The sequence below is a fragment of the Flavobacterium lacustre genome, from assembly GCF_027474525.2.
Taxonomy (GTDB): Bacteria; Bacteroidota; Bacteroidia; order Flavobacteriales; family Flavobacteriaceae; genus Flavobacterium; species Flavobacterium lacustre.
Window position 1 is genome coordinate 2,017,606 of sequence record NZ_CP114882.2, and the last position, 115,343, is coordinate 2,132,948.

General features: G+C 34.2%; 97 protein-coding genes and 3 tRNA genes (2 of these 100 only partly in view). 54 read left to right on the forward strand and 46 right to left on the reverse strand.

The window, feature by feature from the left end; translation table 11 throughout:
* The 4 genes from bglX to O6P34_RS08780 all read left to right on the forward strand — a co-directional run.
* Positions 1–1,732, forward strand: partial view of a beta-glucosidase BglX gene (bglX, locus tag O6P34_RS08765; RefSeq protein ID WP_432419573.1) — the 3' portion only. The gene continues 575 nt to the left of window position 1, outside the view; the window shows 1,732 of its 2,307 coding nt (coding positions 576–2,307); its start codon lies off the left edge, out of view; its stop codon occupies positions 1,730–1,732.
* 6 nt (positions 1,733–1,738) lie between these two features.
* Positions 1,739–2,497, forward strand: a complete 759-nt coding sequence (locus O6P34_RS08770) for a glycoside hydrolase family 16 protein (RefSeq protein WP_269684135.1) — start codon at positions 1,739–1,741, stop codon at positions 2,495–2,497.
* 309 nt (positions 2,498–2,806) lie between these two features.
* A complete protein-coding gene (locus tag O6P34_RS08775; RefSeq protein ID WP_269684136.1) occupies positions 2,807–3,391 on the forward strand; it encodes an RNA polymerase sigma factor in 585 nt (194 codons plus the stop codon).
* Positions 3,392–3,444: 53 nt separating this feature from the next.
* Positions 3,445–3,591: a hypothetical protein gene (locus O6P34_RS08780; RefSeq protein ID WP_269684137.1), complete on the forward strand. Its 147-nt coding sequence runs from the start codon at positions 3,445–3,447 to the stop codon at positions 3,589–3,591.
* 126 nt (positions 3,592–3,717) lie between these two features.
* Here O6P34_RS08780 and O6P34_RS08785 read toward each other — a convergent pair whose 3' ends face one another.
* Complete coding sequence (locus O6P34_RS08785; protein ID WP_269684138.1) at positions 3,718–4,368, reverse strand: endonuclease III domain-containing protein; 651 nt, start codon at positions 4,366–4,368, stop codon at positions 3,718–3,720.
* A gap of 294 nt (positions 4,369–4,662) precedes the next feature.
* Between O6P34_RS08785 and bcp the strand changes: the two genes are divergently transcribed.
* Positions 4,663–5,115 (forward strand): thioredoxin-dependent thiol peroxidase, encoded by a 453-nt coding sequence (gene bcp / locus O6P34_RS08790; protein WP_269684139.1) that lies wholly within the window; start codon positions 4,663–4,665, stop codon positions 5,113–5,115.
* Between the two features lie 109 nt (positions 5,116–5,224).
* Here bcp and O6P34_RS08795 read toward each other — a convergent pair whose 3' ends face one another.
* The gene (locus O6P34_RS08795; RefSeq protein ID WP_269684140.1) at positions 5,225–6,688 is read right to left on the reverse strand and encodes a TonB-dependent receptor; all 1,464 of its coding nucleotides are present in this window, start codon (positions 6,686–6,688) and stop codon (positions 5,225–5,227) included.
* A gap of 93 nt (positions 6,689–6,781) precedes the next feature.
* Between O6P34_RS08795 and O6P34_RS08800 the strand changes: the two genes are divergently transcribed.
* Together O6P34_RS08800 and O6P34_RS08805 are read left to right on the forward strand one after the other, a co-directional pair.
* The gene (locus O6P34_RS08800; RefSeq protein ID WP_269684141.1) at positions 6,782–7,546 is read left to right on the forward strand and encodes an MBL fold metallo-hydrolase; all 765 of its coding nucleotides are present in this window, start codon (positions 6,782–6,784) and stop codon (positions 7,544–7,546) included.
* A gap of 12 nt (positions 7,547–7,558) precedes the next feature.
* Positions 7,559–8,059, forward strand: a complete 501-nt coding sequence (locus O6P34_RS08805) for a hypothetical protein (RefSeq protein WP_269684142.1) — start codon at positions 7,559–7,561, stop codon at positions 8,057–8,059.
* Positions 8,060–8,105: 46 nt separating this feature from the next.
* Here the strand turns inward: O6P34_RS08805 and O6P34_RS08810 are convergent, their stop codons facing one another.
* The 4 genes from O6P34_RS08810 to O6P34_RS08825 form a co-directional block, all read right to left on the reverse strand.
* Positions 8,106–8,753 (reverse strand): alpha/beta hydrolase, encoded by a 648-nt coding sequence (locus O6P34_RS08810; protein WP_269684143.1) that lies wholly within the window; start codon positions 8,751–8,753, stop codon positions 8,106–8,108.
* Between the two features lie 6 nt (positions 8,754–8,759).
* Positions 8,760–9,086 (reverse strand): hypothetical protein, encoded by a 327-nt coding sequence (locus O6P34_RS08815; protein WP_269684144.1) that lies wholly within the window; start codon positions 9,084–9,086, stop codon positions 8,760–8,762.
* Positions 9,087–9,089: 3 nt separating this feature from the next.
* On the reverse strand, positions 9,090–10,346 hold the full coding sequence (locus O6P34_RS08820; protein WP_269684145.1) for a dihydroorotase: 1,257 nt from the start codon (positions 10,344–10,346) through the stop codon (positions 9,090–9,092).
* A gap of 99 nt (positions 10,347–10,445) precedes the next feature.
* Positions 10,446–12,374 (reverse strand): vWA domain-containing protein, encoded by a 1,929-nt coding sequence (locus O6P34_RS08825; protein ID WP_269684146.1) that lies wholly within the window; start codon positions 12,372–12,374, stop codon positions 10,446–10,448.
* A gap of 182 nt (positions 12,375–12,556) precedes the next feature.
* Here O6P34_RS08825 and O6P34_RS08830 point away from each other — a divergent pair, with 182 nt between their 5' ends.
* Positions 12,557–13,669 carry a lactonase family protein gene (locus O6P34_RS08830; protein WP_269684147.1) on the forward strand — a complete coding sequence of 371 codons (1,113 nt, stop codon included), beginning with the start codon at positions 12,557–12,559 and terminating at the stop codon, positions 13,667–13,669.
* Positions 13,670–13,775: 106 nt separating this feature from the next.
* On the opposite strand, the gene secA is transcribed toward O6P34_RS08830, so the two are convergent.
* The 4 genes from secA to O6P34_RS08850 all read right to left on the reverse strand — a co-directional run bounded on the left by secA (position 13,776) and on the right by O6P34_RS08850 (position 18,883).
* Positions 13,776–17,120 (reverse strand): preprotein translocase subunit SecA, encoded by a 3,345-nt coding sequence (gene secA / locus O6P34_RS08835; RefSeq protein ID WP_269684148.1) that lies wholly within the window; start codon positions 17,118–17,120, stop codon positions 13,776–13,778.
* Between the two features lie 85 nt (positions 17,121–17,205).
* On the reverse strand, positions 17,206–17,427 hold the full coding sequence (locus O6P34_RS08840) for a DUF2795 domain-containing protein (RefSeq protein WP_007138072.1): 222 nt from the start codon (positions 17,425–17,427) through the stop codon (positions 17,206–17,208).
* Between the two features lie 160 nt (positions 17,428–17,587).
* The gene (locus O6P34_RS08845; RefSeq protein WP_269684149.1) at positions 17,588–18,157 is read right to left on the reverse strand and encodes a cob(I)yrinic acid a,c-diamide adenosyltransferase; all 570 of its coding nucleotides are present in this window, start codon (positions 18,155–18,157) and stop codon (positions 17,588–17,590) included.
* 39 nt (positions 18,158–18,196) lie between these two features.
* Positions 18,197–18,883, reverse strand: coding sequence for an ABC transporter ATP-binding protein (locus O6P34_RS08850; protein ID WP_269684150.1), 687 nt, complete (start codon positions 18,881–18,883; stop codon positions 18,197–18,199).
* A gap of 295 nt (positions 18,884–19,178) precedes the next feature.
* Between O6P34_RS08850 and O6P34_RS08855 the strand changes: the two genes are divergently transcribed.
* Positions 19,179–19,850, forward strand: coding sequence for a hypothetical protein (locus tag O6P34_RS08855; protein ID WP_269684151.1), 672 nt, complete (start codon positions 19,179–19,181; stop codon positions 19,848–19,850).
* Between the two features lie 93 nt (positions 19,851–19,943).
* Here O6P34_RS08855 and O6P34_RS08860 read toward each other — a convergent pair whose 3' ends face one another.
* Together O6P34_RS08860 and O6P34_RS08865 are read right to left on the reverse strand one after the other, a co-directional pair.
* The gene (locus O6P34_RS08860; RefSeq protein ID WP_269684152.1) at positions 19,944–20,573 is read right to left on the reverse strand and encodes a carbonic anhydrase; all 630 of its coding nucleotides are present in this window, start codon (positions 20,571–20,573) and stop codon (positions 19,944–19,946) included.
* A 28-nt stretch (positions 20,574–20,601) separates the two neighbouring features.
* Complete coding sequence (locus O6P34_RS08865) at positions 20,602–21,381, reverse strand: O-methyltransferase (protein WP_269684153.1); 780 nt, start codon at positions 21,379–21,381, stop codon at positions 20,602–20,604.
* 179 nt (positions 21,382–21,560) lie between these two features.
* Here O6P34_RS08865 and O6P34_RS08870 point away from each other — a divergent pair, with 179 nt between their 5' ends.
* Complete coding sequence (locus tag O6P34_RS08870; RefSeq protein WP_432419591.1) at positions 21,561–23,111, forward strand: SDR family NAD(P)-dependent oxidoreductase; 1,551 nt, start codon at positions 21,561–21,563, stop codon at positions 23,109–23,111.
* Between the two features lie 85 nt (positions 23,112–23,196).
* Here the strand turns inward: O6P34_RS08870 and O6P34_RS08875 are convergent, their stop codons facing one another.
* Entirely contained in the window at positions 23,197–23,640 is a 444-nt protein-coding gene (locus tag O6P34_RS08875) for a hypothetical protein (protein WP_269684154.1), read from the reverse strand.
* Between the two features lie 536 nt (positions 23,641–24,176).
* The gene (locus O6P34_RS08880; protein ID WP_269684155.1) at positions 24,177–26,039 is read right to left on the reverse strand and encodes an ABC-F family ATP-binding cassette domain-containing protein; all 1,863 of its coding nucleotides are present in this window, start codon (positions 26,037–26,039) and stop codon (positions 24,177–24,179) included.
* Between the two features lie 94 nt (positions 26,040–26,133).
* Here O6P34_RS08880 and O6P34_RS08885 point away from each other — a divergent pair, with 94 nt between their 5' ends.
* The 10 genes from O6P34_RS08885 (at position 26,134) to ftsY (ending at position 33,878) form a co-directional block, all read left to right on the forward strand.
* On the forward strand, positions 26,134–27,300 hold the full coding sequence (locus O6P34_RS08885; protein WP_269684156.1) for a glycosyltransferase family 2 protein: 1,167 nt from the start codon (positions 26,134–26,136) through the stop codon (positions 27,298–27,300).
* An 81-nt stretch (positions 27,301–27,381) separates the two neighbouring features.
* The gene (locus O6P34_RS08890) at positions 27,382–28,698 is read left to right on the forward strand and encodes a dihydrolipoamide acetyltransferase family protein (protein WP_269684157.1); all 1,317 of its coding nucleotides are present in this window, start codon (positions 27,382–27,384) and stop codon (positions 28,696–28,698) included.
* A 155-nt stretch (positions 28,699–28,853) separates the two neighbouring features.
* Positions 28,854–29,624: a 3'-5' exonuclease gene (locus O6P34_RS08895; RefSeq protein WP_269684158.1), complete on the forward strand. Its 771-nt coding sequence runs from the start codon at positions 28,854–28,856 to the stop codon at positions 29,622–29,624.
* A gap of 111 nt (positions 29,625–29,735) precedes the next feature.
* Positions 29,736–30,347, forward strand: coding sequence for a fumarylacetoacetate hydrolase family protein (locus tag O6P34_RS08900; protein ID WP_269684159.1), 612 nt, complete (start codon positions 29,736–29,738; stop codon positions 30,345–30,347).
* Positions 30,347–30,691, forward strand: coding sequence for an Hpt domain-containing protein (locus tag O6P34_RS08905; protein WP_269684160.1), 345 nt, complete (start codon positions 30,347–30,349; stop codon positions 30,689–30,691). The genes O6P34_RS08900 and O6P34_RS08905 overlap by 1 nt, the downstream gene beginning before the upstream one ends.
* 139 nt (positions 30,692–30,830) lie before the next feature.
* Positions 30,831–32,084: a CinA family nicotinamide mononucleotide deamidase-related protein gene (locus O6P34_RS08910; RefSeq protein ID WP_269684161.1), complete on the forward strand. Its 1,254-nt coding sequence runs from the start codon at positions 30,831–30,833 to the stop codon at positions 32,082–32,084.
* 72 nt (positions 32,085–32,156) lie between these two features.
* Positions 32,157–32,393, forward strand: coding sequence for a 50S ribosomal protein L28 (rpmB, locus tag O6P34_RS08915; protein WP_024980263.1), 237 nt, complete (start codon positions 32,157–32,159; stop codon positions 32,391–32,393).
* Positions 32,394–32,420: 27 nt separating this feature from the next.
* Positions 32,421–32,603 (forward strand): 50S ribosomal protein L33, encoded by a 183-nt coding sequence (gene rpmG, locus O6P34_RS08920; RefSeq protein ID WP_017495179.1) that lies wholly within the window; start codon positions 32,421–32,423, stop codon positions 32,601–32,603.
* Positions 32,604–32,612: 9 nt separating this feature from the next.
* Positions 32,613–32,765, forward strand: a complete 153-nt coding sequence (locus tag O6P34_RS08925) for a DUF4295 domain-containing protein (RefSeq protein ID WP_066310049.1) — start codon at positions 32,613–32,615, stop codon at positions 32,763–32,765.
* 159 nt (positions 32,766–32,924) lie between these two features.
* Complete coding sequence (gene ftsY / locus O6P34_RS08930) at positions 32,925–33,878, forward strand: signal recognition particle-docking protein FtsY (RefSeq protein WP_269684162.1); 954 nt, start codon at positions 32,925–32,927, stop codon at positions 33,876–33,878.
* A gap of 234 nt (positions 33,879–34,112) precedes the next feature.
* On the opposite strand, the gene O6P34_RS08935 is transcribed toward ftsY, so the two are convergent.
* Positions 34,113–35,189 (reverse strand): serine hydrolase domain-containing protein, encoded by a 1,077-nt coding sequence (locus tag O6P34_RS08935; protein ID WP_269684163.1) that lies wholly within the window; start codon positions 35,187–35,189, stop codon positions 34,113–34,115.
* 277 nt (positions 35,190–35,466) lie between these two features.
* Between O6P34_RS08935 and O6P34_RS08940 the strand changes: the two genes are divergently transcribed.
* Both O6P34_RS08940 and O6P34_RS08945 read left to right on the forward strand, forming a co-directional pair.
* On the forward strand, positions 35,467–35,910 hold the full coding sequence (locus O6P34_RS08940; protein WP_269684164.1) for a lipocalin family protein: 444 nt from the start codon (positions 35,467–35,469) through the stop codon (positions 35,908–35,910).
* Complete coding sequence (locus tag O6P34_RS08945; protein WP_269684165.1) at positions 35,891–36,187, forward strand: DciA family protein; 297 nt, start codon at positions 35,891–35,893, stop codon at positions 36,185–36,187. Before O6P34_RS08940 ends, O6P34_RS08945 begins: the two co-directional genes overlap by 20 nt.
* 79 nt (positions 36,188–36,266) lie before the next feature.
* On the opposite strand, the gene O6P34_RS08950 is transcribed toward O6P34_RS08945, so the two are convergent.
* The 3 genes from O6P34_RS08950 to O6P34_RS08960 form a co-directional block, all read right to left on the reverse strand.
* Entirely contained in the window at positions 36,267–36,686 is a 420-nt protein-coding gene (locus O6P34_RS08950; protein ID WP_269684166.1) for a nucleoside-diphosphate kinase, read from the reverse strand.
* A gap of 167 nt (positions 36,687–36,853) precedes the next feature.
* A complete protein-coding gene (gene bshC, locus O6P34_RS08955) occupies positions 36,854–38,455 on the reverse strand; it encodes a bacillithiol biosynthesis cysteine-adding enzyme BshC (protein ID WP_269684167.1) in 1,602 nt (533 codons plus the stop codon).
* A gap of 86 nt (positions 38,456–38,541) precedes the next feature.
* On the reverse strand, positions 38,542–42,615 hold the full coding sequence (locus O6P34_RS08960; protein WP_269684168.1) for a DUF7948 domain-containing protein: 4,074 nt from the start codon (positions 42,613–42,615) through the stop codon (positions 38,542–38,544).
* A 144-nt stretch (positions 42,616–42,759) separates the two neighbouring features.
* Here O6P34_RS08960 and O6P34_RS08965 point away from each other — a divergent pair, with 144 nt between their 5' ends.
* The 6 genes from O6P34_RS08965 to O6P34_RS08990 all read left to right on the forward strand — a co-directional run bounded on the left by O6P34_RS08965 (position 42,760) and on the right by O6P34_RS08990 (position 52,090).
* Positions 42,760–44,976, forward strand: a complete 2,217-nt coding sequence (locus tag O6P34_RS08965; RefSeq protein ID WP_269684169.1) for a B12-binding domain-containing radical SAM protein — start codon at positions 42,760–42,762, stop codon at positions 44,974–44,976.
* Positions 44,977–45,082: 106 nt separating this feature from the next.
* Entirely contained in the window at positions 45,083–45,568 is a 486-nt protein-coding gene (locus O6P34_RS08970; RefSeq protein WP_269684170.1) for an acyl-CoA carboxylase biotin carboxyl carrier protein subunit, read from the forward strand.
* 85 nt (positions 45,569–45,653) lie between these two features.
* On the forward strand, positions 45,654–47,093 hold the full coding sequence (gene accC, locus O6P34_RS08975; RefSeq protein WP_269684171.1) for an acetyl-CoA carboxylase biotin carboxylase subunit: 1,440 nt from the start codon (positions 45,654–45,656) through the stop codon (positions 47,091–47,093).
* Positions 47,094–47,149: 56 nt separating this feature from the next.
* Positions 47,150–48,691 carry an acyl-CoA carboxylase subunit beta gene (locus O6P34_RS08980; RefSeq protein ID WP_269684172.1) on the forward strand — a complete coding sequence of 514 codons (1,542 nt, stop codon included), beginning with the start codon at positions 47,150–47,152 and terminating at the stop codon, positions 48,689–48,691.
* A 152-nt stretch (positions 48,692–48,843) separates the two neighbouring features.
* Positions 48,844–49,800 (forward strand): aldo/keto reductase, encoded by a 957-nt coding sequence (locus O6P34_RS08985; RefSeq protein WP_269684173.1) that lies wholly within the window; start codon positions 48,844–48,846, stop codon positions 49,798–49,800.
* 136 nt (positions 49,801–49,936) lie between these two features.
* Positions 49,937–52,090 (forward strand): response regulator, encoded by a 2,154-nt coding sequence (locus tag O6P34_RS08990; RefSeq protein WP_269684174.1) that lies wholly within the window; start codon positions 49,937–49,939, stop codon positions 52,088–52,090.
* 21 nt (positions 52,091–52,111) lie between these two features.
* Here O6P34_RS08990 and O6P34_RS08995 read toward each other — a convergent pair whose 3' ends face one another.
* The 3 genes from O6P34_RS08995 to mmsA all read right to left on the reverse strand — a co-directional run bounded on the left by O6P34_RS08995 (position 52,112) and on the right by mmsA (position 55,477).
* Entirely contained in the window at positions 52,112–53,446 is a 1,335-nt protein-coding gene (locus O6P34_RS08995; protein WP_269684175.1) for an aminotransferase class III-fold pyridoxal phosphate-dependent enzyme, read from the reverse strand.
* 27 nt (positions 53,447–53,473) lie between these two features.
* Positions 53,474–53,923 (reverse strand): GNAT family N-acetyltransferase, encoded by a 450-nt coding sequence (locus O6P34_RS09000; protein ID WP_269684176.1) that lies wholly within the window; start codon positions 53,921–53,923, stop codon positions 53,474–53,476.
* Positions 53,924–54,019: 96 nt separating this feature from the next.
* On the reverse strand, positions 54,020–55,477 hold the full coding sequence (mmsA, locus tag O6P34_RS09005) for a CoA-acylating methylmalonate-semialdehyde dehydrogenase (protein WP_269684177.1): 1,458 nt from the start codon (positions 55,475–55,477) through the stop codon (positions 54,020–54,022).
* 205 nt (positions 55,478–55,682) lie between these two features.
* Between mmsA and O6P34_RS09010 the strand changes: the two genes are divergently transcribed.
* The 11 genes from O6P34_RS09010 to O6P34_RS09060 all read left to right on the forward strand — a co-directional run bounded on the left by O6P34_RS09010 (position 55,683) and on the right by O6P34_RS09060 (position 68,831).
* Positions 55,683–57,209: a Na+/H+ antiporter NhaC family protein gene (locus O6P34_RS09010; protein ID WP_269684178.1), complete on the forward strand. Its 1,527-nt coding sequence runs from the start codon at positions 55,683–55,685 to the stop codon at positions 57,207–57,209.
* Positions 57,210–57,225: 16 nt separating this feature from the next.
* Entirely contained in the window at positions 57,226–57,891 is a 666-nt protein-coding gene (locus O6P34_RS09015) for a GNAT family N-acetyltransferase (protein ID WP_269684179.1), read from the forward strand.
* Between the two features lie 45 nt (positions 57,892–57,936).
* A complete protein-coding gene (gabT, locus tag O6P34_RS09020) occupies positions 57,937–59,283 on the forward strand; it encodes a 4-aminobutyrate--2-oxoglutarate transaminase (protein WP_269684180.1) in 1,347 nt (448 codons plus the stop codon).
* 36 nt (positions 59,284–59,319) lie between these two features.
* Positions 59,320–60,897 carry an amidohydrolase gene (locus O6P34_RS09025; protein ID WP_269684181.1) on the forward strand — a complete coding sequence of 526 codons (1,578 nt, stop codon included), beginning with the start codon at positions 59,320–59,322 and terminating at the stop codon, positions 60,895–60,897.
* Positions 60,898–60,991: 94 nt separating this feature from the next.
* Entirely contained in the window at positions 60,992–61,477 is a 486-nt protein-coding gene (locus O6P34_RS09030) for an Lrp/AsnC family transcriptional regulator (protein ID WP_269684182.1), read from the forward strand.
* Positions 61,470–62,771: an aspartate aminotransferase family protein gene (locus O6P34_RS09035; RefSeq protein ID WP_269684183.1), complete on the forward strand. Its 1,302-nt coding sequence runs from the start codon at positions 61,470–61,472 to the stop codon at positions 62,769–62,771. Before O6P34_RS09030 ends, O6P34_RS09035 begins: the two co-directional genes overlap by 8 nt.
* Positions 62,772–62,821: 50 nt before the next feature.
* Positions 62,822–64,243: an aldehyde dehydrogenase family protein gene (locus O6P34_RS09040; RefSeq protein WP_269684184.1), complete on the forward strand. Its 1,422-nt coding sequence runs from the start codon at positions 62,822–62,824 to the stop codon at positions 64,241–64,243.
* A 45-nt stretch (positions 64,244–64,288) separates the two neighbouring features.
* Positions 64,289–64,939: a GNAT family N-acetyltransferase gene (locus tag O6P34_RS09045; RefSeq protein ID WP_269684185.1), complete on the forward strand. Its 651-nt coding sequence runs from the start codon at positions 64,289–64,291 to the stop codon at positions 64,937–64,939.
* Between the two features lie 53 nt (positions 64,940–64,992).
* Positions 64,993–66,345: an NAD-dependent succinate-semialdehyde dehydrogenase gene (locus tag O6P34_RS09050; RefSeq protein ID WP_269684186.1), complete on the forward strand. Its 1,353-nt coding sequence runs from the start codon at positions 64,993–64,995 to the stop codon at positions 66,343–66,345.
* A 45-nt stretch (positions 66,346–66,390) separates the two neighbouring features.
* Complete coding sequence (locus O6P34_RS09055) at positions 66,391–67,227, forward strand: TorF family putative porin (RefSeq protein WP_269684187.1); 837 nt, start codon at positions 66,391–66,393, stop codon at positions 67,225–67,227.
* A gap of 560 nt (positions 67,228–67,787) precedes the next feature.
* Entirely contained in the window at positions 67,788–68,831 is a 1,044-nt protein-coding gene (locus O6P34_RS09060; RefSeq protein ID WP_269684188.1) for an outer membrane beta-barrel protein, read from the forward strand.
* A gap of 139 nt (positions 68,832–68,970) precedes the next feature.
* Here the strand turns inward: O6P34_RS09060 and O6P34_RS09065 are convergent, their stop codons facing one another.
* From O6P34_RS09065 to O6P34_RS09085, 5 genes are all read right to left on the reverse strand, one after another.
* Positions 68,971–69,774, reverse strand: a complete 804-nt coding sequence (locus O6P34_RS09065) for an N-acetylmuramoyl-L-alanine amidase (protein WP_269684189.1) — start codon at positions 69,772–69,774, stop codon at positions 68,971–68,973.
* An 11-nt stretch (positions 69,775–69,785) separates the two neighbouring features.
* Complete coding sequence (locus O6P34_RS09070; RefSeq protein WP_269684190.1) at positions 69,786–70,289, reverse strand: hypothetical protein; 504 nt, start codon at positions 70,287–70,289, stop codon at positions 69,786–69,788.
* Positions 70,290–70,339: 50 nt separating this feature from the next.
* Complete coding sequence (rimO, locus tag O6P34_RS09075; protein WP_269684191.1) at positions 70,340–71,653, reverse strand: 30S ribosomal protein S12 methylthiotransferase RimO; 1,314 nt, start codon at positions 71,651–71,653, stop codon at positions 70,340–70,342.
* Positions 71,654–71,962: 309 nt separating this feature from the next.
* Entirely contained in the window at positions 71,963–73,540 is a 1,578-nt protein-coding gene (locus O6P34_RS09080; protein ID WP_269684192.1) for an OmpP1/FadL family transporter, read from the reverse strand.
* 45 nt (positions 73,541–73,585) lie between these two features.
* Positions 73,586–74,518, reverse strand: coding sequence for a hypothetical protein (locus O6P34_RS09085; protein WP_269684193.1), 933 nt, complete (start codon positions 74,516–74,518; stop codon positions 73,586–73,588).
* 102 nt (positions 74,519–74,620) lie between these two features.
* Between O6P34_RS09085 and proS the strand changes: the two genes are divergently transcribed.
* The 5 genes from proS (at position 74,621) to rpsT (ending at position 76,766) form a co-directional block, all read left to right on the forward strand.
* Complete coding sequence (proS, locus tag O6P34_RS09090) at positions 74,621–76,099, forward strand: proline--tRNA ligase (RefSeq protein ID WP_269684194.1); 1,479 nt, start codon at positions 74,621–74,623, stop codon at positions 76,097–76,099.
* A gap of 78 nt (positions 76,100–76,177) precedes the next feature.
* Positions 76,178–76,249 (forward strand) — tRNA-Glu (locus tag O6P34_RS09095).
* Positions 76,250–76,296: 47 nt separating this feature from the next.
* Positions 76,297–76,368, forward strand: a tRNA-Glu gene (locus tag O6P34_RS09100).
* A 40-nt stretch (positions 76,369–76,408) separates the two neighbouring features.
* Positions 76,409–76,480: transfer RNA gene (locus O6P34_RS09105), tRNA-Glu, on the forward strand.
* 34 nt (positions 76,481–76,514) lie between these two features.
* A complete protein-coding gene (gene rpsT, locus O6P34_RS09110; RefSeq protein ID WP_269684195.1) occupies positions 76,515–76,766 on the forward strand; it encodes a 30S ribosomal protein S20 in 252 nt (83 codons plus the stop codon).
* A gap of 69 nt (positions 76,767–76,835) precedes the next feature.
* On the opposite strand, the gene O6P34_RS09115 is transcribed toward rpsT, so the two are convergent.
* Together O6P34_RS09115 and O6P34_RS09120 are read right to left on the reverse strand one after the other, a co-directional pair.
* Positions 76,836–77,246, reverse strand: coding sequence for a response regulator (locus O6P34_RS09115; protein WP_269684196.1), 411 nt, complete (start codon positions 77,244–77,246; stop codon positions 76,836–76,838).
* A 2-nt stretch (positions 77,247–77,248) separates the two neighbouring features.
* Positions 77,249–78,907: a PAS domain-containing sensor histidine kinase gene (locus O6P34_RS09120; RefSeq protein WP_269684197.1), complete on the reverse strand. Its 1,659-nt coding sequence runs from the start codon at positions 78,905–78,907 to the stop codon at positions 77,249–77,251.
* Positions 78,908–79,135: 228 nt separating this feature from the next.
* Between O6P34_RS09120 and typA the strand changes: the two genes are divergently transcribed.
* Positions 79,136–80,932, forward strand: coding sequence for a translational GTPase TypA (typA, locus tag O6P34_RS09125; protein ID WP_269684198.1), 1,797 nt, complete (start codon positions 79,136–79,138; stop codon positions 80,930–80,932).
* 54 nt (positions 80,933–80,986) lie between these two features.
* On the opposite strand, the gene O6P34_RS09130 is transcribed toward typA, so the two are convergent.
* From O6P34_RS09130 to O6P34_RS09150, 5 genes are all read right to left on the reverse strand, one after another.
* A complete protein-coding gene (locus tag O6P34_RS09130) occupies positions 80,987–81,907 on the reverse strand; it encodes an alpha/beta hydrolase (protein ID WP_269684199.1) in 921 nt (306 codons plus the stop codon).
* 71 nt (positions 81,908–81,978) lie between these two features.
* On the reverse strand, positions 81,979–86,493 hold the full coding sequence (locus tag O6P34_RS09135) for a T9SS type B sorting domain-containing protein (RefSeq protein ID WP_269684200.1): 4,515 nt from the start codon (positions 86,491–86,493) through the stop codon (positions 81,979–81,981).
* A gap of 24 nt (positions 86,494–86,517) precedes the next feature.
* Positions 86,518–88,836 (reverse strand): T9SS type B sorting domain-containing protein, encoded by a 2,319-nt coding sequence (locus O6P34_RS09140; RefSeq protein WP_269684201.1) that lies wholly within the window; start codon positions 88,834–88,836, stop codon positions 86,518–86,520.
* A 14-nt stretch (positions 88,837–88,850) separates the two neighbouring features.
* Complete coding sequence (locus O6P34_RS09145; RefSeq protein WP_269684202.1) at positions 88,851–89,687, reverse strand: ABC transporter permease; 837 nt, start codon at positions 89,685–89,687, stop codon at positions 88,851–88,853.
* Positions 89,688–89,733: 46 nt separating this feature from the next.
* The gene (locus O6P34_RS09150) at positions 89,734–90,630 is read right to left on the reverse strand and encodes an ABC transporter ATP-binding protein (protein WP_269684203.1); all 897 of its coding nucleotides are present in this window, start codon (positions 90,628–90,630) and stop codon (positions 89,734–89,736) included.
* Between the two features lie 95 nt (positions 90,631–90,725).
* Here O6P34_RS09150 and O6P34_RS09155 point away from each other — a divergent pair, with 95 nt between their 5' ends.
* Both O6P34_RS09155 and O6P34_RS09160 read left to right on the forward strand, forming a co-directional pair.
* Positions 90,726–91,781 (forward strand): hypothetical protein, encoded by a 1,056-nt coding sequence (locus tag O6P34_RS09155; RefSeq protein WP_269684204.1) that lies wholly within the window; start codon positions 90,726–90,728, stop codon positions 91,779–91,781.
* A 76-nt stretch (positions 91,782–91,857) separates the two neighbouring features.
* Positions 91,858–92,736 (forward strand): hypothetical protein, encoded by an 879-nt coding sequence (locus O6P34_RS09160; protein ID WP_269684205.1) that lies wholly within the window; start codon positions 91,858–91,860, stop codon positions 92,734–92,736.
* On the opposite strand, the gene O6P34_RS09165 is transcribed toward O6P34_RS09160, so the two are convergent.
* Entirely contained in the window at positions 92,719–96,453 is a 3,735-nt protein-coding gene (locus tag O6P34_RS09165; protein ID WP_269684206.1) for a metallophosphoesterase, read from the reverse strand. The genes O6P34_RS09160 and O6P34_RS09165 overlap by 18 nt on opposite strands.
* Positions 96,454–96,478: 25 nt before the next feature.
* On the opposite strand from O6P34_RS09165, the gene O6P34_RS09170 reads away from it, so the two are divergent.
* On the forward strand, positions 96,479–97,663 hold the full coding sequence (locus O6P34_RS09170; RefSeq protein ID WP_269684207.1) for a Pycsar system effector family protein: 1,185 nt from the start codon (positions 96,479–96,481) through the stop codon (positions 97,661–97,663).
* On the opposite strand, the gene O6P34_RS09175 is transcribed toward O6P34_RS09170, so the two are convergent.
* The 9 genes from O6P34_RS09175 to O6P34_RS09215 form a co-directional block, all read right to left on the reverse strand.
* Positions 97,660–100,029, reverse strand: a complete 2,370-nt coding sequence (locus tag O6P34_RS09175; RefSeq protein ID WP_269684208.1) for a GAF domain-containing protein — start codon at positions 100,027–100,029, stop codon at positions 97,660–97,662. The two genes, O6P34_RS09170 and O6P34_RS09175, sit on opposite strands and share 4 nt — an antisense overlap.
* 136 nt (positions 100,030–100,165) lie before the next feature.
* Positions 100,166–101,224 (reverse strand): nucleoid-associated protein, encoded by a 1,059-nt coding sequence (locus O6P34_RS09180; protein WP_269684209.1) that lies wholly within the window; start codon positions 101,222–101,224, stop codon positions 100,166–100,168.
* 94 nt (positions 101,225–101,318) lie between these two features.
* Entirely contained in the window at positions 101,319–101,858 is a 540-nt protein-coding gene (locus tag O6P34_RS09185; RefSeq protein ID WP_269684210.1) for an IS1096 element passenger TnpR family protein, read from the reverse strand.
* Between the two features lie 83 nt (positions 101,859–101,941).
* Positions 101,942–102,550, reverse strand: coding sequence for an HPP family protein (locus tag O6P34_RS09190; protein WP_269684211.1), 609 nt, complete (start codon positions 102,548–102,550; stop codon positions 101,942–101,944).
* Between the two features lie 9 nt (positions 102,551–102,559).
* Entirely contained in the window at positions 102,560–103,840 is a 1,281-nt protein-coding gene (locus tag O6P34_RS09195; RefSeq protein ID WP_269684212.1) for a chloride channel protein, read from the reverse strand.
* A gap of 163 nt (positions 103,841–104,003) precedes the next feature.
* On the reverse strand, positions 104,004–104,393 hold the full coding sequence (gloA2, locus tag O6P34_RS09200) for an SMU1112c/YaeR family gloxylase I-like metalloprotein (RefSeq protein ID WP_269684213.1): 390 nt from the start codon (positions 104,391–104,393) through the stop codon (positions 104,004–104,006).
* 24 nt (positions 104,394–104,417) lie between these two features.
* Positions 104,418–104,807, reverse strand: coding sequence for a hypothetical protein (locus tag O6P34_RS09205; protein ID WP_269684214.1), 390 nt, complete (start codon positions 104,805–104,807; stop codon positions 104,418–104,420).
* Between the two features lie 39 nt (positions 104,808–104,846).
* The gene (locus O6P34_RS09210; RefSeq protein ID WP_269684215.1) at positions 104,847–105,404 is read right to left on the reverse strand and encodes a sugar O-acetyltransferase; all 558 of its coding nucleotides are present in this window, start codon (positions 105,402–105,404) and stop codon (positions 104,847–104,849) included.
* Between the two features lie 159 nt (positions 105,405–105,563).
* Positions 105,564–106,226, reverse strand: coding sequence for a carbonic anhydrase (locus O6P34_RS09215; RefSeq protein WP_269684216.1), 663 nt, complete (start codon positions 106,224–106,226; stop codon positions 105,564–105,566).
* A gap of 265 nt (positions 106,227–106,491) precedes the next feature.
* Here O6P34_RS09215 and O6P34_RS09220 point away from each other — a divergent pair, with 265 nt between their 5' ends.
* The 6 genes from O6P34_RS09220 to O6P34_RS09245 all read left to right on the forward strand — a co-directional run bounded on the left by O6P34_RS09220 (position 106,492) and on the right by O6P34_RS09245 (position 112,358).
* On the forward strand, positions 106,492–108,651 hold the full coding sequence (locus O6P34_RS09220; protein ID WP_269684217.1) for a TonB-dependent receptor: 2,160 nt from the start codon (positions 106,492–106,494) through the stop codon (positions 108,649–108,651).
* A gap of 175 nt (positions 108,652–108,826) precedes the next feature.
* Complete coding sequence (locus tag O6P34_RS09225) at positions 108,827–109,447, forward strand: hypothetical protein (RefSeq protein WP_269684218.1); 621 nt, start codon at positions 108,827–108,829, stop codon at positions 109,445–109,447.
* A 30-nt stretch (positions 109,448–109,477) separates the two neighbouring features.
* A complete protein-coding gene (locus O6P34_RS09230; RefSeq protein WP_269684219.1) occupies positions 109,478–110,818 on the forward strand; it encodes a histidine kinase in 1,341 nt (446 codons plus the stop codon).
* A 28-nt stretch (positions 110,819–110,846) separates the two neighbouring features.
* Complete coding sequence (locus O6P34_RS09235) at positions 110,847–111,152, forward strand: 2TM domain-containing protein (protein WP_269686749.1); 306 nt, start codon at positions 110,847–110,849, stop codon at positions 111,150–111,152.
* A 17-nt stretch (positions 111,153–111,169) separates the two neighbouring features.
* Positions 111,170–111,520: a 2TM domain-containing protein gene (locus O6P34_RS09240; protein ID WP_269684220.1), complete on the forward strand. Its 351-nt coding sequence runs from the start codon at positions 111,170–111,172 to the stop codon at positions 111,518–111,520.
* Between the two features lie 70 nt (positions 111,521–111,590).
* Positions 111,591–112,358, forward strand: a complete 768-nt coding sequence (locus O6P34_RS09245; protein WP_269684221.1) for a LytR/AlgR family response regulator transcription factor — start codon at positions 111,591–111,593, stop codon at positions 112,356–112,358.
* A gap of 91 nt (positions 112,359–112,449) precedes the next feature.
* Here O6P34_RS09245 and O6P34_RS09250 read toward each other — a convergent pair whose 3' ends face one another.
* The 3 genes in view from O6P34_RS09250 to O6P34_RS09260 are tightly spaced (at most 52 nt apart) and all read right to left on the reverse strand, a layout consistent with a single transcriptional unit that may run on beyond the window.
* Positions 112,450–113,223, reverse strand: coding sequence for a CDP-alcohol phosphatidyltransferase family protein (locus tag O6P34_RS09250; RefSeq protein ID WP_269684222.1), 774 nt, complete (start codon positions 113,221–113,223; stop codon positions 112,450–112,452).
* Positions 113,224–113,273: 50 nt separating this feature from the next.
* On the reverse strand, positions 113,274–114,296 hold the full coding sequence (locus O6P34_RS09255; RefSeq protein WP_269684223.1) for a COX15/CtaA family protein: 1,023 nt from the start codon (positions 114,294–114,296) through the stop codon (positions 113,274–113,276).
* A 52-nt stretch (positions 114,297–114,348) separates the two neighbouring features.
* Positions 114,349–115,343, reverse strand: partial view of a CCA tRNA nucleotidyltransferase gene (locus O6P34_RS09260; protein ID WP_269684224.1) — the 3' portion only. The gene runs 439 nt beyond the window's last position; the window shows 995 of its 1,434 coding nt (coding positions 440–1,434); the start codon falls outside the window, past its right edge; it ends in the stop codon at positions 114,349–114,351.

Genomic DNA, 115,343 nt, shown 5'->3' on the forward strand with positions numbered 1-115,343 from the left:
TTATTTAGGAAGTAAAATTGCAGTAGCCCGTGTTCAAGGGTTTCAAGGAGATTTAAGTTCTAATAAAAATATTTTGGCTTGTGCCAAACATTTTGCAGGCTACGCTTTTGCAGAATCGGGTAGAGATTACAATACTGTAGATGTGAGTGAAACCACTTTGCAAAACATTATTTTTCCTCCTTTTAAAGCTACAGTTGATGCCGGAGTGCGAACCTTTATGAATTCTTTCAACGAATTAAACGGAATTCCTGCAACAGGAAATTCCTATTTGCAAAGAGAAGTTTTAAAAGGCGATTGGAAATTTGATGGTTTTGTAGTTTCAGATTGGGGTTCTATTAACGAAATGATTTCTCACGGGTATGCAAAAGACAGCAAACATGCAGCAGAAATTGCGCTTAACGCCGGTTCAGACATGGATATGGAATCGAGTGCATATGTTGAGCATTTAGTTGCATTGGTCAACGAAGGAAAAGTAAAAGAAAGTCTAATTGATGATGCTGCAAGAAGAATTCTTAAAGTAAAATTTGAATTGGGTTTATTTGATAATCCTTATAAATACTGTGATGAAAACCGTGAAAAAGAAACTGTAGGCAGTCCTGCTATTCAAGAAGGGGTTTTGGACATGGCTAAAAAATCAATTGTTTTATTAAAAAATCAAAATGATTTGCTTCCTCTGAAAAAATCTGGGCAAAAAATAGCTGTTATCGGCGCATTGGCAAACGATAAAACCAGTCCATTAGGAAGCTGGAGAATCGCAGCCGATGACAATACTGCCGTTTCGGTTCTGGAGGGATTAGAAAACTATAAAGGAAATCAACTTAATTATGCAAAAGGAGCTGATGTTTCGGTTGGAAGAACACAATTTATTTGGGAAACAAAAATCAATACAACCGATAAATCAGGATTTGAAGAAGCGATAGCTATAGCCAAACAAGCTGATATAGTTGTGATGGTTTTGGGAGAACATGGTTTGCAATCCGGAGAAGGCAGAAGTAGATCGGATATTGGTTTGCCTGGAGTACAACAAGAATTATTGGAAGCGATTTTCAAAGTCAATCCTAATGTAGTTTTAGTTTTAAACAACGGACGTCCACTTGCAATTCCTTGGGCTGACGAACACATTCCGGCTATTGTAGAAGCTTGGCAGTTAGGCACACAAAGTGGTAATGCCATTGCGCAAGTTTTGTATGGAGATTATAATCCAAGCGGAAAACTTCCGATGACTTTTCCAAGAAATGTTGGTCAAGTACCTATTTATTACAATTATAAAAATACAGGAAGACCGGTAATGAATGAACCTGACAGTGTTTTCTGGTCGCATTATATTGATGAAAAAAACACGCCTTTATATCCTTTCGGTTACGGATTGAGTTACTCTAAATTTGAGTATTCAGATATGCAATTGACCTCGAATTCATTTGCTAAAAACGGAAAAATAGAAGTTTCAGTAAACATAAAAAATACTGGAAAAGTAACAGGGAAAGAAGTCGTTCAAATGTACATAAGAGATCTAATAGGTAGTACAACAAGACCTGTAAAAGAGTTGAAAGGATTTGAAATGATTGAATTAAATCCCAATGAAACCAAAAAAGTAGTATTTTTAATTGATGAAAAAACAATTCAATATTTTACGGCTAATGCAAAATGGGAATCGGAACCTGGCGATTTTAAAGTCTTTATAGGCGGAAGTTCTGCAAAAACGTTAGAAAGAGATTTTCAATATTTTAACTAATTCAAAATGAAAAAAGTATTAATTCTGTTATTCATAGGAAACTTTTGCTTGGCGCAACAAACCAAAAGAAAATTGGTTTGGGAAGAAAATTTTAATGAACCGGTTCTAAATGAATCTGTTTGGAATTTTGAATTAGGTGACGGATGTCCTAATTTGTGTGGCTGGGGTAATAACGAACGACAAGTGTACACCACCAAAAATCATGAGATTAAAAATGGTAATCTGATTATTCATGCAAAAAAAGAAGGGAATAGCTATACTTCAACCAAAATAACTACAAAAGATAAAAAAATCTTCCAATATGGCAGAATGGAAGCCCGAGCAAAACTGCCGGTTGGACATGGAATTTGGCCTGCCTTTTGGATGCTGGGACAAAACATAAGTCAAGTGGGATGGCCAAAATCTGGTGAAATAGATATTTTAGAATATATAGGGAGAGAGCCGCATATGATTTTTACCACTTTGCATACTCAAGACAGCCACGGAAATTCCATCAATACCAAAAAAACAAGTTTTCCAAATATTGAAGAAGGTTTTCATGTTTTCGCTTTAGATTGGACCAAAGATAAAATGGATTTTTTTGTTGATGATGTATTAGTTTACACTTTTCAGCCGGAGATAAAAAATGAGAATACTTGGCCTTTTGACAAACCGTTTTATTTTATTCTAAATGTAGCCATTGGAGGTAATTTTGGTGGGCCAGCAGTTGATGACACAATATTGCCACAAGATTTTATAGTAGATTATATTAAAGTATATCAATAAAATAAGTTTGGACTAAAAAAGATGGAAAGGAATTTTAAAACACAAAATTCTTTTCCATTTTTTTTAAATAAATAGATTTCTTACAGTTATTTTTCACCCTAATTTTTATTTTTTTTAATGGAACAGTAAGCTTATTCTTTTGTTTTTAAGTAACTTTTGTTAAAATTTATTAATTTTATTTGCTTCTTAGGATAAATATTTGTTAAATTTGAGCACTTAACTAACCAAAACTATAAATAGCCTATACTACAAAACTACTTTTTAGAAAAAATCGTCACCAATTTTTAAACTAGACTAAAAAGTATACTTATGGCTACTATTCAACTTACAGACGCTTTGCTGGTACAAGATTATGTCGCAGGCAATGAAAACGCTTTGGCTGTATTAATAAAAAGACACGAATCCAAAATTTACGGATTTATATACTCTAAAATTTCTGATAGAGACATTTCAAATGATATTTTTCAAGACACTTTCATTAAAGTAATTAAAACTTTAAAGTCAAGTTCTTATAATGAAGAAGGTAAATTCTTACCTTGGGTTATGCGTATTTCGCACAATCTTATTGTAGATCATTACAGAAAAACAAAAAAAATGCCCATGTTTCGGGAAACCGAGGAATTTTCTATTTTTTCCATCATGTCAGATGATTCACTTTCAATAGAAAACAAAATTATTTCAGAACAAGTCGAAGTCGATTTGAAAAAGTTGATTGAAGAACTTCCTGCAGATCAAAAAGAGGTTTTAATGATGCGAATGTATCAGGATATGAGTTTTAAAGAAATTTCTGAAATAACAGGAGTAAGTATCAATACCGCTTTAGGCCGAATGCGTTACGCTTTAATGAATATGAGAAAAGTAATCGATAAACACCAAATTATTTTAACGAATTAATACTATTTTGATAACATACACGTTATATTATAAATTCTAACAGTATTTATGATATGGCAAAAATTTACTCAAAAAAAACAGTAGTTAGCAATAATAATCTGAAACCCAAAAAAGAAGTTGTTTCTTTTTTATTAAGTTATTCAAAAGCATTAAGCGTAATAAAAATAAACAATACCAGTTTCGAAATTATAGCAAATTAAAAATATTCTGCAATCTTGCAAATGTTTAAAAATTAGAAAAAACAAGTTTCCAATTTCAAGTTTGTTGTGCTAAATTCCACTATTTTATAGTATATAAATAGTGGAATTTACTATTTTACAACACAATTATTTCTTGATATAATCGTCCAAAACTGACTTTCTGCCAATCGTTTTGGTGATAATATCCTTATCTAAATCCCAGCCACGAGCAGGCGAATATTCCCTTCCGTACCAAATAATCTGTAAGTGCAAATCATTCCATATTTCCTCCGGAAAAAGGCGTTTAGCATCTCTCTCAGTTTGAACCACATTTTTTCCATTAGTCAAATTCCATCGGTACATCAAGCGGTGAATATGAGTATCCACAGGAAAAGCCGGAACACCAAAAGCTTGTGACATCACAACACTCGCCGTTTTATGACCCACAGCCGGTAATTCCTCTAAATCCTCAAAACTTTGCGGCACTTTACCGCCATGTTTATCAATCAAAATATGTGATAAACCATGAATTCCTTTCGATTTCATGGGCGATAAACCACAAGGGCGAATGATTTCTTTAATTTCTTCCACCGACATTTTTATCATATCATACGGATTATCCGCTTTGGCAAAAAGCAAGGGCGTAATCTGATTCACGCGCACATCCGTACATTGAGCCGATAGTAAAACCGCAATCAACAACGTATAAGGATCCTTATGATCCAGCGGAATAGGAATCGTAGGATATAATTCTTTTAACGTATTTATAACAAACGTTACACGTTCCTGTTTATTCATTATTCATTAAATTTGATTAGTAAAGAAAAACAATTTCAATCGCAATCGCAATCAAAACTCTAAATTCTAAAATTATTTGGGCCTAATCCAGCTTTCCGTTACAACTCCTCATTTTTACCGCTTTTTTTCTAAGCAATCGCAAGAGCTTCCTTTGGTCGCTTTGTCATTGCAAGAAAAAATAGCCTTAAAAATTCCGGGGTTTTCACTGCTATCTGGGGCAAAAACCAAAACCTAACACCCAACACCTGAAAATCAACACCTGAAACCCAACACCTAACAACTAAAATAAAAACTATGACACCATTAAAAAAAGGAGATAAAGCACCCCATTTTTCAAGTCTGGACCAAGACGGAAAACAACATCAACTAGAAGATTACAGAGGAAAAAAACTAGTTGTTTTCTTTTATCCAAAAGCCAACACACCAGGATGTACCGCCGAAGCATGTGATTTAAGAGACAATTTCGAACGATTTCAAGCCAATAATTACGCGCTTTTAGGCGTAAGTGCCGATAGTCAAAAAGCACAAGCCAAGTTCAAAGACAAATACGAATTCCCTTTTCCATTGCTCGCCGATGAGGATAAGTCTGTAATTCAGGCTTTTGGAGTTTGGGGACCAAAAAAATTCATGGGCAAAGAATATGACGGTATTCACAGAACTACATTTGTAATCGACGAAAACGGAATTATCGATGAGGTTATCTCCGATGTAAAAACCAAAGCGCATGCAGCCCAAATATTAAAGTAAATTCAGAAAACAAATTAGTCTGAATTTTTTGAATCAAAAAAGCCAAGAAAGTAAATTATCTTTCTTGGCTTTTATATGTTAAATGGAAACCTAAAATCTGTATCCTGAATTAATTACTTACTTTCAAAAATTTTTTCGGGTCATATTCAAAAAGATTGTGCTCTTTAATGATTTCTGCCACACCAGTAGGCAACATATTTTCCCAACCAGATTTTCCTTCACTAATCATTTTTAGTACTTCACGAGAAAATACTTCAAGGATCTCAGGATTGTAGTCATCAATATCGACCACTTTTCCATTAAATTTAAAGAATTTGTAAAGTTCTTTCATTCTAGGATGTACTTTCAAATTATCAGATGTGATAATCTCCCCGTTTTCTCCTAACATCGGATATAAAAATACTTTCATATCGCGATAAAACAGTTTTCCAAAAGCTTCCAGAATTCCACCACTTAAATGGCGATAGTATTTTTCGTCAAAAATATCTACTAAATTATTTACACCCATTGCCAATCCCATTCGGGCTTTGGTATAATTGGCAAAATATTCCACCACTTTATAATATTCCTGAAAATTAGAAATCATTACCGTTTGGCCTAATGAACATAGCAATTCGGCTCTGTCCATAAAGTCACGTTCGTCAATTTCACCATCCGAACGCAAATTCGAAAGTGTGATTTCAAAAACAACAAGCGTATTATCAACTTCTACTTTATTTTCGTTGAGAAACATTTTTAAAGACTTCTCATACATATCCATATTTACCTTCGTAACAGGACGAAAACTTCCTCTAAAAGCAAGAATATTCTTTTTGTATAAAATGGCAGCAGGAAGTATATTTTTACCTTGAGGATTAAACATTACCGCATCGGTCATGCCGTTTTTTACTAGTTGCAAACTCATCAAACGATTGTCAACATCAGCAAAACGAGGTCCCGAAAAATTGATAGTGTCAATTTCAAGTTGGTCCTTGTCTAAATGATCGTATAAGTAACGTAATAATTTTTTTGGATCATTATATTTGTAAAAAGCACCATAAATTAAATTCACACCAAGAATACCAAGGGTTTCTTGTTGCAAACGAGAATCAGTTTCTTTAAATCGGATGTGAATTATAATCTCGTTATAGTCTTCTTCTGGGTCAATTTGATAGCGAATACCAACCCAACCGTGACCTTTAAATTGTTTGGCAAAATCGATTGTAGCAACCGTATTGGCATAACTAAAGAACATTTTGTTCGGATGTTTTTCTCTGCTCAAACGTCTTTCCATGATGTCCACTTCGTGCCAAAGCATTTTTTTAAGTCTGCTTTCTGTCACGTAACGACCGTCTTCTTCTATACCATATATGGCGTCACTAAAATCTTTGTCGTAGGCTGACATCGCTTTCGCAATAGTTCCGGAAGAACCTCCAGATCTAAAAAAATGTCTTACCGTTTCTTGTCCGGCCCCAATTTCAGCAAATGTACCGTAGATATTATCATTTAAATTGATACGCAGAGCCTTGTCTTTTATAGAAGGGACTTGCTCAATGGCTTTATCACCTTTTAATTTTATTTTTTTTGTATCCATTTTATTTAAAATAGGGCGATTATGTTACAAAGTTAACAAAATAGGTATCTAATGAAAGGATAAATCTTATTTTTGTATAAAAATTAAAGGCAATTGAACGTATATTTTTTAGGTACTGGAACATCGCAAGGAATTCCCGTGATAGGAAGCGAGCATGAAGTGTGCAAAAGCACTGATTCTAAGGACAAAAGACTCCGAGTTGCAGTTTGGGTGCATTGGGAGAATTATTCTTTTGTGATTGATTGCGGTCCTGATTTCAGACAACAAATGCTTACTTCTAATTGTAAAAAAGTCGACGGAATTTTATTTACTCATGAACATGCAGACCACACTGCCGGTTTAGATGATATCAGACCGTTTAATTTCCGGCAAGGTGAAATGCCCATTTATGCTCACCAAAGGGTGATTGATAATTTGAAAAGAAGGTTTGATTATGTTTTTGAAACCATCAATAAATATCCGGGTGCTCCTTCTGTAAAAACAATTGAGGTCGTGAATAATGAGCCGTTTTTTATTGGCAACAAAACAGCGATTCCGGTTAATGTCATGCACGGTAATTTACAGGTTTTTGGGTATAGAATCGATGATTTTGCCTATTTGACAGATGTAAAAACAATTGCGGAAAGCGAAGTCGAAAAATTAAAAAACTTGAAAGTATTAGTGGTAAATGCTTTGCGCGAAGAACCGCATAATACCCATTTCAATTTGCAGGAAGCGTTAGATTTTATAACTTTGGTGCAACCCGAAAAAGCTTATCTCACGCATATCAGTCATATTTTGGGTTTTCATAATGAAGTTCAAAAAAAGCTTCCTGAAAATGTTTTTTTGGCTTATGATACTTTAGAAATCACTATTTAATTAAAATATAAAATGAAAAAATCATTATTTCTTTACCTGTTTATTCTGTCCGTTTTGATGACTATTTTTACCTATATGTTTTTGAGTAAAGAAGTTGCTTTTGAACAAAACAGATATAAAAAAGTAACGACAAAATTAAAAGACAGCTTGACTTCGGTTACTAATAAATTAGCGGAAGCTAATTATTTTTCTTTAGAAAAAAATGAAAATGCACAAAATTATTTTGATTCCGGAAGTGGTGATAAAACAATCCAGTATGAAAAATTAATTCCGGTGGTAACAGAAAAATTGCTGGATTTTAATTCCAATCCAAAAGGAAATCCTTACGTTGGTCAAGACCAAATAGGAGCTAATAAATTCATTATCAACAAAGTTAAAATTCTAAACCACAGATGGATTATTGCTGATTTTAGTGATGGAGAATATTGGGGGGAAGTGTTGTTGAAATATTTTGTAAATGCCGATAAGAGCATTACTTTCGAAGTAAATCAGTCTTTATTATATCAAAAATAAGTTTTATCGCCGTTTATCATATTCATTGAAAAACGGCGACTAACTATTAATTTTCAAGTAGCCAATTTTTAAAATCATAGAAATTCTGAGGCGAGACTCCATGCCCGATCGGGTATTCTTTATATAGGATTTGAATGCCTAAATTTTCTAAAATTACAGGTGTTTTTCTAGCCCATTCCACAGGAATTACTTGGTCAGCAGTTCCATGTGAAGCAAAGATTTTAAGATTATTAAAGTTGTTTTTAAGATAATCTTCCGCTAGAATTTCTAAATTCAAATATCCGCTCATAGCGACTACTTTCTCGATTTTTTCGGGATACGAAAGTGCTACTGCATAACTCAAAATCGATCCTTGACTAAAACCTACTAAGGAAACTTTTGTAGCATCAATAGGATAATTTGCCAGCAATTCATCTATGAAAGTAGCAATCAAATCTCTCGAAATTTTGGCTTGTTCATTATCCGAAAATTTATTTTGATCAGCATCAAAATTTATGGCGTACCAAGCGTAACTTCCGTACTGTAAGTCGTAAGGAGCCCGAGCCGAAATGATATAGTAATAGTCTGGCAATTCAGTTGCAAACGAAAATAAATCTTCTTCGTTGCTGCCGTAACCATGAAGCAAAAGTAAAAGAGGGTTTTTGTCTAATTTTATTTTTGGTTCTCTAATTTTATATTCTAAGGATAAGTTCATTGTAATTTAGGATATGTTTTTAAGCCATTTTTGAAAATAAATTCCCAATAAAGGAACCGGTTTTGTATCTCCTTTTATAGCGCTAAAAATACCATAAGACCATAAAACGGAAATGAAAATCCACATGGGAGCTGATATCATTAAACTGTCAAAATTACTGATGATTAAACCTAATGATATAAAAGTGAGTGTAATTCCCAGTCCTTGGCGAATATGAAAACTGGCAAATTGATTTTTATCTTCGGCGTTCATAGACATGGCTATAAATACGCCAATTCCTAAAATATAACTGGTAATTGCAGCGGTTTTTCCCGTTTCAATAGTATTGTTCATGATTTATTTTTTTAAAACCAATTGGTTTTGATTTACAATTCCGTATACTTTTCCTTTCATTGGATTTCCAAGAAAAGCAGAATTTTTTGATTTTGATAAGATATTTTCTTTTGCAAAAATACTTTCTCCTTCGGGGTTGAATAGTGTTAGGTTTGCTTTTTGTCCCTCTTGAACAGTATTTGTTTCTATACCAAAAGTAGTTTTTCCGAGCGTTAATTTTTCAATTACCGTTTCTAAAGGCAATACCGTCAGCAAAGAACCAAAAGCACTTTCTAAACCTATAGTGCCAAATTTTGCTCCGTCAAATTCCATTTTTTTATGTTCAATATCAATCGGATTATGGTCGGAAGTAATCATATCAATAGTTCCGTCAAGAATTCCTTTGAGTAATGCTTGTCGGTCTGTTTCGGTTCTTAAAGGAGGTGAAACTTTATATCTTGTGTCAAAACCTTCCAGTTTTTCATCAGTCAAAACCAAGTTGTGCACTGCAACACTGCAGGTAACTTTTAGCCCTTTGGCTTTCGCTTCTTGTATTAATGCGGTTGATTTTGCTGTCGAAATAGTTGGCAGATGTAATTTCCCGCCAGTATATTCTAATAGAAATAAGTTTCTGGCGATTTGTAATTCTTCGGCTAAATTTGGAATCCCTTTTAGTCCTAATCGTGTTGAAACAATACCTTCATTTGCTACTCCGTTTCCTTTTATTTTGTCGTCTTGTGCAAAAGCTATGACCAATCCGTCAAAATCTTGTACATATTGCAAAGCTATTTTTAGCAAATTGGCATTATCAATACTTTTGGAATAATCGCCAAAAGCAACTGCTCCTGCTTTTTTCATATCGAATAATTCTGCCATATCTTTTCCTTGACTTTCTTTGGTCAAAGCGCCAATTGGAAAAAGTTGTGTGGCAAAACCATTGGCTTTATTGAGTACAAAATTCACTTGCGACTGATTGTCAATAACCGGGAAGGAGTTGGGTTGTAAAGCAATGGCTGTAAAACCGCTTTGTGCGGCAACATTGAGTCCGTTTGCAATCGTTTCCATGTCTTCAAAACCTGGTTCTCCAAGCGAAACACTAGAGTCAAACCATCCTGTTGAAAGATGTAAATTATCAAGTTTTATCTCGTCACTATTTTCGGTATTAGGAAGTGAAGCACCAATTTTTTCTATGAAACCATCAGTTATTAAAATATCTAAAGTCTGGTTGTGAAAAGGACTTTTTGTGTCGATAATTTTGGCGCTTCGGATGATTATTTTCATGATGATAATTTAATTATTTTGCTAAAGTATACTTTGTTGAACGATAAAATAAAAAGTCAAAAATGGGCTGTTTTCATTTCTTTAAACAACACTAAAATTTTATTTTACAAATCGGATGATTGCCATTTCTGTTGCTAAAAATAACAATGCAAATATAAGAAACCATTTCCAAATTTGATTGTCCGTTCTGTTGGTTTGTATGGTGTCAAAAACACTGGCAATTGAATCAATGATTTTATACTCGGAAACAGCATCTTCATTGGCGGAAGCCAAATTACTTTCGGTTCTGTTATAATTAAAACTGATGTTTTCTACCCAGTCTTTTTTATTGTAAATTCCGTAATTTCCAGCTTGTTCAGGATAATCATTAAAAACAAGTTGCACTTTGTTGTTTAGAATTTGTTGAATAGGAATAAATTGTTCTTCATTACCTTTTACGGTCAAAATTGCATCTTTTGCCAATAAAGCATCCGCAAAATAAGGAGTTGTATTGCCAATCGTGAGTGAATTTATTCCTGTGTTTTGATTGCTCACGGCCATTTTGTAAAAAACAGGAACAATTAATGGAGACTGTTGAAAATTAGAATTAGCTGTATTTATTGATGCAGTAAAAACAAAAACTCCGCCGATTTTATTTTGTAATGCAATCAAAAAGGCACTTTGATCTTCATAAGACAAAGCCGATGGTTCTGAATTTGCTGTTAAAAATGAATTTTTTGTTTTTGGATATTGAAAATTATTAATTTTATTTTCGAAAACGCCACTAAATAATGGATGATTAAAATTGATTTTCGTAATCAGTTTTTCTCTGTTTTCTAATGCTTTGAATTGGATGTTTCCAAAAGATTTCAAAAAAGTATTCGTATTTTCAATCGTTGCCGAAGCCGAAGGAATGACAATCAAATTCCCGCCTTTAGAGACAAAAGAGTTTAAGGTAGTTTGTAAAGCCTGTGGAATTTCGTTTAATTCGTTGACAATAATCGCGTCTTGTTTATCAATGCTGTTGTAGTCTAATGCCGCTAAATCAAAGTTGCTGTAATTGAATTCATCAGGAGTGTAAATTCGGGGCATGAAACGGCTTTTTTCGGCAGTACCAATACTTAAAATGTTGGTTTTTTTAGTTTTAGAAATACTGAAATAGAGTGTGTTATCGTATTCTAAACCTGAATCAACAATAGAAACAAAACCATGAAAAGCTTGTTTGGGAATGGTGAAATTGATGTTTTTTTTCTTGGTTTCTAAAGTTGCGACCGTTTTAGCAATAAGCTTATTTTGATTGTATAATGACAATGAAACAGGTTTTAAATTTTCGCCAAAACCAGTTAATACAACACTTATTTCATAAAAATTATCTAATGTTTGGTGAATAAAAACACTATCAATCGAAATGTTATTTTTTTGTTCCGCTTTTGGAATTATGAAATAAAAAGAATCGTTTTTGTCAATGTTTTTAAGATTTTTTTGCTCTAATCCTACGGCATCGGTTATAATTACAACATCTTTTTTGAAGGGTGAATGGTGTGATTTTATTTGTGCTATCAGATTTTCTAATTGAAATGGCGATGCGCTGTATTCAAGGTTTTGTAACTCATTTTGAATGGTTTTGATATCGGTATTCCAATATTTTTCAGTGTTGGTGAGCAACGAAAAGGTACTGTTTGCAGGAGTTTCTTCGAGTAATTCTTGTACAGCACGTTTTAATAATTCCCCTTTTTTGCCTTTGGCTTGCATGCTGTAGGAATTGTCTAAAATAATGTACATTTCATTGTTGGCATTCTTACTGTCTTTGGCATCAAAAAAGGGTTGTGCAAAAGCAATGATAATACAAGAAAGTAATAGAATTCGACAAGTGAGAAGTAACCATTTTTTTATTTTGGAACTTTTTCTGGTTTGAATAGAAAGTGTTTTCAGTAAACGAACATTAGTGAAATACTCTTTTTTAAAACGTCTCAATTGGAATAAATGCACCAAAACAGGAACAATCAGGAGCAGTAGAAAGTATAAAATTTCGGGATGTTTAAAATGCATTCTAAAGTTTAGTTTACTTCACCAGATTGTATTTTCAATGGATTTCATTGAAATTTATTTTCAAAAATACGAATTTGTATACAGTTTCTGATGATGTTGTTATAATTTTTCAAAGGAACAAACAAATGATATTCGTTATGAATATATTATGTATTTTAGCTTTTCTATAAAATTATACCATTATGAAAAACAAGGTTTTTATTCTTCTTTTAATTTCAATATTTACAACGGTGCAAGCACAAAAAAACACACTCAATTTAATTGTTGGAACGTATACAAATAACTGCGACAGTAAGGGGATTTATGTATATGATTTTGATACTGAAACTGGAGATTTTAATTTAAAAAATACTTCAGAAAACACCGTAAATCCGAGTTATTTGACACTTTCAAAAGACAATAAATTCATTTATTCCGTAAACGAAACCGGTCCTGAAAGTACGGTAAGTGCTTTTGGATTTGATGCTAAAAGCGGAAAGTTAGACTTAATTAACAAACAAAGTTCAAAAGGAGCAGATCCTTGTTATATTATCAATGATGATAAAAACGTGATTGTTGCTAATTATTCAGGGGGGAATATTTCAGTTTTCGGAAAAAATAGTGATGGTAGTTTAACGGAAGCTAAGCAAGTAATACAGCATTTTGGAAAAGGAATTAACACACAAAGACAGGAGGGTCCACATGTGCATATGGTTCATTTTTCTCCGGATAATAAATATGTTTTAGCGAATGATTTAGGAAATGACAAAGTGTATTCTTATGCTTATAATCCAAATGCTGCAACTGATATTTTACAAATAAAAGATAGTTTAGCCGTAAAATCGGGTAGTGGACCAAGGCATTTGACTTTTAGTAAAGACAAAAAATTTGTTTATCTTTTGCAAGAACTTGATGGAACTTTATCTGTTTTTAGTTATGCTAAGGGCTTGTTGAAAAAGATTGATGAAACAACTATTTTGGCCAAAGATTTCAAAGGTACTTTTAGTTCCGCAGACATTCATATTTCGCCTGACGGGAAGTTTTTGTATGCTTCAAACAGAGGTGAAGCAAATGATATTTCTATTTTTAAAATACTAAAAAACGGAAAATTAGAAGCAAAAGGACACATAAGTACTTTGGGGAAAGGACCTAGAAATTTTACGATTGATCCTACTGGAAATTTCCTTTTGGTAGGACATCAATATACGAATGAGATTGTAATTTTTAAAAGAGATAAAGCGACAGGAAGTCTTGCTGATACAGGAAAAAGAATTGCGTTATGCGCTCCGGTTTGCTTGATTTTTGGTAAGAATTAAACACGATTTTCTTATTATAACAAACGATTTTTAATGCAGATTTATAAAAAAAAACTCCTCAACTATTAATTGAGGAGTTTTTAAGTTTTGCAGTATTGTACTTTAATTAGTCATTTACAATGACCCATTCTCCTGAAGACAATAGACTTTCTGCTTTTTTGTATTTCATGCTTTCGGTTTTTCCGGTAGCAACTTGTTTGATTGTAATGGTGTCATTACGGTTTATTTTTGGCATATCTCTAACGATAGTTTCCGTAATTTGACGTTGTTGTGTTTCGCCAGCTTCGTGATTTATAGCTTCACTGTTTGGAATTTCGTCTTTGCTTAATTTGTAATCTTCTTTTTGACGAACTTCTTTAGCTTCTTGAATATTAGGAACGCTTTGAGCTGGTAAATCACCTTTAAACAAGAAAGAAATAACGTCTTTATTGACATTGTCCAGCATTGAACGGAATAAATTAAATGCTTCTAATTTATAAATAAGCAATGGATCTTTTTGTTCGTGAACGGCTAATTGAACCGATTGTTTCAATTCGTCCATTTTACGTAAGTGTTTTTTCCAAGCTTCATCTACAATAGACAACGTGATATTTTTTTCGAAATCAGCAATCAATTGATTTCCTTCTGTTTCGTAGGCACGTTTCAAATCAGTTACCACATTCAAGGTTTTGATTCCATCTGTAAAAGGGACTACGATACGCTCAAATTGATTGTTTTTTTCTTCGTAAACTCCTTTAATAATTGGGAAAGCTTCACGAGCACTTCTTTCCGTTTTTTGAGTATAAAATTCTAAAGTTGCTTTATATACTTTACCGGTCAATTCAATTTCTGATAATTTACTGAACTCACTTTCAGAAACCGGTGAAGTGATTGAAAAGTAACGAATCAATTCAAATTCGAAATTTTTGAAATTATTAGATCCTTTATTTTCATCTACAATCAATTCGCAAGTATCATAAAGCATATTGGCGATGTCTAATTTTAAACGTTCCCCAAACAAAGCGTGACGACGGCGTTTATAAACCACTTCACGTTGCGCATTCATAACATCATCATATTCTAACAAACGTTTACGAACACCAAAGTTGTTTTCTTCTACTTTTTTCTGAGCACGTTCGATAGATTTGGTCATCATAGAGTGTTGAATCACTTCTCCTTCCTCCAATCCCATTCTATCCATTACTTTGGCTACTCTTTCGGAACCAAATAAACGCATCAAGTTATCCTCAAGTGAAACATAAAATTGAGAACTTCCTGGATCTCCTTGACGACCGGCACGACCACGTAACTGGCGGTCAACACGACGTGAATCATGACGTTCTGTACCTACAATTGCTAATCCTCCAGCAGCTTTTACTTCGGCTGATAATTTAATATCCGTTCCACGTCCTGCCATGTTTGTTGCAATAGTAACTACACCTGGTTTTCCTGCTTCTTCAACAATTTGGGCTTCTTGCTTGTGCATTTTTGCATTCAATACATTGTGAGTAACCCCACGCATTTTTAGCATTCGGCTCAATAATTCTGAAATCTCTACAGATGTTGTACCAATTAATACGGGTCTTCCGGCTTTAGATAATTCGGTTACATCTTCAATTACAGCATTGAATTTTTCACGAGTCGTTTTGTAAATAAAATCCTCTTTGTCTTTTCTTGCCATACCTCTGTTGGTAGGGATTTCAACTACATCCAATTTGTATATCTGCCATAACTCACCAGCTTCTGTAACAGCTGTTCCGGTCATACCGGCCAGTTTGCTGTACATTCTGAAATAGTTTTGTAACGTTACTGTTGCAAATGTTTGTGTAGCAGCTTCGATTTTTACATTTTCTTTGGCTTCAATCGCTTGGTGTAATCCGTCCGAATAACGACGCCCATCCATGATACGACCCGTTTGTTCATCAACAATCATGATTTTATTATCCATGATTACATATTCTACATCTTTTTCAAAAAGGGTATACGCTTTCAATAATTGAGTCAAAGTGTGAATTCGCTCACTTTTGATACCAAAATCTTGAAACAATCTTTCTTTTTCTTCCGCTTCTGCGTCTTTGTCTAATTTTTTCTTTTCGATTGCAGCGATTTCTGTTCCAATATCCGGAAGTACAAAAAAGTCAGAATCAGTATCTCCAGAAAGGTATTTAATACCATTGTCTGTCAATTCTACTTGGTTATTTTTTTCTTCAATTACAAAATACAATGCTTCATCAACTTTGTGCATTTCGCGATTGTTATCCTGCATGTATTGATTTTCAGTTTTTTGAAGCAATTGTTTGATTCCTTCTTCACTCAAAAACTTAATCAATGCTTTGTTTTTAGGTAAGCTTCTGTATGCTCTCAACAACAAGAATCCACCGTCTTTTGTGTTTCCTTCTTTGATTAATTTTTTAGCCTCAGATAAGAATCCATTAGCCAATTGTCTTTGCAGTGCCACCAAATTTTCAATTTTTGGTTTCAATTCGTTAAACTCATGACGATCTCCTTGCGGAACTGGACCGGAAATAATAAGTGGTGTTCTGGCGTCATCAATCAATACAGAATCGACCTCATCGACAATAGCATAATTGTGTTTTCTTTGCACTAAATCTTCTGGCGAATGTGCCATATTATCTCTTAAGTAGTCAAAACCAAATTCGTTATTAGTACCATAAGTAATATCAGCATCATACGCTTTTTTTCTTCCTTCAGAGCTTGGTTGGTAATTGTCGATACATTCAACAGTCAATCCGTGAAATTCAAACAATGGAGCTTTCCAAGTGCTGTCACGTTTGGCTAAATAATCATTCACGGTTACTAAATGTACACCGTTTCCTGTCAAGGCATTCAAATATAAAGGCAGAGTTGCAACCAATGTTTTTCCTTCACCCGTTTGCATTTCAGAAATTTTTCCTTCGTGCAAAACCATTCCGCCAATCAATTGTACATCATAGTGAATCATGTCCCAGGTAATTTCTTTCCCTGCGGCATTCCATGAATTCGCCCAAATGGCATTGTCACCTTCTAAAGTAATGTAGGGTTTTGTAGCCGAAAGTTCACGGTCTTTTGCAGTAGCGGTTACTACAATTTGAGTATTGTCTTTAAATCTTCTGGCCGTTTCTTTCACAACAGCAAACGCTTCCGGAAGAATTTCCATTAATGTTTTTTCCGAAATATCGTAAGCTTCTTTTTCTAAAGCATCAATGGCAACATAGATATCTTCTCTTTTGTCGATATCTTCTATTTTCTCCACTTCTAATTTTAATGCCGAAATTTTAGCATCTTTTTCAGAACGGGCTTGTTTTATTTTTTCTTTAAAAAAAACGGTTCTGCCTCTTAACTCATCATGAGATAAGGATTGTAGCGGAGTCTCGAAAGTCTTTATTTTGTTTAAATAAGGTTGTAAAGCTTTGACGTCTTTTTGTGATTTATTACCAACAAAGACTTTAATAATACTGTTTATGAAGCTCATGATTTATTTGTATTTCTGTTTTATATAACTCTGTAAATTTAACCAAAAAAAAAGCCTCTTTTGAGACTTTTTCTTGGGTTATTTTTTAATATTCATCCTCATTCCAAAGATAATCTTCGTCTGTGGGATAATCTGGCCAAATTTCTTCCATTGATTCATATATCTCGCCTTCATCCTCAATAGATTGAAGGTTTTCTACTACTTCTAATGGAGCTCCTGCTCTAATAGCGTAGTCAATAAGTTCGTCTTTGTTAGCAGGCCACGGTGCATCACTTAAATAAGATGCTAATTCTAATGTCCAATACATTTGTTGTCGATTTAGTTTTGTGCAAAAATAAATTTTTTACTGAAAAAGACAAGTAAAAATCGATTTATTTTAATAAAAAGTTAAGAACGTCTTTTTTTGTTTAATGTTTTAGCCTTAAAGTATCAAATTGTAATCTGAAACTATTTTCTAAAACCCTCAACTATTTCCTTGGAATCCATTTGACTTCTTCGGCGTTCAAATCATGAGACAACTTTCGTGCCAACACAAAAAGGTAGTCAGAAAGTCGGTTTAGGTACTTAATTGCGATTTCGGCAACAGGTTCATTATGACTTAAATGTACTGCTAAACGCTCTGCACGGCGGCAAACACATCGTGCAATATGACAATATGACACAGTTTGATGTCCGCCCGGTAAAACAAAATGAGTCATTGGCGGAAGCGCTTCTTCCATTGTATCTATTTCAGCTTCCAATAATTCAATATCAGACTCTACAATGCCTAGTTTTTGCAACCGAAGTTCTCCATTTTTTTTAACCTCTTTTTCCGGAGGTGTAGCAAGAATGGCTCCAATGGTAAATAATCGGTCTTGAATTTCAATTAGAATTTCTTTGTAATGCGCATTCATTTCCTGATCGCGTATGAGTCCTATATAGGAATTTAATTCATCGACCGTTCCGTAACTGTCAATTCGTGCATGGTCTTTAGGAACGCGAGTTCCTCCAAAAAGCGCTGTAGTTCCCTGATCACCAGTTTTAGTATATATTTTCATTTTTGTATGTTTAATAGATTAAACGTTTAACCCAATAAACTATTTTGTAGTATCGCTTTCGATTAATCCATCTCTCAAACGAATAATTCTATTGGCATAAGCCGCGATTTCTTCTTCGTGAGTAACTAAAATAACCGTGTTTCCATTGGCATGAATGTCGCCAAAAAGCTTCATGATTTCAACCGATGTTTTACTGTCTAAATTCCCGGTAGGTTCATCGGCAAGGATGATAGAAGGTTTGTTGACCAATGCTCTCGCAATAGCTACACGCTGGCGTTGTCCTCCCGAAAGTTGGTTCGGTTGGTGATCCATTCTGTCCGAAAGATTTACTTGTTCTAAAACTTCGGTAGCTCTTTTGTTGCGTTCTGATTTAGAAAAACCGGCATAAATCATAGGTAATGCTACGTTATCAAGAGCAGTCGTTCTTGGCAAAAGATTGAAAGTCTGGAAAACGAAACCAATTTCTTTATTTCGGATTTCGGCTAATTCGTCATCTTTCATTTGGCTGACATCTTTTCCGTTCAAAATGTATGTGCCCGAAGTAGGCGTATCTAAACAACCCAAAAGATTCATTAAAGTTGATTTTCCGGAGCCGGAAGGTCCCATCAATGCAACATATTCTCCTTTATTTATTTGTAAATCAATACCTTTTAGTACATATACAATTTCGTTTCCGAGCACAAAATCTCGTTTAATATTGGTTATTTTTATTAGTGGTTTTGCCATCGGAATTTGCTGTTGCAGATTTATGTTTTTTAGATTTTAAAAGTACAAAAGACTTTTGAATTAATCATAAGTAGCTTAAAATACATTTTTGTTACATTTCTCTTGGTGTAAAAAAGGTAGTTTGATATGACTGGATTTGATATGACCGGTTTTTTAAATGGAGACAGACACAATCCTACACTACTTATTTTTATTTCATAATTAACACGATTGTTTTCATAATTTTTGGTTATCTATTGAATATCAGGTGTGTCAAATTACATTTACCGTGGTAATCATTTAAAATTAGAAAATTATGAAAAATACAAAATTGTTTTTAGGAATTGCGTTAGTCGCTTTAGGGTTTGCTTCTTGTAAGGATGAAAAAGAAACAGAAGCTCAAAAAACGGTTGACACCTATGTAATGTATGTCGATTCGTTAGGTAATGTTGCTTCATTAGACGCAAAGGGAAACTGGCAGGCTATTGATGCCGATTATCAAATGAGAAGCGTTGAGGCAGATGCTGCTTTGGCAAACTTGAAAGATAAAATTGCAGCTCAGGAACGTATTGATGCCAGCAGAGCAAAATACCTGGAATTGAAAGCTAAAGTAGAAGCAGATTTAACTGCTGATCAACCGGCTGCAGTGGTTAATCCTAAACAACAATTGCGTAATGCTTTATTTGGCGAAGGTAAAATAGGGGATGATATGAACTTTAACTGGGTAAATGCATCGAATATTCACCGTGTATACCAACAGTTTATTCATACTGCTGAAGACCGTAAAGACAGCTATTCTCGTGAAGATTGGGATGAAGTAAAATTGATGTATGAAGCATTAGACAGTCGTAAAAATACAGTAGAAAAAGAAGGACTTACCGCTGAAGATAACAGAAAAATTGCAGGTTTGAAATTTAAATTTGCACCAATGTTGAAACTAAACAGAATGGGAGCAAAATCAGAAGAAATGAAAGAAGCTAAACAATAAACAATTAACTAATTCAATGAGAAAGCGACAGTCAGTAATGGCTGTCGCTTTTTTTTATGCTAAAGAATTTCGGATTTAGAGTAGAACTTTAGCTTAGTTTGTTATTTTGTAAATCTTTGTAATGTCTTTTAATATCTCATCAAAATCTATTTTTAGGTCGACTAATTTTCCGGTATGAATATCAAAAATCCAACCATAAACTTTTAAATTCCGTTCTGTATTTGCTTTTTGAACTTCGGCAGTTTTAATGACATTGATGCATTGTTCCTGCACATTCAATTCTACTAATCGTTTGTATTTTTCGCCTTCGTCTGATATCGAATCAAGTTCTTTTCTGTGAATTCGGTACACATCCCGAATGTTTCTTAACCAAGGATTTAAAATACCTAAGTCTGATTGTTGCATGGCAGCATGAACACCGCCACAACCATAATGTCCGCAAACGACGATATGATTCACCTTTAGATGCATCACGGCATAATTGATAACTGACATCGAATTGAGGTCGGTATTCGGAATCATATTGGCAATATTGCGGTGTACAAAAACCTCTCCCGGTTGTAAACCCATTAGTTCTTCGGCTGAAACACGACTGTCTGAACAGCCAATATATAGAAATTCAGGTGATTGTCCTTTGGCTAATGTGTCAAAATAATTTTCATCTGCCAGTAGTTGTTTGGCAATCCAATTTCGGTTGTTTTCGAAAATTTGTTTGATGTCCATGAGTTTTTTTTAGTTTAAATTTATAAAGCTATACCCTGATTATAAAATGTTCTTTTTCTTGTTCTCTTCTGAAAAATACCAGCCCCCATTGAAACGTATCAATAGTGACAGCCACTTTTGGATGTTTTTTTATAATTTCCCAAGCTTCTTCCATGTCAGGCGACCAATGAATATCATCAAAAATCCAGACACTTTCATTGGTAATCGTTGGCAATAAGGCCTCAAAATAAGCTAAAGTGGCAATTTTAGAATGGTTGCCATCAAAATAGATTAGGTTTTGTGCTTTGGGTTTTGTGCTTTGAGTTTTGAAATATTCGGAAAATTCGGTTACAATAGATTTTACAGTATTGATATTCAATACTTGCAATTGATTTTTTGCAATTGCCATTGTATTTGGACAGCCTTCTAAAGTCGTAAGGGTTGCTTTTGGATTTCCCAACGAAAGCGCAACAGTTGCCAATCCTAAGGAAGTTCCAATTTCTAAAATAGAGTCCGGCTGAAAATAATTTGTGATTCGAAATAATAATTCGGCACGTTTTGGACTAATTCCAGCGGTTTTGGCAATCTTATTAATTTCTCTGGTATTGGATTTAAAAACTTTGGAACCCGCACCAAAATCAGTGACTTCAATCGTGTTTTTGTTTTCTAAAAGGGATTGGCGGTAGCTTTTTAGAATTGAATATTCCGATTTCGATTTTTTGTCATAAAAACATTTCGTCAACAAACTAAATACAAAAGGCGAATGCACCGCATGCTCATTTTTGGAGTGCCAAAGAAATTGTAGGTATGATTTTATTTGAAACAGCATAGGAATCGTTGCAATGAGAGGACGAAGATACTAAGATAATAATCGAAAGGCAAAAAGCATCAAGTAGAAAATTATAAAGTAAAGACTTCGGGCTTGATGACTTTGAAATGGATAAAACTTTAAAAAGGCTATATTTGCTCCCTTGGAATATCTACCAAGAGAAATACCTGTTTTTTATGATGGTGAATGAAGGAATAGAGAATAGTACTGCCATAACTTCGGAAGAAATTGACCGATGCATTGCTATTTTGGCACAATTGAATACAGATACAGACCAAATATTTGAGATTCCAAAAGAACAACGAACTGCTTTAATCAAAGCGGCAGGGCAGTTTTCTCGTCCGGATCGGGAGGAGTTTGCCAAAAGAAAAAAGGACGGAAAAGCAGTAGCCAAACGAAAATTAGAAAAACGAGACAGAACCGCCCGCAAGGAAACCGGAATTCGTCACGCCCGTGAAGCGAGTGTATTTGTAGCGCCAAAATTATTAGCGATGCATGATCTTGCACTCAAAGAACAATTAGAACTCGAAACGCCCAGAAACTGCTATGTCTGTAAAACCGAGTTTACCAGATTGCATCATTTTTATGATACGATGTGTACGGATTGCGGTGATTTTAATTATGCCAAACGCTTTCAAACCGCCGATGTAAAAGGACAAATCGCAGTCATTACCGGCTCTCGCCTCAAAATTGGGTATCACATTACATTAATGCTTTTGCGTGCTGGGGCAACTGTTATTGCAACGACTCGCTTCCCAGTAGATTCTGCTTTGCGGTTTGCTCAAGAGGCTGATTTTATGGATTGGGGACATCGCTTAAAAATTCACGGACTCGATTTGCGGCACATTCCCAGCGTAGAGATTTTCTGTAATTTTATAGAACAAAAATACGAGCGATTGGATATTCTGATTAATAATGCAGCACAAACAGTGCGAAGACCAGCAGGTTTTTATACGCATTTAATGGAAAACGAAGAACGCTCTATAGCATCTTTGCCCAAGCAAGCGCAAGAATTGTTGTTGGACCACACCAATTGCCTCGAAGAATTAAAAGTACTCACAACAGGCGCTTCTTCTAATCAAAATATGCCGGTGACTTGGCACGGACCGGAACCGGGAATTGGTTTAAGGGCTTCCGCCAAATTGTCCCAGATTCCGTATTCGTTTGATAATGCTTTGGTGGCACAAGAAGTTTTTCCGGAAGGAGAACTCGATGCCGATTTACAGCAAGTCGATTTGCGAAAAATAAACAGCTGGCGTTTGAAGTTGGGTCAAATAGAAACTACCGAAATGATCGAAGTACAACTGGTCAATTCCGTGGCACCTTTTGTGTTATGTAACCGTCTTTCGGAAGTGATGAAAAAGGACAATACAGGTAAAAAACACATCATCAATGTTTCGGCAATGGAAGGGAAGTTTTACCGAGATTTCAAGGAAGACCGTCATCCGCATACTAATATGGCGAAAGCCGCTCTGAATATGTTAACGCACACCGCAGCAGGAACCTTGGCCAAAGACGGAATTTTTATGAATGCTGTTGACACCGGTTGGGTAACCGATGAAGATCCTGCCGAATTAGCCAAAAGAAAACAGGAAGAAGAAGATTTTCAGCCGCCATTAGATATTGTTGATGGTGCAGCACGGGTTATGGATCCCTTGTTTGACGGTATTAATACGGGCAAACATTGGTGTGGAAAGTTCCTCAAAGATTACAATCCGATAGCTTGGTAAAAACTTCAGATTTGTAAAATAAAAAACCACAACAGAATCATTTTGTTGTGGTTTTTTTGTTTTCTGTAAGTCGGACTTGAATAGCCTAAGGATTTAATCTTTGAACGCCTTTTTCGATAACATGTTCCGATACTGCAAAGGTGTCTTTTTTGATTTTCCAGAAATTTTTGATAAACGATGCAATCTCATTTTCTAATTCCTCGTGCTCGCTTCTGAATTTATGAGAATCATATTTAAAAGGATCATCAATTAGTTCGGCCAGATGAGTCAAATGTTTAGACGTTTTCTCCAGCAGTTTGTCACAGTTTTTGACGCTTTCAGACAAATCAGACGCTATGGTCCTCATTCCGTCCAGATTTTCTTTGTTGACCAGCCAAATGAAATATTTATCAATGAGATGGTACAAAAAACGCAAATCACTTTTATAAAATTGTAAATCGGACTGCCAATGTTCTGTGAGAACATATAACTCGCGATATTCGGCAGTCCAGATAAAATCGCCTTGTGGTCTTAAACTAAAATTTATCATGATAACTAAGTATAAGATGAATAATTAGAACTTTTGTAAAATTAATTAACTGTTTGAATATCAGTTGTAATAGAAAGCGTGCTCCTGTTCTAAGTTGGGATAGAAGCTATCAAAATCTACTATAAATTTAAGGCTTTTATTTTAAAGAAAATGTTTTTTGCCTTGATTTTATATCTAATATAACCTAAAAATTTAAGTACAATGACCGAAGATTTTGGGTCGTGGACCTAAAATTTTACGTATGGCTACGTAAATTTTTAGGTTGTCAGCGTAAAATTTTACGTCATGAGGGGTAAATTTTTAGGTCTCTAAGGTAAAATTTTACGTACCATGGGGTAAAAACTTGGGTTGTTAGCGTAAAATTTTGCGTAAAACTACTTATAAATAGAGGAATAGCACTATTTGTTGCATTGTGTTTACGTACAATTAATATAAAAAAGGAGATTAAATAATAAACCCTATGAGAGTTTGAATTCTGATAGGGTTATATAATTCAGTGTTACCGCAAAAAGTGTTGAGGTTAGTAATAGAGTGGTTTATCCTTCGATTTTGGCCGAAAGTTCAAACCAGCGCTCCTCTTTCTCTTCAATTTTATTGATGATGTTTTTCAATTCGTTGGCTTTTTTCTCGATGGCTGACTCTTCAATTTTTCCGTCAGAGAATAATTGCTCGATATTTGTTTTCTGGATTTCTAAATCTTTGATTTCACGTTCAATTTTCTGATATTCTTTTTGCTCGTTGAAAGTCAGATTTCCGGTTGGATTATTTTGTTTCCAATCTTTCTTATCCGCTTTATTTTCTTCTTTTTGCGCTACATCGGCGCTGTCTTCATAAGCTCTGAAATCAGAATAATTCCCAGGGAAATCTTCAATCACACCATCACCTCTAAAAACAAATAAGTGATCTACAATTTTATCCATAAAGTACCTGTCATGCGACACCACAAGCAAACAGCCGGGATAATCTAAAAGGAAACTTTCGAGTACATTTAAGGTTACGATATCCAAGTCATTCGTAGGCTCATCCAGAATCAGGAAGTTTGGATTCTGAATCAAAACCGTACATAAATATAAACGTTTCAATTCACCACCGCTTAATTTTTCGACAAAATCATATTGTTTTTTGGCATCAAAAAGAAAACGCTCCAACAATTGCGAAGCCGAAATAATTTTTCCTTTTGTTAACGGAATGTATTCGCCGTATTCTTTGATGATGTCAATCACACGCTGATTCGGTTTCGGATTGATACCAGTTTGTGTGTAATATCCAATTTTTATGGTTTCACCCACTACAACTTTTCCTCCGTCAAGCGGAATTGTTCCAGTCAATAAATTCAGGAAAGTCGATTTTCCGGTTCCGTTTTTACCAATAATCCCGATGCGTTCCCCACGTTGAAAATCAAAACTGAAATTGTCTAAAATGACATGGTCTTTAAACTTTTTGGAGATTTTGTGAAGCTCAATAATCTTGCTTCCCATGCGCTCCATGTTAATTTCCAGTTCTACTTTGTTCTCTCTGCGGCGACTTTGTGCTTTTTCTTTGATAACATAAAAATCATCCTGACGTGATTTTGATTTAGTTGTTCTCGCTTTTGGCTGGCGACGCATCCATTCTAATTCTTTTACGAATAAGTTTTGCGCTTTGTCGACACTGGAATTTTCGGAGGCAATTCGTTCCTCTTTTTTCTCTAAATAATAAGAGTAATTTCCTTTGTATTGGTATAATTTTCCGTTGTCTAATTCAATGATTTCGTTGCAAACACGTTCCAGGAAAAACCGGTCGTGTGTCACCATAAATAAAGTAATATTTTCTTTGGCAAAATAACTTTCTAACCATTCAATCATCTCTAAATCCAAGTGATTCGTAGGCTCATCTAAGATTAATAAGTCTGGGCGATTGATTAGGATTATAGCCAGTGACAAACGTTTTTTCTGTCCGCCTGAAAGATTTTTCACTTTTAATTTAAAATCTTCCAGCTTCAATTTGAACAAAATTTGTTTGAATTGCGTTTCAAAATCCCAAGCATTGTGTTGGTCCATTTGGTCAAAAGCTTTTTGATACGCTTCTTCATCTTCTGGGTTTTCCAATGCTTTTTCGTAGCGCTCAATCACTTTCAAAGTTTCATTATCCGAAGCGAAAATACTTTCTTCAATCGTCAATTCATCCTGCAATTGATGATCTTGTGACAGGAATGCCATTTTGATTTCTTTTCTCAAAACCACTTGTCCCGTGTCCGGCTCATCTTCGCCATTGATAATTTTCATGATGCAGGTTTTCCCCGAACCATTTTTGGCTATAAAGGCAATTTTTTGGTCTTTGTTAATTCCAAAAGAAATGTTTTCAAAAAGTGTTCTTTCCCCAAAAGATTTTGAGATATTTTCGACAGATAAGTAATTCACAAGGCTAATTTTTTTGCAAAAGTAATCTTTTTGAAGCGAAACTTTGTTACTTTCATTCTTTGCGACTTTCCATCTTAAAATATATCTTTGAAAAATGCAACTATCCGTCATCATTCTCAATTATAATGTTCGCTATTTTCTCGAGCAATGTGTTTTAAGCGTTCAAAGCGCCTTGGAAAACATTGACGGCGAAATTATTGTTGTCGATAACAATTCTCCCGATGACAGTTGCTCCATGATGAAAACGCGATTTCCAAACGTTAAACTCATTCAAAACAACGAAAATTCAGGCTTTCCAAAAGGGAATAATATAGGAGTTGCCCAAGCTCAGGGCGAATATATTTGCATTCTCAATCCGGATACCGTTGTTGCCGAAGATACGTTTAGTAAAGTACTGGCTTTCGCCAAAAAACAATCTGATTTAGGCATTGTAGGCGTTAAACTCATTGATGGAACCGGGAATTTCCTCCCCGAAAGTAAACGAGGAATTCCAACGCCTTTTGTTGCTTTTACCAAAATTACCGGTTTGTACAGGATGTTTCCAAAGTCAAAAATCTTCGGGAAATACTACGCAGAACATTTAGACGAAAACCAAACTGGAAAAATCGAAATTCTCGTGGGCGCTTTTATGCTGATGAAACGCGATTTATACCTTGAGATTGGCGGTTTTGATGAAAAATGCTTCATGTATTCGGACGATATTGATTTGTCTTACACTGTTTTGAAGGCTGGAAAATCGAATTATTATTACCATGAAACGACCGTGATTCACTATAAAGGAGAGAGTACGGTGAAAGATGGGACGTATATGAAACGGTTTCAGGAAGCCATGCAGTTTTTTTACCAAAAACATTTTAAGGTTTCTGTTTTATTTTCCGCTTTTATGAAAGTAGGAATTGTCTTTTTTTCTTTGGTTAAACTATTTCAGGGGCAACCCAAAATTAAAACGCCTCCAAAATCTTTTGTTCTTTATTCCTCCAGCGAACAATTAGCTAATAAATTGGTGTTAATTTTGCAAAAAAAAGTAGTATTTCACGACTTAAAAACAGAAAAAATGGTACTTTCGTCACTGCTTAAAGAAGGTGCCGGAACCGAAATTATTCTGGACAACGAATTCGTTTCTTTCAAAGAAAGTATTGCCGTTTTAGCGTCTTTAAAAAACAAAGGATTTACTTTTAAAATTGTACCCAAATATTCTGATTTTTTAATTGGGAGTAATACAAATAGCGAAAGAGGAGAGATTATAGAAATAGAGCGATAAATTGCGTTTAATGTAATTTATATTTAAAATATTTAGTAAATTCGCAAACTGAAAATCAAAATCACCTTTTAGGGTAATAATATGGCAAGATTTGAATTAAAACTTCCAAAAATGGGAGAAAGTGTTGCAGAAGCAACAATAACCAATTGGTTGAAACAAGTTGGAGAAAAAATTGAAGCCGACGAAGCAGTTCTCGAAATTGCTACTGATAAAGTAGACAGCGAAGTGCCAAGTGAAGTTTCGGGTGTTTTAGTAGAACAATTATTTGGTAAAGATGATTTAGTTCAAGTGGGACAAACCATAGCTATTATTGAAACCGAAGGCGATGCAGCTCCTGCAAAAGTAAAAGAAGAAGTTGCTGCTCCAGTTGAAGTAGACACGATTGAAAAAACAATTGCAGCTGTTAAAGAAACTGTTGCGGCTCCGGTAAATTTCTCTGAAAGTGATAAATTCTTTTCGCCTTTAGTAAAAAATATTGCCAAAGAAGAAGGTGTTTCAATGGCTGAATTAGAAAGTATCAGCGGTTCAGGAAAAGAAGGACGCGTTACTAAAGAAGATATTTTGAATTTTGTTGCCAATAAAAAAACAAATCCAACAAAGGTTCAAGAGTCTAAAGAAATAGCATCCCAACCTCAAAAAATAGCAGTCAAAACAGTATCGTCAACAGCCGCTCCGGTTTCTGTAAACGGTGGTGATGAAATGGTAGAAATGGACAGAATGCGCAAGCTGATTTCCGGTTATATGATGGCTTCTATCCAAACTTCAGCACACGTACAATCTTTTATAGAAGTTGATGTTACAAATATTGTAAAATGGAGGGATAAAGTAAAAACAGCTTTCGAAAAAAGAGAAGGTGAGAAGTTGACGTACACACCAATATTCATGGAAGCAGTGGCAAAAGCCTTGAAAGATTTTCCGGGAATGAATATTTCGGTAGAAGGAGATTATATTATCAAGAAGAAAAATATCAATCTTGGAATGGCGGCAGCATTGCCAAACGGAAACTTAATTGTTCCTGTAATTAAAAATGCAGATCAATTGAATTTGGTTGGTATGGCCAAAGCGGTAAATGATTTAGGAAATCGTGCTAAACTGGGAAAATTAAAGCCAGATGATACACAAGGAGGAACGTATACGGTTACAAATGTTGGTTCTTTTGGAAGTGTTTTTGGTACACCAATTATCAATCAGCCGCAAGTTGGGATTTTAGCATTGGGTGCAATTCGTAAAGTGCCTGCGGTTATCGAAACTCCGGAAGGTGATTTTATAGGCATTCGCCAAAAAATGTTTTTATCGCACAGTTACGATCATAGAGTGGTTGATGGTGCGTTAGGAGGAAGTTTTGTAAAACGAGTAGCCGATTATTTAGAAGCTTTTGATGTAGACAGCGATTTTTAATTGTAATCTATTTTAGTATACAAACCCTTTTGGAGTGCTAAACTCTGAAAGGGTTTTTTTTATGAAAAAGGGATTGTTTTTGACAACTTTAAACCGCAAAATTTAAATCAGATTAAACTCAAATTGATATATTTGTATCCGTATAAAAAATAAAAATGGAACTCAAACTCAATAGGCCAATTTGCTTTTTCGACCTGGAAACTACAGGAATTGATATCGGAAAAGATAGAATTGTAGAAATTTCAATATTTAAAGTATATCCTAACGGAAACAAAGAAAGCAAAACATGGTTAGTGAATCCAACTATTCCAATTCCGCCACAAACAACAGCGGTTCATGGAATTACAGATGAAAAAGTAGCCAATGAGCCTACTTTTAATGAGTTGGCATCACAGGTGTATAATATGGTTAAAGACAGTGATTTGGCTGGGTTTAATTCGGATCGATTTGATATTCCTCTATTAGCGGAAGAATTGCTGAGAGCCGGAGTTGATTTTGATATGAAAGGCAGAGTTTCTGTTGATGTTCAAACGATTTTCCATAAAATGGAGGAGCGAACCTTGAGCGCTGCGCTTAAGTTTTATTGTGATAAAGGCCTTGAAAACGCCCATTCTGCGGAAGCGGATACGATGGCTACTTATGAAATATTAAAAGCACAATTAGACCGGTATCCGGAATTGGAAAATGATATGAAATTGCTTTCTGAATTTTCAACTCGGAAAAAGATTGCTGATTTTGCAGGAATGATTGCTTTTGATAAAGATGATGAAGAAATTTTTGCTTTTGGAAAACACAAAGGAGTTAAAGTGCATAAAGTTTTAGAAACTGAACCAGGCTATTTTAGTTGGATTCAGAATGCTGATTTTCCGTTGTATACCAAAAAGGTTTTGACAGCCATTAAATTAAGAAAACTAAATACAAAATAGGTATTGGGTACTGGGTTTTAGGTATTGGGAGTAACATTCCTCTAAAACCCAAAACCCAAAACCCAAAACCCAGAACTCAAAACCCAAAACCCAGAACCCAAAACTCAAGTTATGAAAATAATCTGCATCGGTAGAAATTACACCAACCATATTGAGGAATTACACAATGATAGGCCTACGGAACCAGTGGTTTTTATGAAGCCGGATTCGGCAGTTTTGTTAAAACAGCATCCGTTTGTGATTCCTGAATTCTCGGAGGATATTCACCACGAAATTGAAATTATTGTAAAAATCAGTAAAGTTGGAAAGTATATCGAGCCTAAATTTGCTCATAAATACTATGATGAGATTAGTGTGGGGATTGATTTTACCGCAAGGGATTTGCAAGAAAAATTAAAAGCGAAAGGATTGCCTTGGGAAAAAGCCAAAGCATTTGACGGTTCGGCAGTTATTGGAGAATTTTTGCCTAAAAATCAATTTAGTTCATTAGAAAATATTACATTTGAATTAACTAATAACAATATTACGGTTCAAAAAAGTAATTCAAGTTTTATGTTGTGGAATATTGATGAGCTGATTTCATATGTTTCACAATATTTTACACTAAAAATAGGTGATATTATTTTTACAGGAACGCCGGAAGGAGTTGCTGTTGTAAAACCGGATGATGTTTTAGAAGGATTTTTAGAAGGACAAAAATTATTTAGAATACAAGTAAAATAATGGCTTTAAAATACAACCTTTCCAAAGTGTACGCACTTTCAGACAACGATCCAGAATTTGTAAAAGAGATTTTGACACTGTTCGTTACCGAAGTTCCAGACGATTTATTACAAGTTAAAGAAGGAATAAAAAAGAAAGATCATAAACATGCGTATGCTTATGCTCATAAAATAAAACCCAGTTTAGATTTGTTAGGTTTAAATGTAGCTTTTGAAGAAATTCTGCAAATAGAAGCCTGGACAAAAACTGAAGGGAAAAAGAAAGATATTAAAGAGACCTTCAAGAGTGTTAAAACTCAAGTAAGTGATGCAATCAAAGAAATAAAAAAAGACTTTGATTTGTAGTTTTTTACTTCATTCGTAGCAAAAAAACTCCCAATTTAATACAAACAATAAAGATTCGCCATTTTGGTTTTGAGTCTTTTTTTTGTTTGTGTTTACTTTAAAAACAACAGGTTATCAATCCTGATAAATACTTCCAAAAATGAAAGCAACCATAATTACTATTGGCGACGAAATTTTAATAGGACAAATTGTAGATACAAATTCTGGTTTTATAGCTAAATCATTAGATAGAATTGGAGTAGAGATTCATGAAATGATTTCGATTTCGGATAATAAACAGCATATTTTAGATACTTTTTTGAAGCTTCAAAATGCGGTTGATTTAGTGATTATAACCGGAGGTTTAGGACCGACAAAAGATGATATTACCAAAAAAACATTTTGTGATTATTTTGAAGATGAATTGGTTGTTAATCAAGATGTTTTGACTCATGTAACACAACTTATAGAAGGTTTTTATAAACGTACTATAACGCAAATCAATAAAGATCAAGCGCTTGTTCCTTCAAAATGCACGGTACTTCATAACCAAGTGGGAACCGCTCCGGGAATGTGGATGAAAAAAGAAAATACAGTCTTTATTTCGCTTCCGGGAGTTCCTTTTGAAATGAAATATTTGGTTGAGAATGAAATAATTCCCAAAGTAGTCAAGGAATATAAGCGACCTTACATTATTCACAAAACAATTCTTACTTATGGACAAGGCGAAAGTATGGTCGCTGAACGTATTGAAGAATGGGAAAATAACCTTCCTGAGTTTATTAAATTGGCCTATTTACCTGCGCCGGGAAGAGTTCGTTTGAGGCTTTCTGCACGAGGTACTGATAAGGAGAAGTTAGAGGCTGCTATTGAAGCAAATGTCAACTCATTGGATGCAATCATCCACGATATAATTGTTGGTTTTGATGATGACGAAACGATTGAAGTTGTGGTAGGAAGATTGTTGAAAAAACAACTTAAAACCATCGCTACAGCAGAAAGTTGTACGGGTGGAAAAATTGCGGAAGTTTTGACGTCGGTTCCGGGGGCTTCAACCTATTTTAAAGGTAGCGTGGTTTCGTATGCAACTGATGTGAAAATTAATGTTTTAGGTGTGTCAGAAAGTTTAATACAAGAGCATTCTGTAGTTAGTGCAGAAGTGGCTTCGGCTATGGCTTTGCGCGTAAAGCAAATGATGCAAACAGACTATGCAATTGCCACTTCAGGAAATGCCGGACCTACAAAAGACGATACAGATGCGGCGGTTGGTTCTGTTTTTATAGCATTGGCTACGCCAAATGAAGTAATTGTTGAAGAATTTAATTTTGGCCAACCCCGTGAAAAAGTGATAGATAGAGCGACGATTAAGAGTTTAGAAATGCTGCAGAAAGAAATTTTAAAAAATGTATCATAATTTTTTTGCTTCATCCGTTTATTTTTCTTTTCTTTGCACCCTGATTTTGAATAACGATAAAAGATAAGTATAATGTCAAGAGTTTGTGACCTTACAGGTAAAAGAGCGATGGTAGGAAATAACGTTTCTCACGCTATGAATAAGACTAAGAGAAAATTTTCTGTAAACTTAGTTAAAAAGCGTTTTTATCTTCCAGAAGAAGATAGATGGATTACTCTAAGAGTAGCTGCATCTACGATAAAAACAATTAACAAAAATGGAATCGCTGCAGTTTTGAAAAAAGCGCAGTCAGAAGGATTTATTAAATAATCTTTTCCAAAATAAATATATAGCAAGATGGCAAAGAAAGGAAATAGAATCCAGGTAATTTTAGAATGTACTGAACACAAAACATCAGGTGTTGCAGGAACTTCAAGATACATAACAACAAAGAACAAAAAAAATACTCCAGACAGATTAGAGATTAAAAAATTTAATCCAATCTTGAAACGTGTAACTGTTCATAAAGAAATTAAATAATAATTAGTCATGGCAAAGAAAACCGTAGCATCGTTACAAACCGCTTCTAAAAGATTATCAAAAGCCATCAAAATGGTGAAATCTCCAAAAACTGGTGCATATACATTCGTAGAATCTATTATGGCTCCTGAAGCAGTTGATGAATTCTTGAAAAAGAAATAATTCATAATTACATTATATAGAAAAGCTACTTTCATTCGGAAGTAGCTTTTTTATTTTCTATATTTACCGTTCTAAATTCGTAAGTGTTTTTTAGATAATTAAAAACAAACAATTGGATTTTTGAATTCCCAAATCTCCATTCGTAAATCTCAAATCAAAATGAGTTTTTTCAAAAGAATATTTTCATCAGATAAAAAAGAAACATTAGACAAAGGTCTTGAAAAATCTAAAACAACTTTTTTTTCCAAGTTAACCAAAGCGGTTGCGGGGAAATCTAAGGTTGATGACGAAGTTTTAGATAATTTGGAAGAAATACTTGTTTCTTCGGATGTTGGAGTGAATACTACTCTTAAAATAATTACCCGTATTGAAAATCGTGTTGCTTCAGATAAATATTTGGGCATAGACGAATTGAATCAGATATTAAGAGAAGAGATAGCTGGTTTATTGTCTGAAACCAATACAGGAGAAGCCACAGAATTTGTAATACCTATTCAAACGAAGCCTTATGTTTTAATGGTTGTTGGTGTCAACGGAGTTGGTAAAACGACCACCATCGGGAAGCTGGCTTATCAATTTAACAAAGCGGGTTATAAAGTAGTTTTGGGTGCTGCGGATACTTTTCGTGCTGCGGCTATTGATCAATTACAGATTTGGGCAGACCGAGTAGGTGTTGCTATTGTAAAGCAAAATATGGGGAGCGATCCAGCTTCTGTTGCTTTTGACACGTTGCAATCGGCAGTGGCGCAAGATGCGGATATTGTTATTATTGATACAGCGGGACGTTTACACAATAAAGTTAATTTGATGAACGAATTGACTAAAGTAAAACGAGTAATGCAAAAAGTAGTTGCGGATGCGCCACACGATGTATTATTAGTTCTGGATGGTTCTACAGGTCAAAACGCTTTTGAACAAGCCAAACAATTTACTGCTGCTACTGAAGTTACTGCTCTTGCCGTAACAAAGTTAGACGGAACGGCAAAAGGTGGTGTTGTCATTGGTATTTCGGATCAATTTCAGATTCCGGTAAAATATATTGGTGTTGGTGAAGGAATCGAAGATTTGCAAGTGTTCAACAAATATGAATTTGTGGATAGTTTCTTTAAATAAAAAATCCTTGTCAAAGTTTTGAACTTTGACAAAGATTACTTTAATAATAGTACAATGAATTTCTCTTCTTTTAAAAATAGTAATCCTATTTATTTTTATTTTGCCAGTATTATTGCTTTTGTTTTATCCAATATTGTAAGAGACAAAAATCTCAGTATTTACTATGTTTTATTGATACTTGGATTGGTTTTCTTTGTTTTAGGTTTTATGAAACGAATGAAAACGAAGTAGTTTTTATTGGTACAAAGCACTGATTTTTGTCCATAATTCTGCGTCAAAACCTGATAAAGCAAAAGTTGGGTTTTCAGGATTGGCTACATCTCCCATGCGAATTACTACCATTTTTTTACTCGGAATCACATAGATTTTTTGGTCGTTTTTGCCTAAAGCCATGAACATATCGTTTGGTGCAGTAGAGATTAAACTACCGTTAAATTGCAATTGAGTTTGTGGCAAATGATAACTTGATTTTCCGTTTAACCACCATAAATAGCCATATCCAAGATTGATGGATTGCGATGTATTGGTTGCTTCGTTGAAGTAATTTTCATTCAGAATAACGGTATTGTCCCATTTTCCTTTGTTGTACATAAGTAATCCAAAACGAGCCATGCTTCGGGTTGTGCTCCAATAAACATTGTTGTTGTCTAGCTGAATCCAAGTTCCTGACATCCCTATTTTATCTCTCAATTTTGTATTGAAATAACTCGACCAGGTTTGTCCTGACGCTTGCGCAATGACATCTTGTAATTTTACATATACATTATGGTAGGCCCATCGGGAACCGGCATCGGCTTTGTAGGTTAGTTTTGCAGGAGTGACATCATCACCATTAGCAATATCTTCAATGCCTGAGGTCATGCTGAGCAAATGCTTGTTAGTGATTAAATTTTCTTTGGCTAATGGCATACTGGTCCAGCCGGTACCAATGTAATCTGAGACTTTATTATTGATGTTTAGTAAACCTTCTTGTTGTGCAATTCCTGTAAGGGTTGCCGTTAATGTTTTTCCGGCACTTGCCCAATACCAACCTGTTTCTTGCGTGTGTCCGTTGAAATAATTTTCCATTACAATTCGTCCGTTGACGAGAATGATGAATCCTTTTGAGTTTTTGAGTTCCAAATAATCTAATAATGGCTGAACTGCAGCTTGATTCCATCCTAAACTTGAGATGGTTTTAGTTTCCCAAACCGTACCTGTTATTGGGGGGAAATAGATATTTTCTGTTGGAGTTGGAGTGGGATCTGGAGTTTCGGAAGCACAACTGATACAAAACAATGCAATTAGCAGGGGGTAAACTTTTCTTGCCATGGTTTTTTGGTTTTTAGTTAAGACCAAAAATATAGAAAATAGTTTAATGTGTTTTTTAATTTTTTTTGTTTTCTTTGAATTGAATAAGACTAACTTTGTGGGATTGAAAAAGGGCTCTTTAATTGGAATGTCCTAGCCCTGATGGAAGCGGCATCCTTTTTCTTGTGATTCTGACGAAGGAAGAATTACAAGAAAAAGATATAGTGTACAGCAGGAAACAGCTCCCGATGATTCTGATATTTGTAAGGAGAGGACGTAATTAAATAATAAATTTTATATGAAAAATGTATTTAGGATTCTGATTGTATCCTTGTTTTTTGTGGCTTGTCAGCCAAAAATAAAACCTGCCGAAATAGTAAAACTAAATGGGTATTGGGAAATTGAAAAAGTTGTACTGGCGGAGGGGAAAGATAAGGAGTATAGCATGAATGAAAATTTTGATTATTTTGAGATTGATAAAACTAACAAAGGGTTTCGGAAAAAAGTAATGCCTCAATTAGACGGTACTTTTTTAGTCAATGATACGTATGAAAATGTGACGGTACGATTTGCTGATGACAAAGTTTTTTTAGATTATGCTACGCCTTACATGAAGTGGAGTGAGGAATTGATTGCGCTGTCTGATGATGAATTAGTGCTTAAAAATAAAGAGAAAAAAGAATATCATTATAAAAAAACAGGTTCGATAAATCTTCTGGATGATGGCAAAACGACTAAATAATCAAAGTACGGTTGGGGATGTTCTGAAACAAATTATCCAAGTAAATAAGTTGCAACCCGGAATGGATCAAATTGATGTGAAAGAGGCTTGGAAAAACCTTATGGGCAATGGGGTAAACAGTTATACCAGAAATGTGGTTTTGAAAGGGACTACTTTATATGTTGAACTTACATCTTCGGTTTTGCGGGAAGAATTGAGTCATGGTAAGTCTAAAATTATAGCTATGATCAATGAGGAATTGCGCCGTGATGTGGTGAAAGATGTTATTCTGCGATAATTAATTACCGTTTAAATTATAGTTTAAAAAAATCCAGTTTCAATTTTGAAACTGGATTTTTTTATTTGTAATCTGAATACTAGAATTGCTCTCTTCCTGAAAAATGGAAAGCCCCTTCGATAGCTGCGTTTTCATCACTGTCAGAACCGTGAACGGCATTTTCTCCAATTGAAGTGGCGTATGCTTTACGAATGGTACCTTCGGCAGCTTCAGCAGGATTTGTAGCTCCTATTAACGTTCTGAAATCCTCTACTGCATTGTCTTTTTCTAAAATAGCAGCAACAATTGGTCCTCTTGACATAAATTCTACTAACTCTCCGTAAAATGGTCTTGCAGCGTGAACGGCATAAAAAGCTTGAGCATCAGCAACTGTTAATTGTGTTAATTTCAAAGAAACGATTTTGAAACCTGCAGTAGTAATCATTGCCAGAATGTTTCCGATGTGCCCGTTTGCAACCGCATCAGGTTTAATCATTGTAAATGTTCTATTTGTAGCCATTTGTATGTGTTTGTTAAATTTTGTGCAAAAATAGACTTTTTTTGTTGATTTATTTTATCAAAAAAACAATTTTAGGCACATTATGTGTTATTTTCGAGATTGCTCTTGGACTTTAAACTTTAAAAATCAGTTTGTTTTTATAGGTATATCCTATAAAATAGCCTTGCTTATGGCAAGGTGATAATTTTGAAATTACTTTCTAAAGGGTGTAATTGCTTGATGAGTTCAGGAATCAAAGCGGGACCGTTTTCGATATAAAACTCCGAAAAATTAGCTTGACGTTCCTGTAAACTTGTATTGGGAAACAACTCGTTTTGCAAGTCGGTTATGCGTTCTAAAACATCGTTTAATTTTCTTTTTTGGGCTTTCAGCAATCGTTTTTCAAGATTTTCTAATCCTTTTATTTGTTTGGTTTCTTGTGCTTTTACCGCTCCTGCAAAGGATTTGTCTGTTTGATTGGAAATGGCATGTAAGGATTCAAATTGTTTACGCAATTGCTCTTTCAAATGAATTAAATCTATTGGAAATTCGGATAATTCTTTGGTTTTACGGTTGACCAAATCCGTTTGTTTGGCAAATAAATCGTTCCAGCTTAAGTGGAGTTTGTCTGCTTTTTTGGCTTGTTTTTCGGTAGCCAAAAGCGCTGAATTTCGAAGTAAAAGTATCGGAAAAGTAACGTTTACTTTTTCAAAAAAAGATTTTAGTTCTAGCCAATATGCAATTTCTCCGCCTCCGCCAATGTAGCATAAATTAGGCAAAATCACTTCCTGATACAACGGACGCATGATGACATTGGGGCTAAATTTCTCCGGATGATTTTCCAGCAGGGCTAAAATTTCGGTGGTGGTAAACGTAATTTTTGTGTGGTTTACTTTATAGATTCCGTTTTCAAGAATGATGCGCTCCCGAATAGTATCTTCAATATAAAACAAATTGATTTCCCGCGGATTCACCTGAATGGTGTAGTCTTTTAGTTTTTCGGCGGTTTTCATTACTGCTTTATACGAGGATTGGTGTAGTAATTCCTCTTTTATATAAGGAATAAAAGTTCGTTTTAAATCGGCATTATCGGCATCGAGGATCACTAATCCGTAGGCTCCAAAAAGGCTATTGGCTAAATAGCGTGTGGCATCGGCCAAGGTATCGTGTTGCAGATACGAATCTTCAAATAGTTTTTTGATGGCGTTTGCATTCGTTCCAGCTCCTATTTCTAATGCAAAAATGGCTAAAAAATCATCTAATCCTTCGGTCGAAAGGCGGCCTACAGGTCCCGAACTTTCTTTGTTCCATCTGAATTTTTTGCCTTTAAAATTAAAATAATTTATTTCTTCAAAATCATGGTCTTCTGTTGCCATCCAGTAAACGGGAACAAAATTTGACGCAGGATATTTCTTTTTCAATTCGGTGGTCAAATTAATGGTCGAAATGATTTTGTACAGAAAATACAAAGGCCCGCTGAACAAATTGAGTTGATGTCCTGTTGTTACCGTAAAAGTATTTGCAGCAGCAAGAGCGGCAATGTTTTGATGGGTCAAAGCGGAAGTTTCCAGATTTGAATATTGTTTTTCTAATGCTGCAACAAGTGTTTGTCTTTTACCATCGCCATCGGCATTGAAATTGAGCTGCTTCTCGGCGATTTGCTTTTCAAAGTTCTCCAGGGTGGGAAAATGATTGTATAAAGTGTCTAAATCCGGTTTTTGATCTAAATAATCATTCATCAAAGCAGAAAAATATCCGGAATTTTGATAGCTGATACAGTCGGTAGGCATAGTTTTGAGTTTCTAAATTTGATGCTAAAATAAGAAAAAGTAAAGGTATGTTTTTTTGGTTTAAGATATGTTTAGGAAAATAGTACTTATCGCTTTAAGCTGAAATGGCCTCTATACTCTTTTCCGTCAGCTCTGGTTACAACAAACCAATAATCAGTGGCGAAAAGTTTCATTCCGTCATAAGTTCCATCCCAACTATCTGCATTGGAATTTAAAATTTTAATTATTTTACCAAATCGATCGAATATTTTTGCTGTTAAATATACTTCTTTATCCGAAAAATTGATTTTCCAAGTATCATTATATCCATCGCCGTTTGGGGTGAAGAATCTTGGAAACATTAATAAATAAACTTCATTGGTTGCCGTTCCACAGCCGTTTTTGTCTCTAACGAGAACATTATATTTTCCGCTGATTATTCCTGTAAATTGATTGCTGGTTTGATAGTTTACGCCATCAATTGAATATTCATAATCTCCGTCTCCGGTAGCTAAAACGGTTATCACATTCTCGTTATCCGTCCAATCTTTGGTTTCGATGGTACTAATTATAGCTTTATTTGATTTTTTCACCAAGAAGTTTTTGGTACTCGAACACGAAAGGGTATTGTAAGTATCAGTTACTGTTACTGAAAATTCTCCTGGATTTTCTACTGTTATGGATTGTGTTGTTGCTCCATTGGACCACAAATAGCTGTCAAATCCATCACCGGCATCAATCCTAATACTATTGTTTTCACATATTGGTACAATATCCTGAATATTAATAACTGGTTTAGATAAAAGAGTCAATTTTATTTCGGTAACAGCATAACAAGACGTATTTGAATTGATGCGAACAAAGATTTTATTTTCTCCTGTAACTAATTTGTGACTTAAGAAATTAGTTATTTTATTGGTTGCCGTTTCATTTTCTGCACCGGAAAAGGAATTGAAATAAGTGAAACTATAATCAGTTGTATTTGAAATGAGGTTAGAATTATAACTGCTCAAATCCACGGTTTCAGTTCCATCATTCAAATCATCACATAATAATTCAGCATAATTATTTGCAGGTAAAGTAGAAATAAGTGCAACAGTTATGGATAATCTGGTTGTACTTTCACAACCATTTAGTGTTTGTGTAGCATAATAAGTTTGTCCGTTTAACAAAGGAGTTGAAAGGGGTAAAATGTTTCCTGAAGTTGAATTATCATACCACTTTATATTTGTTCCAGTAGTTACAATAGTATTTAAAGTAGGATTTTGGCTGGTACAAAAAGTTTGATTTGAATTTCCTGTTGGAGTTGTCGTATTTTGGATGTTTACTAAGACAGGAATTCTTTCGCTTTCACAGCTGCTAATAGTTTGCGAAGCGTAATAAGTGATTCCGTTTTGTAATGGAGTTACAGTTGTTAATAAATTTCCATCAGTCAAAGCATCATACCATTTTATATTTTGACCAGTGATCGTGATTGAACTTAAATTTGCATTTTGTTGGATGCAGAAGTTTTGGGGAGAAGTTGTAGTTGGTAATGGTTGACTGTTGATGATAACTGTTTGGTTTTGAGTAGCTATGTTTCCATTTCCATCGTCATAGTTCCAATTGATAGTATAAGATCCTGGTAAACTATAAGAAAGTTGATTTGCAGTTGTTGCTATAATTACTCCAGCACAAACATCTGTTGCAGTTGGGATTGTAGTGACTATTGAGTTGCAATCGCCGGTTAATATGGGAAGTGTTGTTAAATCTGGAATTGGAGGTAGTTTATCTTCGATGACAACAATAAAATCTAAAATACCATCGCATCCGCCTATAGTTCCTGTTATTTTACAACTGTATTGACCACTATTTGATGCGATTGCATTGGGTATTATTGGATTTTGTTCAGTTGAAGTAAAGTTGTTCGGTCCAGTCCAAGCATAATTGGTACCACCTGATGCTTTTAGTTCTAGCGTATTTCCTATGCAGATTGGGGAATTGCTGGATGCTTTGGCTGTTGATGAGCAGTCTTTAAATTTCACAAGAAAATTATCCTGATTATCTCCAATTGTAGTTTGATATGCCCCGGGAGTAGCAATACCTGATGTACTTCCATTGGTAATACAATACAAATAAATATTTTGTTGATTGTCAAGATGAATTGTAGACAATTGTTCTGTTCTATTTCCTCCATAATAAGTTCCCCATACTCTTTGCCCTAAATTGTTTAACTTTATGAAATATACTTTATATAAATTGATTTTATTTGGCATATAGCCATCAGGAGTTGCAATACCATCATAAAGGCTTGTTTGCCCAGAAAAATAGGTTTCCCCAATGTTATTTACGTCAATACTTCCCATTTCTTCTATGAAATAAGTTCCCCAATTCTTTGTTTGTGTTTTAACATTAAATGAAACGATATAGCTATTTTCTTCAGATGATAGATGCGAACCATTCCAACTAGTATCTACGGTTTGAAAACTTTCATAAAAGGTGTTCGGAGTAGCAATTGTTGTTTTGTTTGTAGTTTTACCCATTAAAAACAAATTATCTCCTTGAAGTTTTGCTCTAAAAATGAAACTATTATCACAAATATATGTTCCCCAAACACGTTGCCCATCGAGAGTAAATTTTACAATCATACCTCCATAATGATTATCATTATTAATTTCTTGGTAGGCACCTGGAGTCGCAATATTAGCATTACTGCTTTGTATTCCAGTAGTATATAAAAAACCGTCGTTTGAAATTGAAATATTGTAAAATCTTTCTGCGCCTAACCCACCATAAAAAGTTCCCCAGAGTCTATTTCCAGAAGAATCAAATTTTGCAATAAAACCATCGGTACTGTTATTATTGTTTGCATTATTGACTTGATGTGCACCTGATGAAGACATCACATCTGTACTATTAGTTTCTCCGGCAATGTAAACATTGTCAGAATTATCAATAGATATTGAATGTGCCTCTTCATTACCATTCCCTCCATAATATGTAGCCCATTCTCGAATGCCTACATTGTTTAATTTTACAAGAATAACATCAATATAATCATTTTTAACTGCCTGAAAAGCTCCAGGAGTAGCCATATTTGTACTATATTGCTCTTCCGCTGCGAAATAAAGATTGCTGTTAGAATCTGTTTTTATTATAGCTGTATGTGAGTTCCAAAGGCCCATATCTGTATAAAAATAAGTTCCCCAAATGTGATTTCCATTGGTGTCGAGTTTAGCAAAGAACAAATTAGTAGTACCTATTAAATTTGATGAGTTTGTTCCAGTTGTGGCAATATTTGTTGTGCTCCAAGTTGCACCAGATATAAAAACATCATTATTGCTATTGGTCGTAATATCAGAGGTAAATTCCATACCTTCTCCTCCGTAATAAGTACCCCAAAGTCTTATAGGCACAGGATCAATTATCACCGTTTTATTAGAAACGTTTTCATTACTTCTAAAACCATAAACGTCTTTTTTGATTTTGGTGTAATCAACAGTAATCTCCTTTTTGTCCTTTCCGTTTTCTGTCCAACTCATTGGCAAGGTTTCTTCCATTGCGCCAAAGCGAACCTGCATTCGGATTTTATTGTTAACCAACTCGGTTTTCGCACCGTTAAATTTCAATTGGATATCCGATATTTTTCCATAAGGATGAACCACAAAATTGTATTCAACAGCTTTTAGACTGTCTTTTGGAATGGTGAAAACAACATCAATATTGGGATAAATATTTTTATAGGTAATTTGCTTGTATTGATGGACCATCAAAACGCCATCGGGTTTATTGGGTACATTGTAATAATTGTTATAATCCTTTGATTTCTCTTCTGTAATAAGTTCTACTCTGGGATTAGAATTCACAAAATCGATGTCTATTCTGTGATAAATGTACTCTAATTTATAATCAGGAACTTTTCCTTTGTCAGTTTCTGGAAAGGTAGCAAAAAGCGCTTTTTCTTTTTTGGTGTATTTTATTGGGCGCTTTTTGGTTTCATAAATGTCATAAGAAAACCCATTACTTTTAATCTGGACATTCAATCCATTAGTGTTCAATAGGTATTTTACTTCAGTATTGGGTTTTCCTTTCTGGTCAATAATCTGTCCTTTGTTTTCTTTAAAGCCTATTGATTGGCTTTTATTTTGGGCAAATATATTAGATGCAAAAAATAAAATTATTAGGAGTAATTTGTATTTCATTTATTTTAAGTTTCAAAGTTGTAAATGTAATTAAATATCTACAAATTAAAATAATAATAAAGTTCCAAATAGTAAAAAGGAGCATTCATTTTTTTTATCTAAAAAACAATAATTATCCCTTATTTTTGCACAAAACATTTCCTTTTGAAAACCAAACTATTCCTTATCACGCCACCGTTTACCCAACTGAATACGCCGTATCCGGCCACTGCTTATATCAAGGGGTTTCTGAATACCAAAAACATCGAGTCGGTTCAAGCCGATTTGGGTATTGAAGTGATTTTGAAATTGTTTTCGAAAGAAGGGTTAACCCATATGTTTGCTTTAGCAACAACCAACACCCAACACCCAACACCCAATACCCAAAACCTAACTCCCAATACCCAAAGAATTCTTGCTTTACAGGAGGAATACATCAAAACTATTGATGCTGTAATTGCTTTTCTTCAAGGCAAAAATCCAACCTTGGCGCTCCAAATTTGTCAGGAAGATTTCTTGCCGGAAGCGTCCCGTTTTGCGCAATTGGAAGAATTGGATTGGGCTTTTGGGACTATGGGAACGCAGGATAAGGCGAAACATTTGGCGACTTTATACCTCGAAGATATCTCTGATTTTATTGTGGAATGTGTTGATGCTAATTTTGGGTTTAGCCGCTATGCAGAACGTTTGGGACGAAGTGCGAATTCTTTTGACGAATTGTATGAAGCCTTACAACAGGAACCTACCTATATTGATACCGTTCTTCTTTCGATTTTAAAAGAAAGAATAGAAACGATTCAACCCAAATTATTTCTGATTTCTGTTCCGTTTCCAGGGAATTTATATTCGGCTTTTCGTTCGGCACAATGGGTGAAAAAGAATTATCCTAATATTAAAATTTCAATGGGTGGCGGTTTTCCCAATACGGAACTGCGCTCGCTTTCGGATGTTCGTGTTTTTGAGTTTTTCGATTATATTACCTTGGATGATGGCGAAATGCCAATAGAGGAGCTTATTAATGCTGTCACTTCGAGCGCAGTCGAGAAGCAATATAAACGAACCTTTCTTTTAGAAAACGGAAAAGTAGTTTACAAAAACAATTCCCTAAAACACGATTACAAACAATCGCAAGTCGGCACGCCAGATTATTCGGATTTGCTTTTGGATAAATACATTTCGGTTATCGAAATTGTGAATCCAATGCACAGGATGTGGAGCGACGGAAGATGGAATAAGCTTACTATGGCACACGGCTGTTATTGGGGGAAATGCACGTTTTGCGATATTTCTCTAGATTATATAAAGGTGTATGAACCCGTTGCGGCGAGTTTGTTGTGTGACCGAATGGAAGAAATGATTGCCCAAACGGGTCAGAATGGTTTTCATTTTGTAGATGAAGCCGCACCACCGGCTTTGATGCGTGCTTTGGCTCTTGAAATTCTTCGCAGAAAATTAGCGGTTACGTGGTGGACCAACATTCGATTCGAAAAAAGCTTTACCAAAGATTTGTGTCTGCTTCTAAAAGCTTCCGGTTGTATCGCCGTTTCCGGTGGTCTCGAAGTCGCTTCGGACCGATTATTAAAATTGATTGATAAAGGCGTAACGGTCGAACAAGTTGCGAAAGTTACTCGGAATTTTACTGAAGCGGGTGTTATGGTACATGCCTATTTGATGTACGGTTATCCCACACAAACGGTTCAAGAAACGATTGACAGCCTCGAAATGGTGCGACAATTGTTTGAAGTTGGAATTTTACAATCGGGATTCTGGCATCAGTTTGCTATGACGGCGCACAGTCCGGTGGGAATGTATCCGGAAAAATTTGGTGTGATAAAGGAAACCGAAACGATTGGAGCTTTCGCCAATAATGACATTAATTATACCGATATTACAGGAATTGATCATGATAAATTCAGTTTTGGACTCAAGAAATCCTTATTCAATTTCATGCACGGAATCTGTTTTGATTATGAATTGCAGGATTGGTTCGAATTTAAAATTCCGAAGACAAAAATCTCTCCCGATTTTATTTTTGATGCCTTACAGGAAACTGAAGATTTTAATACCAAAGCGACAGCCAAAATAGTTTGGTTGGGCGGAAAACCTTTGACGGAATATTTTACCAAATCTAAAAAAGGGAATTCATGGGAAATGATGGTATTGACTTTTCATGATAAAAAAGAAAGTTTCACTGTTCAAATGAATAAAAGTGAAGGCGAATGGTTGGTGGCAATTCTCCAGAAAATTACGGTTTCTAATAGCAAAATATATACCTTTCAAGAACTAAAAGCCGATTTTGAAACCCATTTAGAAGATTTTGAATTGTTCTGGTACTCAAAACCAGTTAATACATTGAGGGAATTCGGGTTACTGATATTGTAAAAAGAAATTATTTTTACATAACTATATCAATTTAGCATAAATCTTTCTTTTTTCATTTACGAAAACGTTTTCTTTACCTAATTTTACCACCATAAAATACAGGCAAATGGATATTGGTTATAAAGTAAATGTAAACGACACTTTTCATTTTGATTTAGAAAAGAAAAGTATTTCTCAATTAGATGCAGTAAAAAGTGGAACCAATACATTTCACATACTACACGAAAATAAACCCTACAAAGCAGAAATAGTTGTTGCTGATTTCAATCAAAAAACTTATACGGTCAAGGTAAATAATAACACTTATACGATCGCTATTTCAAATCCTTTAGATATTTTGATTAAAGAAATGGGATTTGAAGTTGGTTTGAGCAAACAAGTCAATGCCATAAAAGCGCCCATGCCGGGATTGATTCTGGAAATAAGTGTAGTTGTGGGACAAGCGGTAAAGGAAAATGACAATCTAATTATTCTGGGCGCTATGAAAATGGAAAACAGTTTTGTTTCGCCGCGCGACGGAGTGATTAAAACTATAGCAGTTAACATGGGAGACGCTGTAGATAAAGGACAGTTGTTAATTGAATTCGAGTAAAGAGAAAACAAAGAAACAAGAAGAAAGAAAGTAGTTAGAGATAATTATCAGCGAAGCAGTCTCACTTCTTTTATCTATTTAAAATATGAAAAAAATATTAGTTGCCAATAGAGGGGAAATTGCCATAAGGGTGATGAAAACCGCCCAGAAAATGGGGATTAAAACCGTAGCAGTTTATTCAACAGCCGACAGGAATGCACCTCACGTAAAATTTGCCGACGAAGCCGTTTGGATTGGAGAGGCGCCTTCAAGTCAGTCTTATTTATTAGGAAATAAAATCATTGAAGTGGCCAAAATTTTAAACGTGGATGCGATTCATCCTGGTTATGGTTTCCTGAGTGAAAATGCAGAATTTGCGGAAGAAGCAGAAAAAAACAATATAATTTTTATTGGTCCAAAGTCCAAAGCAATAAAAATCATGGGAAGTAAATTAGCAGCCAAAGAAGCCGTTAAAAAATACAATATTCCCATGGTTCCCGGTTTTGATGAAGCTATAACCGATGTTGAAAAAGCAAAAGTAGTAGCCCAGGAAATTGGTTTCCCAATTCTGATTAAAGCTTCTGCAGGCGGTGGCGGAAAAGGAATGCGTGTGGTAGAAAGCGAAGCTGATTTTGAATCTCAAATGGATCGTGCCATCAGTGAAGCGATTTCCGCTTTTGGAGACGGTTCGGTTTTTATCGAAAAATATGTAGGCTCACCACGACATATCGAAATTCAAGTTATGGCGGACAGTCACGGCAATGTGTTGTACTTATTCGAAAGAGAATGCAGCATTCAGCGTCGCCATCAAAAAGTGATTGAAGAAGCACCTTCTTCGGTTTTAACGCCGGAATTGCGTAAAAAAATGGGAGAAGCTGCTGTTTTGGTAGCCAAATCGTGTGATTATTTAGGTGCCGGAACGGTTGAATTTTTATTGGATGAAAATAATAATTTCTACTTTCTGGAGATGAATACCCGTTTGCAGGTGGAGCATCCCGTTACGGAATTGATTACAGGAACCGATTTGGTAGAACTGCAAATCAGAGTGGCGAGAGGAGAAGCATTAGCCATCAAACAAGAAGATTTGAAAATAAAAGGACATGCGATGGAATTGCGTGTGTATGCCGAAGATCCGATGAATGATTTTTTACCAAGTGTAGGACATTTGGACGTATATCAATTACCTGTTGGCGAAGGAGTTCGTGTTGATAACGGTTTTGAGCAAGGCATGGACATCCCTATTTATTACGATCCCATGTTGGCCAAATTAATTACCTATGGCGCAACTCGTGAAGAAGCGACTCAAATGATGATTAAAGCAATTGACGGTTATCTGGTAGAAGGAGTTCAGACGACTTTGCCTTTCGGGAAATTTGTTTTTGAACATGAGGCTTTCCGTTCCGGGAAATTTGACACGCATTTTGTAAAGAATTATTACAGTGCCGAAATGTTGAAAAACCAAATCGCAAAAGAAGCTGAAATTGCTGCTTTGGTGGCTTTGAATCAGTATTTTGAAGACCAAAAGATAGTACGATTACTAAATTAAAAAATGTTCCCATTTGTTTCATTGGTTACTAAAAATTAGTTGTTAAAGAAAAAAGTATGCAAGACAAAATAAAAATATTAAACGATAAAATTGCAGAAGCCCATTTGGGTGGCGGTAAAAAACGTATCGAAAAACAGCATTCCAATAAAAAATTAACCGCCAGAGAACGCGTTAATTATTTAATGGATGAAGGTTCTTTTGAAGAAATTGGAATGTTGGTAACACACCGAACTTACGATTTTGGAATGGAAAGCGAATTGTATTACGGAGACGGTGTAATTACAGGTTACGGAACCATTCACGGAAGATTAGTCTATGTTTTTGCACAGGATTTTACAGTTTTTGGAGGTTCATTATCCGAAACACATGCCGAAAAAATCTGTAAAGTGATGGATATGGCTCTAAAAGTAGGAGCGCCAATGATTGGTTTAAATGATTCGGGCGGTGCTCGTATTCAAGAAGGAGTTCGTTCACTTGGCGGATATGCGGATATTTTTTATAAAAATGTACAAGCATCGGGAGTGATTCCTCAAATTTCGGCAATTATGGGGCCCTGCGCCGGTGGTGCGGTATATTCTCCAGCCATGACCGATTTTACGATGATGGTCGAAAACACCAGTTATATGTTTGTTACAGGGCCCAATGTGGTAAAAACCGTAACCAATGAAAGTGTAACTTCGGAGGAATTGGGAGGCGCAAGTACCCATTCCAGTAAATCGGGTGTGGCACATTGTACTTCGGCAAATGATATTGAATGTTTGGAAGATGTGAAACGATTGTTGAGTTATTTGCCACAAAGCAATAAAGAAAAACCACTTGATTTGCCTTATGAACTCAATGATGAGGTACGCACAAAATTAGCCAATATAATTCCTGATAATCCCAATAAACCGTATGATATGCACAGTGTGATCGGTGGGATTATTGATGAAGATTCGTTTTATGAAATTCATAAAAATTATGCCGAAAACATTCTGGTTGGTTTTGCCCGATTGGGAGGAAAAAGCATTGGAATTATTGCTAATCAACCGATGGTTTTAGCAGGTTGTCTGGATGTAAACAGCTCGAAAAAAGCCGCTCGATTTACTCGTTTTTGTGATGCGTTTAATATCCCGTTATTGGTATTGGTGGATGTGCCTGGTTTTTTACCGGGAACCGACCAAGAATGGAATGGGATTATTGTTCACGGTGCAAAATTATTATACGCTCTGAGCGAAGCAACCGTACCGAGAGTGACCGTGATTACCCGAAAAGCTTATGGTGGAGCATATGATGTGATGAACTCAAAACATATAGGTGCCGACATGAATTTTGCTTGGCCAACTGCTGAAATTGCAGTTATGGGAGCTAAAGGCGCCAGTGAAATTATCTTTAAGAAGGAAATTGTCGAAGCCAAAGATCCGGCAGCAAAATTACTGGAAAAAGAAGCTGAATATGCCGATTTATTTGCGAACCCGTACAACGCAGCTCAGCGCGGTTTTGTTGATGAGGTAATTCTTCCGCAAGACACTCGTCGGAAATTGATAAAAGCATTTAGTATGCTCGAAAACAAAGAAAGTGTAAATCCAAATAGAAAACACGGGAATATTCCTTTGTAAGATTTTAAAAAAAACAAAAAAACACCTGATGAAAGGTGTTTTTTTGTTTTATATTTAAGTCAAAAAAAGAGTCGTTTTTTTTTAGTATTATTTGACATTTTAGTATCTTTCAAAAGTGACTAAAGACTTAAATTTGATTAAAAAATAGATAAATGAAATACAACAGATGTGGAAAAAGCGGTTTATTATTGCCGCAAATATCTTTAGGTTTGTGGCATAATTTCGGTTCAGTAGATAATTTTGAGAATGGAGAAAATATTGTCAAAGCTGCTTTTGATAAAGGAATTACGCATTTCGATTTGGCTAATAATTATGGTCCGGTTCCGGGTTCTGCCGAAACTAATTTTGGAAAAATATTAAAGAATAATTTTCAAGGAAACTTGCGTGATGAAATCGTAATTACAACTAAAGCCGGTTACACGATGTGGGATGGTCCTTATGGTGACTGGGGTTCTCGGAAATATTTATTATCGAGTTTAGACCAGAGTTTGAAACGTATGAATCTGGAATATGTAGATATTTTCTATTCGCATCGTTTTGATCCGGAAACACCTTTGGAGGAAACCATGATGGCGCTTGATTATGCCGTACGAAGCGGAAAGTCTTTGTATGCCGGAATTTCTAATTATAATGCAGAACAAACGAGGGAAGCTACTGAAATACTGAAACGATTGGGAACACCTTGCCTGATTCATCAAGTGAAATATTCGATGTTCGTTCGCCAACCAGAATCAGGTTTGTTAGATGTTCTGGAAGAAAAAGGAGTAGGTTGTATTGCTTTTTCGCCTTTGGCACAAGGACTTTTAACGGATAAATATTTGAAAGGAATTCCAGAAAATTCCAGAGCTTCGAATCCAAACGGGCATTTAAGAACAGATGAAGTTTCAGCGGAAAGAATCCAAAAAATCATTCAGTTGAATGCCGTTGCTCAACAACGAAATCAATCTTTGGCACAAATGGCATTAGCTTGGTTATTAAAAGACAATAGAATTACTTCGGTACTTATTGGTGCGAGTTCTGTAGGACAATTAAATAATAATATTGACAGCTTACAAAACTTGGGTTTCTCTCAAGAGGAATTAGCTGAAATTGAAAGTATTTTGGGATAAAAAAAAGAATTCATCTCAAAATATAACTTGATATGACTCCTTTTTATTGAAATTAATTTAAAATCCCTAACTTGCGCAAAGTTCTGATTTACAAACTACACTATAAAATTTGCCTTTTTTAATTTTCATTAATTCCATGAAAAGAATAGTTAATCTAAAAACATATTACAAATTATTGATGTTGATTATTTCAACAAGTGTGTTTTTTTTCCTGCTTTATGTTTCACTTTACCTTTATACCATTCATGAAGAAAAACAATTTTATAAAACCACTTATAATCAATATAATAGTGAAGTAAAATCATTGTTTGATCTTAATTCAAAAACCCATGCAGCAACGATAATCGATGTGACGTTTTGGGATGAATTAGTAAAATTCACAAAAACAAAAGATGATATTTGGTACAAAAAATTTATTGAAAGTCAATTTGAATCTTATGATGTTGATTATATAGGGATTTATAATTTAGACAAACAGTTAATAAATAAAACGACTTCTCCTGAGATTAAAACGACTGATTTTATTCCCAAAAAAGTAATTGCTAATCTGTATAATTCTAAATATACCCGATTTTACATCAAGACATCCGATGGTGTTCTTGAAGTTTTTGGAGCAACAATTCACCCTTCAAATGATCCTAAAAAAAACAGATCAAAACCTTCCGGCTACTTTTTTATGGCCAGACTTTTAGATAAAGACTTTCTTAATAAACTGGGAAATATAAGCAGTTCTGAAATTAGTTTAGTGGCAGATAATTATTTATATAAAACGGAAGATGATTTTGTAAAAGTAAGTTTAGATTTGAAGGATAGCGAAAATAAAAGTGTTGCAAAACTAGTTTTCAAAAGAGCCTTTAATTTGAATTACAGAAACACTAAAGAAATTCTCTTTATTGTTTTTATGGCATCGGTTATAAATATTCTCTTTTATCTTTATTTCACAAAAAGATGGGTTTATAATCCTTTAAAATTAATCACAAGTGTTTTAGAAACCGGAAGTGAATTTGCCATAAAAAGCTTGAAAAAAACTAGAGGAGAGTTTGGATATATTGGAAATCTTTTTGAAGAAAATAATAATCAAAAGAAACAATTAGAGATTGCTAAGAAAAAAGCAGAGGAAAGCGATAAGCTTAAATCGTCATTTTTAGCAAATTTATCTCATGAGATACGAACGCCAATGAACGCGATTGTTGGTTTTAGTGATTTGCTTGATGATCCTAATCTTAGTGAAAATGACAAACAGGAATATTTAAAGATTATAAAAAATAGTGGCGCAAATTTAGTTTCAATTATTGAAGATTTGATTGAAATGTCAAAAATTGATGCCAAACAAATTCTTCCTAAATATGAAGGTGTTGATGTAGAAAAATGTATAAAAGAATTATATAATTCAATACAAGTTACAATTCCAAAAGAAAAACAAATTGAATTTTACATTCTGGAAAGTGCTAAAAAAATAGAAGGAAAAATTCTAACTGACGAAATTAAATTGAAACAGATTCTGATTAATTTAATTACAAATGCTATAAAATTTACAGCTAAAGGATATGTGAATTTTGGATATACGGTGAATAAAAAGCAAAACGTTTTAGAATTTAGGGTTGCAGATTCTGGATTGGGAATTGATGGAAATAATTTAAAAGTAATATTCGACAGATTTCGCAGAATTGAAGATGAGTTTTATGTGGAGTCAAGTGGTTTAGGATTGGGATTATCAATCACTAAGGCTTATGTAGAAATGTTAGGTGGTACAATATCTGTAGAGTCTAAATCAGGAGAAGGTTCTGTTTTTTTATTTAACATACCACTTAAATATGATTTGGTAGAGAAAAAGACTAATCCGGTTTATCAGTTTAATGTTTCTAAAAATTCAGGTAATCAAACCATTTTGGTTGCTGAAGATGACAGCATTAATTTCTTATTGCTTAAAAAGATTTTAGAACTAAAAAATTATAAAGTTTTAAGAGCTTCAAACGGACAGGAAGCAGTAGATATGTGCAGTAGTAATCCCAATATAGATTTGGTTTTCATGGATATTAAAATGCCAATTTTGGATGGTTATAAAGCGTTCAAAAAAGTAAAAAAGAATAGGCCAAATCTTCCTGTAATTGCTCAAACTGCCTTTTCTTCGGCGGAGGATAAAGAAAAAATCAATAATGCCGGGTTTGCGGATTATATTACAAAGCCTTTGAATAAAGAAAAAATATTTGAATTGTTAGAAGACATATTTGCTCAAAAAGAGACAGCCACATCAAATACTGAAAAAAACAATGAAGGCTTTCTTTTTTAGAAAGCCTTCCTATTTATAATCTTAAACTACATATTCATCAGCTATTAATAATGCTTCAGAAATAATAGCTAAACCCTCATCAATTTCTTTATCGGTAATACACATTGGCGGTGCTATAAAAATATAACCCCAACGCACAAAAGTGTATAACCCTAATTCTCGCAGTTTAGCGCCAACTTTGTTCATGCATTCCATTTGGGCGGCATTAGCATTAAAAGGAGCCATTAATTCGTAGGGTTCTTTACTTTTTACAATATCAAGGCATCCCAATAATCCTTTGTTTCTAAAATCACCAATAGAAGGATGTTTAGCGCGCATTTCTTCTATTCTTTTTTCTAAATAAGCGCCCATTTTATTCGCGTTTTCAATCAGGTTGTCATTTTCGTAAATGTTAACAACAGCAAGTGAAGCGGCAAGTGACACAGGATGAGAATTATAAGTTAATCCCAGCCATAACGGAGAATCATCATATTTTGCTGCAATTTTATCAGAAACCATAAGGCAACCCAACGGGAGATAGGAGGAAGTAAGCCCTTTGGCCATACATATCATATCCGGAATAATATCGCTGTGTTCAAATCCAAACCATTTTCCGGTCCTTCCAAATCCACTCATAACTTCATCGGCAATGAATAAGATTTCATATTTTTCGCATAATGCTTTTATTCCTTTTAAGTATCCTTTTGGATAATGTAAGCAACCGGAGGAACCACTTTCGCCTTCAAAAATAAAAGCGGCAATGGTATGACCACCTTCGTAACGGATAATTCGCTCCACCGAATCTAAGCTCCATTTTAATCGGGTTTCTTCGTCTTGATCGCTAAGTCCATAAAAATCATACGGATCATCAAGATGAAAAATATTAGTCGATTGTTGTGCATCAGTATATTGTTTTCGGGGATCACCGCCCACAGTCATACTTGCCGATGAATTTCCGTGAAAACCTCTGTATCTGCCAAATATTTTATGTTTTCCTGTATATAAACGGGCTAATTTTATACCGTTTTCAATAGATGAAGCGCCGCAAAGAGTAAAAAAAGCTTTGTTTAAATCTCCGGGGCATATTTCGGCCAGTTTTTTGGATAATTTTGCTCGGATTTCGGTGGTACAAGAAGGCGTTACATAACTCACTTTTTGCATTTGCTCGACAACAGCATCAGTAACTCTTTGGTCGCCATGACCAATGTTCACAGACATAAGTCCGCTCGAGAAGTCTATGATTTTTTTTCCACCTACTTCATATAAATAAACTCCTTCTGCTCTTTCTATGGCAATAGGATTGACGTTTTTTTGGGCGACCCAAGTAAACAAACTGTATTGTTTGCTATCACTTATGATTTGTTCTTTACTTAACATGCTGTTTTTAAATTATAGTTTTTTAAATTATTTGAGTGTTAAATCATAACTGTACAAAACTTCGTTCCTCACAAAACCCATTTTGTGATACAATTTTTGTGCTATGATATTATTTTTTGCCGTTCTTAATCGGATTGTTTTTGTTCCTAATTCTTTTGCAAATGCAATGGTTTCGAGAATTAGTTTTTCTCCGGTTCCGTTTTTACGAATTTCGGGATCAACAAATAAATCATTCAGAATCACTATTTTATTTAAAGCTAATGAAGAAAACGTAACATAAATTAAAGCAAAACCAATCGCTTTATCCTGATTATTTTCGTCAAAAGCCAAGAAAACAGTCGCTTCATTATTCTCTAATCTTTCTTTTAGATAGGCTTTATGCTTTTCATAATTAGAAGGGTTTTTATAAAAAACAACATATTCGTCAAATAAACGCGTTACTTGATCTAAGTCTTGTAAAGTAGCTTTTCGTATCATAATTGGTTAGATTTAAATGATTTGAATGTTAAAATACAAATTATTTTTCAATACTTTATCTGTTTTGGTCAAAATCCTCTAATTTTTAAATCTGTTTTAACTCATCCAATTCGTTCCTGCTTCAGGATTCCACTTGGTTGTTGTTTTCTTTTCTTTGGTAAAAAAGCCAATTGAACTTTTCCCGGTTATATCACCTGACCCAAATCTGGATTCATTCCATCCACCAAAACCAAAAGGCTCTCTGGGAACCGGAACGCCAATATTTACACCACACATTCCTGCCGAAGCATTTTCGGTTACATAATTTGCTAAACCGCCACTTTGTGTAAAAACAGAACAAGCATTTCCGTATGGATTGGCATTTTCAATGGCCAAAGCTTCGTCAATAGTATTTACCCGAATGATAGCTAGAACAGGTCCAAAAACTTCCTCTCTTGCAATTTTCATATCGGCTGTGGCATAATCTATAATGGTTGGGCCTACATAAAAACCATTTTCTTTTCCGGGAACAATTGTGTTGCGGCCGTCTAAAATGATTTTAGCACCTTGTTGTTCTGCCTCGGTGATATAATTTTCGATTCGCTCTTTAGCCGTTTTCGAAATCACAGCTCCCAATGTAGTTCCGCATTGAATCTTTAAAGCATCATCGACTAACTTATTCAGAATCGCATCACAATTTCCAACAGCAATTAAAGTAGCTGCAGCCATACATCGCTGTCCGGCACAACCGCTCATGGATGCCACAATATTAGAAGAAGCCATTTCAGGATGCGCATCAGGTAGTAAAAGGATATGATTTTTTGCTCCGCCAAGTGCTAATACTTGTTTTAAGTTTTGACTGGCTCTTTGGTACACAATTTTGGCAACTTTGGTAGACCCAACAAAAGTAATGGCATTAATAGCAGTATGATCACAAATATTTTCTACTGTAGTTTGTGTCCCATTTATAATATTGAACAAGCCGTCAGGAAGTCCCGCTTCTTTCAAAAGTTTTGCGGTGTATTGACTGCTTACCGGAACTGCTTCCGAAGGTTTTAAGATAAAAGCATTACCAAGCGCAATGGCATTTACAATAGTCCAATGCGGAACCATAGTAGGGAAATTAAACGGAACAATTGAAGCAACAATTCCTAAACCAACTCTGGTTGAAGAACAAAAAACACCTTTACTGACTTCCATGTTTTCGCCGGTAACTAATTGGGGTAAGGAACAGGCAAATTCAGTGAGTTCGATTGCTTTGTCAATTTCGGCTTTTGCTTCACCGTGAATTTTTCCGTTTTCGCGGTAAATAATTTCGGTTAGCTCTTCGCTATTTTTTTCTAATAATTGTTTGTATTTATAGAATACTTGTGCTCTTTCTTTTAAGGTTACTTTTTGCCACGCCTTTTGAGCTTTTTGGGCAAAAGTTATGATTTCATTCAAATCTTCCATGGTAGATTCATTAAAAGTGGTTAATTCACTTCCGTCTAAAGGAGATATTACAGTATGAATTTTGTTGGAGCTTCCTGATTTAAACTCCCCATTTATAAAGTTTTTTACTTCGTTATATAACATAATCTGTGTTTTTAATTTTTTCAAATATACAATATTTGATAAAAATACAATAATATTTTTTGCTTGTATCAAATATATTGTTAGATTTACAAAATAATCACGTTCAATTTAACTTATTTACAAAATTAAGATTTGTTTAAAAGTGAGGATTGTGAATTTAAATACTAACCAATTTAGATGTAATTTTTAACCAAAACCAAAAACAATGAAATCAATCTCAACCATTATTGGAGTCGCCTTATTATTTCTGGCAGGACTTTGTTATTTTATCGACTGGTATGCTTTAGTGCCGGCCTTTACTGTATTAGGTATAGCAATTATTACCAGAAAAGCATTAGAGCCATTAATTATTGGTTGTACTATTGGTTTTGTATTATTGGCCATGCAAGGTGGATCCGAAGAATATTTTCCGGAAGGAAAAGGAATGATTTTCCCATTGAATATGTTTGATGGAATGTTCACGTCGATTGCCAGAGATGCGCATGATCAAGGATTAATTTGGGTAATATTAGTGTGTATATTATACGGTGCTTTTGTACAATTATTAGGAGCTTCCGGCGGAATTAAAGCCGTAGGGAGATATTCTGAGAATCATGTAAAAAGTAAAAAACAGTCCTTAATAATGACTTATTTCTTGAGTTTTTTCTTCTTTTTGGATGATTATTTAAGTGCTCTATCCGTTGGCAATACCATGAGACCTATCACGGATAAGTTTGGTGTTTCAAGAGAAAAATTAGCATTGGTATTGAGTTTTGTATGTGTTCCATTGACAGTTATATTTCCTATTTCAACTTGGACTATCTTTTATGGTTCACAATTAGCAGCTATCGAAGGAGGTGTTTTAGATAGTGCAGGAAAAGTGATTACAAGTCCTATTGAAGCCTTTTTAGGAACGATTCCGTATAATTTTTCGGCATGGATTTCTATTATATTAGGCGCTTTGGTTGTATTTCATTTGGTTCCGGATTCTAAAGGGATTAAAGAGGCTGAATCCAATGTAAAACCTATTGAGCCTATAGTAGCAAAAGTGAAGAAAAACCCGGGCAAAGAAGGTAAATTAGTTTATTTCATTTTGCCTTTATCGGTTTTGATATGGTGTACTGTATTTCCTTACCCTTGGGATATGGATTATTGGGGAAGTATAACTCCATCAACCGAAGTGATTTTTGGTAATATCGATGCATTGCGTGGAATTGTTACAGCTGTAGTTTTTACCTATTTGTATTTCTTGATTTTTAAAGTGATAAAATTTAATAAAATTTCAAAACATTTTGTGTTAGGTTTAGAAACGATAACATTCGTATTAACAGTTTTAGGATTTACTTATTTGTTGAAAGACGTTCAAAATGCATTAGGATTTAATGAGTTTGTAGCATCACATTTACAAGGAATCAGTTGGTTGAATGGTTCAACTTTGCCATTCATTATATTTGCTTTGGTATCATGGATTTGCTGGGCAACTGGATCAAACTGGGGAATTTATGCAATTTTAGTACCAACAACAGCAATAATGTCGCATACTTTAGGGGCTGACTTCTGGTTGTCTCAAGGAGCATTGGCATCAGGAACAGTTTGGGGAGCAGCAGCATGTTTCTTCTCGGATAACAGAGTGCTTACGGCGCAGTCTTGTAAAGTAGATATGATGAAACATGGTATTTCTCAATTTCCATATCAATTGGTAATCTTTGGAGTATCATCGGTAATGTATTTAGTAGCCGGGTTTATTTTATAATTTTTTTATCGTGCCTATGATAAGTAAAAGTGTTTTAGAAAATCAATTTCTGATACGGAATGCCACTCCTGACGATGTGATTCAAATGGAGTATGTGCAGTCGCAATGTTATCCCACTTTGCATCCATCGGAGATATTAGACAGAAATCATTTTGCGAATCATATCAAAGTTTTTCCACAAGGGCAACTTGTTATAGAAGAGGATGGTAAGATTATTGCTTCGGCCAGTACGTTTAGATGTAATTTTCCGGAACATGACAGTACTTTTCTGGAAGAGACGGATAATTTATGGATTACCAATGTTCAGATACCAAACGGTGATTGGATGTATGGAATCGATATGGGGGTTTTGCCTGAATACAGAGGTTTAGGACTTTCAAAAGAATTGTATAAAGCCCGTCATGAAGTGTGCAGGATCCTTGGATTAAAAGGCCAAATTATAGCAGGAATGACCATTGGTTACGGAAAATTAAAAGACAAAATAACCATCGAAGAATATTGTTACGCTTTAGAAATAAATAAATATACCGATCCTACGATTACGCCACAGCGAAAGGCAGGATTCAGATGGATTCGGCCGTTGTATAATTATATTAATGATCCCGAAGCTGGATATGCAAGCATTTTGATGTATTATCCGGTAGATGAAAATTACAGTATTAAAAAAGAGTTTTTGAAATAAAACCTTCGAATAAAATAGAATAGATTAAAAATTAAATAAAAAAAAATGGGAACTCAAATTAAAAAAGTATCAGAAATTCCTGGACCAAAAAGCAAAGAATTATTAGCAAGAAGAGCTGCCGCTTTACCGGCCGGTTTAGGTAAATCTACCGAAGTTGTTGTTGAAAAAGCAGAAGGAGCTTTGGTTTGGGATGTAGACGGAAATCAACTAATTGATTTTGCAGGAGGTATTGGAATGGTCAATTTAGGACACAGACCAAAAGCTGTCGTTGATGCTATTAAAGCGCAATTAGACAAATACATTCACACCGGAGCGTTAGTAACGACTTTTGAACCGTATTTGGACTTTGCCGAAATGTTGAATAAAATTACTCCTGGAGATTTTGCCAAAAAGACTTTATTGTCTTGTTCGGGGTCTGAAGCAGTTGAAAATGCTGTTTCGGTGGCTAAATATTATACCAAAAGACCGGCAGTTATCTGTTTTGAAGGCGCGTATCACGGAAGAACAATGCTAACATTGAGTTTAACCAGTAAATATGGTTTGTTTAAAAAAGGATTTGGAACTTTTGCACCGGATATTTACCGTTTCCTTTCTCCAAATCTATACAGAAAACCCGATAGTATGACTGATGATGAATACATTGATTATTGTATCGAACGTTTTGATCAAAACTTAATTTCACATGTTGATCCTTCGGCTGTGGCAGCTATTATTATTGAGCCAGTTCAGGGTGAAGGCGGATTTATTCCGGTTCCAAAACGCTTTTTAGAAAAAATCAGAAAAGTATGTGACGAACATGGTATTGTTTTCATTGCCGATGAAGTTCAATCTGGAGCAGGTCGTACAGGAAAATTCCTTGCTATTGAGCACAGTGGAGTGATTCCGGATATTGTAACAATGGCAAAATCTATCGGTTCCGGTATGCCAATAAGTGCTACTACCGGAAAAGCTGAAATTATGGATGCACCGCATTTAGGTGGAGTGGGAGGAACGTATTCTGGAAGTCCGCTTGCTGTAGTTGCTGCGCATGAAACTGTAAAACAAATCAATACACCAGAGTTTTTAGATAAAGCAACTCACGTTGGTAATATTATTGTAAGTCGTTTGAAAGCGATGAGCGAAAAATTTCCGGTAATTGGAGACATTCGCGGATTAGGAGCAATGCTTGTAGTTGAGTTTGTAAAAGACAGAAAAACCAAAGAACCGGATATGGATTTTGCTATGGCAGTAATCAAAAAATCGGTGGCTAATGGAGTGATTTTAATCAGAGCCGGTTTGTATACAAACTGTATTCGTTTCTTGCCTCCAATTGTAATTACTGACGAACAATTGAATGAAGGATTGGATGTAATTGAAAATGCAATTCAAGAAGTGATCAACGAAAGAGCGTAGTTAAAGGTTGATTTTGAAACTTTAGACAAAATAAAAATGGCTTTAAAACTGATTTATAATGCTTCTATAATTACCATGGACGCTGCTTACCCCAAAGCAGAGTCTATGGTGATTAATGATTTGGGTAAAATTGAATCCATTGGAACAGAAAGTGAAATGTTAAATCAATTTGATTCTTTTTCGGAAGAAATCAATTTTCATGGCAAAACAATTGTTCCCGGTCTGAACGATGCTCACATACACGTATGGAAAATAGGACATCTTAGAACTTATATGTTAGATGTTCGCGGTGTGAAATCTATTGTTGAATTTAAAAGTGTTCTCAAAGAATTTGCCGATAAAAATCCAAATTCCAGTTGGATTATGGCTCGTGGTATCAACGAAATGGTGGTAGAAGAAAAACGATTACCTACCAAAGAAGATTTGGATGAAGTTATTCCGGACCGCCCCGTTTTTGTAATCAGAACCTGTGCTCATATTGGTATCGCGAATTCAAAAGCAATGGAAATTTCGGGAGTCACAGAAGATACAGAAGTTCCTTTTGGAGGAGAAATTCGCAAAAATGAGAACGGAAGTTTACAAGGTATTTTTACCGAAAGAGCTTTGGGATTAATCATGAATACCATTCCGCCTTTTACTTTCGAGGAATATAAAAACATGATTCTTGAAGCACATAATTATTTATTAAGCCTCGGAATTACCAGCGCAACAGATCCTGCTGCCAATGAAGAATTACTGGCCGCTTATATTCGATTAGACAAAGAAGGATTGTTGAAAGTGCGTATGAATGTTTTTCCGTTGCGAATTCCTGACGGGAGTGACGAAATTCAGGTGCTTCCAGAGTTATATGAATCGGAATTTTTGCAGATAAAAACCGTGAAGTTTTTTTCTGACGGAGGTCTAAGTTCAGCTACAGCTGCGTTGAATGTTCCTTACAAAAATACGAAAGGTTATAAAGGAGTACTGCGATTGGATTTTGAAAAATTTTACCAAACGGCAAAAGAGGCTGTCGACAAAGGATTTTCGGTTGCTACACATGCAATTGGACATCAGGCAATCGATTTGACGCTGGATGTATACCGTAATTTGTTTAAAATTAATCCAACTTTAAAACACAGAATTGAACATGTTGGGTTTTTATCCAATGAAAATATAAAAGATTTCGTAGCTATGAATATAACTGCGGCTATGCAGCCCATTTTTATTTATGAACTGGCTAATAATTTCAAAAGTACTTTGCCGGATGAATTACTAGAAGTCGTTTATCCTTGCAGAACAGTGGTAAGTAACCGAATTAATTTAGCCTTATCGACTGATGGACCGGTGGTTAAAGAAATTAATCCTTGGGTAAACATGGAAACAGCTGTTTCTCGAAAATCGGCTGATGGTTCTGTCATTGGAGAAAATCAAAAACTAACTCTAAAACAAGCGTTACGCGCTTACACTGTAGGAAGTTCCGTTGCGGATAATTTAGAACATATAAAGGGAAGTTTGTCTGTAGGTAAATATGCCGATTTTATTGTTTTAAATAAAAATCCATTTGAATTAGAAGATATTTCTACCGTTGAAACAATTGAAACCTGGAATAGCGGAAATTTATATTACAAAAAATAGGTTTTAAATCAGTAAATAAAACAATAATATCGATATTTATTGTAAAATAATTAATTATATTTGACTCGTTATAAAATTATAAAAATAAATTAAAATGAGTGCATTAGATGATGAATTAGATTACCAAATATTGAAACTGCTTCAAAAAGACGGCAGAATGTCATTTACTGAAATTTCAAAAGAAATAAATGTTGCGGTAAGTACGATACGGCACCGTTTCATCAATTTGGTTGAAGATGGAACTTTGAAAATAATTGGGAGGGTTGACCCCAATAAAATTGGTTTCAATGCTTATGCTAGTGTGTTGATTTCGGTAAAACCAAAATCGCACCTGAGTACCATTTTTGAAGAATTGACCAAATTACCAGAAATTAGTTTTCTGGCATCCGTTTCTGGAGATTACGATATTGAAGCCAATGTTATGTGTCGTGATATGGAGCATTTAAACGAATTATTAGGCGAAAAAATTCATGTTATGGAAGGTGTTTTTGATACCAAAACTAATATGTATATGAAAATATACAAATTCGCACAACCTGATTTAGAATTAGCAAAATTATCAAGCAAACAAAATGAATAATACAGACAGTTTATACGAAAGAAGGAAAAAAAGTATCCCTAATGCTTTAGGAATTTTTAATCCATCTAGTATTCAATCAGCAAAAGGTGCTATAATTATTGATGCCGATGGAAGAGAATTAATTGATTTTGCAGGTGGAATCGGTGTGAATAATGCAGGACACGGTGTTCCGGAAATTATTGAAGCCATTCAAAAACAAGCAGAGAAATTTATTCATGCATCGTTTAATGTTTCAGTCTATGAGCAATACATGGATTTGACTGAAAAACTATGTGAACTGCTTCCTCACGGAGATGCAACCAAAGCAATGCTAACATTATCTGGAGCTGAATCAGTAGAAAATGCTATCAAAATTGCTCGTGCAGTAACCGGAAAAGCAGGGATTATTTGTTATGATGGTTCCTTTCACGGACGAACCATGATGGCAATGACTTTGACATCAAATGTAAAATATAAAGAAGGTGCCGGGCCATATGCTCCCGAAGTCTATCGTTTAGAATACCCGTATTACAAACCGAGTATGTCTTCAAGAATGACTCAGGATGAGTTCGATGATTTAATGATTATGAAATTGCACAAAACATTTTCATCAACAGTTTCAATAACTCAGACTGCGGCAATCATAATGGAATTGGTTCAGGGCGAAGGCGGTTTTACTGTTGCGTCTAAAAAATACGTACAGTATTTACGTAAATTCTGTACTGAAAATAATATCCTGTTGATTTTTGATGAGGTACAATCCGGTTTTGGGCGTACCGGAGCTTGGGCAGCGTATGAGCATTTTGATGTGACTCCGGATTTGTCTACATGGGCAAAATCTATGGGTGGAGGAATGCCTATTGGAGCCGTTATTGGTAAACAAGAAATTATGGACTCCATTAAACCAGGACTTATAGGCGGAACGTATTTAGGTGGCCCGTTGAGTTGTGTGGCTTCATTAGCAAGTATTAATTACATGCAAAAAAATAACATTAATGCCGCTGGTGCAAAAGTGGGTAAAATTGTCCATGATAAATTTACTGAATTACAGCGTTTGTATCCGGATAAAATTACAGATGTTCGTGGGTTAGGAGCTATGTTAGCTATTGAATTTACTAATCCAATCACTAGATTTCCTGATGGTGTTTCGGCAAAAGCAATTGTAGATAAATGTCTTGCAAAAGGCTTAATTGTCATCACTTCTGGAACCTACGGAAATTGCATCCGAATTTTAAGTCCTTTGTTTATAGAAGATGAAGTATTAGCAAAAGGATTGTCCATTTTAGAAGAAACGATCAAGGAAGTTTTGATATAATAGCACTTTGTCAAAGTTCAAAACTTTGATCAAATAATTAACAAATAAAAATGAGAAAGCAATATATAAACGGAGAATGGTGTGATGCAATTGATGGTGGAGTTTGGAATGTTCAAAGTCCGTCTTCAGAAGAAATAATTGATACAGTTCCTTTTGGAAACACCGCAGATTGTAAGTCGGCTATTGCTGCAGCAGATGCTTCTTTCAAAGAATGGAAAAATACAACGCCTTATTTTAGAGCTGAAATTTTAAAAAAAGTAGCCAATTATATGCGTGCCAATGCAGAATCTTTTGCAAAAGAAACTTCCTTAGAAACAGGGAAACCAATGCTCGAATCAAGAGGCGAATGGCAGGTTTCGGCTAATCTTTTTGAATGGTATGCCGAGGAAGGAAAACGCAATTATGGACGAGTAGTACCGACCAACAGAGCCGATAAACGTTCTATGGTAATTTACCAATCTCTTGGTGTTGTTGGCGTGATTACGGCTTGGAATTTTCCGGCTTATAATCCGGCACGTGCTGTAGCCGCTGCTTTGGCTGCTGGTTGTAGTGTGGTTATGCGTGGTTCTGAATTTACACCTTTGTCCAGCTTTAATATGGCCAAAGCCCTTGATGAAGCCGGAATTCCTAAAGGTGTTTTTAACTTAATCAATACAGAACCGGTTTCTACAGGATTAGAAATGATTGAAAACCCGTTGTTGAAAAAAATAAGTTTCACGGGAAGCACTCGTGTTGGAAAAATATTAATGGACGGAGCTTCAAAAACATCCACTAAATTATCACTTGAGTTGGGCGGAAATGCACCTGTAATTATTGAAAAAGATATAGATGTTGAAGTGATTGCAAAACAAGCTTTGGTTGCCAAATTAAGAAATTGTGGTCAGGTTTGTGTAGCACCGCAACGTTTTTATGTGCATTCTTCTATTTTCAATCAATTTGTTTCAATTGTAAAAGAGGATATTTCAAAATTGAAAACGGGAATAAATGGTGGTGATATTGATTTTATTGGACCATTGATTAATAAAAAACAGCAGGAACATTCATTAGCAATGCTGGAGAAAGCAAAAAGTGAAGGCGCTATAATTCATATTGGAGGCGAAGTTTCTGAGAAAGGATTTTTTGTGCATCCGGCTTTAATTGAAGCAAGACAGCATCAATCCTTTATCAAAACAGAAATTTTTGGTCCGTTGATGATTGTTATTCCTTTCGAAACTAAAGAAGAAGTTTTAGAATGGGCTAATGATACTGAATATGGTTTGGCTTCGTATGTGTTTACAAATCACATTAAAACTGCCAATTTTTATGCTGAAAATCTGGAATTTGGTATGGTTGGAATCAATGAATGGGCTGCACACGGAACAGAATTGCCTTTTTCCGGATGGAAAAGCAGTGGTATCGGTCATGAATCTGGTTCAGAAGGATTGAAAGAATATTTAGAATTGAAATTAGTCAGTTACGGAAATATGTCTTGAGACTAAAAAACCAATTGCTATTAATAAAACCAACAATTTACAATTATGAAAAAGACAATTTTAGGAAAATATACCTTGCAAACTCCTTTGCCGGAACATGCAAAACAGCAAGCCGAATTGCAAGCAATTGTATTTCCAACCTTGTCTGAAGAAGAATTAATTACGGAAGAAAAATACAAAAGACATTTGGAGATTTTTCCCGAAGGACAATTTATAGTTTTAGATGGCGATCGGGTTATTGCTTCTTGCACGACTTTGCGTCAAAATTACCACAAGGGACATCATACTTTTCTGCAAATTTCAGATGATTTATGGTTAGGAACTCATGACCCAAAAGCAGATTGGATTTACGGATTGGACGTTTCTGTTCATCCCGATTATCAGGGAAAAGGAATTGGTAGAGAAATTTACAATGCCCGTCAGGAAGTCGCTAAAACATTAGGTTGCAAAGGACAAATGACTGCAGGAATGCCTATTGGATTTGACAAAGTAAAAGAGCAAATGACGATTGCAGAATATTGTGATAAGCTGATAAAAGGCGAAATAATTGACCCTACAGTGACGGCGCAAACTAAATGCGGGTTTATTCTTGTTGAACCTTTATTCGATTATTTAGATGATCCACGCAGCGGAAATTGTTCGGTTTTGATGTATTGGCCTTTAGATCCAAATACAAAATTAAGCGAGAATCATTAACTCTTTTAGAATTAATAAGCCTTAAAGGTTCGTAATTATTACAAATAAATAAAATGATATTCAAATCTATAAATCCATTTTCGCAAGCTGTTATTGCGGAACATGAAGTTTTGACAAATGCACAATTAACTCAAAAACTACAATTAGCCGAAAGTGCTTTCAAAAACTGGCGTACCACTACTTTTCAAGAAAGAGCAGATAAAATGCAAAAGTTGGCGGATATTTTGCGTGCCAATAAAAACGAATTAGGATTGTTGATTACCAACGAAATGGGTAAAATTTTATCCGAAGGAATTGGAGAAGTAGAAAAATCAGCAGGAAACTGTGATTTCTATGCAGAAAATGCCGAGAAAATGTTGAAAGACGAGCACTATGACACGCCTTTCAAAAGCATGTCTGTTTACGATCCGATGGGAGCTGTTTTTGCAATTATGCCTTGGAATTATCCTTTTTGGCAAGTTTTACGTTATGCAGCTCCGGCAATTATGGGAGGAAATGTTACGCTTTTAAAACATGCTCCAAACGTAATAGGTTGTGCTAAAGCTATTGAAAATGCCTTTTTGGAAGCCGGTTTTCCAGAAGGTGTTTTTCAACAAATAAATATTGATATTCCACAAGTCGAAAGTGTTATCGCTTCGGATATTGTACACGGAATTACCTTGACAGGTAGTGAAATGGCGGGTTCGTCAGTGGCGGCATTGGCAGGAAAACATATCAAAAAATCAGTTTTGGAATTAGGGGGCTCTGATGCTTTCATCGTTTTGGATGATGCTGATGTTGAAAAAGCGGCAACCGTTGCAACGCAATCCAGAATGCTTAATGCCGGTCAAGCCTGTATTTGTGCAAAGCGTTTTATTGTTACCGAAAAAGTAGCGGAAGAATTCTCTAGTTTATTTGCTAAAAAAATAAATGCCTTACAACAAGGAAATCCTTTGCAGGAAGGCATTCATATGGGACCTTTAGCTCGATTAGATTTAGCGGAAAAATTGAGTCATCAATTGGAGAAATCCTTACAACAAGGCGCAAAAATAGTGGTAGGAGGAGAACGTGAAGATTGTAATTTTCAACCCACATTAATTGATTTTGTCGACGCTGATAATATTGCTTTTCAAGAGGAAACTTTTGGACCGTTAGCTACAATTGTGAGAGCAAAAGATGAAAAAGATGCTATTGCTATAGCAAATAACCATCGTTATGGTTTGGCTTCGGCGATATGGACAGAAGATCGCGAAAAGGCATATAAATTGGCTAGAAAGATTGATGCCGGAAATGTTTTTGTGAACTCTTTGGTGCGTTCTGATTCTAGAATTCCTTTTGGCGGAATCAAAAAATCGGGCTATGGACGAGAATTATCTGAAATTGGTATAAAAGAATTTTTGAATATGAAATCCCTGATTATTGAATAATATAGAATAACTAAAACCAAATTAATAACTAAAACCAAAGTAGACATGAAAAAAGTAATTTTAATTTTAGTAGTAATGTTGACAAGTAGCTTGACATTTGCTCAAGATGCTCCGGCTGCAGAACCAGCAGTAGAAGAAGCAGAACCTAAACTTACAGCAGCAGTAGATGTAGTATATCCGTATTTATGGCGAGGGGTAAAATACTATGGAGATAAAGTAGCTTTCCAGCCGTATTTGAATTATGCTGTAACTGATAAATTATCTATTGGACTATGGGCAACAACTAACTTTTCTAATGCTGCGGATGCTTATAATGAATACGATTTGAGTATTTCGTATCAAATTTCTCCGGTTGTAAGTGTTGTTTTGGCAGATTATTATTGGCCGGCAACCAAAAATAATTTAGATTGGGAGAGAAGCAGTTATTTCGATTATTCTGACGGTTCTGCTAAAACATTAGACCTTTCGATATTATTAGACTTTTCAGAAAAAGGTGTGCCATTAGATTTTACATGGAGTACTTTTATTGGAGGTGGTGATTATAAAGATGATGCGGATGGAGGAAGATCAAGAGCTTATTCCAGTTACGCAGAAGTTGGTTATACACATTCTTTCGAAAGTGCTGGAATTGATGTTAGACCATTTGTAGGAGCAGCTGTTATAAACAAAGGCGGGTATTATGGAACAGATGCTAATGATGAAGCAGGATTTACTTTTTCTAATGTAGGAGTAAATGTTTCTAAAGAAATTAAAATTTCAGAGAACTATAGTGTTCCTGTATTTATTAGATATACCAATAATGATTATGGTGTGCCAAATGATAATTTAACAAAAACAGTTAGGAATTTCTTTTCGGCAGGAATGACTTTTACCATAAAATAATTCTTTATTATAATTTCTTAAAAGTGTCAAAGCATGAATTTGTTTTGGCACTTTTTTGTGTTTAAAAATGGAGTGTTTAGATTTTGTGTTGTGTGAAATTTAAATATATTATTTTTTATTTAATTTTTATTGAAGGCTATTTTTACAGGGGGTAATGTTTTTTATTTTGTTTTTAAAGTTGAATTTTAAATGTTTTAGCATGCTTATTTTGCTTTTTGTTGTCTTTTTTATGGGGGTTTGATTAAAAAATGCATTATTGAATTTTTAAAATACTTGCTTTAAAATATGAAAAATCCATTTTTAATCGATGTTTTTTCGGTATCGATAATTCTTCTCTGAAATGGGCAAAAAAGTAATTATTCTTTCTTTATCTTAAATAAAAGTTAATAAATTCGCCTCAATGAAACGCTGATTTATCAGCAAAAAGTAATGGTTTTATGAGTTGTGAGAAAAGAATATAACAGCTCTAAATTTGAAAAATAAACCCATTAATATCAAAATGAGATTACCATAACTAAAATAATTACCAAACGAGATTACTAATTAAAACTAAATTAAACATGAAAAAAGCAGGACTAATTTTAGCATTAATGCTAACAACAACTTTGACATTTGCACAAGAAACACCAGCGCCAGCTACCACTTTTGCAGGGTCAGCAGACATGTATTATAAATATGATTTTTCTAACCAACAAGGTAATGGATTAACAAGTTTTACAGGAGCGCATAACTCATTTCAGTTAGGTATGGCTTCTATTGAGGCTTCTCACAAAATGGGAAAAGCATCGGTTTTTGTAGACTTAGGTTTTGGAAGCAGAGCAAGTGAATTTACTTATAATGATGAAGCTAATACTTTCATGATTAAACAATTAAACTTCACTTATGAGTTTTCTGATAAATTTAAGGTAACTGCAGGTAGCTTCGGAACTCACATTGGATACGAATTATTAGATGCAGTAGACAACAAAAACTACAGTATGTCTTATGCATTTACAAACGGACCGTTCTTTAACACGGGAGTAAAAGCACAATATACTGCTGGAAAAGTTAGCTTTATGGCAGGAGTTTCTAATCCAACGGATTTCAAATCTGCGCTTGATGCAGGTTCTACTCAAAAAACATTTATCGGTCAAATAGGATATGTTGGAGGTACAGGTAGTGCTTATTTCAATGTAACTTCAGGAAGTGTTAATCCAGTTTCTGATAAAAATGTTACTCAATATGACATCGTAGCATCTAAGAAAATTACCGATGCGTTCTCTTTAGGATTTAATGGAACTTATGCTTCTGTAGCTGATGATTTTGATAGCAGCTTAGATGGAGAATGGTTCTCCCTTGTAGGATATGCTAGCTATGCCGTTAAAGAAAATGTTACTTTAGCGTATAGATTAGAGTATTTTGATGATAAAGATGCTCTTTCAGCTAATGCTATTGGTGGTAATATTCTTGGAAATACATTGTCTTTGAACTATAAATCAGGAAACTTAACGTTTATTCCTGAGATTAGAATAGACAGTTCATCTGTAGATACATTCTCTGATAGTGATGCACTTCCTACAGGTTCAAATGCATATATTTTACTTGCTACGACGTATACATTCTAATACATAAAAATATTTTTTTTACTGCCAAGACACTCTTTTTAGTGTTTTGGCAGTTTTTTTATGTCTAAATCTTTTTGTAAAAAACAAAAAAGCGGTTTTCTGAATTATCAAAAAACCGCTTCCTATTAGATTGTTTTAACTATTGCTTCTTGTAAATACTATAGATGGTGTTGATTGTTTTTTCATCCAAAATATCATTAACTTCGGTTTGTATGTAATGCAATTTGAATGCGGTAATGGCAGCCGAAAGATTCTTGGTGTTATAACCAATAATTCGTAATGCTAATTCAGCATTGAAATCTGCAGGAGCAGTTTCTAAAACTAAATCTGGCCAAATGCCAAATTCCTTTTCCGCTAAAACCTGCCACGGAAACAAAGCACTCGGGTCTTTTTTTCGGGTAGGCGCAATATCCGAATGCGCTATAATATTTTGAGCCGGAATATTGTAGTCTTTTTTTAATTTAGTTAAAAGCGAAAGCAGACTGTTTATTTGTAATTGCGAAAAAGGTTCTGTTCCGTTGTTGTCCAGTTCAATTCCTATCGAAGCGGAGTTTATATCCGTGTTTTTTCCCCAAGTTGCATTTCCTCCATGCCAAGCACGTAAATAATCATTCAACATTTGAACTACCCGACCATCATCGCCAATCACATAATGCGCACTTACTTGAGGTTTAACCAAAGTAAATGTCTTTATGGTTTGTTGTATAGAATCTTGTGCGGTGTGGTGAATAATAATAAAGTTTGGTTTCCGTAAATTGAAATTTACGGTACTTATCCACTCTGTATTTTTTCCGTTTTGTAAAGGAATAGACTCTTTTTTTAAGAGGTTTGCTTTAAAAATCTTCAATTGTTTCTGATAAGACTTCTCGCTGGTTCGATATGGATTTGAGGCGCATGAAGTAACTACTAATGCCGAAATCAAATAATAAAGAGGTCTTTTCATACTTTAGATTTTTATTCTTCAGATTCTTTTTTAGACTCTTTTTTAGATTTTTTATCGGCCTTAGACTTTTTTGGGTTTTTCATTTCTTCAGTAAAAGCCAAATATTTTTCTTTTTGATCTTTGTTTAATAAAACCATCACTTTTGAATCTGTAATTTCAGAAAGTGCTTTCATGTCTTTTATTTTATCTACTTGGCTATTTTCTTGTTTGATAATGATTCCTTGTGATCTCAAACTTTCTGTTAAAATATTTGATATGGCAATTACTTGCAATTCGTCAAGATTAACAGCCGTTTTTAATCGCTCAATTATTTTACCTACTGTAACTTCAACAGGAATTTCTTTTGGTTTTTCTCTTTCCTGACTCATTCCGCTATTCATTTGGCTCATTCTGCCGCCATTACCATAGCCATTTCCTCCATAACCATTACCGTACCCGTTTCCGTATTGTGCAGAAATAGTGTTTGCGGATAATAATAAAAAAGCACTTACTAATAAAATTTGAATAGGTTTCATATTATATGTTTTTAGAGTCAAAAATTTTAAAAAAAAGATATTATAAAAAATTAAGCAGGTTCTCCGTATAAATCAAATTCAGTAGCTTCAATGATTTTAATCATAACAAATTCTCCTGTTTTTACATAATGTTTTGAAGCATCAATTAAAACCTCATTATCTACATCCGGACTGTCAAATTCTGTTCTTCCTACAAAATGACCACCTTCTTTTCGGTCAATAATACATTTGAAAGTTTGACCTACTTTTTCCTGATTCAAATCCCATGAAATTTGAGATTGTAATTCCATGATTTCGTTAGCACGATCTTGTTTTACATTGTCGGGAACATCGTCTTCAAGCAAATAAGCATGAGTATTTTCTTCGTGAGAATAAGCAAAACAGCCCATTCTGTCAAATTTCATTTCCTGAACAAAATCTTTCAAGATATTAAAATCTTCTTGGGTTTCTCCTGGATAACCAACGATAAGTGTTGTGCGAATTGCCATTCCCGGAACTGCAGCTCTAAAATCTTTCAACAATTGAGTCGTTTTTTCTTGAGTTGTTCCACGTCGCATCGATTTCAAAATAGAATCAGATATATGTTGCAACGGAATATCAATATAATTACAAATCTTAGGTTCGCGTTTCATGATTTCCAGAACATCCATCGGGAAACCGGTAGGGAAAGCATAATGCAAACGAATCCATTCAATTCCTTCTACTTTTACTAATGCTTCAAGCAATTCACCAAGCGCTCTTTTTTTGTAAAGATCAAGGCCGTAATAAGTTAAATCCTGTGCAATCAAAATCAATTCTTTTACACCATTTTTAGCCAATCCTTCCGATTCTTTAACTAATTTTTCTATAGTTTGAGAAACGTTTTTTCCACGCATCAAAGGAATAGCGCAAAAACTGCAAGGTCTGTCGCAACCTTCAGAAATCTTTAAATAGGCATAATTTTTAGGAGTAGTTGTTAAGCGTTCTCCCAGCAATTCATGTTTATAATCTGCACCTAATGCTTTCAATAATTGAGGCAATTCTGTAGTCCCAAAAAACTGATCTACATTTGGAATTTCTTTCTCTAAATCAGGTCTGTAACGTTCAGATAAACATCCGGTTACAAAAACTTTATCCACTAAACCTCTTTCTTTTTTATCTGCATATTCCAAAATCATGTTTACCGATTCTGCCTTCGCATTATCAATAAAACCACAAGTATTGATGACAATAATGTTTCCTTCCTCTGCTTCAGGCGCTTCGTGAGTCACCTCTTTTCCGCTCGCACGAAGTTGACCCATTAAAACTTCGCTATCATACACATTTTTTGAACACCCAAGAGTGATTACATTAATTTTGTTCTTTTTTAAAGACTTCGTTCTCATAGTATTATAATCCCGATAATTTGGGAAGTTTGCAAAATTACGATTTTTATTTCAACTGAACTTGTTTCAGTTTCTAAAATATGTCTGTTTTTACCTTCTTCAAAACAGATTAGGAGCACTACTTTTTGTTTGTTTAAGACCGTTTGTCCCGCTATACGCTATATCCACGCAAAAAAGCGTGGGATGCCGCTGCTATCGGGGCTAGATTACACTTTTTTATTTTTTCATGACTTATTCAAAGAAAAAAGCCATTTCAATTCCAGAAATGGCTTTCAATTTTAAACAGGGACAATTGTTCAAAATATAATTTTATAATTCAAACAATACAGTAAGTGATACCGTATTATTTTTTGTATTTAAGTTGGCGCTATCAGTTAAACCTTGACTAAAAAATCTTTGTTGAGAATCTCTTTCGGCATAGGAATAAGCCAAATCTACTTTGGTAGCACCAAAATTGTAGCCCAATCCACCGGAATATCCGGTTAAATCACCAACAGTCATAGTGTTTTTATACGGACTTTGTTCGTAACGATATCCAGCTCTTAAACTCCAAGCCTCAATTTTATATTCTGCTCCAATTCGTAGTTCGCCTGTTTTGTCCAAAAGGGCGTTTATGTCACTGTTTAATCCATTAAAATAGGAATCGTTTTCGGGTTTAAATTTAGTATTACTGTAATCTTTCAGCGCATAATCAACACTAATTAGTCCTGTTTTACCAAAAACATACGCCAAACTTCCCGTTAATTTACTTGGTGTTTGCAATTTGTAAGGTGCATAATAGTTAGTAACTCTAGGATCAACATCATCCGGAAGTAATTCTTCAATGGTATTGGCGCTTACTGCAACTAATCTTTGTGATAATTCATCACTCAGTTTATACCAAGTCGAAGATTCGTAAGCTAATCCCGCTCGTAATTCAGGAGTGACTTTTGCAATAGCACCTAGTTGAAAAGAAAATCCGGTTCCATAAGTGTATAAATCATTATCAAAGCGCAATCTGCTAACTGTATAATCTGCTGTTAACGGTGCTTCATTGTCTTCATAAAAGCTGGAGGATTGCTTGTAATCTGTAAAATGAGAGTTTAAATTAATCCCAATATACAATTTATCTTTGTAAGAAGTAGCAGCATTAAACGACAGTTTGCCGTTGTATCCATTAGAAATTACGGAGTTTTCTTGGTAATAATTTCCTCCCGCAGGAACATTAGATGAAAATTGTGAATTTGCGGTATTATCATCCGGGCTTATGATAAAGCCTTGGTAACCAAGCATGGCTTGTTGAGCAGTAAAACCGTTTAGTCTTGGATATTGATTATTGGGTAGGTTGTTTCCTAAATAAGAATATAAATCAGAGATAGTTTCTCCGGAAACGGTATTCACAAATTCTTGAGGAACGGGTGCTCCGTTATTTCCATTGTTTCCATAATAAAGAAAATAACCGTCAATGGAATTATTCTGATTGGTTCCGGCAGCAAATGTTGAGTTGTTTAAATTGTTTATATTGTCATAATTTACAGCAACGGAAAACTTTTTCCAATTGCTATTTGAATTTTGATTTTTAAAAACAAAAACACCACCAGCTTGATTTAAATCAAACGAATTGTCTTTTTTGGTTGTTGGAGTGCCAAAATAAGTGGCATTGTTTTTTGTGTCATAATTGCTAACGGTTACTGCAATTTGATTATTAGAAAAAACAGCAGAACCCGCCGGATTTACATTGATAGATGATAAATCTCCTCCAAGAGCGCCAAAAGCTCCGCTCATAGCTTTAAAACGAGCAGTTCCATTCAAATTATCTTGCGCATAACGCATAGCATCTTGGATCTCTTGTGATTGAGAGACACTAAAGGTAAGTCCTGTAAATAGTAGGAATAGGTATTTTTTCATTTTGCTAAGTTTTGTGTTTTTGTAAATCTAAATAATATCAGGTTGTTATCCTCTGCTTCTTCCGCCACCTCCGCCAGAAGATCTTCCGCCGCCACTGTTTCCGCTAGAACGGCTTGGGCTATAGCTGTTGTTTGAATTATTAGATCTTGATGGTGTATAGCTTTCGCTTCGTGTAGTATTTGTGCTCGTATTTACTCTTGTTCGTACAGGATTAGTAGAGTTATTCCTGGTTTGTGATTGCGTACCTCTGGTAAATGTAGGTGCCGTTCTGTTTAGCGTAGTACTTGAGTTTCTTCTGAAATTAGTACTGTTGTTATTTCGGCTGACGGTATTGATTTGATTTTGTGAATAATTTCTGCTGGAATAGTTTCTGTTACTATTTGCTCTGTTAGAATAGGAAGAACCTCTTCTGCCAGGATTATAGGTATAATAATTGTTTGTGTAGCCATAACTTGGATATCCCCATCCGTAATAAGGATAACTCCATCCGTAACTTGGATATCCCCAGCCATAATATGGGTAACCCCAAGCTCCGTACCAGTTATTAAATCCAAAACCAAATCCCCAGTTCGAACCATACCAGTTTGAGCCATACCAGTTATTCCAACCGGTATCGTAAACGGTAACATTTATATCTTGAGGGTTGCTTCCCCAGCCTGAATATCCTGAATTTGTTACTTGAATAGAATCGTTAACGGTGTCGTAATTACCATAAGAATCAACATCGGTAAATATTTCTGTAGGTTGATTGTTGTTTTGAAGTGAGTTGAAATATTCTTTGTAAGGGGTGTTCGGATTGGTTTCAACTACTCTTTCGGTAGTTCTTACAATAGTTCTGGTATCGGTATTACCGTATATTCCGTCACTATCATAATAAGAACTGTTTTGATATGATCCGCAAGAATAAAGTAGAATGCTTAAAAATCCAATAAAGGAATAAAGGAATGTCTTTTTTTGGGAAATAGTATTAGTTTTCATATCTATCGGATTTTTTATTGTTGCACATTACAAAAATAGTTAGTTTTGCGGAACTATTTTAGTTAAAAAAAATAAAACAAAATTTGTGCCAAACTATTCAATATGAGTAAGAACCTTACTACAAGATCAGAAGATTATTCAAAATGGTATAATGAGCTAGTTGTAAAAGCTGATTTAGCCGAAAATTCAGGAGTTAGAGGCTGTATGGTTATTAAGCCGTACGGATATGCAATATGGGAAAAAATGCAAGCAGAGTTGGATCGCATGTTCAAAGAAACAGGCCATCAAAACGCTTATTTTCCTTTGTTTGTTCCTAAAAGCATGTTTGAGGCTGAAGAGAAAAATGCCGAAGGATTTGCAAAAGAATGCGCCATTGTAACTCATTATAGATTAAAAAACGATCCGGACAAGCCAGGTAAGTTAATGGTTGATCCAAATGCAAAATTAGAGGAAGAATTAATTGTTCGTCCTACCAGTGAAGCGATTATTTGGTCAACTTATAAAGGTTGGGTTCAGTCGTACAGAGATTTGCCATTGCTTATTAATCAATGGGCAAATGTAGTGCGTTGGGAAATGAGAACCAGGTTGTTTTTACGTACTGCAGAATTTTTGTGGCAAGAAGGGCATACTGCACATGCTACACGAAAAGAAGCTATTGAGGAGTCAGAGAAAATGATGAATGTATATGCTGATTTTGCTCAAAATTTCATGGCAATACCAGTTATTAAAGGATTGAAAACAGAAACAGAGCGTTTTGCAGGAGCAGAAGAAACATATTGTATCGAAGCCTTGATGCAAGACGGTAAAGCTTTGCAGGCAGGAACATCTCACTTTTTAGGTCAGAATTTTGCAAAAGCTTTCGATGTTAAATTTGCTAATGCCGAAGGAAAACAAGAGCATGTCTGGGGGACTTCATGGGGAGTTTCTACGCGATTAATGGGAGCGTTGGTTATGACACATTCGGATGATAAAGGATTGGTTTTACCTCCTAATTTAGCGCCAATTCAAGTGGTTATTGTTCCAATTCATAAAACGGATGAGCAATTACAGGAAATTTCAAATGAAGTGAATGTCTTAACGGCAGCTTTACGAAAATTGAATATCTCTGTTAAATATGATGATAGAACGACACAAAAACCAGGATTTAAATTTGCAGAATGGGAATTAAAAGGAGTTCCAGTTCGAATTGCAGTTGGACCAAAAGATTTAGAGAACGGCACTTTTGAAGTGGCAAGAAGAGATACTTTGACAAAGGAAATTATTTCAAAAGATGCAATTGTAACCTATGTAAATGATTTATTAGCTCAAATTCAGTCTGAGTTGTTTGAAAAGGCATTAAATTATAGAGAAACACATATTACTGAAGTGAATAGTTTTGAGGAATTTAAAACAGTTCTTGAGACTAAAGGAGGTTTTGTATCAGCACATTGGGACGGAACTGCCGCAACAGAAGAGAAGATTAAAGACTTGACTAAAGCGACCATTAGATGTATTCCTTTAGACAGGGCGGAAGAAGCGGGAAGCTGTGTTTTTACAGGGGAAAGTTCAGTAGGTAGAGTGTTATTTGCGAAGGCGTATTAAATTTTTTTATTTTTTTTAATACCAGCTATTGTACGTTTCAAAAATAGTTGTATTTTTGCATCCGCATTAGAGAAGCAGGGCCCGTTCGTCTATCGGTTAGGACGCATGGTTTTCATCCATGTAAGAGCGGTTCGATTCCGCTACGGGCTACTATTTTTTTTGCATGTTAAAGTTTTCCTGAACTTAGAGGGAAAAATGGCCCGTTCGTCTATCGGTTAGGACGCATGGTTTTCATCCATGTAAGAGCGGTTCGATTCCGCTACGGGCTACAATTTCAATTTCAGATTGATAAAAAACTTAGGAGGATATGGTCCGTTCGTCTAGGGGTTAGGACGCCAAGATTTCGTCTTGGTAACAGGGGTTCGATTCCCTTACGGACTACAAATAAAATAGTAAAAGATAAAAAAATAATAAAATGGCAAATCATAAGTCAGCTCTAAAAAGAATCAGAAGTAACGAAAAGAGAAGAGTATTAAACAGATACCAACATAAAACTACTCGTAATGCTATTAAAGCGTTAAGAATAGCTACTGATAAAGTGGATGCTACATCTAAATTATCTAGCGTTATCTCTATGATTGATAAATTAGCTAAAAAGAATATCATTCATGATAATAAAGCTTCTAACTTAAAATCTAAGTTGACTAAGCACGTATCTAAATTGTAATAATTTAATTTACACAAATAAATAAAAAAACCTCCTAATTCAGGAGGTTTTTTTATTTATAAATAATTGTTATAAGAGTTTGCTTTTTAAATACTCAAGCATAGATGTTGTTATTGGTTTAGACAAAAAATCTATTATTACAGGATGTTTTTTTGCTCTTTCTAAATCTTCTGGATCTATCGTGGAAGAGAGTATTATGACCTTCGTTTCGCTGAATTCAGCATAAGCGTCGCTTGTGAAATGATCTAAAAATTCCCAGCCTCCCATTATTGGCATATTAAGGTCTAAAAAAATTAATTGAGGAATTTTATCTGTTATTTTTTTTGTATTGTCGTACTTGAGTGTGTTGAAGTATTTGAGTGCTTCTTCACCGTCTTGAGCAGTTGCAATCTCGTTAGCGAAGCTGGATTTTGCGATTACTTTTTTGCATAACATAAGTGTTATGGGGTCGTCATCAACGAATAAAATTTTATCAAACATTTCTATTTGTTTTTAAATGTTAGTGTAAAAGAGGTACCTTTATTAACTTCACTTTCTATGCTAATGGTTCCTTCCATAGTTTCGACTTGTGATTTTACTAAATACAAACCAAGTCCTTTGCTGTCAGGATAATTATGGAATCTTTGGTAAAGCCCGAAGATTTTATCTCGATTTCTTTCTAAATCAATTCCAATACCATTGTCTTTAAAAGTCAAAACAATTGAATCGTCAACTTGGCTTGCTTTTATAGTTACTTTTAATTTTCGGTTTTCTGATTTGTATTTTATGGAGTTAGCTAAAAGATTTAGCATTATACTTTCCATGTAGGCTTTATTAATGTTTATTACGGAGATTTCTTCGAAATCAATTTTTATGATAGGCTTGTGGGATTCAATTTGAAAACTAAGTTGACTAAAAACATTTTCAAAAACGTCTGTCAAAGAAACATCTTCTTTTTGGATAGAAGGATTGTCTTTTATGATAATCACTTTTACCAAATCATTGATGGTTTCATTTAGTAAATGAGTAGATTTATTAAAGCCGTTTAAAATTTCTTCTAACTCATCGTTTTCTATGGGAATTTCTTCAATTAAATGTAATAAACCGGTAAGATTTGATAATGGTGCTCTAAGGTTGTGGGATATAATATAAGAAAACTGTTTTAAGTCTTTGTTATTTTGGGTTAATTCCCGAATAAGTTGTTCTTTTTCTTTTTCTCTTTTTTTCTCTTCAGAGATATCTCTTTGTATAGAAATCCAGTGTGATAGTTGGTTTTCTTCATTATATACTGGTATCATGGAGAAGCTTATCCAATACTCTTCATTGTTTTTGGTGTAACTGATAGTTTCAATTTGGCACTCTTCTTTGTTTTTTATTGCTTCTAATAGTTTTTTAAGTTCGTTATCATCAGAATTTGGGCCATTAAATAGATTTGGTGATTTTCCAATTACTTCTTGGGATTCATATCCTGACATATTAGAAAAAGCCGGATTTACATATATTATTTTAGGGATTTGATCTTCATCAGAATCTGCCTCAGTTATGATGACTGAATCTCTGGATTGTATAATTACCGTTTCTAATAATTTAAGGCGTCTTTCTTCCTCTTTTTGTTTAGTGATATCTTGTATAGCTCCAATCATTCGGATTGCTTTTCCGTTTTCGTCCTTCAAAAGAAAACCTCTGTCGAGTACATATTTGTAGGTGTTGTCAGCGCATCTGAAACGGTATTGATCTTGCCAGTTTTCAGTTTTTTGTTCTATAAACGAATATAGTTTAATGGACATTTTGATACTGTCTTCAGGATGAATTTTGTCAAACCACCAGGTTGAACTGTTGCCTACTTGTTCTTCTTTGTATCCAAAAACGCTTTCAATTCCTTTATTCCATGAAATTTGATCTTCTTGTATTTTCCAATCCCAAATGGTATCACTTGTCGCTTTTGCTACAATATCATACTTTTCGTTAGATTCTTTAATTTTATCGTTCGTTTTTTTGAGTTTCTCAAAAATAGAAATATTTCTATTGTCGTTCTTTGATAAAATAAATTTAAACAGTAATCCTGAAAAAACTATAAATCCGATATCTTTTGTAAAATTGAAAAAGCAGTAATTAGAAACAGAAGTGTATTGTTGTAGTAATTTATGACTAATAATAGCCATAAAAAGCGATATTAGAATGTAAATTGTGGTTGTTTGATTGGTTTTGCTTTTCATTACTTCAAATGTAATTAATTATTGCGAAAATATTAAATTTCATTTAAAACTTATTTATAAGGTTTCTTTATAATACTTGTTTGTGACTCTAATTCGTTAACAATATGTAAACTATTGCAGAAAGATTTTTTATATCAAAATAAAGTGTACCTTTGCACCCATTAAAAATCACAGATGGAATCTATTAGAAACATTGCAATTATTGCCCACGTCGATCACGGTAAAACAACTTTGGTTGATAAAATTATGTATCACTGTCAGTTATTTCGTGATAACGAAAACACAGGTGACTTAATCCTTGATAACAACGACTTAGAGCGTGAAAGAGGTATTACCATTACTTCAAAGAATGTTTCTGTTCAATATAAAGGAACAAAAATAAACATTATTGATACTCCTGGTCACGCCGATTTTGGTGGTGAAGTAGAGCGTGTATTGAATATGGCAGATGGTGTTTGCCTTTTGGTGGATGCTTTTGAAGGACCAATGCCACAAACGCGTTTTGTATTACAAAAAGCGATTGACTTAGGTCTAAAACCATGTGTTGTAATCAATAAAGTTGATAAAGAAAACTGTACTCCTGAAGAAGTTCATGAAAAAGTTTTTGACTTAATGTTTGAATTAGGTGCTCAAGAGTGGCAATTGGATTTTCCAACTGTTTACGGTTCAGCTAAAAATAACTGGATGTCTGACCATTGGGAAAACGTAACTGATAATGTTGAGGCATTGTTGGATATGGTTATAGAAAATGTACCAGCTCCTAAAGTTTCTGAGGGAACTCCACAAATGTTGATTACATCATTAGATTTCTCAGCATTTACAGGTCGTATCGCTATCGGTCGTCTTGAAAGAGGTGTTTTGAATGAAGGTATGCCAATCTCATTAGTAAAAAGAGATGGTACTGTAATAAAATCTAGAATTAAAGAGCTTCATACTTTTGAAGGTCTTGGTCGTAAAAAAGTACAACAAGTTATTGCTGGAGATATTTGTGCAATTATTGGTGTTGAAGGTTTTGAAATTGGTGATACTATTGCTGATTTTGAAAACCCAGAAGCATTGAAAACAATTGATATTGACGAGCCTACAATGAGTATGTTGTTTACAATTAATGATTCACCATTCTTTGGAAAAGAAGGTAAATTTGTAACTTCTCGTCATATTAGAGAGCGTTTGACAAAAGAATTAGAGAAAAATTTAGCAATGAAATTGGGTGAAACTGATTCAGCTGATAAATTTATGGTTTTTGGTCGTGGTGTACTTCACTTATCTGTTCTTATTGAAACAATGAGAAGAGAAGGATATGAATTACAAATTGGTCAACCACAAGTTATCATCAAAGAAATTGATGGTAAAAAATGTGAGCCAATTGAGGAATTAACTATCGACTTACCTGAGAATCTTTCTGGAAGAGCAGTGGAATTTGTTACTTTACGTAAAGGTGAAATGCTTTCTATGGAAACTAAAGGGGATCGTATGATTATTAAATTTAATATTCCATCTCGTGGAATTATCGGATTGCGTAATCAATTGCTTACTGCTACTGCTGGTGAAGCTATTATGGCACACCGTTTTATTGGATATGAGCCTTACAAAGGAGAAATTGCTGGACGTAACAAAGGTTCATTGATCTCTATGGAAAAAGGAAAAGCTATCCCTTACTCTATTGATAAATTACAAGATCGTGGTAAATTTTTCGTTGAGCCAAATGCTGAAATCTATGAAGGTCAAGTTATTGGAGAGAACTCTCGTGGAGATGACATGTGTGTAAACGTAACTAAAGAGAAAAAACAATCTAACGTTCGTTCTTCTGGAAATGATGAAAAAGCAAGAATTATTCCTCCGATTATTTTCTCATTAGAAGAAGCATTAGAATACATTCAAAAAGATGAATATGTAGAGGTTACTCCAAAATCTATTCGTTTGAGAAAAATCTATTTGACAGAAACAGATAGAAAAAGATTTAAAATCTAATTCTATTTTTTATATCAGAAAAGCCATTCGAAAGAATGGCTTTTTTTATACCTTTTACTTTTTCAATAAAAATTCTAATGGAATATTTAGTCGCTCTTTCCAAGATTTTTCAGAATGGTCTTTACCGGGAAAGAATTTCGTTATCCAGTTTTTTTCTGTAAACCCTCTTTGACGCATTGTTTCATCTACCTTTTTTTGTAAAGGCGGATACAAAGCATCTAAAGTTTGGTCTCCGTAATCAAAATAAATGCTATGGTTTTTTGGATTTGGAAGATTTTCTTTTAAATAAAGAACAAATGAATCTGGAATAGGATTGTTTTCTACTAAAAATATACCCGGCCAATGTGTTGATAAACAAGCTGCACCTCCAAATATTTTTGGATATTCACAAATAGCATACATAGAAATTAAGCCGCCCATACTTGAACCCGCAATAAAGGTGTGTTTTTTATCTCTTTTTGTATTAAATGTTTTGTCAATAAATGGTTTTAATTCAGTCACTAAAAATTTTAAATATAAATCCGAATAAGGTTTGAAAACTTCTGTAGTTTTTCCTGATTTCATTAGTCTTGCGGTAACAGTATCTTTTTGAATTTGGGATAGACTTTCATAAGGTTTTTGCGGGAAATATTCAGGATGGCGTTTTGCTCCATTATTCCAAATACCAATAACTATAAATTTTTGAGTTTTTCCTTCTGAAATTAATTTTCCTGCCACTTCATCAACTTCCCATGCTTGTTTGTTCCAAGTACTTTCAGCGTCGTACAACATGTTTCCGTCATGCATATACAAAACGGCATACTTTTCATTATTAGAATAATCATCGGGTAACCAGACATCAATATTTCGGGCATCAATAAATTGAGATTTAAAATTAGAAAATCGCATGACTTTTCCGGCGCTAACTTTTACTTCTTGTGCATATACAGCACTAAGCAGTAATGAAAATAGTAAAGTGAAGATTTTTTTATTCATAATAGTTTATTTAAAAAGTCTTTTTGTTGTAAAGGATTAAAAGTTTAAATGAATTTTGTGATACTGTTTTCTTAGCGTTTCAGACTAAAATGACCTTTCGTTTCTCTTCCATCTTCTAATTTCACAGTATACCAATAATCATCTGCAGGAAGGAGTACTCCGTTTAGCGTTCCGTCCCATCCTCTACCTGAAGGATCAATTTGTAATAGTAATTTTCCGAATCGGTCAAATATGTAGATAATGGCATTTTTATTTAGATTGGTATTAGCTCCTTTCATATTCCAATAATCATTATAGCCGTCATTATTTGGAGTAAAGTATTTAGGCATTCCAACAACTGCGATAGTTTTGCTTGTGGTACCACATTGATTTTTATCATTGATAAATATTTCATGAATTCCTGTTGATACATCATCAAAGAAATTTGAATTTTGGAATGGTCCATAAGGAGAATTTAAACTGTATTCGTAATCTCCTTGTCCAGTTACATTAACGGTTACGGTGTTAACAGCTGTCAAATCATCAACAATGACAGATTCAATATGGGCAGCATCGGAAGCAGTTACATTAATGGTTCTTGTTCTGCTGCATCCACTGGTTGTTTTTACTTCTACTGTATAAATTCCCACATTGTTTACTGCTAAAATTGATGCGTTTGCATTAGTTATAAGTATTCCGTCTTTTTTCCAGCTGTAGGTGTAATTACTTGTTGAGGAACCATCTGTGATTCCGGCATTAAGTGTTACAAAAAAATCAGGAAGGTTAGAGCAGACTAGTCCATCTTCAATGTGATCTTCATTAGTATCAATGTTTGGCAGTTTTTCAACGTTTAAAGTGATATAAGGACCAATTCCAAAACAACTGTTTTCTAATTCGCTGTCTATGCGACCCCAAATTTGTTGTGTATTAGGATATCCAGTATTTCTGTAATTTGATGTATTCGTGATAGCATTAGTTTCTTCAAGAGCATCAGCTTGATTTCGATAGTATTTTATGGAGTAAATTGCATTTGAAACAGGAAGCAAACTTTGAATTTCGTTTGTTACGCTGCTAAAGTTGAAAGTCGAAATTCCATCTTCATCATTTTCAGTTGCATTTATAAAGTCATCACAAACATAAAATGAACGGTTAAAATTAGAAGCAGAAATGTTAGTGGCTTCAACTTTTAAATTTAATTGGGCAACAGAAAAACAATTAGTGTTATTGTTTTCAACTCTCGACCAGACAGTCTTAGCACTAGGTGTTTGGTTTATGAAAGATAATGGATTCGAAATCAAATCAGCAGAATTCTTCGTTTCGGCTCCTGCTAAAGAATTATAATAGGTAAAGGTTTCATTTGTGTGATTAGGCGAAATAGCATCATTTTTAACCGTTAAATTAAAAGCAGTCATAGCATCTAAATCATCATCACATTGAATAATGGTTACATCAGAAACTATCGGTACAGGGTAAACAGTCAAATCAGCAGGTTCCGAAAATAAACCGCAAGAATTACCAGTTTTACTTAAAACTACCCGGTATTTAAAGCCATTCATTGTGTTTTTGACCTTGTTTATTATCAATGTATTAGTTGTTGCTCCAGAATAAGTGGCATTGTCAATAATTGTATTCCAATTGATTCCATCATCAGAAACTTCCCATTGATAAGAATCCAGAGGATTTGTTACAATCGTAAATTCTGTATTTTGGAACTCACATTCTATTCGATTTTCGGGTTGCGAAGTAATCAAAATAGGTGCCGAAAGAATATAATTACTGCCTGGATTTGTATAACCATCAGCAGCATTGGTAATTACACCATTTGTGTTTACTATTGCGATAGTATTTCCTAAAAAAGAATCCATGTTTCCGTCAGAAAATCCAGCTTCGATTACATCTGAACACGAGTCATTATCATTGTCTGTCTCTATAGTATTATTGATGGTATCCCCATCCGTATCTTCAATTGTGTAATTGATTATTCCTGAATTGAGTGTAGTTTCTAAGGTGTTATAAAGTCCATTTTGTCCAAAGCTGATTGGCGTTCCATCAATAATCCCATTCGAATTATTATCAGGCGCTTGGCTTCCTGATTCTAATAAATCATAAATTCCGTTATTGTCGCTGTCCAAATCTAAATAATTAGCTATGCCATCATTATCACTGTCTATCGGAGTTAATCCAAATTCATAAATATCGTCTAAACCATCGGCATCAGAATCTATATTTGTTTTGGATTTATATGGATTTTGAGCTTCAATGGTATCAGGTACACCGTCATTATCACTGTCTAAATCCAGCTGATTAGCTATTCCGTCTCCATCAGAATCAAGAGGAACGCAAGTGGCAAAAAGAGCAAAAGTAGCCTTGTTTGCTTGAATATCGGATGTGTTTTTTTGGATGAAAGTAAGGGAATTCGTTAAGTAAGACCGAAAGCTGAACGTTCCTGTTCCAGCAGCCAAAGGAACTGTACTGTTTACTCTGAAACGAATTTCAAAAGACGAATATTCGGTAATTCCACTTTCAAAAATTCCATCATAGTTGGTGTCAATTAATAATTGATTATTTGGATTCAGGACGGTAATCGTGGTGTTGAATGGCGATTTTACAATGAAATCAGCATTAGAATTAATTAAATCACCTACAGCTGCAGTTGTAACATATTCTAAAGCTATTGACAAAGGTTGATCAAAATGCATTTCATATGTTATCGAATTTCCTTTTCCCGATGGAACTTCAGTAATAAAATCACCATTACTTTTTCCGATAAATGGATTTACAACTGCCGGAGAAGTTCCCGCAGTTATGACAGTTCCTGTAAATGAGTTCGAATAATTCCCTATTTGTATTGAACCTGCAGTAAAATTGGAAGTGTTGATGCTTAAATTTCCATAGGATTCTGCACAATTAGTAATTCCATCTTTATCATTATCAACATCCATATTGTCGATTGTTACATCATTTCCCATGTTTGAAGGACAGTCACTTACCGGAATTTCATCTGAAATAAACGTTGTGCCACATGTAGAAATGGCCGCAGATACATAGTAATATCCTGGTTTAGTTGGATAATAACTGTTTGAATTTGCATTTGAAATAGCTTCTTTATTAAAAAACCATTGATAAGTATCAAATCCTAAAATTTCACTAACCGAAAGTTTTGTATTTGGAATACAACTGGATTGTGTTATATTAATTTTTTCAAAAGTGATTTGAGGTTTAAATATAAATCCAGAATAGAAACCACCATAAGTTGATGCGCCACTTGAACCGTAATAGGATAAGTAAACTGAATTTGTGGACAGTACTGAAATGTTTCCTGATAAACCTTCAAAAGTATACGTTTCATAACCGCTATTTCCAGTTACCGCCAATGGACCTTTGAATGTTATACTCGAAGGTAATGTATAAAGGGTATGTGATGTACCGTTTATTATAAAATTCAATGTAGCATTTTTTTCAGTAACAATGCATACAGTGCCAACAAAATCAGTAGTATTTCCCACTTTATTTATAAACGGAATATTATTGATGATTTTTGGTGTTTCACAACTCAAAGGCGGAACAAAATGCATATTTTGATTGGCTTGCGAATCAGTTCCTCCAATGCTTTGATAAGCAAATACATTTTTTGAGGTTTGTACATAAAGATTTCTTTCGTTAGAAAAATGCGACCCATCAAGTGCAAGATATTCTCCGGAATCTAATGTTGTAAATGGAATGCTGCTGCCGTTTAAATAAACAATGGTATTATCTTCATTGGCAACAATCAATGGACGTTCAATAATATCTGATCCGCCACCTTTGATAAAAATATATTCTTTTCCGGTTCTTTCAGCAGAAACAATTTGGTCAAAACCTAAATCTAAATTACTTAAATCTCCATTGGTTCCCGCAAAAGATCCGCAGTTTACCGCAACGGGTTTGTCAGAAGTAATTAATGCTCCAATCATACCGTCTCTATTGGCATTATTGGGGCCTTGAACCGCAATAACATAACTTTCGCCAGTATTTAAAATAAAGTCTGAAGGACTGTTTCCTGCTGAAGCATTATTTAGTATTGAGATACCGGGTTTCAAATCGCTGAATACTATTTTAGTGTTGTTTTCGGTGGCCAAAATCGAAGCAAATGTGTAGTGATTATCAGTAGTGCTTTCTACGCTGGTATTGGTAAAAGCACCAATTCTGAATTGTGTTCCTAAAGCTGCTAATCCTTTAGAAACTAATCCGCCAGCTTGGTAGTTTTGAGGAGTTGAAGTAAGACGAACAGTTACATAAACTAAATCTTCGGCTTCAATAATATAGCCTTTATTTTTTTTTATTTTACTTACATCCGATGCGTTTACTAATAGTTGGGTATTAAATCCTTTACCAATATTCAAAACATAGGGCAGGTCTCTTGAAACGGTCCCTTTAATAGTAGTACTTCCAATTTGAATTATTTTAAAATTTACTGCTTTTAAACTTGGACAGGAAATATACATATATTGTCCCTGAGGTTCCTGACTGTCAGAATTAGATAAAGGTGGTATGTAATGTGTTTTGCTGAATTGTGCGAAGCAACCAATGGATAAAAAAAGAAATAAAAAGAGTACCGTTTTTTTCATCTTATAAAAATAGCAAAATAAAATTTATCGCTTTAACGAAAAGTGACCTTTTATAGTTCTATCGTCTAAGATTAACTGAAACCAATAATCATCAGATGGTAAGGTTAAACCATTGAAAGTTCCATTCCATCCATTACTCGTAGCAGAAAGTTGTTTTAATAATTTTCCATAACGGTCAAAAATAGTCACAATGGCATTTGGAAATAAATTAAGGTTTTTAATTTTCCATAAATCATTATATCCGTCACCGTTTGGAGTAAAATAACGGGGATAATCCATGACATAAACGGGATAGGGAATTGACAGTCCGCAACCATTTTTATCACGGGCATAAGCCAAATAACTTCCTGCAAGAACGCCGTCGAAAACTGGACTCTCCTGAAAATAAAGTCCGTCAAGCGAAAACTCATAATCGCCAATACCAGTATATTGTATCGAAACTGAATTGACATTTCCGTTAAAATCAGTAATTATAGAATCGGTTATAATTGCTGTTTCGGAGGGAATTACATTAAAATTCTTTGTTTTTTCACAACCATTTAAATCGGTTACTTTTACAGAATAATTTCCAGAAGTTGTGATTGTAATCAAATTTGAAGTAGAGCCGGTGTTCCATAAATAACTCGAAAAACCATCCCCAACACTTAAATCTACAGCGCTGTTTTTACATAATATCAGATTTTCATCTTCAAAATTTGGAAAATCAAATGTATATGTTACCAAAGTAATCGCACTGATTCCGTAACAATCAGAACCATTTATAATTCGTGCAAAAAGGGTCTGTTGATTGGGAATTGAAGTCGTAAATAAATTTGGCAAAGGATTTTTTTCTAAAATAGCATCGTTTTCATTCAAATAATAATTCACCAATAATCCGGAAGGCAATCCATTCAAAATTTGTGGTGTTATTTGTGAATTAAGATCAAATTCATGTAAACCATCTTGTAAGCCATCGGAATCACATGTTGCAACAGTTTGAGAGGTAATTGTATGATTTGAAGTAGTTAAAGTTACCTCCGCAAAAGCAGGACAACCTAAAGCATTAGTAACTCTGACAAAAACAATTTGGTCAGGAACGGTGTTTTTATAAGCAGTCGGATTTGGTATAGGATTAGTTTGTCCTTGCGCGGCAATCAAAGATTCAAAATATTCTAAATTACTTAATCCCGAAATTCCATTTTTTATTACGGAATCTATTTTGGTTAAATCAAAAACAGAAATTCCGTCATTATCATCGTCACATTGTATTAAAAGGGCATTTTTTAAATCGATTTTTGGGATATATTCAATTTTAATATCTTCGGTTGCTGTACACCCTGCAGATAAAATCACATCAACTGTATAAATTCCCGGAGCAGTTACAGTGTAGGAAGGGTCTGTCGCCAAAGGTATTTCTACACCATCTTTAAACCATTTATAGGAATAATTTACAGGCAATTTCGTGTCAATGATGAAGCTTTCGCCAAAACAAACCGCATTATTATTGGCTAAAAGTCGGTCTTGTCCCAAATCGATTTTCGAAGAAAAACTTCCAGCCTCTAGAAATACCACAGAGTCATAATATTCTTCTTCATCATCAGCAATTACCAGTTTTATGTGATAGGTTTTATTAGGTATTACATAAGTTTGTGCAGTCAAAACCTTAGTTTGACCACTGTAATTAACGGGGCTATTAAAGGAATTATATCCGTTGAAATAGGTTTGGTTTATAGCAGGACAACCACTTATAATACCGGATGAACTGTTGAAATTATTAATTAAAGGATGAACGTTTGTAGACGAAACCGGAGTTGTAGTGCCTGGTAAAACAGCAATATTCTCATAATTTGTTGAACTTCCTGCTTCTTTTATCAAAAATGCAAATCCATCGGAGTATTCACAAGGAAAATAATCCTGATATTCATTCGAAGCAAAAATATAATTAAAACTGATGAAGTTAGTTAAAGGCGTAAAATCAAATTCTAATGAAGTGGCATTAACGCTTTTAATTTCTATTGTTTGGTTTAAATCCGCATCACCTTTCCAAGACGTATCTCCGCCTCCCAGATTTCTTATGAAAGGACCAACAGAATTTGAACTGCTCCAAGTGCTCAAAAGAACTCCTTCTGTAAAAGGAAAATTAGAGGTTCCTGAGCTGAAAGCGGCATAACTTTTTTTACTCCCAGACGACAAATCTCCAGAGACACTAAAGTTAGAAACATTGGCACAAGAACTGTTTACCAAAATATCTTCGGTGAGTTGTTGGGCATTTTTTGTTTCATCTACAGTGATATATTGTGCTTTAGCAGCATAAAAATTACCAAAAATAAAAGCAGAAAATAAAATTATTTTAAGACCTTTCATAGCCTACAAATATACTATAAATCTCTATTTTTCAGTAATCTATGCGACAGGTAAATGAAAATAAAAGTCCAAAACAAAACAATTAAAAGTCCAGAAAAAGGTACGCCATAATCTTTACTGTTTTCAACACCAATTTGATTTCCAATGGTTTTCACTATTGAAAGTCTTGTAAAGGGTTCCACTATTAAATTAGACATTGATTCCAAAGGAAAAAATTGGGTAATTTGGCTTGCAATTTTGCTTTCAGGAAAGATTTTAAAAGTTAAAATTCCTTTGATAATGCCTTCAATAATATTCCAGACAAACAAAAATCCTAGTGCAAAAGCAGAACGTTTTACCAGTATTCCTAAAAACAAACAGAAAGAGAAGAATCCAACCAACTTAACAAAAAAGGCTAAAAGATATTCTAAGTTCGAAAAAACAATTCCTATTTCGGTGTAGGATGAAAATCCATAACCTAAAATCAAACTTAATATAAAAATAAAAACAGTCGATAAAAAGGCAAAAGCGACCACGGTCAAAAACTTAGAAAGTATGAATTCTTTCTTACTCATTCCATCAATAAGATTTTGTTTCAGTGTGCCGTAACTGTATTCATTTGCCATCATTGAAACAATAACTATGGCTAGAAATAGTTTTAAAATTGCAGCAATAAAGGTATTGAAATGCCAAATAAAAGGAAAATTAAAAATCCCCATTTCAGCAAGATGGAATTTAAAAATACCAAGGTCAAATTTTATTGAGGCAATCAATGCAATAAAAGAGAGTAAAATAAAATACGTTAATGTCAGCACTCGGCTGGCTTTGTTTAACCAAATTTTTTGTAATTCTATAGAGAGTAATCGTTTCATGTTTGTGATTTTATATTTTGTGATTTTAGAATTGAAAGGTTCCGGATTATTTATTTTCCGTTAATTCCAGAAACTGTTCCTCAAGACTGTTTTTTCGTTTAACCAAATGGCTTACACTAATGTTTTTCTCAAAAAGAAACCGATTCAAATCTTTTGCTTCTAATTCTTCTTTTAAATAAACTAAAACTTTTTCCTCTTCTTTTTTAATGTTTTCTACTGCCGGATGTGTTTTTAGAACAGCAATTAAATGTTCAATATCATCGGCCTGCAATTCGAAAAATCCTTCGTTAGCTGACATTCCGTCGACTAAACCGGTATATAAAATTTCGCCTTTTCTCAAAACCAAAACATGGGTACATACTTTTTCTACTTCATCTAATAAATGAGAAGCGAGTAAAATGGTAGTGCCTTGAGAAGCAATTTGTTTAATAATATCTCTAATTTGATGAATTCCCTGAGGATCTAAACCATTAGTAGGTTCATCAAGAATTAAGATTTCAGGATCGTTTAACAGGGCAGAAGCAATTGCTAAACGTTGTTTCATTCCTAAAGAAAAAGTACTGAATTTACTGTCTTTACGTTCATTTAAACCTACGAGTTCCAGTTTTTCCTGTATCTTAGAATAGTTGATGTTTTTTATTTTGCAAACCAATTTCAGATTTTCCTCTGCCGTCATGTACGGATAGAAATTGGGTCTTTCAATGATAGCACCTACTTTTTTTAAGGCTTCATGAGTTTCTATTTTTCCGTCAAACCAGTTGTAATTTCCAGAAGTTTTATTGACTACATTCAAAACGATGCCCAGAGTCGTTGATTTTCCGCTTCCGTTTGGGCCTAAAATTCCATAAACATGTCCTTTTTTTATTTCGAAAGAAACATTTTTTAAGGCTTGTATGCGGCCATATCTTTTGTTGAGGTTCTGAATTGTAAGTATTGTTTCCAAAATGATTTTTTTTGATTTCAGATAGGACGAACAACAGTCAATTTTGTTACTGTAAAACTATAATTTAATGTAAATTTGTATCAAATATTTTCAAAATGAGCGAGCCTTTAATGCTTTTCAAAAAACCATCTTATCCTATAAATCCATCACTTTTAGATTATTTGGAGCGATTTGACCGTATCTCAAAAGTGCCAATTTCTTATGATGATTTGTTGCGTTTTTCGGGTTCTATAAATGTATATGATAAAAACGAACATGATACACTTTGGATTCGGGTGTATTATAATGAGTTTGAAAGGAATGAAATTGATTTGACTTTAAAAAAAATCTATTCTCTTTTGCATTCAGATGGTAATCTTGGGATTATTAAATTTTTGAATGTCGATTCTATCGATTATTGCACTTTTGGAAACTCAAAGCCTTTTCGAATAAAAGTAAGGAATATTCTCAATGATAATTACACGCATTTCTACATCAAGAAAGCCGATGCTTCAAGGGTTTACGGGCTAGAATTGGAACATATTTTATCTCCTGACAAAATCAATTTTTTGGTTTTTCAAGATACTTTAATCGAAGAACACATCATGGGAATTGCCGGAGATGTATTCATTAAAGATTATTTGAAAGAGTGCAGCGAAACCGAAAAATCCCAAATTGCAAAGGAATTTGTTAAGTTTAATGAGCGAAGTATGATTCGATTATTAGGAGACATGCGTGCCTATAATTATGTAATTGTACCAATTCATGATTTTGACCAAGTGGTTTACCGAATTCGGGCTATTGATTTTGACCAACAATGTTACGAAGGAAACTTTAAAGTCTATAGACCTCAGTTTTTCAAGGAAAATTATCCAATGGTAAAATTGGTAAAAGATAAACTTCAAACCAGTTCTATTGAGCAGTATAAAGATGAAGAACGGGCAGTTCTGGCAAAAAGAATAATTTCGGCCGAAAACAGGATAAAACGTCTCATGAAAATTATGGGGAATGATGTTATTTCGACCACAGAACATTTGGAACAATTAAAATTAGAATTGTATCGCTATACTAATGATTTAAACTTCAAGAAGGCACAATCTATGGGGAATATCATGAGCGCAGCGTTTGAGTTTATTACCAGAAATTTCAAAAACACCAATTTATTTAAATAATAAAAATAGCAGTTTTCATCTCAGAATTACTTCGGATTTTAGAGGTATTTAATTAAAAAGCGATGCAAATCATTTTATGAAAAAGTATAGTTCCATATTTCTTGCTTTTGTTGTAATGGCTTGTCAACAAGATTCAGGTTCAATAACAACACTTTATTCTTTGCCTAAAAAGCTAAAAGAAGTTTCGGGAATTGTATATTCTGAAAAAACGAATTTACTTTGGACATTAGAAGACAGCGGCAATGCTAATGCCATTTATGGACTGAATGCTGAAAACGGAAGTCTCGAAAAGATAATAACTATCGAAAATATCCAAAATAAAGATTGGGAAGACATCACAAAAGATAGCGAAGGCAACTTGTATATTGGTGATTTTGGAAACAATGACAATGACAGACAAGATTTGTGTATTTACAAAATAGACAAAAATACATTAGACAAAGAAAATACAACTCCGGCGTATAAAATTTCGTTTGCTTATCCCGAACAAAAAGAATTTCCTCCAAAAAAGAAAGCATTATTTTATGATGCAGAAGGCTTTTTTGAATTTCAGAATAATTTTTACCTCTTCACCAAAAACCGAAGTAAAGGATTTGACGGAACCGCTTTTTTATATAAAATTCCCAATGCAGCAGGCTCTCAACAAGCTATTTTGGTAGGAGAATTTAAAACTTGTGCAAATTATAATCATTGTGCAATTACCAGTGTATCCATAAGTCCTGATGCTTCAAAAGTGGTTATCCTTTGTCACGATAAAGTATTTTTATTCGAAAATTTTAAAGGAGACAATTACTTGAAAGGAACGCAAACCGAATTAAATTTGGATCATTTTTCTCAAAAAGAAGCCATTTGTTTCAAGGATAACGATCTTTTAATTATTGCCGATGAGCGAACAAAACAAATAGGAGGAAAAGTATATCAAGTGTCACTTAAAACATTAAAATCCAAATCCTAAACCAAAAGCAATTCGGGCTTCTTCCTCTTCCAAACTTTTGAACCACGTTATTCTTGCTGTAATCACATTCAGTCCGTTGAGCCATAATCCGCCACCAAATGATTGGTGCCATTTGTTTGAATTTTCACCTGTTGCCCAAACTCTGCCGTAATCAAAACCGCCCAAAATCCCATATGACATAGGGGCAAAGCTTCTTTTTATCTTACCTAAATTCCAGCGAATATCACTGCTTTGGTAAAAAGACTGTTTGCCTAAAAAGCGTTCGTTTCTAAATCCTCTCAAATCATAATCGCCACCTAATGTTGCTCCTTGGTAAAATTCAAAATTATCATTGAACAGTATTTTTGCCTTTATGTGTGTGGCCAAAACTATTTTTCCGTAGGCATCAAGTTTATGATTAAAATTGATTTTAGTATCTAAAGCTGGAAAATTTCTTTGGGTCTCCTGAAGATTCATTTTCCAACTTCCCGCTGCTGAAAATCCAAATCCCATCGTTGGCAGTGAAGGAATATCGTAATTTTCAAAACTGTATTTTAGTGTTGCTCCGGCATATTGTTGGCTTTCAAAAACAGCTGAATGAACTGTTTCCGGGATATTTATAAATCGATTAGAGGTTTCTTCAACTTGAATTTTTTCGAAAATTGTAGAGAAATAAATTTCACTTCCGAATCGTCCCATTTTTTTGATTGATGGCGATACATTTAAGGTTCGGAGGCGAACACGATTGTAATCCATTCCTAAAATGGCATCATTGTTTACGGTTTCGTTTCCAAAACCAAAATAGTTAACAGTAAAATTAGGACTCGTAAATTTTGATTCTAAATCTATATCCCATTTGCCATAAGCTTTTGGAAAATGTCCGTTGTAAAGCAATTCAAATCCATCTGTAGCAAAGAAATAATTTGCTTTTAGAATGTGTTTTTGAGTATATGGATTCTGATTGAATTTATTCACCGTGTAATTGGCAATAAAACCTAATTTTACACCATCATCAGGATTATAGCCGCCAAAAGGGAGCCCAGAAAAGACATTATATTTCGGTTTTTCATAATCATACAAATTGGTTTCGTATTCGTCTGTCAAAACAGTTTTTGTTTTTGTATCTAATGAGTATGTGTTTTCTCTGGATTTAAAATCATATATTTTTACTTTTTTTCCATTTGTTACAGTATAAGAATCGTTATTTTGTCCGCCAATTAATCGGAGATTTATAGCTGCTTTGGCATTGCCCTTTACTTCATAAACATCATCATCGTCTAAACCATAAATCCATAGATTTTTCGTTTTTCCAGCTGTAAATTTTTTGGTGTAAACCAATTCATTACCCTCTTTTTTGATGCGATATACAGCTACTTCAACAGTGTTTTTTGTATTGTGAGTAATGATAAATTTATCTTTTTTATCCGTTCCAACAATTAAAACAGTCTTTTGCAGTACATTGTAATAATTTGATGCATAGAGTTGTAACTGATTTTTTCGTGCTTTTAATTTATGTTTAATGCTTTCAATGGTTTCATCCTGAACTTCTTTGGGTAAAGTCTGAAAAGCAGCATCAATATCAGCATCCGATAGGTGTTCCTGTATGTATACAGCTTCTTTTATCCAGTCGTTTTCATTGGCTGTTTTCAAGAACGCAATATCTTGAGGATACGGCTCACGGTTGAACCATTTTACATTTCGAATATTATCTTTAAATGTTTGCATGTGACGCAATGCCGGCATATTCATCAAGAGCGAAAGTAAGGCTCCGTCATATTTTGTAAAAGCTTGATCTCTGTCGCGCGGAATGGGTTTGTAAACGATTTTACCCTCTGCTTTGTATTCGCCCCAGCGCCATTGATCACTGTGTCTGTCCCAATCGCCAATGAGCATGTCAAATAGTCGGGCTTTGATATATGATTTTTCATCAACCGAATATTTCTCATCTTTGTGAATGTTTTTCAATACGTCATCGGTGCTGATAATCGCATTTGGTTTACCAAAACTTGCAACTTCTTTTTGACTATCTGTCGGACGTTCTTCTACCATATACAATTCATTTCCAAAAGTCATATTGAACTCTTTTAATGCTTCGTGTTTCGGAATATAATATAAGGTCGGGTTGGTATGGGCAACACCAATTTTTTCGGCTAAATCCCCCACAATAAATGGAGTGTAAGGATGTGAAGTCGTGTAGAAATCAAATAAAAAATCTTCAGCATATGTATCTTCAAATTCATTTACAACAAATTGATCTTTAAATGCTACCGCTTGTAAAAAACGGGAAGCACTTTTTTTTAAGGCTCGCATTACATATTCTTTTCCGTTTTTGTCTACGAGTTGTAAGGATTTAGATTGATGTCCGCCACCTGCTCTTTTCGGTTTTAATCCGCCAAAAAGGGTATCGATAGTTGCGGTTTGTACTTGGATTGGAGTGTTATATATTTTTCTGTAATGTTGTCCAAAAAGAAACCTATAAAAGGCATTTTTATGAGTTTGTTTATAGGAATAAATTGCGGCAGTTGTGGTTGTATCAAAAGAAGAAGATGTAATTGGGGTGTATTTGTCTTTTGAATTTATAACTGTAGTTTCAAAAAGTAATTTTTCTGCGTTCTTTTCATTGCCATAAAAAGAGGCTTTTGCGGCTCCGTTTTCATAAACAGTCAAAGCTGTGAAACCATTTCCTCCATAAGAAAAATCATTAGGAAAAACGGCTTTTGCAGCTTCTGATTTTGAACCTGCACCACTAATGATTTGTTTGATATTGTCTTTTTCAATGTATTGTAAATTATGGTCATGACCCGAAACAACGATAACATTTTCCTGACTTTGTAATAGTGTTTTTACCCTTTTTATAAAAAATGTATATTGTTTATTTTGAATATCTTGTGGACTGATACCGGACGTTTTTCGGAGTAAATTGAATAGTGAACCAATAACAGGAAGCGGAATTTTTTGTTCCAAAGGAAAAAGTTGTTTTTCTATCGAAAATTGTCCGCCGTGTGTTCCGTTGCTCATCAACGGATGGTGTAATGCCACAAGTATTGTTTTGTCTTGGTTTTTATTCAAAACATTTTCTAATTCTTCAAAAAAAGCATCTCGCGTTTTGATGTCACAATCGTCATTGATAGTTGGACTATCATTCCAATCTTCTAAAAACCATTGGCTGTCTATGACTATTAAAGTGATTTCATCATTAATTTTCACATCATCAATTCCGCAACTTTTTCTTGGCAAAAATGCTTTTGCATCATTGAGATATTCATTTACAAATTTAGCTTGGCGTTCTAATCCTTTGATGCCACTGTACCAATCATGATTTCCCGGGATAAAAATAGTTTTTCCTTTAAAATCTTTCGATAAATTCAATTGGTCGGTGAGTTTTGTTTCTGCCAAAATTCGTTCCTCGGGATGGTCAGTATTGGGTAATCCTTTTGGATAAATATTATCGCCAAGAAATAAAAGAGTACTATTTTTGTCCGATTTTTTTAATCTGTTTTCGAGTAATTTAAGTGTTTGTTGCGCTTTATCTTCATTAGCATTTCCGGCATCTCCAATTAAAAAAAAAGTATGGACAATTTTTGAGCTGTCAGTTGCGTTTTGGGATACAGGATTTTCTATGTTTTTTCCAAATTGTACTTTATGTGTCGCACAAGATTGCAAGAGCAGAAAAAGAAGAATAAAGCCAATAGTTGTTTTATTCCGGTTTATAAAATGGTTATCCAAAAACAATTCCATAATTTAGTAGTATAAAAATTTGTTTATGACCCTTATTAATCAAGCACAAGATTTTGTTTTTAATTTATTCAAAGATAAACTTTCTAAAGTTTATACCTATCATAATTTGAATCACACAATAGGTGTAGTTAAGGCTGTAAATATACTTTGCGAAAAAGAAAATGTAAGCCCAGTGGATACAGAAATTTTAATTCTGGCAGCCTGGTTTCATGATACAGGATATATTAATGGTTGTACGAACCATGAAGAATACAGTAGTGATATTGCTGCCGATTTCTTGAAAAAAAACGAAAAATCCGATGGATATATTGCAAAAGTTGCCGATTTAATCAAAGTCACCGTTAAGGAAAACGTGCCTCAAACACTTTTTGAAAAAATAATAAAAGATGCGGATTATTACCATCTTTTGAGTGAGGAATATAGCAATTCTTGTCAAGATTTGAGAAAAGAATGGGAAAACACAGAAGGAAAATCATTTTCGGATATAGAATGGAGTGCAGAAAACTTAGATTTTCTAAAAAATAAGCATCGTTTTTATACTGATTTTGCTAAAGAAAATTGGGAACCATTAAAACAGAAAAATATTGAACAAATTCAAAATATAATTGATTCAATTGAAAATAAGAAGGGTAAAAAAGTAAAAAAAGGTGCTAAAAAGAAAGATAATGAGGAAAAACCAGAACGAGGAATCGATACTGTTTTTAGAGTTACATTAGGAAATCACACTCGTTTGAGTGGCATTGCAGACAGTAAAGCTAATATTTTATTATCAGTAAATGCTATTATTATTTCGATAGCTCTTTCTACAATTATTCCAAAATTAGACAGCCCCAAAAATGCTCATTTGGTGATTCCAACTTTTATTATGATTATGTCCAGCGTAATTACAATCGTTTTTGCCATACTTTCAACTCGACCAAAAGTGACAAAAGGAATTTTTACCCGTCAAGATATTGAAGATAAAAAAGTGAATTTGCTTTTCTTTGGTAATTTCTATAAAATGCCTTTGGAAGAATACCAATGGGCAATGAACGAAATGATGAAAGACAGAGCTTATATTTATAATACAATGATTAAAGATTTGTATTTTTTAGGGGTTGTTTTAGAAAAAAAATACCGTTTATTGCGTATTGCTTACAACCTTTTTATGTTCGGTATTGTACTTTCGGTGATTGCTTTTGTAATCGCTTTTAAAACTACCGGAGCTTAATTCAGTTCATCTAATAAATCCTGATAGGAATAATTTTTAGTTTCAGAATTTAAAATGTCATTTACAACTTTTACTCGAATTGCTCTTAAACCGGACACGCCTTGTAATTCTTCAACTTCAAATTGCTCTATTGTTGGTTCTAATATTTTCTTGAATTGCAGGTATTTGATGTATTTTAGATATTCGGTTTCCTCGGTTTTGTGAGAATACACAATAGTGATTTTTTCTTTTTGTGTAATTCGTTCTTTGGTTCCTTTAATATTCGCTTTATCAATTCGTTTTTTGACTACTTCGTAGCGTGCATTGTAAGTTCCGTCTACATCAAATCGTTTTTCATCCATTCTAAATCGTATAGAAATAGGCGAACTAAACACTAAAATCAAGGAAGTTACCTCTAATTCATACGGTAAAGAGGATTTGAGTTGATGGTGTTCCAGTTCCATTTCGCACAAAGTTTGCAACTGCCATAACCTTAAATTATTAAGATATAGCATATCAAAGGTCTGATTTGGCGTAATTGACGCGCCAATATACAGGTTGTGTTCAACACCATCGGTTTTAAACCGTTCGTAATAATGAGGATAAATTTGTTGTGCTTCGATTTGTTTTTTATCCAAAATGGTCGCCAGTTTTTTATTGATAATTGACATGGCACTATCAAATTTCTTTCTGGAATGATAAAACATACCCGACTTTTCATCCAGACTTTCAAAATAATTTTGTTCTAATGCTTTTCCAATCGCATTGGTTTTGGTATTCCTTAAAATCGGATGAATTTCATTAGCGATATAATTCTGAATTTGTTGTTCCGTATCTGCTTTTAGTGGAAAATCAAGTTCTTTACAAAAGGATTCTAATTCAAATTTTCGTTGCTCCAGTAAAATAAGATTTGTAGTCGATTCTTGGTTTTCAAAGATTTTTACCAGCGTAGACAATTGGTTTTTCAAATCTTCTTTTACCGTTTCATTTCTATGTTCAGAGGAGCCTTTAATGTCTATTTGCCCATACAAAGGATAGACTTCCTTGAACACGATTTCTTTAAAAATATAGTCTTTATTTTGATTGTTCGTCTGGAAATATTTGCTTGCTTCTCTGCGAAATTTCCAATATACACTAGAATGAATAGCGGTATATTCCCGCTGAATTATGGCTTCAATCTGATTCTGCATGTCTGTATTATAGCGTTCTACCGTATCTACCAGATAAGGTAAAATCAAATCAAGTTTAACCGCATTGATGCTGTTTAGTTCTCTGGGACTGGCCGAAACAAGTTCTACAACACCTAAAAGAATATCATTTTTTATAATTGGTGCAAAAATACAACTGTGAATATTTTGTTTTAATAAATGGTTTCCAAGAATTTCATTTCCAGCTTGTAAAGCAAATTTTTCAACATTAGAAATGCAGATTGGTTTTTTGTTTTCCAATAAATTTTCGAAAGAGCAATTCAAAAGAGCATTTTTACAATCTATTTCTTTTTCAAGCGGAAGAATAAAACTTGCTGACGGTTGACCATTAAAAATAGGTTTTATAAATTTATTTTCTTCTTCATTATAAAAAAGATATCCTCCTTTTAGATCCGCTATTTTAAATATGGAACGGAAAATAGCTTCAAAGTTTTCGTTTAAGGTTATTTTTTCTTTTTCAGATTTCAAAAGATTACTTTTCAATTTAGAAATAGCACTTTCTGTTGTTGAATCAAAAAGACTTACGATACCAAAACCTTTTAAAATCCAACTTTCGTTAGGAAATTTTTCTTTCCATAGATCAATATTTTCATAATTGTCTATCAAAAAATCAATCTCATCCTGAGTCAGTTTAGGTGCTTTTTCTGTTGGAATAATTTCGATAAAATCAGCATTATACAAAATTCGATATTGATTCATTATCGCTTTTGCATTTGGAATCTCGTAGAATAAGGGTTTGTTAAAATCAATTTTTTGATCATAAAATGCATTCAAAATCAACGTGCAACTCATGACATAAAACTGGTGTTCGTCAAAATCACGAATGGCCATATCAAAACTGATACCTGCATCAGCCACAATTTTTTTTAATCTTTCGGTATAATTGAAGCTGAAATTTTGAAACGGAATAGTAACTGCTTTAATTTCGTTATTTGTTAAAGCTGTTGGAAATAAGTCAGCCAATAAATGTTTGATTAATGTTTCGTTCTCTAAAATCAGATTTAAATCCTCAACACCGCTTCTAAACTCCGGGAAAGGAGCTATTTCCTGCAATAATGCTTTAGCATAATTTGAGCGATAATCGACATTTGTTGCTGCAATCTCCTCAAAATTTTCAATAAGTTTATGAAATGAAATTAAAGTTTTGAATGGGCTGTCTTTAAAAAAATTATGATTCATTTTTGCGGGGTATTAGAAAATCAAATTTACAAATAAACCCAATTTCACGTGTTTGTTTTTATTTTTATTTTAAAAAATAATCCCCAACTACAGTTGTAATTGAGGATTAGGAATCGTGTTTTTTTTAATTTAAATATTAACTTTTTTCTTCTTTATTAAAATAAACTAAGTAGTAATACATTTGTTTTTCTTCGTCCCATCCTTTTTCAACAAATTTCTCTGCACTTTCAGGGTTGATAAAATCCATTTTTATCTGTATGTGCGTATCTAAATTAATCACGTTTTTGATTGATTTTCTTGCATCAGAAACTGCGGCATTTGCAATAGGGAAAGTAGTTACATCCTCAATGCTGTATTTTTCGCCTTTATCTATTTTGTAGTTTTTAAATTCCGGAATCAAATCAGGATTGTCTAAAACTTCATTCAAGAAATTGGTTTCTTCAAATTGGTCATTTTTGGCAAAATAATTTACAGAACGATTCATGAACATTACTTCTTCTTTCTTGTCTTCGGCAGGAAAAACGACGTCTTTGGCAAAGTTCTGACAGAATTTCAGATATTTTTTGGTGATGAAATTTTCATCCTCGAATGCATCAACACATAAAAAATGTTCCAACCAATATCTGGCATCATAACGATTGCTGTCTACGGTTAAGATTTTGTATCCTTCTTCTTTTTTGTAATTAAAAATCAAACACCCTTTGTCTAATTTATTCAAGCTCACTCCATGTTGCAAAATCATTTCTAAATGCGTTTCTTTTTCTTCAAATTGTAAAAAGTCCGCTTGAATTTCACTTTTAAAAATCCCAATCGCATCTACAACCGTGTTGTCAATATTTACATTAGTCAAATACGTAATATAAACTTCACCATTCTTGATGTGCGGATGATTTGATTGTTCAAATAAATGTTTGGTGATTTTTTTTGAACCGTCGTGCAACGTATTTGGATTCTCAAAAATTTCTGTAGCAAACTTAAACATATCATTGTAGTCTAAATCTACTTCGTGTGCAAATTGAAAATAATTTTCTTCTTTTTCCCGAAAAGGCTTCAAGAAAAATTCTTTCATCAGCGGTACAATTTCATCATTTAAATTGAAAGGTTGTTCTGATAAAAAAATAGCTTCGTTGCGGCTTTTGTTTCCAACGCGATGTATGGATAGCGTCTCGATGTGGGTGTTGAATAAGTTGATCATTTCTTTATTTTTTTTATTTTAGATGAAAAAGCCAAGATAAAAGAGGAATGTGAAGTCTTTTATCTTGGCCCTTGATTCTTAATTTCTTAATTTTCTAATTCCAATTTTCTTCAAATCCGTAATCTTCAAAGCTGTCGTCGCCCTCAAACATATCAAGGTCTTCTTCGTCTATATCATCTTCAAATTCTCCGTAAATATCGTCATGCATGTCCGCTTCAAAGTTTTTCTCCATAGCTTCATCAGGCATTTCTCCGTGTGAAAAAATAGTTTCCGGATACATATTTCCTGCAATAGGATCTTCAATAGCGGCTAGTTCAACCAGAAATGTCCACATGTTGATGAAATCATAAACGTAGATAATTTTGGTATTTTGTTCATCTAAAATATCAGACAATTGGTAATCGCTCATGACTTTTTGTTCACCTGGTATATCACCGGTATCAAAAAGCGAAATTTCATCTTCCTGATTCCAAGTTTCATCACAAGTGTAGAAAGAAGCGACTTCCATACCGTCAAAACCAAAAGAATTGAAGATTGCATTGTGTAAATCTTCTAAAGTGTCTTCTTCAAGAATGGCAATGTCTCTAAAAACATCTTCTTCTGCATCCAGAATTACTCGAAATTTATAAACCATAATCTTTGTTTTTATTGAAAAGCCAAAGGTAAAATTTAATTTTGATTTAATTTTTCAGATTGTTGATTTGTTGAAAAGATTATTCAGGTAATTGTATCAGTTTTGAAAACTGCCCGAATTCTCTTTTTTATTTTATGATACTTTTTATGATTTGGATATTGTCTTTTCGAAGTCATATTATTGAAAATTAACGCTGCTAAAAGTAAAATCAACACACCAATTAGTACCGGAGATAATAGATAAGTATATCCAAGCGCTTTTATTTTATCGGAACCAATAATAGCGATAAGAGCCGTTGCGCCTCCCGGCGGGTGCAAAGTTTTGGTAATTTGCATCAAAACAATAGAAAGTGAAACTGCCAATGGAGCCGCAATCCAAATAATATCAGGAACTAATTTGTGAACGGTAACACCTATAAATGCAGAGATTAAGTGCCCGCCAACCAAGTTTCGGGGTTGCGAAAATGGACTTTGGATAATACCGTAAACTAACACACTCGATGCGCCAAAAGAGCCAATTAAATACACCGCATCATTTCCTGAAAAATGGATAGATTGGATATAAGCTAATATTCCGATAGCAACAAATGAACCTATGAAAGCCCAGAAATGCTCTTCAAAGTCAACTAAAGTCTCTTTATAAAGAATATATTTTGTTTTACGATAGCTTCGTTTTATTTTCTGAATTGGCATAGATTATTATTATTTTGATAAACTGGGAGAATAGGAATAAACGGTAAATGGACAGATTAATTTTGCTGTATATTTTGAGATGAGACAAACCGCTAAAATGGGAATAAATAACGTGTAATCATTCGTTAATCCGCAGACTAAGAAAATAGCAGTAAAGGGAGCGTGAATACTGGCGCTCAAAACAGCTGCCATACCAATGACCATAAAGTTAACAGGAATTACATTTGCGTTTAAATAGGTGTTTAAAATCAGAGCAACCAGCAATCCTAAAAAAGCACCAATGAAAAGGCTTGGCGCAAATACTCCTCCGTCGCCACCAGAAGCAAGTGTTATTGAAGTTACAATTGGTTTCAAAAGTATAATTCCAATAAAAGTAAATGCCAATGAAAAAGATAACGGGATTTCATTTGAACCTGCAAATAAAGTTTTGATGGCATGATAACCTTCGCCATAAAGTTGAGGAAAAATAAATAAGGAAATACTCAAAAGGAGAGAACCTGTAAGGATTTTGAAATATTGAACTTTTATTTTTGAAAATTGGGATTTGAAAAACAGCACACAACGCGTGAGATAAACTGAATTTATTCCGGCTAAAATTCCCAAAAGTATAAAATAAGGAATCGCTCTTAGATGCCAAGTTGTAATCGTTACTATAAATAAAGGCTTTTCATTCAGTAAAAAAACAAGCCCGAAAGCTGTTGCAACAGCAATTAGATTACTGATTAAAAAAGCACGGGTTACTCTTTTTGAAATAACCTCTAATGCAAAAAGTATTCCTGCAACGGGACTGCTGAATAAAGCTGTTATTCCTGCTGCAACTCCTGCGCAAATCAATTCTGTTTTGTATTGTCGGAATACGTTTTGTTTTCGTTGCGCTACAGCCCCTATTGTAGCTGAAGCGACAACTGTAGAAACTTCAATTCCTGTTGAGCCTCCAAAAATTACAGTTAGTAATCCGTTAATGAAATGAGATGGAATTTTATAAAGTGGTAGATTTTTAGATGTAGAATTTGTGCTTTCAAAAACTTCCTTAATACCTTTATTTTCTTTTTTTCTAAAAAGATATTTGCGAAGGAAGTAAATGATTGAAAGTCCAAAAACAGGAAATAAAATAAAAAACAGCGGATTTGATTCCGTTTGATTAAAAAAAATATCCTCGTAATATTCTGTTATTTTTTTTAACGAAATTCCTAAAAATGCTGAAAGAAACCCAATTAGAATGGAGACAACAATAAGTTTTTGCCATTTAATTCTTAGGTAATTTTTTTTAATCCAAGTGGTGTTATTCATTTTAAAATAAGTTAACTCTCCATTGATCAAAGGCCTTAATAAAACAATTTGTCAGAGTGTTACAAATTTAAATAAACAAATTTAAAATGAAATTAAAAAAGGAGTTTTTTATCTTTTTTGTGGTTTTGGTCTTAATTTTAAGATTTTACAATTCAAAATTCTTTTATTTTTCATAAAATTCTATTGGTAAATCATCTGGGTCGGCAATAAAAAAATAATTTTTCTGTGTATGAATATCCATTCGGATTTCTTCCGCATTAATGTTTTGTGAGGTAAAATAATTTCTAGTTTCCTGAATGTTATTTACTTCAAAAGCTAAATGTCTAAGTCCGGTTGCTTCTGGTGCGGAAACTCTTTTTGGAGCATTTTTGAACGAGAATAATTCAACAATAAAAGTACCGTTTAGTGCCAAATCTAATTTGTAGGATTCTCGTTCTTCCCTGAAAATTTCTTGAACAATCGTCAAACCTAAAGTTTCAGTATAGAAGTGCTTTGATTTTTGATAATCGGAACAAATAATGGCAATATGATGGACTTTGTTTATAGAAAGCATGGTTGGTCGTTTAGAATTGTAATTTTATTTTTCGGAGCATAACCCAACAATTTCATGAAAAATATCATGCACTTCGTTTAAGGTTTTTGTTATTTCCGCATTTGTAGTTTTAGCCAGAATCATTTCGTGTAAACTTTTTGTTTTCAATTGCAGTTTTTTGATGGATTCAAGCATTGCTTCAGTTTTGAATTCTGTTGGAATTGTTGCAGTTGATAATGCAGTTGCTTTTTGAACCATTTCCTCAGAACGCAATTTAATAGGTTCTAGATTTCCTTCTTCAGCAGGATGAAAGGTTTGCGAAATTACCTCGTGAAATGTTTTTATGGACTGCCACTTCTCAAAAGTAGATTGCGCCGATGTAGTATTTGCGATAAATAGAAGTGCAAAAAATGTAATTACCTTAAAGATTTTCATAGCATATTATTTTTAGGGGTTTAAAACAAAAATAAGGTTTTATTCGTTTAGTTTCCGAATCACTTTTGCAGGATTTCCTACAGCCAATGAATTGTCTGGAATATCCTTAGTCACCACAGAACCAGCCCCGATAACGCAACCGTTTCCGATGGTTATACCCGGACAAATCACAGTGTTTCCGCCAATCCAGCAGTCGTTTCCAATGGTTATTGGTAGCGCATTTTCAAGCGTTTTTCTCAGTTCAGCATCAAGCGGATGGGTTGCTGTGTATAATTGAACTCCGGGTGCAAAAAACACATTAGAACCTATTGTTACTTTGGCACAGTCTAAAACAACACAATTTACATTGAAATATACATTTTCTCCACAACTGATATTGTAGCCGTAATCACAGAAAAAAGGAGGTTCAATATAGAGATTTGGTCCGGCATTTGGAATTAATTCTCGGAGTATTTCGCGGGCTTTTTTGGTAATTCTATATTCAATGACGTTTAATCGATGCAGTAAATTTTTCGACCTTCGTCTGTCTTTTACCAAAACAGGATCGCCTGCCAAATAATAGTCTCCCGCAATCATTTTTTCTTTTTCTGTATTCATAATAAAAGGTCATTTTAGTAAAAGGCTTCAAAAGTAAAAATAGCGCATCCTTTTCTTTTTTGAAATAAAATAACAGAAATTTATTATTCTAAAAAAAAACTTCTGTTTTTAAAGCGATTATTTCTTTACAAACAGAAGGTTTTTTAAACTGATTTTTAATTATTGTACAGATACCACTTTTCCGGTATGAATGTCATATAACATCGGAATTACTTTGATTTCTTTTTGATTTAGGAATTCATTTTTCAAAATTAAGTTTGCAGAATGCTTGATATTTGCAATAACACATTCTTGTAAATGAGCTTTGTGTGGTCTTGGCACTTTATTCTCTTCATCTTCCGCTTTCAGGGTGTTAATAATGTCTTCGATGTGGTCGTGTTTTAAACTTTTGGTTTCAGTTTCGGCTGTGACATTTTCGACAAAAGCTTTTACAGCACCACATTCGGTATGCCCAAGCACAATTATCACTTTGGTTTTTAAATGTTCCACTGCATATTCGATGCTTCCCATATCTAAATCCGAGATTAAGTTTCCGGCATTTCGCACCACAAATAAATCGCCTAAACCTTGATCAAAAACAATTTCGGGACTTACGCGACTGTCTGAGCAAGTAATTACGACTGCAATGGGGTGTTGGGCTTTTTCGTTGTTTAAAATAGCATCTTTATTTTGATGCGGATGAAGTTGTTTGTTGTCTAAAAAGCGTTTGTTCCCGTTGGCCAGTTTTTCAATGGGATTGGTAGCGTTGTCTTCATTAATTTGTTCTTTACAGCTTGATAAAAAAAGGCTAACAAGCAAAAAGCTAATGTAAAAGGGTTTCATTTTTTTTAAAGTTTTAGTTACGTTCAAATTTAAGGATTTTGTACGTATTGGCTTGGCTTTGCGCAGTAGTAATAGCCCTTTTTTTGTACCGAAAAGGATATTTATAAATGGTCTGAATAAAGTTAAAAAGAGTGCTTGTTTTTTACAAATGAAAGAGAAAATATGAGGGAATCACAATTCATCCTACAAATTCAACAGTTCGGTAATGCCTTTTTCTCGTTTATGTTTTTGTGGAAGATATTTGCTTCATCAAAACCGAAATATTATGAAGACTATTTTTACTCTTGCTGTTCTTTTTTACTCGATTACCATTTTTTCGCAAGCGACACTTTCGGGTAAAGTGGTTGATGAAAAAGGAAAACCTGTTGCAGGAGCCAATATTTATTTAGAAGGTACTTATGACGGAACTTCCAGTGACGAAAAAGGAGATTTTAATTTTAGTACGACGACAACCGGGAATCAAATTTTGGTAGTGAGTTTCTTGATTTATGAGACTTCAAAAATGGAGATACAGGTTGCTGATTTTCAAAATAAAACAATCAAATTAAAAGAAAGTGTAACGGCGCTCGATGCTGTTGTTGTTACAGCTGGAACACTGGAATCTGGTGAAAAAGCGAGAGTTTCTGTTTTGAAACCATTAGATATAGTCACTACCGCAGGTTCTGCAGGAAATATTATTGCGGCTTTGCAAACGTTGCCGGGTACGCAAAATGTAGGGGAAGACGGAAGGCTGTTTGTTCGTGGTGGTGAGGCAAATGAAACTCAAACATTTGTAGATGGTATCCGGGTAGCGCAGCCGTATGGTGCCAGTACTAATAATGTACCAACACGCGGGCGTTTTTCACCGTTTTTATTTAGCGGAATGGCTTTTTCAACTGGTGGATATTCTGCAGAATATGGAGAGGCTTTATCGAGTGTTTTGTTGTTGAATACACAAGATGAACCGGATCAAAATAAAACAGAAGTATCTGTAATGACGGTTGGTTTGGGAGTTGGTAATACTCAAAAATGGAAAAAAAGCGCTTTGAGTGTAAATACCGCTTACCTTAATTTAGCTCCGTATCAGGCTGTAGTTCCTCAAAATGTAGATTGGAACAGCCCGTTTCAATCTTTGTCCGGAGAAACGGTTTATCGCTACAATTTCAACAACGGAATCCTGAAATTATACGCTGCTTTTGATGCCTCAAAATTTGATATTAATCAAGAAAATAGTAATTCAGAAGAAAAAATCAGAGTTAATTTAAACAACAATAATTTCTATTTTAATACTTCTTATAAAGGCGTTTTTGGAGACAATTGGCAAATTACTTCGGGTTTGAGTTATGCTTTAAGTAAAAATAAAATAGATATTGATTCAGATGTTGTTGCTAATGATGAAAAAGCGGCGCATTTGAAATTAAAATTGAAAAAAAGTTTCTCAGATCGATTCAAATTGTCCTTTGGAGCTGATTATTTTACGACTCATTTCAATGAAAATTTCAAAGAAAATCTAGGAACAATAAATACCAGTGGATACAACTCAAACATCGCTGCTTTTTATACTGAAGCTGATGTTTTCTTTTCTAAAAAACTGGCGGCAAAAGTAGGTTTAAGAGCTTCAAATAATGATTTGTTAGGGGAAACGGCTATTTCTCCAAGAATTTCATTCGCATACAAAGTGGCTAAAAATAGTCAGTTTTCATTGGCCTACGGAGATTTTACACAAACGCCGTCGGTTGATTATATCAAATATGCTAAATTTCATCAGTTTGAGAGCGAAAAAGCGTCGCATTACATTGTGAATTTTCAATATAATGAAGCAGGAAAAACCTTTAGAGCCGAAGCATATTACAAAGACTACAGCAATTTAGTGCAATATGATACGCCGTCTGTTCAATATAATTCTGTTTTTAGTAATGGCGGTTCCGGCTATGCGAAAGGATTGGATTTGTTTTGGAGAGACGGAAAATCAATTCAGAATTTAGAATATTGGGTTTCCTATTCGTATATCGATACGGAGCGACTGTATAAAAATTTTAGCGCCCAGACAACGCCAAGTTTTGTCGCCGATCATAGTTTATCTGTTGTCACTAAATATTGGATTTCGGATTTGAAATCACAAATCGGATTCACTAATTCCTACAGTTCAGGACGTCCCTATAACAATCCGAATGAAAATCAATTTATGAACGAAAAAACAAAATCATACCATAATTTGAGTTTTAATTGGGCATATTTGTTGTCCTCACAAAAGATTTTGTATTTCTCCGTTTCTAATGTTTTGGGCAGTCAAAATGTATTTGGCTATGATTACGCGAAACAACCGGATGCGACAGGTTTTTATAAAAGGACTGCAATTACGCCTACTGCGGATCGCTTTTTCTTTGTTGGTTTCTTTTGGACTATCAGCAACGACAAAAAAGACAATCAACTTAAGAATCTTTAATTCTATTCAGAGTTACTGAGGGTTTTATAACTTTCTGCAGTAATGACAATTCATCTCTCAAAAATGACAGTTCAGTAAGTATAAATTTTAAAAGTTGAAAAGCAGACATACTTTTGAAGTATAATTATTTGAAGTTTCAATCATCAAAATAACTAACATTTAAAACCTAGAAATCATGACAAAAATTAGTATCGCAATCGCATTTTTTATTTGCAATTTGTTATCCGCACAAGGACAGTTTGAACAAGGAATGGGAAAAGCTTTCCAGTTATGGGGAGAAGGAAAAAGCACCGAAGCTTCAGATGTATTTGAAAGAATCGCCGCAGCCGAAAAAACGAGTTGGTTACCCAATTATTATGTTGCATTAGTCAACACTACTTCGGCTTTTGGAACAAAAGATAAAGATAAAATAAACCTGTTGTTGACCAAAGCGCAAAATGCATTGGATACAGAAATGGTTAAAGACCAGAATAATGCAGAGCTTTTGGTGTTGCAAGCAATGATTTATACGGCTTGGGTTGCTTTTGATCCAATGACTAACGGACAAAAATTATCAGGAAAAGTGATGGAATTGTATGGAAAAGCTCAAGTAATTGCGCCTGAAAATCCAAGAGTTGTTTTTGGGAAAGCCGAATTTGAAATAGGTGCAGCCCAATTTTGGGGAACCGATACTAAACCAATGTGTGCTCAAATCGAAAAAGCTATCGGACTTTTTGCTACTTTTAAACCTGAAACGCCTTTTTCTCCAAAATGGGGTTTAGAACGAGCGCAAGAAGCACAGAAAAACTGTAAGTAATTTAGCTATTTTAATAAAATAATTCCTAAGATGAAAAATGATTATGTAAAAGAATTTCCAAGAGCGTTTTTTATTGGCTTAAGTATCTTTGGGTTGCTTAATCTAATTCAGATTTTGAACGGAGGAAGTGTTTCTTTTGATGAACATTTAAAGTTAATGTTTTTGTATACAATGCTTTATAGTTTTGCGTTGCATATCGCCAATACTTATTTATTTATCTCATTAGATAAAATTTTTGTCAACGAAAGATTTTCAAAAAAGAGAATATTTATTGGTTTTATTTCTTCGTTTTTTCTTTCACTATTTGTTATTTTTCTGTTGAGACTTTTTATCTCGGTTTTAATTAAAAAACAGTCTTTTACCGTTTTTGTTGCCAATGAAAGCGCCTCAGATTATATTGTGGCTTCTGTTTTTACTTTTGTGGTGTTGTTGATTGTTCATTTTATTTATCTCTATAAAGGATATCAAGAGAATAAAGTCAAGGAGCAAAAAATCATAGCAGGAACCGCAAATGCTAAGTTCGAGAGTTTAAAAAATCAAATAGATCCTCATTTTCTTTTTAACAGTTTAAATGTTTTGAGTTCTTTAATTGAAGAAAATCCTGAAAATGCGCAACGATTTACCACTTCATTATCAAAGATTTACAGGTATGTATTGGAACAAAAAGATAAGGAATTGGTTACTGTTGAAGAAGAGCTTTCTTTTGCTAAAACATACATGAATTTGCTAAAAATGCGTTTCGAAAACAGCTTGTTTTATGAATTACCAACTGCTTTTCATAATCCTGAAGCTAAGGTTGTGCCGCTTTCATTGCAGCTTTTATTAGAAAACACAGTAAAGCACAATGTGGTAAGTGAACAAAGGCCGTTGCATATTCGCATTGAAATTGAAGGGGATTATTTAGTAATTCAAAATGATTATCAAAAGAAAGAAGTATTACAGGAACGTCAAGGTGTTGGTTTGCAAAATATCATCAATCGCTACGGAATTATTACTAAAAGAAAAGTGCTGATAGCGCAAAACGAACAAACATTCACCGTTAAAATACCCATTTTAACCAAACAAATTACGGTTATGGAAACCAGTACAGATTACAATTCAAATAACGCTTATTTCAGGGCAAAAAAAAGAGTGGAAGAGTTGAAAGGGTTTTATGGAAACCTAATTTCGTATTGTTGTGTAATTCCAATTTTGATTTTCATAAATCTTACATATATGCCACAATTTCAATGGTTTTGGTTTTCGGCAGCTGGTTGGGGTTTTGGTTTAGTGATGCATGCTTTCAAAGTATTTGGATACAGTTCGAACTGGGAAGAAAGAAAGATTCAGGAGATTTTGAGTAAAGAAGACACTAAAAAAAGTTGGAAATAATGTTTAATAGAAATGTAAAACAGGCATGATGGGAGATAACTTTGAAAATGAAGAACGCTATTTTAAAGCGAAAAAAAGAGTAGAAGAGATTAAAGGATTTTACGGAAATTTGACCTCGTATGTAGTGGTAAACTGTGTTTTATTTGTTATAAATATGGTTACGTCACCACAATATTTATGGTTCTTTTGGCCATTGTTAGGCTGGGGAATTGGGGTTGTTTTTCACGGGATTAAAGTGTTTAATTACATGCCATTTCTGGGAAAAGATTGGGAAGAAAGAAAAATTAAAGAATTTATGGAAAAAGAGGAACAAACAAAGTCCTCTTGGCAATAACTTAAAAATAAATTACAATGGGAAGATTGAGAAAACAGCGATTAGAACGCTTTCAAGCAGAAGGTTTTAATCCGGATGAACGCTATGAATTAGCGTATAAAAGAGTAAAAAGAATCAAAGGATTTTACATTCATGCATTGGTTTATGTTCTTGTGAATGCTTTTATTCTGATATCAAGCTTTAATAAATGGGAAGGTGATACGGTTTTTTGGCAGTGGGAAACGTTGAATACGGCATTGTTTTGGGGAATTGGATTGGCTGCTCACGGATTATCTGTTTTTGGTAATGCTATTTTCTTTGGTCAAAACTGGGAAGAAAAGAAAATTCAAGAATTGATGGATAAAGATAAAAGTGAAAAATGGGAATAGAAATTTAGTCGTTAATCAAGTTGCCCCATTCAATTTTAAATAAATAATTCAATTAATGATTCCAAATTACATGACCACAATAATAATTGAAGATGAAAAACCAGCCGCCCGTTTGCTACAAAGAAAACTGGATAAATTAAATGTAAAAGTAGGAGTGATGTTGCATTCTGTTGCAGAAGCCATCGATTGGTTTTCGAACAATGAGCATCCGGATTTGATCTTTCTGGACATTCAATTATCAGACGGATTATCGTTTGAAATTTTTGATAAAATTGAGATTAAAAGCGCTGTAATTTTCACAACTGCTTATGACGAATATGCTTTGCGGGCATTCAAATTAAACAGTATAGATTATCTTTTGAAACCCATTGATGAAGATGATTTAGAAGTGGCAGTTTCAAAATTTAAAGTCCGTTTGCCAAAGAAAGAAAATGAAACTCAAAACTTAAGTTTGGATTTTGAACAGATTAAAAAAATGCTTTCGAATCCTTTTGAGAAGAATCATAAAAAACGCTTTACCGTAAAAATAGGACAACATTTAAAAGTGATTTCAACCGATGAAATTGAATGTTTTTTCAGCGAAAATAAAGGAACTTATTTACACACTTTTGACAATAGAAATTATCTGATTGAAACAACTTTGGAGCTTTTGGAACAAGAATTAGATCCAGTTGCATTTTATCGCATCAGCCGAAAATTTATCATTCCACTCAAGGCAATTAAAGAAATTGTGGTCTACAGTAATTCCCGTTTAAAGATTATTTTGCCTTCTTATAAAGAAGATGAAGTGATTGTAAGCAGAGAAAAAGTAGCTGATTTTAAAACTTGGATTGGGTAAAATAAATCAAAAATTAAGTTTAAGTGATTTGTTTTAAAATACTGATAAATAATTATTTGATTGTTCATTATAGATTATTTCTATACTGATTTTAAACCTTAAAAACCACTTTTCTGATACCAATAATCACGAAGATCATTAAGGTGTACACAATAAAAAACGGAACAATGTATTCTATCAAATTTAGCGGAAGCATGATGGCAATAATTAATAATTGAAAGCCGAGTCCGTAAATAGAAAGTAGTGTCATAAACCAATTTGGAAACGTTTTTACTTTATAAGCATCCTGATCTAAGGTGTGAATTATTTTGTCAAAAGTACCATAAACAACGGTGTAAATCAGAAACAAAATATCGACTGATTTTTGAGTTTCTCCAGGCAAAGCACGAGGGGATTTGTATTCAAAAATCTTACTGGTCGAATCTCCTCCTACTGATTTATTTCGTAAAATAACATAGTAATAATTGTATAAAGTTCCTTGTAATTGTATGCCGATAAAAGCTAAAAGGGTGAGCCAGATACTAGTTTTAGATACGTAACAAATGGCCATCAAAAACATAAAATTAAGGGTAATATCAAATACGCTGTCTAAATATCTCCCTACATATGAAGGCGTGTTTTTTAGTCTGGCTAACTCGCCGTCGGCGGCATCAATTGCAGATTTTAAAACAATAAAAAAGGCGGCATAAAAGTACTGATTTTGCAAAATGCAAAACATCGCTATAAGTCCGGAAAGTCCAAAAAGTAGTGTAACATGAATTGGAGTAAATCGGGTATTTTTTAATTGATTAGCAAAAAATTTTCCGAAGGGTCTTCCATAATCGGATAAATCTAAAAATTTATCTTGAGCAGCAAGTTTAGACATTTAAGTTAGTGAACAAAGAAATGCGACAATATAGTCTGGTATTTATTTTATTATTTAGATAATCGGTGTAATGTGAACGTCATTGCCGAAAGTAAAAAGAAAGCCATTATTTGATGTGCTAATCCTAACCAAAGCGGAACGCTGTAAAGCAAAGTAAAAACGCCTAGGCCAAATTGCAAAAACACAATAATTACTAAGGTATTGATTCCTTTTTTCTGTAAAGAGGAAAGTAAATATTTTTTGCTTTTGAAAAATAACAATAGGATGAGTCCAACTACAATATAAGCCATGGTTCTGTGTACAAACTGCACGCCGCTTTTTCCTTCGACAAGATTAAGAAACAACGTTTTTTGTTCGATAAAAACACTCTCGTGAATAAACTGTCCGTCGCTCATTAAAGGCCAATGATTGTGAATTAAACCAGCATTTAAACCCGCAACAAAACCGCCATAGATGATTTGTATCAATAAAAAAACCAGAGCGATACGCGCGATTTTCTGTAACGGAAGTATAACAGTTGTTTTATTTGGATAAATTAAATCTAAAGCAACCCAAAGAGTATAAGCAAAAGTGATAAAAGCAAATGTTAAATGCAATGAAAGTCTAAAATGACTTACATCCGGATTGTCAATTAAACCGCTTCGTACCATAAACCAACCCAAAAATCCTTGAAAACCGCCCATTCCTAAAAGAACAACACATTTTTTTATAGTTTCGGTCGAAAGGCGTTTTTTGAATAAGAAGTATACAAAGGGAACGATGAATGCTAAACCAATTATTCTTCCTATGAAACGGTGGAACCATTCCCAAAAATAGATGAATTTATAATCGCTGAGCGTAAAGTCGTTGTGGATATTAATCTTTTGATATTCGGGAAATTTCTTGTATTCTTCAAAAGCTTGTTCCCATTTGGCTTCAGAAAGCGGAGGGAAAGTATCCGTTACTAAATGCCAATCTGTCATTGATAATCCTGAATTGGTCAATCGTGTAATTCCTCCAACAACAACCATCATAAACAATAATAAACAACCGGATAACAACCAGGTAATAACGTAATTATTCTCTTTTTTCATTATTTAAACATTATTTTTTGCAAAGATATTTTAAATACACTTAAATAGTAATTCAACAACCGTTAATCTTTAATCCTAATCTTTCTGCTCGCTTTAACATAAAAGCATAAGCTTCATTATAATCGTTGGCGATCTCGCCTTCTAAAATAGCTTCTTTGATGGCTTCTTTCAGCACGCCGATTTCTCTTGATGGTTTCAATTGGAATATTTCCATAATTTCTTCCCCGGTTATTGGCGGTTGAAAATTACGAACATGATCTCGCTCTTCAACTTCGACAATTTTCTTGCGTACAATTTCAAAATTATTATGGTATTTCTTGAATTTATTTGGGTTTTTTGTAGTGATATCCGCCTCACACAAAGTCATTAAGTTTTCTACATCTTCCCCGGCATCAAAAACTAATCGTCGCACAGCGCTATCCGTTACGGTATCTTGAGATAAAACAATAGGTCGCGAACTCATCATCACCATTTTTTGCACAAATTTCATTTTGTGGTTCAAAGGCATATGCAATCTTTCAAAGATTTTCTTTGCCATTTTTCCGCCCAAAAATTCATGTCCATGAAAGGTCCAGCCTTGTTTTTTATTAAAACGTTTGGTAGGAGCTTTTCCAATGTCATGTAACAAAGCCGACCAGCGCAACCAAACATCATCTGTATTGGGGCAAATATTATCTACGACTTCCAAGGTGTGATAAAAATTATTTTTATGTGTATGACCTTCAATTTCTTCTACTTGATTCAGCGCTGTTAACTCAGGAAGAATAATGTCTAAAAGTCCGGTTTTGAATAACAGTAAAAATCCAACCGAAGGTTTATCGGTAGAAAGTATTTTGTTCAGTTCATCTACAATTCGTTCTCCAGAAATAATCTTAATTCGTTCCGCATTTTTAGTAATCGAATTCAAAGAGTTTTCATCGATTTCAAAACCCAATTGTGTTGCAAAGCGAATGCCTCTCAACATGCGTAAAGGATCGTCAGAATAGGTAATATCAGGATCAAGCGGTGTTTTTATGATTTTGTTTTTTAAATCCTGTATACCATTGA

Bases quoted from the DNA above. Each gene is read 5' to 3' on its own strand.
- O6P34_RS08770 (WP_269684135.1), top strand. From the start codon at position 1,739: ATGAAAAAAGTATTAATTCTGTTATTCATAGGAAACTTTTGCTTGGCG.
- O6P34_RS08775 (WP_269684136.1), top strand. From the start codon at position 2,807: ATGGCTACTATTCAACTTACAGACGCTTTGCTGGTACAAGATTATGTC.
- O6P34_RS08780 (WP_269684137.1), top strand. From the start codon at position 3,445: ATGGCAAAAATTTACTCAAAAAAAACAGTAGTTAGCAATAATAATCTG.
- O6P34_RS08785 (WP_269684138.1), bottom strand. From the start codon at position 4,368: ATGAATAAACAGGAACGTGTAACGTTTGTTATAAATACGTTAAAAGAA.
- bcp (WP_269684139.1), top strand. From the start codon at position 4,663: ATGACACCATTAAAAAAAGGAGATAAAGCACCCCATTTTTCAAGTCTG.
- O6P34_RS08795 (WP_269684140.1), bottom strand. From the start codon at position 6,688: ATGGATACAAAAAAAATAAAATTAAAAGGTGATAAAGCCATTGAGCAA.
- O6P34_RS08805 (WP_269684142.1), top strand. From the start codon at position 7,559: ATGAAAAAATCATTATTTCTTTACCTGTTTATTCTGTCCGTTTTGATG.
- O6P34_RS08810 (WP_269684143.1), bottom strand. From the start codon at position 8,753: ATGAACTTATCCTTAGAATATAAAATTAGAGAACCAAAAATAAAATTA.
- O6P34_RS08815 (WP_269684144.1), bottom strand. From the start codon at position 9,086: ATGAACAATACTATTGAAACGGGAAAAACCGCTGCAATTACCAGTTAT.
- O6P34_RS08820 (WP_269684145.1), bottom strand. From the start codon at position 10,346: ATGAAAATAATCATCCGAAGCGCCAAAATTATCGACACAAAAAGTCCT.
- O6P34_RS08825 (WP_269684146.1), bottom strand. From the start codon at position 12,374: ATGCATTTTAAACATCCCGAAATTTTATACTTTCTACTGCTCCTGATT.
- O6P34_RS08830 (WP_269684147.1), top strand. From the start codon at position 12,557: ATGAAAAACAAGGTTTTTATTCTTCTTTTAATTTCAATATTTACAACG.
- secA (WP_269684148.1), bottom strand. From the start codon at position 17,120: ATGAGCTTCATAAACAGTATTATTAAAGTCTTTGTTGGTAATAAATCA.
- O6P34_RS08840 (WP_007138072.1), bottom strand. From the start codon at position 17,427: ATGTATTGGACATTAGAATTAGCATCTTATTTAAGTGATGCACCGTGG.
- O6P34_RS08845 (WP_269684149.1), bottom strand. From the start codon at position 18,157: ATGAAAATATATACTAAAACTGGTGATCAGGGAACTACAGCGCTTTTT.
- O6P34_RS08850 (WP_269684150.1), bottom strand. From the start codon at position 18,883: ATGGCAAAACCACTAATAAAAATAACCAATATTAAACGAGATTTTGTG.
- O6P34_RS08855 (WP_269684151.1), top strand. From the start codon at position 19,179: ATGAAAAATACAAAATTGTTTTTAGGAATTGCGTTAGTCGCTTTAGGG.
- O6P34_RS08860 (WP_269684152.1), bottom strand. From the start codon at position 20,573: ATGGACATCAAACAAATTTTCGAAAACAACCGAAATTGGATTGCCAAA.
- O6P34_RS08865 (WP_269684153.1), bottom strand. From the start codon at position 21,381: ATGCTGTTTCAAATAAAATCATACCTACAATTTCTTTGGCACTCCAAA.
- O6P34_RS08870 (WP_432419591.1), top strand. From the start codon at position 21,561: ATGGTGAATGAAGGAATAGAGAATAGTACTGCCATAACTTCGGAAGAA.
- O6P34_RS08875 (WP_269684154.1), bottom strand. From the start codon at position 23,640: ATGATAAATTTTAGTTTAAGACCACAAGGCGATTTTATCTGGACTGCC.
- O6P34_RS08885 (WP_269684156.1), top strand. From the start codon at position 26,134: ATGCAACTATCCGTCATCATTCTCAATTATAATGTTCGCTATTTTCTC.
- O6P34_RS08890 (WP_269684157.1), top strand. From the start codon at position 27,382: ATGGCAAGATTTGAATTAAAACTTCCAAAAATGGGAGAAAGTGTTGCA.
- O6P34_RS08895 (WP_269684158.1), top strand. From the start codon at position 28,854: ATGGAACTCAAACTCAATAGGCCAATTTGCTTTTTCGACCTGGAAACT.
- O6P34_RS08900 (WP_269684159.1), top strand. From the start codon at position 29,736: ATGAAAATAATCTGCATCGGTAGAAATTACACCAACCATATTGAGGAA.
- O6P34_RS08905 (WP_269684160.1), top strand. From the start codon at position 30,347: ATGGCTTTAAAATACAACCTTTCCAAAGTGTACGCACTTTCAGACAAC.
- O6P34_RS08910 (WP_269684161.1), top strand. From the start codon at position 30,831: ATGAAAGCAACCATAATTACTATTGGCGACGAAATTTTAATAGGACAA.
- rpmB (WP_024980263.1), top strand. From the start codon at position 32,157: ATGTCAAGAGTTTGTGACCTTACAGGTAAAAGAGCGATGGTAGGAAAT.
- rpmG (WP_017495179.1), top strand. From the start codon at position 32,421: ATGGCAAAGAAAGGAAATAGAATCCAGGTAATTTTAGAATGTACTGAA.
- O6P34_RS08925 (WP_066310049.1), top strand. From the start codon at position 32,613: ATGGCAAAGAAAACCGTAGCATCGTTACAAACCGCTTCTAAAAGATTA.
- ftsY (WP_269684162.1), top strand. From the start codon at position 32,925: ATGAGTTTTTTCAAAAGAATATTTTCATCAGATAAAAAAGAAACATTA.
- O6P34_RS08935 (WP_269684163.1), bottom strand. From the start codon at position 35,189: ATGGCAAGAAAAGTTTACCCCCTGCTAATTGCATTGTTTTGTATCAGT.
- O6P34_RS08940 (WP_269684164.1), top strand. From the start codon at position 35,467: ATGAAAAATGTATTTAGGATTCTGATTGTATCCTTGTTTTTTGTGGCT.
- O6P34_RS08945 (WP_269684165.1), top strand. From the start codon at position 35,891: ATGGCAAAACGACTAAATAATCAAAGTACGGTTGGGGATGTTCTGAAA.
- O6P34_RS08950 (WP_269684166.1), bottom strand. From the start codon at position 36,686: ATGGCTACAAATAGAACATTTACAATGATTAAACCTGATGCGGTTGCA.
- bshC (WP_269684167.1), bottom strand. From the start codon at position 38,455: ATGCCTACCGACTGTATCAGCTATCAAAATTCCGGATATTTTTCTGCT.
- O6P34_RS08960 (WP_269684168.1), bottom strand. From the start codon at position 42,615: ATGAAATACAAATTACTCCTAATAATTTTATTTTTTGCATCTAATATA.
- O6P34_RS08970 (WP_269684170.1), top strand. From the start codon at position 45,083: ATGGATATTGGTTATAAAGTAAATGTAAACGACACTTTTCATTTTGAT.
- accC (WP_269684171.1), top strand. From the start codon at position 45,654: ATGAAAAAAATATTAGTTGCCAATAGAGGGGAAATTGCCATAAGGGTG.
- O6P34_RS08980 (WP_269684172.1), top strand. From the start codon at position 47,150: ATGCAAGACAAAATAAAAATATTAAACGATAAAATTGCAGAAGCCCAT.
- O6P34_RS08985 (WP_269684173.1), top strand. From the start codon at position 48,844: ATGAAATACAACAGATGTGGAAAAAGCGGTTTATTATTGCCGCAAATA.
- O6P34_RS08990 (WP_269684174.1), top strand. From the start codon at position 49,937: ATGAAAAGAATAGTTAATCTAAAAACATATTACAAATTATTGATGTTG.
- O6P34_RS08995 (WP_269684175.1), bottom strand. From the start codon at position 53,446: ATGTTAAGTAAAGAACAAATCATAAGTGATAGCAAACAATACAGTTTG.
- O6P34_RS09000 (WP_269684176.1), bottom strand. From the start codon at position 53,923: ATGATACGAAAAGCTACTTTACAAGACTTAGATCAAGTAACGCGTTTA.
- mmsA (WP_269684177.1), bottom strand. From the start codon at position 55,477: ATGTTATATAACGAAGTAAAAAACTTTATAAATGGGGAGTTTAAATCA.
- O6P34_RS09010 (WP_269684178.1), top strand. From the start codon at position 55,683: ATGAAATCAATCTCAACCATTATTGGAGTCGCCTTATTATTTCTGGCA.
- O6P34_RS09015 (WP_269684179.1), top strand. From the start codon at position 57,226: ATGATAAGTAAAAGTGTTTTAGAAAATCAATTTCTGATACGGAATGCC.
- gabT (WP_269684180.1), top strand. From the start codon at position 57,937: ATGGGAACTCAAATTAAAAAAGTATCAGAAATTCCTGGACCAAAAAGC.
- O6P34_RS09025 (WP_269684181.1), top strand. From the start codon at position 59,320: ATGGCTTTAAAACTGATTTATAATGCTTCTATAATTACCATGGACGCT.
- O6P34_RS09030 (WP_269684182.1), top strand. From the start codon at position 60,992: ATGAGTGCATTAGATGATGAATTAGATTACCAAATATTGAAACTGCTT.
- O6P34_RS09035 (WP_269684183.1), top strand. From the start codon at position 61,470: ATGAATAATACAGACAGTTTATACGAAAGAAGGAAAAAAAGTATCCCT.
- O6P34_RS09040 (WP_269684184.1), top strand. From the start codon at position 62,822: ATGAGAAAGCAATATATAAACGGAGAATGGTGTGATGCAATTGATGGT.
- O6P34_RS09045 (WP_269684185.1), top strand. From the start codon at position 64,289: ATGAAAAAGACAATTTTAGGAAAATATACCTTGCAAACTCCTTTGCCG.
- O6P34_RS09050 (WP_269684186.1), top strand. From the start codon at position 64,993: ATGATATTCAAATCTATAAATCCATTTTCGCAAGCTGTTATTGCGGAA.
- O6P34_RS09055 (WP_269684187.1), top strand. From the start codon at position 66,391: ATGAAAAAAGTAATTTTAATTTTAGTAGTAATGTTGACAAGTAGCTTG.
- O6P34_RS09060 (WP_269684188.1), top strand. From the start codon at position 67,788: ATGAAAAAAGCAGGACTAATTTTAGCATTAATGCTAACAACAACTTTG.
- O6P34_RS09065 (WP_269684189.1), bottom strand. From the start codon at position 69,774: ATGAAAAGACCTCTTTATTATTTGATTTCGGCATTAGTAGTTACTTCA.
- O6P34_RS09070 (WP_269684190.1), bottom strand. From the start codon at position 70,289: ATGAAACCTATTCAAATTTTATTAGTAAGTGCTTTTTTATTATTATCC.
- rimO (WP_269684191.1), bottom strand. From the start codon at position 71,653: ATGAGAACGAAGTCTTTAAAAAAGAACAAAATTAATGTAATCACTCTT.
- O6P34_RS09080 (WP_269684192.1), bottom strand. From the start codon at position 73,540: ATGAAAAAATACCTATTCCTACTATTTACAGGACTTACCTTTAGTGTC.
- O6P34_RS09085 (WP_269684193.1), bottom strand. From the start codon at position 74,518: ATGAAAACTAATACTATTTCCCAAAAAAAGACATTCCTTTATTCCTTT.
- proS (WP_269684194.1), top strand. From the start codon at position 74,621: ATGAGTAAGAACCTTACTACAAGATCAGAAGATTATTCAAAATGGTAT.
- rpsT (WP_269684195.1), top strand. From the start codon at position 76,515: ATGGCAAATCATAAGTCAGCTCTAAAAAGAATCAGAAGTAACGAAAAG.
- O6P34_RS09115 (WP_269684196.1), bottom strand. From the start codon at position 77,246: ATGTTTGATAAAATTTTATTCGTTGATGACGACCCCATAACACTTATG.
- O6P34_RS09120 (WP_269684197.1), bottom strand. From the start codon at position 78,907: ATGGCTATTATTAGTCATAAATTACTACAACAATACACTTCTGTTTCT.
- typA (WP_269684198.1), top strand. From the start codon at position 79,136: ATGGAATCTATTAGAAACATTGCAATTATTGCCCACGTCGATCACGGT.
- O6P34_RS09130 (WP_269684199.1), bottom strand. From the start codon at position 81,907: ATGAATAAAAAAATCTTCACTTTACTATTTTCATTACTGCTTAGTGCT.
- O6P34_RS09135 (WP_269684200.1), bottom strand. From the start codon at position 86,493: ATGAAAAAAACGGTACTCTTTTTATTTCTTTTTTTATCCATTGGTTGC.
- O6P34_RS09140 (WP_269684201.1), bottom strand. From the start codon at position 88,836: ATGAAAGGTCTTAAAATAATTTTATTTTCTGCTTTTATTTTTGGTAAT.
- O6P34_RS09145 (WP_269684202.1), bottom strand. From the start codon at position 89,687: ATGAAACGATTACTCTCTATAGAATTACAAAAAATTTGGTTAAACAAA.
- O6P34_RS09155 (WP_269684204.1), top strand. From the start codon at position 90,726: ATGAGCGAGCCTTTAATGCTTTTCAAAAAACCATCTTATCCTATAAAT.
- O6P34_RS09160 (WP_269684205.1), top strand. From the start codon at position 91,858: ATGAAAAAGTATAGTTCCATATTTCTTGCTTTTGTTGTAATGGCTTGT.
- O6P34_RS09165 (WP_269684206.1), bottom strand. From the start codon at position 96,453: ATGGAATTGTTTTTGGATAACCATTTTATAAACCGGAATAAAACAACT.
- O6P34_RS09170 (WP_269684207.1), top strand. From the start codon at position 96,479: ATGACCCTTATTAATCAAGCACAAGATTTTGTTTTTAATTTATTCAAA.
- O6P34_RS09175 (WP_269684208.1), bottom strand. From the start codon at position 100,029: ATGAATCATAATTTTTTTAAAGACAGCCCATTCAAAACTTTAATTTCA.
- O6P34_RS09180 (WP_269684209.1), bottom strand. From the start codon at position 101,224: ATGATCAACTTATTCAACACCCACATCGAGACGCTATCCATACATCGC.
- O6P34_RS09185 (WP_269684210.1), bottom strand. From the start codon at position 101,858: ATGGTTTATAAATTTCGAGTAATTCTGGATGCAGAAGAAGATGTTTTT.
- O6P34_RS09190 (WP_269684211.1), bottom strand. From the start codon at position 102,550: ATGCCAATTCAGAAAATAAAACGAAGCTATCGTAAAACAAAATATATT.
- O6P34_RS09195 (WP_269684212.1), bottom strand. From the start codon at position 103,840: ATGAATAACACCACTTGGATTAAAAAAAATTACCTAAGAATTAAATGG.
- gloA2 (WP_269684213.1), bottom strand. From the start codon at position 104,393: ATGCTTTCTATAAACAAAGTCCATCATATTGCCATTATTTGTTCCGAT.
- O6P34_RS09205 (WP_269684214.1), bottom strand. From the start codon at position 104,807: ATGAAAATCTTTAAGGTAATTACATTTTTTGCACTTCTATTTATCGCA.
- O6P34_RS09210 (WP_269684215.1), bottom strand. From the start codon at position 105,404: ATGAATACAGAAAAAGAAAAAATGATTGCGGGAGACTATTATTTGGCA.
- O6P34_RS09215 (WP_269684216.1), bottom strand. From the start codon at position 106,226: ATGAAACCCTTTTACATTAGCTTTTTGCTTGTTAGCCTTTTTTTATCA.
- O6P34_RS09220 (WP_269684217.1), top strand. From the start codon at position 106,492: ATGAAGACTATTTTTACTCTTGCTGTTCTTTTTTACTCGATTACCATT.
- O6P34_RS09225 (WP_269684218.1), top strand. From the start codon at position 108,827: ATGACAAAAATTAGTATCGCAATCGCATTTTTTATTTGCAATTTGTTA.
- O6P34_RS09230 (WP_269684219.1), top strand. From the start codon at position 109,478: ATGAAAAATGATTATGTAAAAGAATTTCCAAGAGCGTTTTTTATTGGC.
- O6P34_RS09235 (WP_269686749.1), top strand. From the start codon at position 110,847: ATGGGAGATAACTTTGAAAATGAAGAACGCTATTTTAAAGCGAAAAAA.
- O6P34_RS09240 (WP_269684220.1), top strand. From the start codon at position 111,170: ATGGGAAGATTGAGAAAACAGCGATTAGAACGCTTTCAAGCAGAAGGT.
- O6P34_RS09245 (WP_269684221.1), top strand. From the start codon at position 111,591: ATGACCACAATAATAATTGAAGATGAAAAACCAGCCGCCCGTTTGCTA.
- O6P34_RS09250 (WP_269684222.1), bottom strand. From the start codon at position 113,223: ATGTCTAAACTTGCTGCTCAAGATAAATTTTTAGATTTATCCGATTAT.
- O6P34_RS09255 (WP_269684223.1), bottom strand. From the start codon at position 114,296: ATGAAAAAAGAGAATAATTACGTTATTACCTGGTTGTTATCCGGTTGT.